Origin of the sequence: Varibaculum vaginae (assembly GCF_900604285.1) — a bacterium.
In the GTDB taxonomy this organism is placed as follows: Bacteria; Actinomycetota; Actinomycetes; order Actinomycetales; family Actinomycetaceae; genus Varibaculum; species Varibaculum vaginae.
On the sequence record NZ_UWNY01000002.1, the window covers coordinates 173,015 to 288,357 of the forward strand.

The 115,343-nt window shown below is 51.5% G+C and carries 98 protein-coding genes and 1 tRNA gene (2 of these 99 running past the window's edge); 84 read left to right on the forward strand and 15 right to left on the reverse strand.

Features of this window, described 5'->3' with window-relative positions; translation table 11 throughout:
- The 14 genes from ftsZ to EFB02_RS06650 all read left to right on the forward strand — a co-directional run.
- Window positions 1-870 carry the 3' portion of a cell division protein FtsZ gene (gene ftsZ / locus EFB02_RS06585; protein ID WP_122820806.1) on the forward strand. It extends 471 nt beyond the left edge of the window, so the window shows 870 of its 1,341 coding nt (coding positions 472-1,341); its start codon lies beyond the left edge, outside the window; it ends in the stop codon at window positions 868-870.
- A 6-nt stretch (window positions 871-876) separates the two neighbouring features.
- The gene (gene pgeF, locus EFB02_RS06590) at window positions 877-1,623 is read left to right on the forward strand and encodes a peptidoglycan editing factor PgeF (RefSeq protein WP_122820807.1); all 747 of its coding nucleotides are present in this window, start codon (window positions 877-879) and stop codon (window positions 1,621-1,623) included.
- 110 nt (window positions 1,624-1,733) lie between these two features.
- Window positions 1,734-2,198, forward strand: coding sequence for a cell division protein SepF (locus tag EFB02_RS06595; RefSeq protein WP_122820808.1), 465 nt, complete (start codon window positions 1,734-1,736; stop codon window positions 2,196-2,198).
- A 3-nt stretch (window positions 2,199-2,201) separates the two neighbouring features.
- Window positions 2,202-2,531: a YggT family protein gene (locus EFB02_RS06600; protein ID WP_200831570.1), complete on the forward strand. Its 330-nt coding sequence runs from the start codon at window positions 2,202-2,204 to the stop codon at window positions 2,529-2,531.
- Window positions 2,532-2,712: 181 nt separating this feature from the next.
- A complete protein-coding gene (locus EFB02_RS06605) occupies window positions 2,713-3,510 on the forward strand; it encodes a DivIVA domain-containing protein (RefSeq protein WP_122820809.1) in 798 nt (265 codons plus the stop codon).
- Window positions 3,511-3,633: 123 nt separating this feature from the next.
- The gene (lspA, locus tag EFB02_RS06610) at window positions 3,634-4,176 is read left to right on the forward strand and encodes a signal peptidase II (RefSeq protein ID WP_160115389.1); all 543 of its coding nucleotides are present in this window, start codon (window positions 3,634-3,636) and stop codon (window positions 4,174-4,176) included.
- Window positions 4,136-5,104: an RluA family pseudouridine synthase gene (locus EFB02_RS06615; protein WP_234992766.1), complete on the forward strand. Its 969-nt coding sequence runs from the start codon at window positions 4,136-4,138 to the stop codon at window positions 5,102-5,104. The genes lspA and EFB02_RS06615 overlap by 41 nt, the downstream gene beginning before the upstream one ends.
- A gap of 140 nt (window positions 5,105-5,244) precedes the next feature.
- Window positions 5,245-5,973, forward strand: a complete 729-nt coding sequence (locus tag EFB02_RS06620) for a ComEA family DNA-binding protein (RefSeq protein ID WP_122820811.1) — start codon at window positions 5,245-5,247, stop codon at window positions 5,971-5,973.
- Between the two features lie 117 nt (window positions 5,974-6,090).
- Window positions 6,091-7,593, forward strand: a complete 1,503-nt coding sequence (locus EFB02_RS06625) for a ComEC/Rec2 family competence protein (protein ID WP_160115390.1) — start codon at window positions 6,091-6,093, stop codon at window positions 7,591-7,593.
- On the forward strand, window positions 7,575-8,543 hold the full coding sequence (holA, locus tag EFB02_RS06630) for a DNA polymerase III subunit delta (RefSeq protein ID WP_122820813.1): 969 nt from the start codon (window positions 7,575-7,577) through the stop codon (window positions 8,541-8,543). Before EFB02_RS06625 ends, holA begins: the two co-directional genes overlap by 19 nt.
- Window positions 8,544-8,570: 27 nt before the next feature.
- On the forward strand, window positions 8,571-8,972 hold the full coding sequence (locus EFB02_RS06635; protein ID WP_122820814.1) for a Fur family transcriptional regulator: 402 nt from the start codon (window positions 8,571-8,573) through the stop codon (window positions 8,970-8,972).
- Between the two features lie 201 nt (window positions 8,973-9,173).
- Window positions 9,174-9,887 (forward strand): hypothetical protein, encoded by a 714-nt coding sequence (locus EFB02_RS06640; protein WP_122820815.1) that lies wholly within the window; start codon window positions 9,174-9,176, stop codon window positions 9,885-9,887.
- 39 nt (window positions 9,888-9,926) lie between these two features.
- Window positions 9,927-10,679 (forward strand): response regulator transcription factor, encoded by a 753-nt coding sequence (locus tag EFB02_RS06645; RefSeq protein ID WP_122820816.1) that lies wholly within the window; start codon window positions 9,927-9,929, stop codon window positions 10,677-10,679.
- Complete coding sequence (locus EFB02_RS06650) at window positions 10,672-12,300, forward strand: sensor histidine kinase (RefSeq protein ID WP_122820817.1); 1,629 nt, start codon at window positions 10,672-10,674, stop codon at window positions 12,298-12,300. Before EFB02_RS06645 ends, EFB02_RS06650 begins: the two co-directional genes overlap by 8 nt.
- Before the next feature lie 39 nt (window positions 12,301-12,339).
- Here the strand turns inward: EFB02_RS06650 and EFB02_RS06655 are convergent, their stop codons facing one another.
- The 6 genes from EFB02_RS06655 to rpmB form a co-directional block, all read right to left on the reverse strand.
- Window positions 12,340-13,170, reverse strand: coding sequence for a TrmH family RNA methyltransferase (locus EFB02_RS06655; protein WP_234992767.1), 831 nt, complete (start codon window positions 13,168-13,170; stop codon window positions 12,340-12,342).
- A 22-nt stretch (window positions 13,171-13,192) separates the two neighbouring features.
- Window positions 13,193-13,573, reverse strand: coding sequence for a 50S ribosomal protein L20 (gene rplT / locus EFB02_RS06660; RefSeq protein WP_071128656.1), 381 nt, complete (start codon window positions 13,571-13,573; stop codon window positions 13,193-13,195).
- Window positions 13,574-13,594: 21 nt separating this feature from the next.
- Entirely contained in the window at window positions 13,595-13,795 is a 201-nt protein-coding gene (gene rpmI, locus EFB02_RS06665) for a 50S ribosomal protein L35 (protein ID WP_071128655.1), read from the reverse strand.
- A 61-nt stretch (window positions 13,796-13,856) separates the two neighbouring features.
- Complete coding sequence (gene infC / locus EFB02_RS06670) at window positions 13,857-14,549, reverse strand: translation initiation factor IF-3 (RefSeq protein WP_122820818.1); 693 nt, start codon at window positions 14,547-14,549, stop codon at window positions 13,857-13,859.
- 296 nt (window positions 14,550-14,845) lie between these two features.
- Window positions 14,846-15,301, reverse strand: a complete 456-nt coding sequence (locus tag EFB02_RS06675) for a TM2 domain-containing protein (RefSeq protein WP_122820819.1) — start codon at window positions 15,299-15,301, stop codon at window positions 14,846-14,848.
- A 140-nt stretch (window positions 15,302-15,441) separates the two neighbouring features.
- A complete protein-coding gene (gene rpmB, locus EFB02_RS06680; RefSeq protein WP_122820820.1) occupies window positions 15,442-15,627 on the reverse strand; it encodes a 50S ribosomal protein L28 in 186 nt (61 codons plus the stop codon).
- 194 nt (window positions 15,628-15,821) lie between these two features.
- Here rpmB and EFB02_RS06685 point away from each other — a divergent pair, with 194 nt between their 5' ends.
- The 9 genes from EFB02_RS06685 (at window position 15,822) to EFB02_RS06725 (ending at window position 25,054) form a co-directional block, all read left to right on the forward strand.
- A complete protein-coding gene (locus EFB02_RS06685) occupies window positions 15,822-17,750 on the forward strand; it encodes a tautomerase family protein (RefSeq protein WP_122820821.1) in 1,929 nt (642 codons plus the stop codon).
- Window positions 17,747-19,960, forward strand: coding sequence for an ATP-dependent DNA helicase RecG (locus EFB02_RS06690; RefSeq protein ID WP_122820822.1), 2,214 nt, complete (start codon window positions 17,747-17,749; stop codon window positions 19,958-19,960). Before EFB02_RS06685 ends, EFB02_RS06690 begins: the two co-directional genes overlap by 4 nt.
- A gap of 65 nt (window positions 19,961-20,025) precedes the next feature.
- On the forward strand, window positions 20,026-20,607 hold the full coding sequence (locus EFB02_RS06695) for an RsmD family RNA methyltransferase (RefSeq protein ID WP_122820823.1): 582 nt from the start codon (window positions 20,026-20,028) through the stop codon (window positions 20,605-20,607).
- Between the two features lie 79 nt (window positions 20,608-20,686).
- The gene (gene coaD, locus EFB02_RS06700; RefSeq protein WP_122820824.1) at window positions 20,687-21,211 is read left to right on the forward strand and encodes a pantetheine-phosphate adenylyltransferase; all 525 of its coding nucleotides are present in this window, start codon (window positions 20,687-20,689) and stop codon (window positions 21,209-21,211) included.
- Window positions 21,212-21,226: 15 nt separating this feature from the next.
- Window positions 21,227-21,916 (forward strand): hypothetical protein, encoded by a 690-nt coding sequence (locus EFB02_RS06705; RefSeq protein ID WP_122820825.1) that lies wholly within the window; start codon window positions 21,227-21,229, stop codon window positions 21,914-21,916.
- Window positions 21,917-21,969: 53 nt separating this feature from the next.
- A complete protein-coding gene (locus EFB02_RS06710; protein ID WP_122820826.1) occupies window positions 21,970-22,560 on the forward strand; it encodes a YceD family protein in 591 nt (196 codons plus the stop codon).
- Complete coding sequence (gene rnc / locus EFB02_RS06715) at window positions 22,557-23,276, forward strand: ribonuclease III (RefSeq protein ID WP_122820827.1); 720 nt, start codon at window positions 22,557-22,559, stop codon at window positions 23,274-23,276. Before EFB02_RS06710 ends, rnc begins: the two co-directional genes overlap by 4 nt.
- 60 nt (window positions 23,277-23,336) lie before the next feature.
- The gene (gene mutM, locus EFB02_RS06720) at window positions 23,337-24,245 is read left to right on the forward strand and encodes a bifunctional DNA-formamidopyrimidine glycosylase/DNA-(apurinic or apyrimidinic site) lyase (protein ID WP_122820828.1); all 909 of its coding nucleotides are present in this window, start codon (window positions 23,337-23,339) and stop codon (window positions 24,243-24,245) included.
- 188 nt (window positions 24,246-24,433) lie between these two features.
- Window positions 24,434-25,054 carry a response regulator gene (locus EFB02_RS06725; RefSeq protein WP_122821041.1) on the forward strand — a complete coding sequence of 207 codons (621 nt, stop codon included), beginning with the start codon at window positions 24,434-24,436 and terminating at the stop codon, window positions 25,052-25,054.
- Window positions 25,055-25,629: 575 nt separating this feature from the next.
- Here EFB02_RS06725 and EFB02_RS06730 read toward each other — a convergent pair.
- Both EFB02_RS06730 and EFB02_RS06735 read right to left on the reverse strand, forming a co-directional pair.
- A complete protein-coding gene (locus EFB02_RS06730) occupies window positions 25,630-26,613 on the reverse strand; it encodes a DapH/DapD/GlmU-related protein (RefSeq protein WP_122820829.1) in 984 nt (327 codons plus the stop codon).
- Entirely contained in the window at window positions 26,610-27,353 is a 744-nt protein-coding gene (locus EFB02_RS06735; protein WP_122821042.1) for a Maf family protein, read from the reverse strand. Before EFB02_RS06735 ends, EFB02_RS06730 begins: the two co-directional genes overlap by 4 nt.
- 167 nt (window positions 27,354-27,520) lie before the next feature.
- On the opposite strand from EFB02_RS06735, the gene EFB02_RS06740 reads away from it, so the two are divergent.
- The 3 genes from EFB02_RS06740 (at window position 27,521) to EFB02_RS06750 (ending at window position 30,692) form a co-directional block, all read left to right on the forward strand.
- Window positions 27,521-28,621, forward strand: coding sequence for an adenylate/guanylate cyclase domain-containing protein (locus EFB02_RS06740; protein ID WP_122820830.1), 1,101 nt, complete (start codon window positions 27,521-27,523; stop codon window positions 28,619-28,621).
- Window positions 28,622-28,682: 61 nt separating this feature from the next.
- The gene (locus EFB02_RS06745) at window positions 28,683-29,363 is read left to right on the forward strand and encodes a response regulator transcription factor (RefSeq protein ID WP_122820831.1); all 681 of its coding nucleotides are present in this window, start codon (window positions 28,683-28,685) and stop codon (window positions 29,361-29,363) included.
- A 6-nt stretch (window positions 29,364-29,369) separates the two neighbouring features.
- Window positions 29,370-30,692 (forward strand): sensor histidine kinase, encoded by a 1,323-nt coding sequence (locus EFB02_RS06750; RefSeq protein WP_234992768.1) that lies wholly within the window; start codon window positions 29,370-29,372, stop codon window positions 30,690-30,692.
- A gap of 90 nt (window positions 30,693-30,782) precedes the next feature.
- Here the strand turns inward: EFB02_RS06750 and EFB02_RS06755 are convergent, their stop codons facing one another.
- Window positions 30,783-32,063, reverse strand: a complete 1,281-nt coding sequence (locus EFB02_RS06755; protein WP_234992769.1) for a DUF4032 domain-containing protein — start codon at window positions 32,061-32,063, stop codon at window positions 30,783-30,785.
- 78 nt (window positions 32,064-32,141) lie between these two features.
- On the opposite strand from EFB02_RS06755, the gene EFB02_RS06760 reads away from it, so the two are divergent.
- The 12 genes from EFB02_RS06760 (at window position 32,142) to EFB02_RS06815 (ending at window position 49,141) form a co-directional block, all read left to right on the forward strand.
- Window positions 32,142-33,911 (forward strand): serine/threonine protein kinase, encoded by a 1,770-nt coding sequence (locus tag EFB02_RS06760; RefSeq protein WP_122820832.1) that lies wholly within the window; start codon window positions 32,142-32,144, stop codon window positions 33,909-33,911.
- Between the two features lie 105 nt (window positions 33,912-34,016).
- Window positions 34,017-34,931, forward strand: coding sequence for a DsbA family protein (locus EFB02_RS06765; RefSeq protein ID WP_122820833.1), 915 nt, complete (start codon window positions 34,017-34,019; stop codon window positions 34,929-34,931).
- 274 nt (window positions 34,932-35,205) lie between these two features.
- Window positions 35,206-35,281, forward strand: a tRNA-Thr gene (locus tag EFB02_RS06770).
- Window positions 35,282-35,808: 527 nt separating this feature from the next.
- Window positions 35,809-36,849: a LacI family DNA-binding transcriptional regulator gene (locus EFB02_RS06775; protein WP_122820834.1), complete on the forward strand. Its 1,041-nt coding sequence runs from the start codon at window positions 35,809-35,811 to the stop codon at window positions 36,847-36,849.
- A 22-nt stretch (window positions 36,850-36,871) separates the two neighbouring features.
- Entirely contained in the window at window positions 36,872-37,633 is a 762-nt protein-coding gene (locus EFB02_RS06780) for an SDR family oxidoreductase (RefSeq protein WP_122820835.1), read from the forward strand.
- Window positions 37,630-39,090, forward strand: coding sequence for a CoA-transferase (locus EFB02_RS06785; RefSeq protein ID WP_122820836.1), 1,461 nt, complete (start codon window positions 37,630-37,632; stop codon window positions 39,088-39,090). The genes EFB02_RS06780 and EFB02_RS06785 overlap by 4 nt, the downstream gene beginning before the upstream one ends.
- A 54-nt stretch (window positions 39,091-39,144) precedes the next feature.
- Window positions 39,145-40,320 carry a thiolase family protein gene (locus tag EFB02_RS06790; protein ID WP_200831571.1) on the forward strand — a complete coding sequence of 392 codons (1,176 nt, stop codon included), beginning with the start codon at window positions 39,145-39,147 and terminating at the stop codon, window positions 40,318-40,320.
- Between the two features lie 11 nt (window positions 40,321-40,331).
- Complete coding sequence (locus EFB02_RS06795; RefSeq protein ID WP_122820838.1) at window positions 40,332-41,210, forward strand: SMP-30/gluconolactonase/LRE family protein; 879 nt, start codon at window positions 40,332-40,334, stop codon at window positions 41,208-41,210.
- Between the two features lie 9 nt (window positions 41,211-41,219).
- Entirely contained in the window at window positions 41,220-42,554 is a 1,335-nt protein-coding gene (locus tag EFB02_RS06800) for an MFS transporter (RefSeq protein ID WP_122820839.1), read from the forward strand.
- A 97-nt stretch (window positions 42,555-42,651) separates the two neighbouring features.
- Complete coding sequence (locus tag EFB02_RS06805) at window positions 42,652-43,800, forward strand: glycerate kinase (protein WP_122820840.1); 1,149 nt, start codon at window positions 42,652-42,654, stop codon at window positions 43,798-43,800.
- Between the two features lie 96 nt (window positions 43,801-43,896).
- Window positions 43,897-45,504, forward strand: a complete 1,608-nt coding sequence (locus EFB02_RS06810; RefSeq protein WP_122820841.1) for a class I adenylate-forming enzyme family protein — start codon at window positions 43,897-43,899, stop codon at window positions 45,502-45,504.
- A 652-nt stretch (window positions 45,505-46,156) separates the two neighbouring features.
- Entirely contained in the window at window positions 46,157-49,141 is a 2,985-nt protein-coding gene (locus EFB02_RS06815) for a SpaA isopeptide-forming pilin-related protein (protein ID WP_438947141.1), read from the forward strand.
- 192 nt (window positions 49,142-49,333) lie between these two features.
- On the opposite strand, the gene EFB02_RS06820 is transcribed toward EFB02_RS06815, so the two are convergent.
- Entirely contained in the window at window positions 49,334-50,512 is a 1,179-nt protein-coding gene (locus EFB02_RS06820; RefSeq protein WP_234992770.1) for an ROK family transcriptional regulator, read from the reverse strand.
- Window positions 50,513-50,680: 168 nt separating this feature from the next.
- Between EFB02_RS06820 and EFB02_RS08840 the strand changes: the two genes are divergently transcribed.
- The 6 genes from EFB02_RS08840 to EFB02_RS06845 are packed head-to-tail and all read left to right on the forward strand — an operon-like array spanning window position 50,681 to window position 56,877.
- Complete coding sequence (locus EFB02_RS08840; protein ID WP_234992771.1) at window positions 50,681-51,649, forward strand: glycoside hydrolase family 36 N-terminal domain-containing protein; 969 nt, start codon at window positions 50,681-50,683, stop codon at window positions 51,647-51,649.
- Window positions 51,541-52,833, forward strand: coding sequence for an alpha-galactosidase (locus tag EFB02_RS08845; protein ID WP_234992772.1), 1,293 nt, complete (start codon window positions 51,541-51,543; stop codon window positions 52,831-52,833). The genes EFB02_RS08840 and EFB02_RS08845 overlap by 109 nt, the downstream gene beginning before the upstream one ends.
- A 47-nt stretch (window positions 52,834-52,880) precedes the next feature.
- The gene (locus EFB02_RS06830; RefSeq protein ID WP_122820844.1) at window positions 52,881-53,798 is read left to right on the forward strand and encodes a carbohydrate ABC transporter permease; all 918 of its coding nucleotides are present in this window, start codon (window positions 52,881-52,883) and stop codon (window positions 53,796-53,798) included.
- Between the two features lie 9 nt (window positions 53,799-53,807).
- A complete protein-coding gene (locus tag EFB02_RS06835; RefSeq protein ID WP_234992773.1) occupies window positions 53,808-54,767 on the forward strand; it encodes a carbohydrate ABC transporter permease in 960 nt (319 codons plus the stop codon).
- 8 nt (window positions 54,768-54,775) lie between these two features.
- Window positions 54,776-56,176, forward strand: coding sequence for an ABC transporter substrate-binding protein (locus tag EFB02_RS06840; protein WP_234992774.1), 1,401 nt, complete (start codon window positions 54,776-54,778; stop codon window positions 56,174-56,176).
- A 44-nt stretch (window positions 56,177-56,220) separates the two neighbouring features.
- Window positions 56,221-56,877: a GH32 C-terminal domain-containing protein gene (locus EFB02_RS06845; RefSeq protein WP_147471049.1), complete on the forward strand. Its 657-nt coding sequence runs from the start codon at window positions 56,221-56,223 to the stop codon at window positions 56,875-56,877.
- Window positions 56,878-56,914: 37 nt separating this feature from the next.
- On the opposite strand, the gene EFB02_RS06850 is transcribed toward EFB02_RS06845, so the two are convergent.
- The gene (locus EFB02_RS06850; protein WP_122820847.1) at window positions 56,915-58,132 is read right to left on the reverse strand and encodes an amidohydrolase; all 1,218 of its coding nucleotides are present in this window, start codon (window positions 58,130-58,132) and stop codon (window positions 56,915-56,917) included.
- Between the two features lie 460 nt (window positions 58,133-58,592).
- On the opposite strand from EFB02_RS06850, the gene EFB02_RS06860 reads away from it, so the two are divergent.
- Window positions 58,593-62,159 carry a SpaA isopeptide-forming pilin-related protein gene (locus EFB02_RS06860; RefSeq protein WP_122820849.1) on the forward strand — a complete coding sequence of 1,189 codons (3,567 nt, stop codon included), beginning with the start codon at window positions 58,593-58,595 and terminating at the stop codon, window positions 62,157-62,159.
- Between the two features lie 460 nt (window positions 62,160-62,619).
- Here EFB02_RS06860 and EFB02_RS06865 read toward each other — a convergent pair whose 3' ends face one another.
- On the reverse strand, window positions 62,620-65,262 hold the full coding sequence (locus EFB02_RS06865; RefSeq protein ID WP_122820850.1) for a Cna B-type domain-containing protein: 2,643 nt from the start codon (window positions 65,260-65,262) through the stop codon (window positions 62,620-62,622).
- 261 nt (window positions 65,263-65,523) lie between these two features.
- Here EFB02_RS06865 and EFB02_RS06870 point away from each other — a divergent pair, with 261 nt between their 5' ends.
- The 7 genes from EFB02_RS06870 to EFB02_RS06905 all read left to right on the forward strand — a co-directional run bounded on the left by EFB02_RS06870 (window position 65,524) and on the right by EFB02_RS06905 (window position 80,388).
- Window positions 65,524-66,828, forward strand: a complete 1,305-nt coding sequence (locus tag EFB02_RS06870; protein ID WP_122820851.1) for a G5 domain-containing protein — start codon at window positions 65,524-65,526, stop codon at window positions 66,826-66,828.
- Window positions 66,829-67,173: 345 nt separating this feature from the next.
- Window positions 67,174-73,056, forward strand: a complete 5,883-nt coding sequence (locus tag EFB02_RS06880) for an Ig-like domain-containing protein (protein ID WP_147471050.1) — start codon at window positions 67,174-67,176, stop codon at window positions 73,054-73,056.
- The gene (locus tag EFB02_RS06885) at window positions 73,053-74,021 is read left to right on the forward strand and encodes an AAA family ATPase (protein WP_122820854.1); all 969 of its coding nucleotides are present in this window, start codon (window positions 73,053-73,055) and stop codon (window positions 74,019-74,021) included. The genes EFB02_RS06880 and EFB02_RS06885 overlap by 4 nt, the downstream gene beginning before the upstream one ends.
- Before the next feature lie 4 nt (window positions 74,022-74,025).
- The gene (locus EFB02_RS06890) at window positions 74,026-75,276 is read left to right on the forward strand and encodes a DUF58 domain-containing protein (protein WP_122820855.1); all 1,251 of its coding nucleotides are present in this window, start codon (window positions 74,026-74,028) and stop codon (window positions 75,274-75,276) included.
- Window positions 75,273-78,161: a transglutaminaseTgpA domain-containing protein gene (locus EFB02_RS06895; RefSeq protein ID WP_122820856.1), complete on the forward strand. Its 2,889-nt coding sequence runs from the start codon at window positions 75,273-75,275 to the stop codon at window positions 78,159-78,161. Before EFB02_RS06890 ends, EFB02_RS06895 begins: the two co-directional genes overlap by 4 nt.
- On the forward strand, window positions 78,142-79,593 hold the full coding sequence (locus EFB02_RS06900) for a serine/threonine-protein kinase (protein ID WP_160115391.1): 1,452 nt from the start codon (window positions 78,142-78,144) through the stop codon (window positions 79,591-79,593). Before EFB02_RS06895 ends, EFB02_RS06900 begins: the two co-directional genes overlap by 20 nt.
- Before the next feature lie 39 nt (window positions 79,594-79,632).
- Window positions 79,633-80,388: an FHA domain-containing protein gene (locus EFB02_RS06905; RefSeq protein WP_122820858.1), complete on the forward strand. Its 756-nt coding sequence runs from the start codon at window positions 79,633-79,635 to the stop codon at window positions 80,386-80,388.
- Between the two features lie 13 nt (window positions 80,389-80,401).
- Here the strand turns inward: EFB02_RS06905 and ptsP are convergent, their stop codons facing one another.
- The gene (gene ptsP / locus EFB02_RS06910; RefSeq protein ID WP_122820859.1) at window positions 80,402-82,075 is read right to left on the reverse strand and encodes a phosphoenolpyruvate--protein phosphotransferase; all 1,674 of its coding nucleotides are present in this window, start codon (window positions 82,073-82,075) and stop codon (window positions 80,402-80,404) included.
- Window positions 82,076-82,319: 244 nt separating this feature from the next.
- Between ptsP and EFB02_RS06915 the strand changes: the two genes are divergently transcribed.
- From EFB02_RS06915 to EFB02_RS07045, 27 genes are all read left to right on the forward strand, one after another.
- Entirely contained in the window at window positions 82,320-83,090 is a 771-nt protein-coding gene (locus EFB02_RS06915) for a DeoR/GlpR family DNA-binding transcription regulator (protein ID WP_160115392.1), read from the forward strand.
- Window positions 83,087-84,058, forward strand: a complete 972-nt coding sequence (locus EFB02_RS06920) for a 1-phosphofructokinase family hexose kinase (RefSeq protein ID WP_122820861.1) — start codon at window positions 83,087-83,089, stop codon at window positions 84,056-84,058. Before EFB02_RS06915 ends, EFB02_RS06920 begins: the two co-directional genes overlap by 4 nt.
- Window positions 84,059-84,081: 23 nt before the next feature.
- Window positions 84,082-86,127, forward strand: a complete 2,046-nt coding sequence (locus EFB02_RS08895) for a PTS fructose transporter subunit IIABC (protein ID WP_122820862.1) — start codon at window positions 84,082-84,084, stop codon at window positions 86,125-86,127.
- 35 nt (window positions 86,128-86,162) lie between these two features.
- Complete coding sequence (locus EFB02_RS06930) at window positions 86,163-86,423, forward strand: HPr family phosphocarrier protein (RefSeq protein ID WP_122820863.1); 261 nt, start codon at window positions 86,163-86,165, stop codon at window positions 86,421-86,423.
- A gap of 121 nt (window positions 86,424-86,544) precedes the next feature.
- Window positions 86,545-87,231 (forward strand): HPr family phosphocarrier protein, encoded by a 687-nt coding sequence (locus EFB02_RS06935; RefSeq protein ID WP_122820864.1) that lies wholly within the window; start codon window positions 86,545-86,547, stop codon window positions 87,229-87,231.
- A gap of 157 nt (window positions 87,232-87,388) precedes the next feature.
- Window positions 87,389-87,835 (forward strand): nucleoside-diphosphate kinase, encoded by a 447-nt coding sequence (gene ndk, locus EFB02_RS06940; RefSeq protein WP_122820865.1) that lies wholly within the window; start codon window positions 87,389-87,391, stop codon window positions 87,833-87,835.
- Between the two features lie 16 nt (window positions 87,836-87,851).
- On the forward strand, window positions 87,852-91,526 hold the full coding sequence (gene smc, locus EFB02_RS06945; RefSeq protein WP_122820866.1) for a chromosome segregation protein SMC: 3,675 nt from the start codon (window positions 87,852-87,854) through the stop codon (window positions 91,524-91,526).
- Between the two features lie 84 nt (window positions 91,527-91,610).
- Window positions 91,611-92,378: a hypothetical protein gene (locus tag EFB02_RS06950; protein WP_122820867.1), complete on the forward strand. Its 768-nt coding sequence runs from the start codon at window positions 91,611-91,613 to the stop codon at window positions 92,376-92,378.
- Between the two features lie 83 nt (window positions 92,379-92,461).
- Complete coding sequence (gene ftsY, locus EFB02_RS06955; protein WP_122820868.1) at window positions 92,462-93,745, forward strand: signal recognition particle-docking protein FtsY; 1,284 nt, start codon at window positions 92,462-92,464, stop codon at window positions 93,743-93,745.
- 36 nt (window positions 93,746-93,781) lie between these two features.
- Complete coding sequence (gene ffh, locus EFB02_RS06960; RefSeq protein ID WP_122820869.1) at window positions 93,782-95,359, forward strand: signal recognition particle protein; 1,578 nt, start codon at window positions 93,782-93,784, stop codon at window positions 95,357-95,359.
- Window positions 95,356-96,513 (forward strand): amidohydrolase family protein, encoded by a 1,158-nt coding sequence (locus EFB02_RS06965; RefSeq protein WP_122820870.1) that lies wholly within the window; start codon window positions 95,356-95,358, stop codon window positions 96,511-96,513. The genes ffh and EFB02_RS06965 overlap by 4 nt, the downstream gene beginning before the upstream one ends.
- Window positions 96,514-96,808: 295 nt before the next feature.
- Window positions 96,809-97,594, forward strand: a complete 786-nt coding sequence (locus EFB02_RS06970) for a hypothetical protein (protein ID WP_122820871.1) — start codon at window positions 96,809-96,811, stop codon at window positions 97,592-97,594.
- Between the two features lie 180 nt (window positions 97,595-97,774).
- Window positions 97,775-98,818, forward strand: a complete 1,044-nt coding sequence (locus EFB02_RS06975) for an inositol monophosphatase family protein (RefSeq protein ID WP_160115393.1) — start codon at window positions 97,775-97,777, stop codon at window positions 98,816-98,818.
- Between the two features lie 293 nt (window positions 98,819-99,111).
- On the forward strand, window positions 99,112-99,585 hold the full coding sequence (gene rpsP, locus EFB02_RS06980; protein ID WP_122820873.1) for a 30S ribosomal protein S16: 474 nt from the start codon (window positions 99,112-99,114) through the stop codon (window positions 99,583-99,585).
- A 2-nt stretch (window positions 99,586-99,587) separates the two neighbouring features.
- Complete coding sequence (locus EFB02_RS06985; RefSeq protein WP_122820874.1) at window positions 99,588-99,836, forward strand: RNA-binding protein; 249 nt, start codon at window positions 99,588-99,590, stop codon at window positions 99,834-99,836.
- A 70-nt stretch (window positions 99,837-99,906) separates the two neighbouring features.
- Window positions 99,907-100,392, forward strand: a complete 486-nt coding sequence (rimM, locus tag EFB02_RS06990; RefSeq protein ID WP_160115394.1) for a ribosome maturation factor RimM — start codon at window positions 99,907-99,909, stop codon at window positions 100,390-100,392.
- Between the two features lie 20 nt (window positions 100,393-100,412).
- Complete coding sequence (gene trmD / locus EFB02_RS06995; RefSeq protein WP_122820876.1) at window positions 100,413-101,810, forward strand: tRNA (guanosine(37)-N1)-methyltransferase TrmD; 1,398 nt, start codon at window positions 100,413-100,415, stop codon at window positions 101,808-101,810.
- 134 nt (window positions 101,811-101,944) lie between these two features.
- Window positions 101,945-102,295 carry a 50S ribosomal protein L19 gene (gene rplS / locus EFB02_RS07000; protein WP_122820877.1) on the forward strand — a complete coding sequence of 117 codons (351 nt, stop codon included), beginning with the start codon at window positions 101,945-101,947 and terminating at the stop codon, window positions 102,293-102,295.
- A gap of 76 nt (window positions 102,296-102,371) precedes the next feature.
- Complete coding sequence (gene lepB / locus EFB02_RS07005; RefSeq protein WP_234992775.1) at window positions 102,372-103,142, forward strand: signal peptidase I; 771 nt, start codon at window positions 102,372-102,374, stop codon at window positions 103,140-103,142.
- A gap of 1 nt (window position 103,143) precedes the next feature.
- On the forward strand, window positions 103,144-103,989 hold the full coding sequence (rnhB, locus tag EFB02_RS07010; RefSeq protein WP_122820878.1) for a ribonuclease HII: 846 nt from the start codon (window positions 103,144-103,146) through the stop codon (window positions 103,987-103,989).
- A 2-nt stretch (window positions 103,990-103,991) separates the two neighbouring features.
- On the forward strand, window positions 103,992-104,291 hold the full coding sequence (locus tag EFB02_RS07015) for a DUF2469 domain-containing protein (protein WP_122820879.1): 300 nt from the start codon (window positions 103,992-103,994) through the stop codon (window positions 104,289-104,291).
- 106 nt (window positions 104,292-104,397) lie between these two features.
- Window positions 104,398-104,961: a redoxin domain-containing protein gene (locus EFB02_RS07020; protein ID WP_122820880.1), complete on the forward strand. Its 564-nt coding sequence runs from the start codon at window positions 104,398-104,400 to the stop codon at window positions 104,959-104,961.
- 2 nt (window positions 104,962-104,963) lie between these two features.
- Entirely contained in the window at window positions 104,964-106,529 is a 1,566-nt protein-coding gene (ahpF, locus tag EFB02_RS07025; RefSeq protein ID WP_122820881.1) for an alkyl hydroperoxide reductase subunit F, read from the forward strand.
- Window positions 106,530-106,674: 145 nt separating this feature from the next.
- On the forward strand, window positions 106,675-107,043 hold the full coding sequence (locus EFB02_RS07030; protein WP_122820882.1) for a YraN family protein: 369 nt from the start codon (window positions 106,675-106,677) through the stop codon (window positions 107,041-107,043).
- 1 nt (window position 107,044) lies between these two features.
- Window positions 107,045-108,595: a YifB family Mg chelatase-like AAA ATPase gene (locus EFB02_RS07035; protein WP_122820883.1), complete on the forward strand. Its 1,551-nt coding sequence runs from the start codon at window positions 107,045-107,047 to the stop codon at window positions 108,593-108,595.
- 8 nt (window positions 108,596-108,603) lie between these two features.
- A complete protein-coding gene (dprA, locus tag EFB02_RS07040) occupies window positions 108,604-109,773 on the forward strand; it encodes a DNA-processing protein DprA (RefSeq protein WP_122820884.1) in 1,170 nt (389 codons plus the stop codon).
- A gap of 2 nt (window positions 109,774-109,775) precedes the next feature.
- Entirely contained in the window at window positions 109,776-110,687 is a 912-nt protein-coding gene (locus tag EFB02_RS07045) for a tyrosine recombinase XerC (protein ID WP_160115395.1), read from the forward strand.
- 39 nt (window positions 110,688-110,726) lie between these two features.
- Here the strand turns inward: EFB02_RS07045 and EFB02_RS07050 are convergent, their stop codons facing one another.
- Together EFB02_RS07050 and EFB02_RS08765 are read right to left on the reverse strand one after the other, a co-directional pair.
- Complete coding sequence (locus EFB02_RS07050; RefSeq protein WP_147471051.1) at window positions 110,727-111,272, reverse strand: M23 family metallopeptidase; 546 nt, start codon at window positions 111,270-111,272, stop codon at window positions 110,727-110,729.
- Between the two features lie 355 nt (window positions 111,273-111,627).
- Window positions 111,628-111,783: a hypothetical protein gene (locus EFB02_RS08765; protein WP_200831585.1), complete on the reverse strand. Its 156-nt coding sequence runs from the start codon at window positions 111,781-111,783 to the stop codon at window positions 111,628-111,630.
- On the opposite strand from EFB02_RS08765, the gene rpsB reads away from it, so the two are divergent.
- The 5 genes from rpsB to EFB02_RS07075 all read left to right on the forward strand — a co-directional run.
- Window positions 111,739-112,629: a 30S ribosomal protein S2 gene (rpsB, locus tag EFB02_RS07055; RefSeq protein ID WP_122820887.1), complete on the forward strand. Its 891-nt coding sequence runs from the start codon at window positions 111,739-111,741 to the stop codon at window positions 112,627-112,629. The genes EFB02_RS08765 and rpsB overlap by 45 nt on opposite strands.
- Window positions 112,630-112,662: 33 nt before the next feature.
- Window positions 112,663-113,499 (forward strand): translation elongation factor Ts, encoded by an 837-nt coding sequence (gene tsf / locus EFB02_RS07060; RefSeq protein WP_122820888.1) that lies wholly within the window; start codon window positions 112,663-112,665, stop codon window positions 113,497-113,499.
- Between the two features lie 224 nt (window positions 113,500-113,723).
- Window positions 113,724-114,422 (forward strand): UMP kinase, encoded by a 699-nt coding sequence (pyrH, locus tag EFB02_RS07065; RefSeq protein WP_122821046.1) that lies wholly within the window; start codon window positions 113,724-113,726, stop codon window positions 114,420-114,422.
- A gap of 4 nt (window positions 114,423-114,426) precedes the next feature.
- Complete coding sequence (gene frr, locus EFB02_RS07070; RefSeq protein WP_122820889.1) at window positions 114,427-114,984, forward strand: ribosome recycling factor; 558 nt, start codon at window positions 114,427-114,429, stop codon at window positions 114,982-114,984.
- Window positions 114,985-115,029: 45 nt separating this feature from the next.
- A protein-coding gene (locus EFB02_RS07075; RefSeq protein WP_147471052.1) for a phosphatidate cytidylyltransferase crosses the window boundary here: on the forward strand, window positions 115,030-115,343 show its start. Its footprint extends 532 nt past the window's final position; only the first 314 of its 846 coding nucleotides appear in the window; its start codon is at window positions 115,030-115,032; its stop codon lies off the right edge, out of view.

Here is a 115,343-nt window from a genome sequence, read left to right on the forward strand (position 1 = left end):
ATTATCGTGATTCCTAACGATCGCCTCCTGGAAATCTCAGATCAAAACATCACCATGGTTGATGCTTTCTCGGCAGCTGATGAAGTTCTACATTCCGGTGTCCAGGGAATTACTGATCTGATTACTACATCTGCCCTAATCAATGTGGACTTTGCAGATGTGAAAAGCGTGATGAAGGGGGCGGGTACTGCCCTCATGGGGATTGGCTCCGCCACCGGGGAAGATCGCGCGATTCGCGCTGCTGAAGCCGCGTTTATGTCACCGCTACTAGAAGCCAATATCGACGGGGCGCTCGGGGTGTTAATGTTCTTCCAGGGTGGCTCCGATATGGGATTGATTGAGGTACACCGAGCCGCGGATATGGTGCGCGAAATGGTGCACCCGGAAGCTAATATTATTTTCGGTGCCAATGTTGACGAATCCCTGGGTGACCAGATTCGGGTAACCATCATTGCTGCCGGATTCGATGATCCCAAAAAGGCTAAAGGGAAAATCAAGAGTGCGAAGGCAGAACCGAAAGCCCCGCAACCAGCGATAGAAGCGTCTGCTGTTCCGGTCAAGACAGAACCCAAAGAGGATTCCACGGCAACTTCTGCGATCCCGGCATTTCCGCGCCGAGCGGCATTGAACGAGGAAAATAGGAGCGTAGGGGATCTTCCTCGAGCAAGCGCGCCCGGGGCGCACCGCTTGCCGGTTACACCGCCTTCTCGCGATGCTTTCAGCCGCAGAGAGGCTGAAAGTACTCACAGTTACCGCGATAACTTTGGAGTGGATACCAAACGCGAAGATGACTCTACCTTAACCGTTCCACGAATTTTCGAGGACGATGAGCCAGAATCAGGTCTTGACGTACCTGACTTCATGCGGTAGGGCTCAATGTTTGACCTTGGGGGAGCGCAGGCAGTTTTTACCAACCGCATTGGAGGTGGATCCACCGGCGCGTATGCCACTCTAAATCTGGGGGATCATGTTGGTGACGATCCGCTGCTGGTGGCGCAAAATCGCAGAATTGTTGATCAGGCGATCGGGCGCAAAGTGGTGTGGATGCATCAGACCCACTCTAACCGGGTGGCGCAAATCCATCCTGGTTACACGGACAGTCCTGTCGATGCCGACGGAATCGTTATCGACACCCGTGAATTTACAGAACTGGGTCTGGCAACACCTGCCGCGGCGGTGATGGTGGCCGATTGTGTGCCGCTACTGCTTGCTTCTGAAGATGGCCTATTAGTTGCTGCTGTACATGCAGGCAGAGCCGGAATGGTTACTGGAATTGTGCGGGAAGCAGTAATCGCAATGCGAAAGTTGGGCGCGCAAGGCGGAAAGATTCACGCTGCAATCGGGCCGGCGATTTGCGGGGCTTGCTATGAAGTTCCTGAAGCTATGCGTACCCATGTGACCGGGCATGTACCTGCCGCCTGGTCGCGAACTCGTTCAGGGAGCCCCGGTTTAGATTTGCAGGCCGGAGTAATCTCTCAGCTGCGAACAGCCGGAGTACGGATTACCTTTGCTTCTAAACGCTGCACTTTCGAGGATCGGAATCTTTACTCTTATCGCCGCGATGGTGCCACTGGACGCTTTGCGGGGATTGTGGTTGGTAAAGGTAAGGTACCAGCTAGCTGAACTGCAATTTTAGGTCGGTAGTTTTAGGAACACGCCGAGGGGATGCTTCCTAAAAAACCCGGTCGCGATTAACGTTTTCATAGACCCACATTAGAACGAAGGAGAACCTGATGGGCGCTTTGAGGAAGACCATGGACTATTTGGGGCTGTCCGAACCGCAAGAGAACGAGGAATTCAGCGATGAGCTGCAAAGCGAAGTTCCGGACGCCGAAGTACCGGCTCCTCGTCCTCGAATTGCAGAGCCGGCACTGCGTTTCCCGCATGCAGTGAGCTCCCATCCTGAACCCGCCTCAGAGCTAAAGCGGATTGTAACCATTCGTCCTACTACCTATAACGAAGCGCAAAATATCGGGGAGGCTTTTAAAGACGGTACCCCGGTCATTATGAACCTTGGAGCAATGAACGACCTGGAAGCGCGACGGATGATTGACTTTGCCGCAGGTCTTAGCTTCGCGTTGGACGGGGGAATTGAAAAGGTCACTAACCGGGTGTTTCTGCTTTCGCCAAAATCGGTACAGGTAGATGAAGGTGCATCCTCCCTGGGGTCCAAAAGAGATTTCTTCAACCAAAGTTAATAGATGCTTTCTCTAATCTATTGGAGCGGTCTGATTGGCAGATGGCTGCTGCAGTTATACATCCTGGCGCTAATAATCCGGGCAGTGTTGTCCTGGGTGATGGCGTTAAACCCCAGTTGGCGTCCTCAAAAGTCATTCACCTTATTCCTTTGTAATTTGGTATTTGCCTTAACTGATCCGCCTTTACGTTTCTTAGGAAGATTTATTAAACCGCTCCGTCTTGGGACTATCGCCCTAGACCTCAGTTTTATTGTGCTATTTTTGCTGGTCACAATCTTAATTAATGTTTGGACGCACTTAGTCAATGCGCTTTTGGTGCTTTTTAGTTCCTAAAACTGCAGGAAAATAGCTAAAGTGTTGCCGAAAATCATAGATGTTACTATTGTTGAAGATGTGGAAGTTGAGCAGAACTCCGGTATGCTTGTTTCCAACTGCAACCTATAGCGCAGAAGTCCCTAGAGGAAGCTGACAGTTTCCCCCAGGGAGAAGACGATAATAAACTGAGGTGACAGGTATGGCTCTGCTGACTGCTGAGGATGTCCATTGGAAGCAATTCCAAGCGACTAAGTTCCGTGAAGGCTACGACCAAGAGGAAGTTGATGAATTCCTAGATGAGGTTGTGGAAACCATTGCGACCCTGCAGGATCAAAATGCTTCCCTAAAAACTGAACTTGATGAGGTACGTCAGCAGGCAGCTGCTGGTGGGCTAGTAGCGCCTAGCGACAATAGCGAAGAGGTAGCAGCGCTCAAGGCACAGCTGGAAACCGCTAATGGGCAGATTGCCGAGATGCAGGCGCAGGTACAGCAGTTCCAAGCGGCGGCTGCTGAAGGCGATCCGCAGGCTGGGGAACAAATCCAGGCGTTGCAAGCTCATTTGGCGCAAACTCAGCAAGAAGCACAGGCGGCTTTGGCGCAGTCTCAGGCCGAAACCCAGCAGGCTATTGCGGAAATTGAGCAGCTGCGGGAACAGCTGGCGCAGGCGCAGCAGGGTGCAGCCGCTTCTCAGTCTGCATCCGACCAGCCCGAGGATGCGACTTCGATGCTGGCTTTGGCGCAGCGGGTACACGATGAATACGTGCGCAATGGTCAGCAGGAAGCCGATCAGATTCTGGAAGATTCCCGGCTTAAGGGTGACCAAATTGTACGTGAGGCCAATGATGAACGTCGTCGGGTGCTAGAGCAGCTAGAATCCGAGCGGGCAGATCTAGAGTCCCGGGTAGACGACCTAAAGGCCTTCGAGAACGATTATCGCCAAAAGGTGCGGGAACACCTGCAGGCGCTGATTGGTCAACTCGACGCCCAAGAAGCCTAAATAAAATAAAAGTCTATTTCCCTCCCGAGAGCCAGGGAGGATGAGGCGATGCCACCACGTAAGTGGTGGCATCGCTGCTTTTTTATTAAATTGAGTCTTAGACTTAACCGATCTGGGAAGAAGATGAATAAGCAAGAAAAGAAGCCAACCCTCCCCCTAGTGGTGATATTTGCTTTTATTGCCATACCGGTGCTGATCATTGATCAACTCACCAAGCTCTGGGCACTTAACAGCTTAGAAATAGGAGCTGCTCCTAAACCGCTGATTGGCAACCTTATTGGTCTGCAATTGGTGCGTAACCCGGGCGCTGCCTTTTCTCTGGCTGAAGGATTCACCTGGTTTTTTTCCGTGATTGCGGTAGCGGTGCTCGCAATTATTATTTGGAGCGGGCGTGCTATGACCAATCTAGCATGGCAATTATCTCTCGGGCTATTGGCAGGAGGAGCGCTGGGGAACCTGATTGACCGGCTTATTCGCCCTCCGGGGATTTTTCGAGGTCATGTAATCGATTTTCTAAACTATCGCGGCATGTTTGTCGGGAATATCGCGGATATCGCGATTGTACTTGGGGTAATTACTGTGGTGGTACTGGTGGTGTTGGGTGTTCCCTCTACCAGTGGGAAACATGTCTACCAGCCGGAACGGGTTCGGGGTAGCAATGCGTGAACAGGTTACGATGCATTTGCCCGATTCTGTGCGGGGGATGCGTCTTGACCAGGTACTAGCCGCTAAACTACAGGTTTCACGTTCCCAAGTTGCCAAACTGATTAAGCAAAAAGATGTGCGGGTAAATGGGAAATTTCCCCGTAAATCTGTCGAGGCTATTCCCGGTGACCAGGTGGAAGTGCTTTTGCCCGATGCCTCCTGTAAGAATTTAGAAACCCCATTTGACCTGCCGATTCTTTTTGAAGACGCCGATATCGTGGTGGTGAACAAACCGGTGGGAGTGGCCGCACATACCGCACCCGGATGGTCTGGGCCAACAGTTGTTGGTGCATTGCTGGCAGCGGGACACCAGATTTGTACCTCCGGCCCGGAAGAGCGGATTGGGATTGTGCATCGTTTAGATGTAGGCACTTCCGGTGCTCTGGTGGTGGCAAAGACAGAACCAGCATACCGGCAACTCCAGGATGATTTTCGTGCTCGTCGGGTGGAAAAAATTTATCGAGCGCTGGTGCAAGGGTACTTAGAACCAACACAGGGAACTATCTCCGCTCCGATCGGGCGGCATCCCTCCCGGGATTTTAAAATGGCGGTAGTCGCTGGAGGAAAACCTGCGGTTACTCATTATCGCACTTTGGCGGTTCTACCTGGGGCTTCGTTACTGGAAATTCAGCTTGAAACGGGCAGAACCCATCAGATTAGGGTGCATATGCAGGCGGTGAAGCATTGTCTGGTGGGTGATCCGATTTATGGAGGAAATCCGCTATTGGCTAAGAAGCTCGGCCTAGGCCGGCAGTGGCTGCATGCGGTATCCCTAGGTTTTACCCATCCAGTAACAGAAGAGAAAATGATTTTTGAAGCCCCTCTAAGCCCGGATCTAACGGAGGCTTTAGAAAGATTGCGGGCTCTAGGAAGCGAGGGAAATAACTAGTTAATCCCGTTAATAGTGTGTTTATGGCGGGATCCTTGCTCACTTGAAAGATTTTTCCCCAGCGAGAGATAACCCTGATTTGTCCTGTTGGCTGAAGACTTTTGATGGAAATTAAAACTGGCGGGCAGTAGGTTCGCCCTATGGATCAAGAAAAATCCAGCTATACCCGTGCGCAGTTTCGTCAAGCCGCTCGCAGCGCCGTTCAGGGACAAAAGCTTTTACAGCAGGCAGAGGGGCGCCTACGTGCGCCTAAAAGGGGTATACGGGTGCGCCTGGTTCCCTCTCCACAGATAGTGGCAGTGGCACTGGTTGTCATCGTCATAGTGGCAGTGCTGGCGGGCTGGAGGCAAAGTAAAACTCCTACTAGCCACACTTTGTTACCAGCTACCAATTTCAGTTCCTCAGCAGTGCATTCCTCCGCAGCTAATGGTGCGGTCCTGGTCGATGTTGTGGGAAAAGTTAATAAACCGGGGGTAGTCCGTCTGGAGGCTTCTGCTCGGGTACAAGACGCGATTAAGGCTGCCGGGGGTGCGGTGTCCGGCACGGATTTATCCGGGTTGAATCTGGCTCGCAAAGTTAACGACGGGGAGCAGATTCGAGTGGGTGTCGAGGATCGTGCAAACAGTAGTATCGGGGAAGATAGTGCCGACGTGGGCGGCAGTGCGGCGGCAGGAGACGGGAAAATCTCAATCAATGAATCCTCGAAAGAACAGCTACAACAACTACCGGGAGTGGGAGAAGCCTTGGCGCAACGGATAGTGGCTTATCGCAAGGAACAAGGACGATTCCAAAGCATTGAGGACTTAAAAAATGTTTCCGGAATCGGGGAAAAGAAATATGCCTCCTTGGCGGAATTAATCAAAGTATAGGTAGCAATGGAACGGCGCATCCTAGATCTTAGGCTACTACCAGCAACGCTTTCCTCTTGGTTAGGGACATTGATTTTGCCTGGCCTACCTTTGGAGTGGGAACCAATTGCTAGTGCGATGTCCCTAGTAATAGCGGCCGCACTATTGCTTGGCGTATATTACCGGCGTTTATATGGGGTAGGGCTAACTTTAGCATTGGCTCTTGGGGTATTTGGCGGAGTAGGGCTGTCATTATCGCAGTCTGCTCGGCAAATATCCGCAGATCCCTTAGTACGTGCCTGGCAGGGAGATATCTCCCAATTTCGAGTATTGGCAATGGTAGAAAATCCTCCGCGAAAATATGCCCCTAGCAGTGGGCAACAAATAATCCAGTTGCAGCTATTGGAGGCAAGAATACCGGGTACTCCGAAGATAAAAACCGAGTTGCAAGTTGTGGCGTTCGGCCAGCGACTAGCGCCTTATGCACGCGGTACTGTTTTGGAAACCAGCTTGAAACTGGAAAAGCCACATCGCGCAGCGGAAATCAACCCTTTCATATACGATTTTGCCAGTGTAAATACTTTGTTAGATATTTCTGCTCAAATCGTGGCAACCCCAAAAGTTAGAGCCGGGCCGTGCGGTGCCGCGGCTCTAAAACAAAAGCTAGCGAGTCGCTTGGAAGAAAAACTAGTCGCTGCAAAATCCCCGGCAGCAGCTGCACTGCTGCCGGCGATGATCTTGGGAATTCGCGCCGATGCCTCTGCGGATACTGAAGCGTTAAAAACTGCTGGGATTGTGCATATTACTTGTGTATCCGGGATGCATATCTCTGTGCTGTTGTCCCTAGTTGCACTGCTAACTTCCGGTCTTCAACGGCGGTGGCGTCTAGCTGCCTGTGGAAGTCTGCTAATAGGGTATTGTCTCTTACTGGGACCAGCTCCCTCGCTACTACGTGCGGCGTTAATGGGTATGGTGAGCATCTTGGCTTTGACCCGGGGCAGAGAACCCAGCTCTTTTAGTTCTCTACAGACGGCAGTAATTGGGCTCCTAATTTTTGAACCCTCTTTTGGACAAGATGCCGGTTTCTTATTATCAGTTAGTGCCACCGCCGCGATTGTACTGTTTGCTAAACCCTTTGAGGCAAAGCTACAAGAAAACCTAAAATCTTTCGAAAGAAAGGGAAGCTGGCTGATACTGCGAGTAGCATCGGAAAAATGTCGGTCACGTTTGGAGAAGTTTTTAGTGGCTTTCCTAACCGTTAGTGCAGTTAGTCTGATAGCTCAGATAGCATGTCTGCCAGGGCAACTATTTATCCGTCCTGGAATCAGTACCTTAACTGTGTTAGCAAATGTGGCAATCGCTCCGGTAGTTACCTTGCTAATTTGGGGAGGGGCTTGCCTGACTTTCTTACCGTTGCCGGGTACTTTGCTAGCTAAAATTCTGGGTATAGGGTGCAGCTGGGTAATGATGGTTGCCCACGGGGTCGCAGCCAACCGTTTAGCGGTTCTGCCCTGGCCACAAGGAATTCCCGGCATTCTAGCTTTGAGCGCAGTTGCCTGTGGGGCAAGCTTCATTTTTCGATGCTACTTTGCAAAAACGGGCATAGGTGGCAATGTGGAAGTATGGCCTCCAAGCAGATGAGTTGGCGAGATTGCACCCTGGCATCCGTGGTACTAATTCGTGGATCAGAAAAACTGCTAGCAGATCGCGCTCTTGCCCGCTTAAAGCAATTGGGACGAAACCAGGATCCTTCTTTGGCAGTGACTCAGCTGACTGCCACCGGTTATCAAGCAGGTTCCTTAGATTCTCTAACCTCTCCCTCTTTATTTGGGGAGGCACGCCTGCTGGTAATTCCCGACTTTGAATCCGCAGATGAAGCTTTGGGTGAAGACTTAGTTTCTTATCTATCGACTCCACAACCAGATTGTTGGGTAGTGGCCTTGCATGATGGTTCCAATAAAGGAAAACGCCAGATAGACAAAATAAAAAAGGCGGGGGTTCAGGAGGTTAAAGTCGCGAAAGTCAAGAATGCCCGCGACAAACTGGCTTTAGTGGTCGAAGAAGTTCGCACTATCGGTGGGCGTATTGAACCTGCCGGTGCGCAGCTACTAGTAGATGCGCTCGGTGGAGATTTAGCGGAGCTAATCGGCGCTGCCCGTCAGTTAGTATCTGACTATCCGCAGGCAGTAACCTTGCAGGCAGTGCAACAGTTCTACGGATCGAGGGTGGGGGCCACAGGTTTTAATGTGGCAGATGCAGCTGCGATGGGGAATCTTTCGCGTGCCCTAGTGCTTTTGCGGCAAGCATTTTCTTCGGGAGTGGAACCGGTCGCTATCGGGGGTGCTCTTGCCCTAAAGTTCCGCAGCCTGGCAAAAGTGAGTGTGAGAGGAGTAAATACTGCTCAGCTGGGAATGGCGCCCTGGCAGGTGGAAAAAGCACGGAGAGAAGTGCACGGATGGAAGGATTCACAATTGGCAGCGGCGATTAAGATTATTGCGCAGGCAGATGCAGATGCCAAAGGAGCCAGCCGGGATCCGCAATATGCCTTGGAAGCGGCGGTCAGGAAAATCTGTCTATTGCGACAGCGCTAAGTGGTGGGAAAGTAGTTAGGAGAAGTAATGATAATACATCGTAAAACCTGGCAGCGAGACGCCATTATGGCGATTATGGCTGATGAAACAGATTTCCGTTCAGCTCAGCAGGTGCATGCCGCCCTGATAGAAGCTGGGCAAACCGTGGGGCTAGCTACTGTATACCGCAACTTGCAGACTCTGACTGAACTTGGGGAACTGGATAGCTTACGTTCCGAGGAGGGGGAAACCCTCTATCGGCGTTGCGCGGCGCAGCGTCATCACCACCATCTGGTGTGTCGAAACTGTGGGTACACTGTAGATATTCAAGATGACCAGTTAGAGCGATGGATAGGGCAAATATCGCAGCGCTACCAGTTCAGCGATATTGAACATATAGCGGATGTGTTTGGGCTCTGTGCCAACTGTGTGAAGCAGCCCGCAAAATAATGTCCCGGGTTCCGGGTTTTATTTTCAAACGTCCTCATTAAAGCTAAAATGGCTGCTCAGGTAGGTAAAATCAGGTGCTAACGAAAAGCTATTCGAGCAGCGAAAAATATCCATAGCAAATTCATAGGTTTTTCTTCCGAGCCTCATAAATCAGTTTCTTAACTTAGTGGTGTCAGTTAAAGAAACAACTTAGGAGGAAAAATGAATCCCGAAAATGAAGCAAAGGAAGAAAATCTAGAGCAAGACGGTAAAGTTACTGAGCAGCTGCCCGAGCAGGAAAATAATCAGGATGCCCCCGAGCCTTCTTTGGCAGCTCACGGAAGCCAGTCGATGGAAACTGGGCAGGAAACTGAACCTAAACCTGAATCCAGGCAACCAGTGCTCCCTGCGGGTGCGCAGTCCGGAGCGTCGGCAGCATCCGTGCCGCTCACGCAAGAGAGTTTCCAGCCAGCGTCCTTTGTGGAGGAAACTGGCGCTAAGAGCGGGAAAATCGCCTCTTTTTTCCGGAAAACCTGGGTAAAAGCGGTCACCCTAGTAGGGGCAGCAGTCATCCTATTTTTGGGAGGCATGGGATCGGGGATGGCAATATCTAACCACGGTGGCGGCGGACATATGCCCCCGGGTCACGGCGGACATATGCCTCCGGGGCAGGACGGACAGATGGCTCCTGACGGGCGAAGAGGTGGCGATCTGGGGCCTTGCGGTCCAAGGAAGCCGGGGCAAAATGCCCCGGGAGGGCAATACGACCAGATGGCACCCGACGGGCAAAACCAAAATGGGCAAGAGCCACAACCACCGCAGGACAATCAGAACCAAAAGCTGCAAAACCAGCAGAAACAAAGCAACTCCCAAAACGGTAGTGGGGGGACAAGCGGCTTTCAAAACCAGAGCATCGCGCCCTCCAATAACAGCTAAAGCCACCTGAACAGCTCAGGGTAAAGGCATAATTAAGACATGGAAACTGAAGCAAATCCTGCCCGCGCCTTTGGTTTGGCGCGGGCAGGCCAGGTGCCCCGAATCCTGATCGTGGATGATGAAAAATTACTAGCCGACCTATTGGCGCAGGCTCTAAGCATCCAAGGTTGGGAAACCTTCACCGCTAATGATGGATTCCAGGCGGTACAGCTGGCCAGAAAACAACGCCCGGACGCGGTGGTGATGGACGTGATGATGCCGGTAATGGATGGTTTTGAAGCGATGGAGCGGATCCGGCGTGAGCGGGAGGATATTCCGGTGCTAATGCTTACTGCTAAGGATGCTATCGCCGATAAAATCGCTGGGCTACGCTCTGGGGCAGACGATTATGTAACCAAGCCCTTCGATTTAACCGAAGTAGAGTTGCGCCTAGAGGCACTATTGCGCCGCAGCGGTTTTGCTGGTGAAAATGACCCCAAAGAGCAGGTGTTGCGGGTAAAAGACCTAGAAATGAAGGTAGACAGCCGCCAGGTTAGCCGGGCAGGGAAGCCAATCGAGCTAACAAAAACCGAGTTCGAACTGTGTCGCTACCTGATGGAAAATTGTGATCGGGTTCTTAGCAAAGAACAGATCCTGGATGCCGTCTGGCATTTTGATTTCGGCGGCAAGGCCAGCGTAGTCGAGCTTTATATCTCATACCTGCGAAAAAAGATCGACCAGGAGGCAGAACCATTGATTGAAACCGTGCGGGCAGTAGGGTACGTGATGCGTTCGGAGCAGGCGCGTGGCTAATAACAGACGCAATAGGGGCCGGTTTTTACGCGCCCCCTCACGCCGTCTTTCGCGCCGCCTACCGGTGATGGTGCTAGGGGTGTGCCTGCTGGTGCTCGCGGTGGTAGGAACTTTCGCAGGACTAACGCTGCGCGGCGCCCTCTATACTCAACTCGACACTTCCCTTAACCAATCTGTGCATCAACTAGCCCAAATTACCCGCGCTGGCCAGGGAAAAGAGATTTTAGGAACTCCTTTAACCGTGGAGAAGGAAAGCGCGCAAGAAGGCGAATCCCCCAAGGGGAAACCGGCGGATCAGCTGGCAAAAGATACACCGCACGCGAATAAACTCCCTGATCCGCATGGTAAAGACGGCGAGGGAGAGCATGTTGACAAACCGGAGAAACCGCACCCAGGACGGGATTTCCCGGGAATAACAGCCGGTTCATTTAGCCTCATCTATCAAGGCAGTCAGGCGACCTCTTTAGTGGCTAGCCCGATAGAGGGCTCGCGCCAGTTAAACAGCGCCCAGGTGCAGCAGGTGTTGGCACATTCAGTTGGTCATCCCCAAAACGTTCACCTGATTTCGCTAGGCGATTATCGAGTGGTACAGCGCTCGGTGAGTAGCCCCGGTGGCACTGCCCAGATCGCCAGCGGAATTCCGCTGCGGGAAGTAAATGAAACTCTGCGTTCCTTTACCCTCTTTTACACTTTAGGATCGCTCGCGGCTCTGCTAGGCGCCTACTTTTTGGCGCGATTCCTGGTACACCGGGAACTGCGGCATCTAGCCCAGGTTGAACGGGTAGCGCGAAAAGTTGAAACCGTCGATCTCCAAAACGAAGCTAAGCTACCTGCGCGAGTTGAAGACGTGGTTACCCGGGAAGACTCGGAGGCCGCCCAGCTCGGGCGCTCTTTGAACCGCGCCCTCGAGCATGTTGAAACCTCGCTGAAACTACGTGAGGATAGCGAGGCGCAGCTGCGCCAATTTGTAGCTGACGCCTCTCATGAACTACGCACCCCCGTCGCTGCTATCAGCGGTTATGCCCAGCTATTGGCGCGGCAAAACCTGGGAGAGGAGGCCGCAGCCGCGGTAGAGCGGATCGAAAGGGAAAGTGGGCGGCTCGCGGATCTAGTTTCTGATTTGATTTTGTTGGCGCGGATGGATGCCGGACAAAGCGCTCAGGTAGAGGAAGTGCCGATTGCGGGAGCCTTGGTTGATAGTTTTACGACTGTCCGGATTGCCTATCCCGACCACCTCTGGGAACTGGAAATAGGGGAGGAATTGGCCGCAGCCAGGGTAGTGGGCAGCGAATCCGCTCTCGCCCAGATTTTTTCTAACCTGCTTTCAAATGCGGCTCAGCATACTCCTGCCGGAACCAAAGTGCAGGTTAGTGCTTGCTTTAAAACAGGTGGGCTAGTGCAGGTGCAGGTGGTTGATAACGGATCGGGTATCGACGAGCGGATTGTCGATACCCTCTTTGATCGCTTCGTGCGTGCCGATAGTGCGCGCCAGCCCGGCGAATCTTCCGGTCTGGGGTTGGCGATCGTAAAAACCTTGTCTGAAGCCCTCGGCGGCAGCGTCACAGGCGAAAATCGCGCCACCTCAGGAGCTGTTTTCACCCTAACCCTGCCCCTCAGCTAGTAGGAATGAAATAGCTAGAGCTGGGGAATCCTAACCCACTTAGCGAGCGCGGGCGGTAGCGATGGCGTGCAGGGCGATCGCGGCAGCAGTCGCCACGTTTAGGGATTCAGCTTGTCCCCACATGGGAATAGAGATGGTTTCATTACAGAGGGCGAGTTCCTCGCTACTTAAACCTTGGGCTTCGTTACCCAGGCAGATAAACAGGGGCGAGGTCGCTAACGAGGTGGAGGAGGTAAATACAGGTAAATCCATTTTGGCAGCTCCTGATAGTCCCACCAGGTAGCCACCATTTTTCTTACTGAGCTGAGCTAAAGATCCAAAAGAAGCACCGGAGTAAACCGGTAGGTGGAACAGACTCCCGGCGCTGGAGCGGATAACTTTCGGGCTAGAGGTATCAGCGCAGCCTGCTAATGCTAGGATCCCGTCCATACCGCAGGCATCAGCAATCCTGATGATAGTCCCCAGGTTACCGGGGTCTTGCACCCGCGCACACACTGCCCACATGCTCTCCTGTAAATCCTCAAAAGCCGGAAGACTATCGGTAGGTAACAACGAAAGCTCAGCAGTGGCCGTAATTCCTTGGGCAGAGGGCGCAAATAGCTTCATTACCTGTCGGGTAACCGGATGTACCCACGGAGTCACTTCTAACGCCATCCTGGCCACCTGGAGTGCGGGAGAGGGGGCATCCGTGCTTAGATATACATCCCGGACAGCCTGCGGGAAAAAACGCAGCAGTTCCCGGCAAGCCTGCGGCCCTTCTACCAGCAGCAAGCCATGCTTTAAACGAAAACTACGCCTAGACAGGTTGACTAGCATCCGCACTCGCTGGGAGCGAGGATTGTCAATCGTGTCTAGGCGTAGATTAAGCAAAAGCTAACTTTTCTTCACAGCTTTAGGCAGCCGGAGCGTTTACGTCCTTCGGTAGCGCAGCTTTCGCTTTTTCTACCAGTTGATTAAAGGTATCAATATCGTAAACTGCGAGTTCAGAGAGCATCCGGCGGTCAACTTCGATTTCCGCCAGGCGCAAGCCCTGGATGAAGCGGTTATAGGTCATATCCTGGGCGCGGCAAGCGGCATTAATCCGCTGAATCCACAGCTTTCGGAAATCATTTTTGCGTTTGCGCCGATCGTTGTAAGAATAAACGCCTGAGTGCAGCAGCTGTTCTTTAGCCTTACGATACAGGCGGGAGCGCTGACCCCGGTAACCGGAGGCGCGATCCAATACGGTGCGACGTTTCTTCTTGGCATTAACTGCTCGTTTTACGCGTGCCATCTTTTTTAATCCTCTCCTTGCCTACTTGTTGCCAGCCAGCAGCTTATTTACGCGCTTGGCGTCGGCGGGTGCCACTACCTGATCGCGGCTGAGGCGACGGGTCAGTTTGGAAGACTTATGTTCAAGCAAGTGACGTTTACCTGCCTTTTCCCGCATGAGTTTTCCGCTTCCAGTCCTGCGGAAGCGCTTCTTCGCACCGGAGTGCGTCTTCATCTTCGGCATTGTTTTTCCTCTCTACCGGCACGCCGGTGGTTTTGCCTGTTTTTTAGGCGGTCGGGTACCTCTATTTTTTCGCTTTCGCTGCAGCGGCTTCTGCTTCCTGAGCCTCTTTAGCTTTCCGCGCTTTACGGGCATCCTTAAGTTGTTGACGGTTCATAGTTTCGCCGCGCTGTTGGTCGCGGCGGCGACGCTGATCCGATTTGGTGTGATGTTTACGTTTCGTGGGAGCTAGCACCATAGTCATATTGCGTCCGTCCTGACGGGGCATAGACTCTACGGTAGCCATCTCGGTTACGTCCTCGGCCAGGCGCTCTAAAAGTTTTACGCCCAGCTCGGGGCGGGACTGTTCCCGCCCGCGAAACATAATCATGACTTTTACTTTGTCTCCACCTTCGAGGAACCGTACTACGTGGCCTTTCTTGGTTTCGTAGTCGTGATCATCGATCTTTAGGCGGAAACGAATCTCTTTTAGCTGGGAGTTCACCTGGTTACGGCGAGCGTTACGGGCTTTTTGCGCGGCCTCGTACTTGAACTTGCCGTAATCCATCAACTTACAAACTGGAGGTTTCGCCGTGGGGGCGACCTCTACTAGATCCAAGCCAGCTTCGGTGGCTAGGCGCAATGCATCCTCGATCCGGACTACCCCTACCTGTTCGCCACTGGGGCCAACTAGGCGTACTTCTTTCACCCGGATGCGGTCATTAATGCGTGTCTCGTTGCTGATAGCTACTCCTTGCTTAAGATTTTTAGGAGCCAAACTTAAAAAGAAAAGCCCCGCTTGTTCTGCGGAGGCTGCGAAAAACGCACAGATACTTTAGCATCTGTTCTTACCCGATACCCGAGAGCATCCAGGTGGGAAAACCTCCACTTTCGTACCAGTTTCCTGGTCGGTTGATACCTAATCTAGCAGATTAGGGCGCCTTAAATAAAGCTGAAAGCGCCCCGGTGGCCTTTGAACTTCCTCACATGGGAAAACCGGAAACGCAATTGGTGGCAGTTTTCCCTGTGGGCAAACTTGGTGCTGGGAACCAGTAATAACCGGCTCGGCGCTAGTTAGTCACGTAGAGGTATCCCTTCGGCATCGAGTGCCCAGGAAGATCCAGGTTTTGCCGCCAAAATTAATATGCCTTCGATGAAGCCCCAGATGGACGCGATACCGAAGGAAAGTAGGGTGATTACTAGCTGAAGAACTGCTCTCCCAGTCCTTCCCAGATAGAAATTATGTACCCCAAAACCGCCTAGGAAAATCCCCAGCAGACCGGCGACCAATTTTGATTTCTGATTCGGGTACTGCCCGGCTGCGGGATTCGGCATAGGGGATGCCATGCCTGGAGCTGGCTGTCCGGGGAAAGGCGGGTACTGCTGGTAGTTGCCAGGAGCTGCCTGTCCGGGGAAAGGCGGGTACTGCTGATAGTTGCCAGGAGCTGCCTGTCCGGGGAAAGGTTGTCCCTGAGGCTGACCAGGGTTATTAGGAAAATTACCGTATTGGTTTGGGGTGTTCTGGCTCATGAGAATCCTCTAGTTATCTAATTTATCAACGGAAAGTCACTCCTAACTTTACACGGCATCCGTTGCTCAGGTTGAAAAAGTTTCCGGATAAAAAATAACGCCGCCTGCCAAAGGCAGACGGCGCTGAGTGTTCCCCGTTACTAGCGGGTTACCCGACCAGATTTCAGGCATTTGGTACAAACATTCATCCGTTTACGGCCACTACCAACAACGGCGCGCACGCTTTGAATGTTCGGGTTAAAACGGCGGTTCGTGCGCCGGTGGGAGTGCGAAACGCTCTTCCCGAAACCGGGGCCTTTTCCGCAGATGTCACAGGTGGCAGCCACGATAGTCTCCTTCAAGTATTCTTCTAGCTCTGAGCGGTAACGCCCAGATATCGGCAACCCGACCAGATTAACTGATTCGAAGGGCAACAGCCAACTACCAGGTGGTTATTGTGCCAGGCTTCACTGAAAAACTCGTTAGACTATGAAGGCGGACTAAAACAGACCTTAGCCATTATTTTGTGAAGGAGGCGGTGGTGAGCGAAGAAGAACCCCTAGCGGATCTATTTTCTTTTGCGGATTTCGCGCGCGCCGCGCGAGCCAAAAAAACGGTTCCAGCCAGTTCAATGCCGCTCAATAACCAGGGGAAAGAAGAGAAAAATCCCTTTGAGGTTAAGGAAAGTGAAAAGCCCAATAAGTCCGCCTCACGTCTCCGTTCCCGGCAGGAAGCGGCAAAAAACAGTCAAAAAAGCGGGGAAGTGACAGTAAAAGGAACAACTGGACTGCTTGACTTTGAAGTGCCGCAGCTGGCTCCCAAACCGGTGAAACCGCGGGTAAAGGGCAAACGGGAAAATGTGGCGACAGCGCTGGAATCTGAGGAGCGCCTGGATCTGCAAGTTACTGGAAGTGATATCCGGCATTGGGTAAAAGTTAGCGGGGAAGTGCTGCAAGCCGCGCAAAGCGCGCTAGATGCCATGGATTCACAAAGCGAACTTGATTCCGATACCGGCGCAAATGCCCTTCTAACCTGGGATAAGGTTACTTTGACTGTGGCCGGGTTGCCACCTAGTGCCGATAGAGACGTTAGTTGGGTATTAGAGGCGATCGCCGACGCCGCGTTAGCAGGAGCCAGCGGGATGATCGGAATAGTGCTGTCCGAACTGTTCAGCGCAGCCGCCAATGCGGTTAATTCCCCCGGTCTAAACCCGGTGCAGCTATTAAAAGTGTTGCGTTCTAGCGGCCAGTGCCCCACGCGCTGCCTATTGCCCGCCGTGGAACGCCTTGATCCGCCCACCTTGTCGGGGTTGATAGAAGAGGTAAACGCGGAGTTAGAAACCCAGCCGGAACAAATGTCAATCGAAGATATCCTTTCGCGCGCCTGGATGGCCAGCCAGGTGGCTCTGGTAGAAGGAGCAGAAGAAAACCACGGACGCCCCGATGCGCGAGCGGCAGTATTAATGCTGTTAGTGGCGGCAATGCTAGAAACTTATTGTCAAGAAAATCAGCAAGACCAAGGGGCGCTAGCTACCAGTTTGCAAATGGTACGCGATATGACTCCGGCTTCTCACCTTGCTTTGCCTACGTCCTCGCAAATTCATTCTTTAGTGCTAACTTGGCGCGGGGAAGTAGATAACTCTCGTTTTCAACGACTGCGCGCGGAACTAGAACAAAACGGGGTGTATGGGGCAATTACCGGGCGTGCTGACATGTTGGGAATCGGTCCGCGGATGCTGTTAGTGCGTACTCGACATCCCCGGCGGGTAATCGAATTGTTACCGGAAAAATCGGGGATGATATTAACCCGTCCTCCGCTACTGACTGAAAACGCATCTTCCTCCAGTTCCAATTTGGTGAGTCTGGATTCCTCGCGTGCTATTCGTCCGATTAGACCAGCGGTTCTAGCCTATGCTTCGGCTCCGGGATTGGTGGGAGATTTAGCTAATTTGGGTGCCACGGTGGTGCTTTCTCGCCGAGGGACTCCTCGGGAAATATTGCCGTTAATCACCGAAATGGAGCAGGAAGTTGTGCAAGTACTTCCCTGTGACCAGGTAAGTGCGGCAGAACTAGCGAACTTGGTACGGCCTGCCAAAGATCAAGGGATTGAAATTATGGTGGCGCCTACTCAAGATGACCTGCAAGTACTAGAAGTAGCCCGCGCGTGCTGTCAAATAGTTTCTTCCGCGATTGAAATCCCTGACCTGATCCAGCTGCAGCGCTCGCGTACCTTTGATGCCTTAGCCATCCAACGTACGTGGACAGTGTCGCTGGAAACCCCCTTTGATCTGTTGACATCCTCGGTGAGTCCCAATGATATTCAAGCTCGAATCCTTTCTCGTAAAGGAGAGGATCCCGAGGTAATCGCCCGCATTCAAAACGCGCTGTCGCAAGGGGCTCCTGGAATTCGGATTGAGTTAATCAGCGGAGGGCAAAATAGCGAAACCTTGGTGGGGGTACTTTCTTCGTGAGTGGGCAGGAAACTCCAGTAACCGGGGAACCCCTAAAAAAAGTCCTAGGGCGCGTTGCCGGGAAGTTAGATAAAAAATTCGGGATACAAACTACCCTTGACCTGTTGTATTTCTTTCCTCGGCGCTATCACGAACTGGGGGAGCTTACTTCTTTCCCGCAACTCACCTTGGGGGAAGAACAGTCAGTAATCGCCCAAATCGCAGATTCTTCGCGAAGGCGTACTCGCGGCGGAAAATGGATGCTTTCCCTGCAGCTAAGCGATGGGGAAAACCTAATGGATGCGGTGTTTTGGGCAAAAAGCCAGCACCTAATCAACTGGATGTCCTCGCAAATGCAGGTGGGGCAAACAAAATTATTCTCTGGTCGCCCCAGCCTTTATCGCGGACACTTGCAGCTGTCCCATCCCTCCTATCAAGAGGTAAGTGACGAAAATCTGGATGCTGCAAGTAATCAGGCGGCTAAGGTGCAAGCGCAGCGTCCGGAACCGATTTATCCGGCGAAGGCCGGGCTGCCCACCTGGACTACCCAAAAAGCGATTGCAGTGGTTTTAGATCAGCTAAAGTTTGCTCCTTTGCCAGATCCTTTGCCCGAAAATATCCGGAAAGCACAAGGATATCTAGAGATAAACACAGCTTTAGAACAGATTCATCGCCCCCGCACTCGCGCGGATTACGAGGCTGCGCGTAAGCGTTTTCGTTACGAGGAAGCCTTTGTGTTGCAAGTGGCGCTAGCTGAGCGGCGACAAGAACTCGCTGCGGATGCGCCCATTTTAAAAGAGGTTCCGGGCGGCTTTACCGAGCGGGTAGCTTCCTCGCTACCTTTTGTTTTAACTGATTTTCAGCAGCTAGCCATAGCGGATATTGGTCGGCGCCTTGAGTCGTCTAACCCTATGAACTTGCTGCTACAAGGGGATGTGGGATCCGGTAAAACTGTGGTGTCGCTGCTAGCAATGTTGCGGGCAGTAGATGGGGGGAGACAAGGAATCTTCATGGCGCCCACCGAGGTCTTGGTGCAGCAACATTTTTCTACTCTCACTAAGCTATTAGGTGAATACGCCCAACCGGGGGGATTCAGTTCGCGTGGGGGAGAGGGAGTTCCGATTTATCGGCTTACATCTTCCTTACCTGCTGCGGAAAAGCATCGTACTTTGGATGCGCTTAAAACCGGGCAGCCCGCGCTGATAGTGGGAACTCATGCTTTGCTTTCCCAGCGGGTAATGCTCTCTTCCCCGGGGGTAGTAGTCATAGATGAACAGCACAAATTTGGGGTGCGCCAGCGTGACCGGCTGCGGCAGACAGAATCTGGAACTCCTCACTTATTGGTGATGACCGCTACCCCAATACCACGCTCTGTAGCCATGACCTCGTTTGGGGATCTAGATTTGCTGACTCTTAAGGGAATGCCGCCAGGCCGAAACAAAGTAGAGACTTTTCGAGTAGATACCGCTAATCGCACCTGGAGATCGCGCACCTGGCAACGCGCCTCCGAGGAAATTGCGGCTGGTCACCGAGTTTTTGTAGTCTGTCCAGCGATTAATCCCGGCTCCCAAAGCGATGGTGAGGCTGAGGGTGAAGAGGGTGGGGACGTCCGCGAATCAATCGCAAACGTTAGCGATACGGTCAGCCAGTTACAGTCGCAACCAGCGTTAAACGGAATTGAGATCGGGGTTCTGCATGGCCAAATGTCAGCGGAAGACAAAGACCGGGCGATGGCGAATTTTACTAGTGGGAAAACCCCCTTATTGGTAGCCACCACGGTAATCGAAGTGGGGGTGGATGTTCCCCAGGCAACCATGATGGTAATTCTGGATGCTGACCGATTTGGTTTAGCGCAATTGCATCAGCTGCGGGGGCGGATAGGGCGTGGCCGTTTCGGAGGGCTTTGTTTGGTTTGGTCGGGAGCGCAGCCAGATACCTTGGCTAGCAACCGACTGCAGGCATTCACCGAAACTACCGATGGTTTTCGCTTGGCCGCCATAGATCTTAAACTCCGGGAAAGTGGGAACATTCTAGGAGAAAGTCAGTCCGGCCGCGCCTCCTCATTAAAAATCTTGGATTTGCTAGCGGATGAAGCAGTGATTTCCCAGGCACGCCAAGACGCGAAAGATTTGGTTAGGGCAGATCCGGAGCTAGAGAAGCATCAAATATTAAGAGCAGTGATTTCCCGGCGAATCAGCGAAGAAGAACAGGAATTTTTAGAGCGTGGGTAGTGGAATGCTTAAATGTAATATCGAAAGTCGCTATTTGTGAACTTCGCTAGGGATAGGCTGTCAATATGATGAGAATAATAGCCGGGACTGCCGGGGGAATCCTGCTTTCTGCCCCCTCTTCTGGCACACGTCCCACTCAAGATCGAGTGCGGGAGGCAATTTTCTCGGCTCTGCAATCTCGGGGAGCATTGGAAGATGCCTGTGTTTTGGATCTTTTCGCCGGTTCCGGAGCCTACGGTTTTGAATCACTCTCACGAGGTGCCCTCAGCTTAGACCTGGTTGATTATGCCCAAAGTGCGGCTGCCGCCATTCGGAAAAATCAGGCGGCATCTCCGGTGTTTTCCAGAGCTAAACTATATGTGCAGTCTGCGCTGTCTTTCTTGGCGTCGCGTTGGAAGGGAACTGACCCGAATCCCCAGTGGGAATTGGTTTTCATCGACCCACCCTACATTATGAAAAATCAGGAACTCTTGGAGGTTCTCACTCAGCTGCTCCCCCTGTGTGATCCCGATGCCTGGATAGTAGTAGAGCGTTCTGCGCGCGATGAAGTCCCAGAATGGAACGAAAACGATTGGGAGGAGCAAGCCCGCAAACTCTATGGGGAAAGCGCCGTCTACTTCCTACGTCCTGCCCTCGGTGCCCTCTAAAAAGTTAAAGCAGCCTCAGTTTCTCCTTCCTCCGCGTGGGACAGGCGTTCTCGTGATACCTTGCAGGTATTTTGGTTTTATGAGTACTGTTGTCTGTGTCGGATCCTATGACCCTTTGACCTATGGTCACCTGGACGTGATTAGCCGCGCAGCCCAGATTTTTGAGCGTGTGATTGTGGCGGTAGCAAAAAACTCCCAGAAAAATTATCTGTTCACCGCCGCCGAACGTGAAGAATTCATTACTCAAGCCACCGCCGATTTGCCGAATGTTCAGGCAGTTACCTGGGAGGGGTTAGCTTGTGACCTGGCCTCCCGCTATGGAGCAGTGGCGCTGGTGAAAGGAATTCGCAATTCTAAAGATACCGACAGTGAAATGACCCAGGCTTTCGCCAACCGCCAGCTTTCCGGGATTGACACCATTTTGATTCCTACTTCCCCGGAAAATGCGTTGATTTCTTCTTCAGTGGTTAAAGAAATCGCCGCCTACGGGGGAGACGTTTCCGGGTTTGTTCCTCCTGAAGTAGCACAGGCGCTACAGCAAGCATTTGCGGTGGTGTCGAAAGATACCGCCGTCCCCGATCAATCTTTGAACCCAGAAGCCTAAAAAGGAAGGAAGATTATGGAAGCCCAGGAAGAACCACAGTACGCACCTTCAGATGTGATTGCAGTGCTCGATCGCCTCACTGAAATGATTGAAGAGGGACGCAGCGTTCCCTTTTCCGCATCGGTAATGATTAATCAGGCCGAGGGGGTAGAGCTGCTCGACAACGCGAGGGCGGCGTTACCAGCTGACCTAGTTAATGCAGATCGGATTGTAGCCGATGCTAACAAAGTTTTAGATGCCGCTGATGAGGAAGCTGAGCAGACCATTTCCGATGCACGTGCTGAAGCAGAGCGAGTCACTAAAGAGGCCAAGCGGAACGCGGAACAAACTATTGCGCAGGCAAATGAACAGGCGCGGCAAACGGTGTCCGACGCCAATCAGCAAGCCGAGTCGGCGATTGCTCACGCCAGTGCCCAGGCAGAAGAAACCATTGCCCAAGCGAAGGAGCAAGCCTCGCAGATTATGCAGGAAGCCCGGCAGCGCGCAGATCAAATGGTTTCGCAAGAAAATGTCTACCGAGAAGCCCAACAGGTAGCTAAAGAAACAGTTAATTCTGCACGCGGCGAAGCCAGCGATTTTATGAATCAGTCTGACCAGTACGTTAATGATTCGTTGACCCAGCTTGAAGATTTGCTCGGGGCAATCGCTGAGCAAACTCGCCAGGGGCGCGCCCAGTTTTCCCATCAGGAGCGCCCTCAGTTTTAACCGCAGAGCGTCGGTTTTAGCGTCAGCGCGGAATAACCCTTAGGCTGAGGGACATGAAGCAAGTAAATAAGGCCGTGATTCCGCTGGAGCTAACTGGTTTAGGTTCCGCCGAGGGCGATAGTAAAACTTGGCAGTTAAAGGTAACTCTACCGACGGCTATTGGAACCGTAGATATGACTGTTCCTGCCGGAAAAACTCTGGATTTACAGGTGCTGGCGGTGGCGATTTCCGAGGGTGTATCCCTTAGCGTCAGCGGTGCTGCCCGTGCGGAAGGATTCTGTGTACGTTGCCTGCAACCGGTGGATAAATCCTTTGATTTTTCCTTAAGCCGTGTTTACTACTATCCCGAGGAACTTGCACACCTGCTAAATGAGGTGAGTGGCGACTCAAACGTGTATGCTGATTTGGACGAGGCCTATCAGGTGCAGCCGGATTCCCGTGTGGATTTAGAGCCGCTGCTGATAGATGCTATCGTTCCGCAGATTCCATATTCGGTGCTGTGCAGTCCCGATTGTCCAGGGCTATGTCCCGATTGTGGAATCATGCTGGCGCGTGCCGAGGCAGGTCATCATCACGAAAAAATTGATCCGCGTTGGTCAGCGCTTGTCGATCTAGTGAAGGAACAGGGAAAGAAGGACGAATGAGTCGCGGTTCGCAAGATTTGGCGAAACTGCTCAGCAGATGGGGGATTGAGCTAGATCCCGATATGGTGGTGCTGGCTTTAACTCACCGTTCTTTTGCGCATGAACAAGACAATCTTCCTAATAATGAGCGCCTAGAGTTCCTAGGAGATGCAGTTTTACAGCTGATTGTTACCGAGAGTCTTTACCGTAATTATCCCTCCCACCCGGAGGGTCACTTGGCGAAAATGCGTTCAGCCACGGTTTCCCAACCGGCTTTGGCCAAGGTTGCTCGCGATATTAACCTTGGGGAATTTATTTTGCTGGGACGCGGGGAAGATAAGACCGGGGGGCGCGAAAAAGATTCTATTCTCTCTGACACGGTAGAAGCCCTGATTGGGGCAACTTATTTATGCCATGGTCTGGAAGCTACCCGGGGGGTAGTAGAGAATCTGCTTCAAGAACTCTTAGAGCATGCCCTCGAGCGGGGAGCGGTTATGGACTGGAAAACTACTTTGCAAGAACTTACTGGTCAATTAGGGGTTCGTAATGTAGGCTTTTCGGTAACAGGTACGGGTCCTGACCATAATCGCCGTTTCACGGCACGTGCGCTAATTGGGCAACGGGAAATCGGTTTCGGTAAGGGGCGTTCTAAGAAGGTGGCGGAACATGAAGCCGCCAGGCAAGCGGTGATGACGCTGCGAGAAGAACACGGTGTTACTACCCCGCTAGGGTTCTAGACCACATTTATTTAACAGTTAAATATTGGGAAACAACAGTAGATTTGAGGGGAACTGTTTATGCCAGAATTACCTGAGGTTGAGGTGGTGTGTCGCGGCCTCGAAGAGCAGATTATAGGGGCGCAAATAGAAAAAGTTGAGGTATTTTTCCCTGGCTCCTTAAGGGGACAAGATGCGAAGCGCTTTAGCGAAGCGCTAAAGGGGTGGAAAATTACTAACGCCGTGCGTCGCGGCAAGTTCTTGTGGCTGTTAGGCGAGGATCAAGAGGGGAAACAAACTTTATACTCTCTGGTTATCCATCTGGGAATGTCTGGGCAGCTGTTAATCAATAAACCCAAGATTGAATTGTCTCATCGAAACCAGGGACATTTACGGGTATGTATAACTCTCCGAGATGGTAGAACCGTTAATTTCGTGGATCAGCGTACTTTTGGGCGTATGGTGGTTGAACCCCTGGTGGAAACCAAGGATAATAAACCGGCAGGTATTGGCGCTGAATCCCATCTGATTCCCCGCAACGTAGAACTAAATGTTGCCCGGGATGTGCTCGATCCTTACGCGGATTTTAAAAAGATTGCCGAAAAGGTACATCAACGCAAGAGTTCGATTAAGCACTCCCTTCTAGATCAAAAACTTGTATCCGGGATTGGGAATATTTATGCGGACGAATCATTATTTGCTGCCCGTATTAGTCCCGCGCAAAGCGCTAAAACTCTTACCGAAGAACGGATTGTGGAAATATTTAAGATCTCCGGCAAGATTATGGAGGCTGCCATTGAACACGGCGGAACCTCTTTCGATGAACTCTATGTAGATACCTCCGGAAATCCCGGGTATTTTGAGCAGGAGCTAAAAGTTTATGGACGGGGCGGCAAGCCTTGCAAGGTTTGTGGAACTACCCTAGAAAAACTTCAGCAGTCAGGGCGCAACGCCACCTACTGTCCCCAGTGCCAAGTGCTGGAAAAATAGGTTCCAATAAAAGTGCGGTGGCCGCTTTCTCCTTCTATCCGTTTTACTGAGGGGAGTCGGTGATTCCTCACGGAATTAAGGGCTGGCTGACTAACATATAGGGACATTGTTATCTTTACATCAGTATTAGGTAGAATCGAGGAGTGAACATTCAGCACTCGCAGACAGAAGAACCCTCCACTCGGGTAATGATTATTGACGACCACGAAATCGTGCGTCGCGGGATTGCCGAAATCATAGATCGCACTGCCGACATGGAGGTAGTAGCCGAGGCGGGAACGGTTGAGGACGCCGTACGTCGTGCTGAACTGGTGCGCCCCGACGTGGTGTTGGTTGATCTTCAAATGCCCGATGGCACTGGTATCGACGTGATGAAACAGTTACGCGAAGTTTCCCCTAAGTCCTTGGCTGTGGTGCTGACCAGCTTTGATGATGATGATGCTTTAGCAGAGTCCCTACAGGCAGGGGCTAAAGCCTATGTGCTAAAGACGGTAAGAGGAGCCGAAATCACCGACGTGATTAGGGCAGTAGTTGGCGGCCGGGTCTTGCTCGATGAACGTACCGTTACCCGCCGTCGCGCTGGCAACGAGGATCCCACCGCAAACCTCACCCCAGCTGAACGTAAAGTTTTAAACCTAATCGGTGACGGACTGTCCAACCGGGAAATCGGGGAAAAGCTGGGGGTCGCTGAAAAGACCGTGAAGAACCATATCACCTCGTTGCTAGCTAAAATGGGGCTGCAGCGCCGTACGCAGGTAGCTGCTTGGGTTGCCAGTCAGCGTTCCGCGGCGTGGCGGCATCAATCGTAGCTGTTCCCCTTGTACGGGGCTGGCTCGGTAAAAGCACTCCGGGGACCCCGTGACCTGCTACGCAGGTCAAGCCCCTCTCGTATCTTTTACTGGCCGCGCCCCTGTTAGGGATCAGCTACGATCATCATTTATAAAAAATAGTTTTCGATCAGGCGCTTGTTTGGTGGGTATTCGATGCTGCCAGTAATGAGTTGCTGTTCGTATGTGGGATAAATCCGCCCCTGCACGCTAAGTGCGCACCTCGCATGTTTCTCGTACCGGCCGCGACCCGAGTGCAGGGGATTAGTTTTATCCGAGTCGGCTAGGCGGACGCAAAATTTGGAGAACGTCGCTACGTTTTCCAAATTTTTGGGCAGGAGGAAAAACTAATCCCCCGCGCACAAGGGCTAGGCTGTAAAAGATGCGAGAGGGGGCTTGAACCGAGCGAAGCAAGGCTCATCGGGGTTCCCCGAGCGCTTTTACAGCCCAACCCGTACCGGGATAACAATCTAGATTCGCGTTTAATCCCCGCCGGGAAGAAAAACGTCCCGCAGGTCAAGCGCGGAGCAGCGAGCCTGCGGGCGGCGGGATAAAAATTACGGGTTGATTCGAGAGGTGGTTGGGAGTTTGATCTCTTTGCCAGCTCGCGGTAGTGCCTCTACACGACCCGATTGTGAATTACGGCGGAAGATTACATCCGAAACTCCTGAGAGTTCGGCAGCTGGAACCACTACCGGCTCCGCGAAGTAACCTTCCGTAGTGGGGGCTACTCCGGCGTGGGGAAGTACCGACACTTTGGTTCCGGCAGTCAGGTTTAAACCGGGTTCCACCATACAGTCATCTCCGAGGGCAATCCCTAATCCAGAGTTGGCACCTAGTAGGCACCGTTTCCCGATTGAAATCTGTTGTCCAGTTTCCCCTGAAAGAGTGGTCTCGGTAGAGGCCCCTCCTCCGATATCGGAGCCGTCGTTGATAACAACCCCCTGTGCTACCCGCCCCTCAATCAAGCAGGCACCCAAGGTACCGGCGTTGAAGTTAACGAACGCCGCATGCATCACGGTGGTGCCCGGGGCTAGGTAGGCGCCGAGACGAACCTTCGCTCCGTCGGCGATGCGTACCCCGGAGGGAATAATGTAGTTGACCATGGGGGGAAACTTATCCACGCTGAGCAGGTGAATCGGGTGTCCGTAGCTTAGACGCATCCGCATACGAGTGTTTTCGAAGTCTTCGACAGCGCAAGGTCCTTCCGTTGTCCAGGCAACGGTAGGTAGACGAGCGAAAATACCATCCAGGTTAATGGTGTTGGGTTTTACGAGGCGGTGGGAGAGTAGGTGCAGCCGCAAATAGGCATCGGCTGTTGAGCGCGCGGATTCATCCAAATCAATGGTTACTACGGTAGCGGTGCGGTTAACTCCTCGTCCGGCGTCACGGCCTTCAATCTGACTGAGTTTGTGGATTAAATCTTGATCGGTTTCATTGGGATGCTCGCCAAGGTAGGGGCGTGGATACCAAACATCCAAAGTTTGGCCAGTTTCGCTGACAGTAGCGAGTCCTACCCCGCGTGCTTTTCGTTCGCTCATAACTCAACCTTATCCGTTGGGGTTTGACCTGGTAAGCCCTTCCATAGGTTTGGCCAAAAAAAGCCAAGATTCCTTAATAGAGTACGCACTAACGGCAAAGAAATTCCAATAATGCCATGGGGGTCGCCCTTAATTGAGTCAATAAATGCCCCTCCTAGGCCATCGATGGTAAAACCGCCTGCTACCTCTAATGGTTCTTTGCTATTTGCGTAAGCAAGTGCCTCTGCAGTGCTGATCTCGCTAAAATATAGGGTAGCCTCTGAGTGCCCCCATACCTCTTTTTCGCAGGTAAAACCGTCCTTTGTGCGGGTGATGGCAATCGCGCAGTGGCCGGTAAAAAGTACCGCGGAGGCCCCGGAGAGCTCGTGAATCTGCGCGAGGGCGCGCTCGAAAGTGTGGGGTTTTCCCCGCAATTTTCCGTTTAAGAGCAGCATTGAATCGCAGCCCACCACCGCCAGGCGGTCACCTGTTTTTAGCTCAGCAAGAGTGTTCACGGTATCTTGATCGCAATGCAAACATTCTCGGCGTCTCCTGCCGGTTTTAGTTATTAATCGGGCGATGTGTCGGGCTTTCTCTTGGGCTAGGGCGGTGACTATCTGTGCGGAATCTGCGCTTCTTAGCCGGTTGCGCACTGCATCCTCATCAATGTTGGCCGCCCAAACTAAAGGGGTGATACCTGCTCCGTTCAGGACTTTTACTCGGGCACTAGAAGCGGAGGCTAGGACTACGCAATCGGTCATAGTTTCTATTCTAAAAGGGCGAACAGTGGCGGGGGTAATGCTGCAAGAACTATCCCTGGCGCAAGAAAATGACTGACGTAAGCGCAAAAAAGAAAAAGTTTCCACTGAAGCATAAGATTTCGCCCGCGCTGGTGGAAAAGTGAGGCTATTCACCTTAAGGTTGAAGGATGAGTGAATCCATGTCTGCTGCCCGAATTGCGCGTAACACGGTGATGCGCCCGGTGTGGAAGCTAATTGGGGGTGCTCCCACTATGACCATGCGGGAAATGGCGGCACATTTGGGGGTTGCTCTGGAGGTAATTGATAATTTTTGGACTTCCTGCGGGTTCCCGAAAGCAGACCCGGATAGTTATATGTTCACCGAACAGGATGCGCAAGCAATTAAGGAATGGATACAGGAAGTTAGGCAGAGTGCACTGTCAACCGGTGCTGTAACCTCGCTATTGCGCGCACAATCCTATATGGCTGATCGCCTGGCGCTATGGCAGTTAGAGGCAATTGTGACGGATTTTCAAGAACGTATGGGGCTTGATGATACCAGTGCGCGCCTAGTGGCTCTCGATAAGATCGATCAATACATAGAACTTCTGCAATCGCAACTGGGGTATGCCTGGCGCAGGCAGATGGCTTATCTGCTACTTAACACTAACCGAGAAGTAGAAATGCGCGAGGGGAAAGAGGCTACTCCCGATTCCTATCCCCTGGATCGGTGTATGGGATTCGTAGATATGGTTGCCTATACCCGTCGCTCTTCTACTATGACCGGTTCAGCGTTGGCAGATATGGTGCAAACTTTTGAAATGGCCTGTCGCGACGTGGTAACCACTCGCGGAGGAAGGGTGGTAAAAACCCTGGGGGATGCGGTTCTATTTGTTGCAGATGAGCTGATGGTGGCGGCCGATATCGTGTGTGCGATTGTCGAGCGACTGAAAAAGGAGCCAGAGCTCCAACCAGTGCGGGCTTCCCTAGTTCACGGGAGGGTGGTGTCTCGTTCCGGAGATATTTTTGGTCCTCCCGTCAATTTGGCTTCGCGCCTAGTAGATATCGCCCCTCGTGGACAGATTCTTATGGATGCCACCTCTGCCAAGCAGTTGCAGGCTTTAGATACCCAAGGTTTTTTTGCGGTAAGTCCCGCAGAAACTCAAGATCTCCAAGGTCTTGGTGAGGTCGAGGCCTGGCTGCTTGCTCGCGGCAAATCTGCGCAAGCTTCCTTACCTTTGATTCCTCGCAACACCTTGGAAATACCCTCCCCGCTGGTAAAGGAATAGTAAAACTATCTAAAGGTCAAGCCTGCTGGCGACAAAGATTTTTATAGTTTAACATGGGAATATGACTACAGTTTTACTTGTTGAAGACGACCCGGCTATCTCCGAACCCCTGGCACGTGCATTAGGGCGGGAAGGGTACGAAGTGCGCGCTCACGGTACTGGTCGCGGAGCTCTCGGCGAGATAATCGGCGCCGACCTCGTTTTACTAGATCTTGGTCTGCCAGATATGGACGGTCTTGATGTGGCGCGAGAGATTCGCACCCAGGGTTCTTCGGTGCCGATTCTGGTATTAACCGCACGTACTGATGAGGTTGACATGGTTGTGGGTCTCGATGCGGGTGCTGATGACTATGTAACTAAACCCTTCCGTTTGGCGGAACTTTTGGCGCGGGTACGGGCCCTTTTGCGCCGCGCTGGCAGTGACTTTCAAGACGACACTCTAGAAGCACAAGATCTCAAAATTGATGTTTCTGCTCATCGTGCTTTCCAAGATGGACGGGAACTGCAACTGACCGCCAAAGAATTTGATTTGCTGCGTATATTGGTTAAAGAAGCGGGTAATGTGGTTCCCCGCCAGGTAATCATGCAGGAAGTTTGGGGTTCAGATCCGGCAGGCTCCACCAAGACCTTGGATATGCATATTTCCTGGTTGCGTCGGAAACTGGGCGATGATGCTGCCTACCCCTATTATATTTCCACTGTGCGGGGAATGGGGTTCCGTTTCGAGGCCGACCGAAAGTAGTCGGTTATGCGCCGACGTGCGCTGTTGATGGTTTTCCAGTCGGTACTGGTGTCACTGACTTTACTGGGATTACCTTTGGCGATTTTGGCTCCATCGTACGTGTGGCAGTCCAGTCAGACTGCGCAAGACAAACAAGCAGTGACTCTATCTCGTTACCTGGATCAGATCGGGATACAGGATTTAGATCGGACTCGCCAGGCAGTTAATCAGTGGCGCAGCGTTTATGCCCCCGAAGCTCAAATTCGCATTGACCAGCGGGAAAAACGCATTTACGATTCCGGCTCTGTGGACACTGATTGGCAACTGCATTCCCATGCGCGTAGTGCCGGTGGCCTCTATATTTCCATTCGTTCCTCAGCCGTACCGGTAATTTGGTCTGCGGTGGGAGCGGTCTGCGCGGTGCTAATTTGCGGGGCAGTAGCACTGGGGGCTGGCACTGCCTTTGCTTTCCATGGTTCGCGCCGGCTGGCTGCACCTCTAATCTATCTTTCAGCCCAGGCAGAACAGGTGGGTTCCGGTGCGGTTCAAGCCCGCTTAGAACCTACCGGGATTGAGGAGATCGACCTGGTCAGCGAGGAGCTTTCTCGTTCTGGAGAGAGAATTGTAGGTAGGATTGCCAAGGAACGTCAGTTCGCCTCGGATGTTACTCACCAGTTACGTACTCCCTTAACTGCTCTATCAATGCGGATAGAAGAAATTCAATATCTAAGCGATGACGAAGAAGTCCGTAGTGAAGCTGAATCATGCCTGGAACAGGTAGAACGCATTACGCAAGCGGTCGAGGATTTGAAGAAGCGGGCACAACAGGCCAGTCATGGACATACTCAGGCAGTGAAAATGGCGGAGATTTTCCGTCAGCAAAAGGATGAATGGGAGCCGCAGTTCACGGCAGTTGGTCGCCGCATTGTTTTCAATAATTTGGTAACTGATCGTTTGCCCTTGGCAACCCCTTCTTCGCTTTCTCAGGCGATTGCCACTTTGGTAGAAAATTCTCTAAAATACGGGGCTGGTACAGTCACAGTTTCTACTCGCAAAGGCGTCTCATCGCGCTCAATTTTCGTAGAGGTTACTGACGAGGGCGAAGGCATTAGTGAAGACCTTGTCCCCGATATTTTCCGGCGGGGGATTAGCGGTCACGGATCAAGCGGAATTGGTCTGGCGCTGGCGAAAGATCTGATTGAAGCCGATGGGGGGCGTGTAGAACTGACCAGCCGACAGCCGGTAGTCTTCACCATTTCACTAGCAGCTGTTTCCGAGTCAATGTCCCCGGATCGTCTTTTGCCTCAGGGAGGACTTGTGGTGGTAGGTCGTCGTCACGGACGACACTAGTAGCTCGCTTCCGGTTGCCAATGCTGTATTGGGGATGTCCTTAACCAGAACCAAGCGCTACTGTTCTGGCTTATGTCGCAAAGGGGGGGGCTAGTTTTTCTCTGGGTTCAAAAAATTGGAAATATCGGCGGTTGCAGTCAGCGGCATCGGAAGTACTACCTGCTCATCCGGGCGGGTTGCCAACTGGGTACGGATATAGTCTTTTACTGCTTCGCGGGTATGAACATGATGGTGAGCTTTCTCAGACATGAACCAGCGGTGTTCCAAAACTTCATGGAAGATTTGCGCCGGTTCTAGTTTCGCCCGCAAATCATCGGGAATCGCGCTGATAGTGGGCAGATAAACCCGATCCATCCAGGCATTCGCCACTAAACGCAGTGGAGTTTTGTTAAGTTTCTTTTGTTGCTGATAGGTCAAAATGTCGGTATAGATACGTTTTGCCTGTTCTTCTTGGACTTCCAGGCCGGTCAAATCTTTTACCAGATGCTGGAAATGTCCCGCCTCTACTACTCGCGGTGCAAATCTTATGTAATCGCCGTCCTCATCGGATTCGATATCAACTTGACCGATATCGAAACCTAGCTGTCCTAATCTATCGGCTCGCGCCCCGACCCGCCAGATTTCGTCAGCGGGGATACGCTCGGATCCGGTTAAATCATTCCAGAGGTCATGGTAACGTTCCTCAAGGTAGTCACCGATTGTAGTGACATCAAAGTCTGCGTCTACTAGACCACCGGCCTGCAAGTCCATCAGTTCCCCGATGATGTTCGTAGCACCTAGTGACACATCATACTCACGGGAACGATCCGAAATATTATCGTAAAAACGCCCGGTTTCTGCATCCACCAGGTAGGCGGCGTAGGTTCCAGCATCACGTCTAAACAGAGTGTTTGATAGGGAAACGTCTCCCCAATAAAAACCGGATAAATGTAGGCGTACCAGCAGGGCAACTAGGGAGTTGAGTACGCGATCAAGGGTGCTTCGAGATAAATGTTTCGATATTAATACCCGGTAGGGAAGGGAATATTGTAGATGGTGGGTGATTAGAGCTGCCGGTAGCTCTTCGCCATTTTCGTCTAGGCGTCCGGCGACCACTGCCGCCACCGACACGGTGGGAAGCTCTTTGCTTTGTAGTTGGCGCAGCATCTGGTATTCGTGTAGTGCATCGCGTTCGGAAATCTCTTTTACGGCGAATATCGCACCCTCGGCCTGAATGAAACGTACTACGTGGCGAGATATACCGCGAGGGAGAGCTGCTAACAACTCATTTGGCCAGTCTTTCAAGGGAAGCGACCAGGGTAAAGAGGGTACCAGAGAATAGAATGAAGAAGTTCCCGCGGTGGTGACTCGTAGCTTTTGTATAGCTGGCACTATTCCTCCCCTCGCTCGTGGCTGGGACAATTGTGGCACAGGTCGTTGGGTATGTGCTAGCGCAGTTAGCTAAAATCGATGAAAGAGAGTTGCTTAACAGTGAGGGAGCCAGTGGTCGCGCAGGAAATCGGGGGATACCAGATCCTAAAGGCCTTGGGTGCAGGGGGGATGGCTTCGGTCTACCAAGCTAAAGCTCCTGATGGGCGCCAAGTGGCCTTGAAATTTTTACATCCTCAAATAGCCAGCGATCTCAATGCTCGAAAACGCTTACAACGGGAAGCAGACGCGATTAACCGAGTAAGTTCGTCGGGGGTAGCGAAAGTATTTGAAGTAAACACCCAGGGAGAAACCCCTTATGTGGCCATGGAGCTAATCAAAGGGATAACTATCGCCCAGGATGTGAGCGAATTCGGTACCTGGAATCTACCGGATCTGATTGACCTAGCGCAGTGGCTGGCTCGGATTTTGCGGGAACTTCATAGCGCCGGGGTAGTACATCGGGACGTAAAACCCGCCAATATCATGATCTCCAAGCAAGGTCCGGTTCTAATTGATTTTGGAATCTCCCAAACCCCAGGGGCGGAACGTTTAACCGCAACTGGGCTGGTAACGGGAACTCCAGGCTATATTTCTCCGCAACTGATTCAGGGTGAGGATGCGCGCCCGCGCGATGATTGGTGGGCTTGGCTGTGCGTGCTGCTGTTTTGTATCACTGGCCGTCCTCCCTTTGGATCTGGCCCCGTAGAAGTAGTTTTGGGGAGGATCAATACCGGCCAAGCGGATTTATCAGAATTGCCTCCGCCGTTACAACGGGTGTTTTTGTCTGGTTTTCAGATAGATCCGGAGCGTCGCGCCTCTCCTGAGCAGCTAATCGCGGCTTTGGAAGCGGTTAACGAGGGGAAAGATCCCGCTGATTACTTGCCGGAAGCTGCTCGCCTGGCTGAAGGTACCGCTGTTTCCGGGCTGGAAACAGCGGGGGTAGGGATGCGTCCCCCCAGTTTTCCGCCTTCTTCTTCACCAGATGGGGGAGCCGATTTAAGCTCGACATTCCCTACTTCAGGGCAAGATACTCGGCTATACCCTCCGGAATCATCGACGAATGCGGGGCGAGCTGAATATCAGTCGGCGCCAGTGGGCAACCATATGGGCGGCGTTAACCCGGGGGAACAGTCGGTATCTCCGGGGTATGGGGAAGTTGCGGGAGGGATTCCGGGAAGTAATATACCTGCCCAGTGGGAGCCGCGCTATATTCCTAACAAGTTGCCTAATGCCTGGATATCTTGTTTGGCGGTGATGTTATCTTTATCGCTGTTGACGGACGCTTTTGTGCTAAAAAGTTATGCAGATACCCCTTCCGTCTCTTATCTGGATGCGCTAGCTTTGGCTGTTTTAGTGGCATTTTGCGGTTTTTTCGGTGCCTTTAGGGCGAGGATGCGAGATGCGCAGCTAGCCTCTGGGATGGTCGCCCCACCCAGTGCGGCGCTAAAGGCGCAACCGTTATTGGCGCCAATCAATGGCACGATGGTGGTGGCGGTGCTGGTAGGGCTAGGGGTTGGCCTGATAGGAAGTTTTGGCTGCAATCCGCTAGCACAACTGGCATATCCGCTTTTGCCGGAGGGGGTACGTGAGCAACAGGTGGTTTATCGTCTCCTGCTCTACTTGGTATGTGCTCTGTTTGGGATGATAGCGGCCTTTTTTTCTCGTTCTTTTAGGGTGGGGTTTGGTTCCATGGTGCGTCTGCTGGGAGGAGCAGGGGCGCGCTTTTTTTGGTTCTTTATACTGCTGGTAGTCAGTATCGGTCTCGAATATATGGTGGTAAATGGTCTTTCGGTAGTTGATGTTTCTTAGTATCACTGTGCTCGCGGCCCGGATAAGCTGGGAGCTAGGCGCGTCCTCGTTTATGCTTGAAACAGATAATCTGGAAAGTCATAGGAAAGTAGCAGCGGGAAAGTAATGGCACAGAAAAAAGGTAAGTTTCAGACCGGGCAAATTAAGAGTTCATCGCAAGCGGTACAAAATCGGCAAGAAAAGGTGTGGAAACAGGTTGAAGCGCAGCGTGAAGCCGCGCGTCGGAAGCAAACCGGGAAACGGGTTGCGATTGCGATAGTCTCGCTACTAGTGGTGGCGGCGGTCGCCCTCGCCGGATACCTGGTTGCTCAGCGGGGAGGCAATGAAGAACAGGGGAGCGGTGGCGCGGTACTATCCGGACAGCTGCCGGAAAAAATTGCCTCTCTTTCCGGACAGGAGGCCGTGGATGCAGCGCAGGGAATCTTGATTGGTCAAAAGGGGGCTTATAAAGCTACTCCGGGGGTTCCTACCATTGAAATGTGGTTTTCCTATGGTTGCCCGGCCTGTTTGAATCTTGAGCATCAGTTGGGGGATAAAATCCTGGCCTTCGCTAAGGAAGGCAAAGCCAATTTGGTGCTACATCCAGTGGCTACCCATGCACTGCCGTGGACTATAGTTGCCGGGAATGCGTCTATGCAGGTAGCCGCGGGACAACCGGAGAAAGCTTTGGCTTTCCATCAGGCATTGATTGATTCCGGATACGGAGTGATGTTCGCCAAGGGACAGGAAGCCGGGTGGAAAGATCAAGGAAATTCTACGATTATGACTGATCCGAGTAAATCGCTAGAAAAAATCAAGCAAGTTGCCAAGGGGATTGGAGTTAAAGACGAAATTATTAAGTCCTTTAAGCCGGATCCCCAATCGGTTCTGTTAGAGAAGTGGCAAAAACAGTGGGCAGATGCTGCTGGTAAACAAACCCAGCAGATAGGTACTCCGATGTTTGCCTCCAATGGAAAGTTAGTTGAAAATCCGATTAATCAGGACGGAACTTTTAACGAGGACGTGTTGCTCGGTAAGTAAGAAGTATAGGAGCAATGGGGTAGATACCTGTTGCCGACAGCACTACTGGGGAAAGAGCTAGTTTTCAACTACCTAAGAGGTTGCCCAGAACTAGGTGGTAACTAGCTGCGGTTTTGTTCATTTACGAAAGCCATGACAAACTAAAGAGCGTCTTTCTTTTTGAGGATGCGAGGCGATTACTGCGTTTGCGTCATGCAGTCTTAACACGCAGGTTTCGCAGGTGTGCCGTACGCGGGTAGGCGGCGGTGCACCCTACGTGCGAGTTTACGTACGTGCCGACTTAGCTCAGTTGGTAGAGCAGCTGTCTTGTAAACAGCAGGTCATCGGTTCGAGCCCGATAGTCGGCTCCACTAAGGAGCTAACTCCTAACCGGACTTTTATCGTCTTGCTGTTGGGAATCGGTAATCCCTCTCTATTTCTAGGTGGGTCGATTGTTTATGAGCGGCATGGCCTCGTGAAGAGGAAGGGGTCGTTTAACCTGAAAGCCTGTTTCCACCAGATTGCGTCTCGGGTTCTCGTCACCGGGACGAGTTTTAAATCGGCTTTTCATCTGGATGAAACAGATTGACGGCTAACATTGATTCTTAATGATGGATTAGAGCGCTTTGGAATTACGCTATATTGATCTGCTTCAGAGAATGCTTACTTATGAAGATAGTTTGGGACAAATCCCGGCTTGCGGGTGTCAAAAAATATTGCTTGATTTTAAAAAAATTCAGTCCCTTACACGGAAAAATTGGCATAAACAGCAGAAACGTAAAAAATAAATCCCGCAACTTAACGTTGCTTAACTGCCGATTCGGATGTGAGTATAAGCATAAGCGTCCGATAAGGTCTCAGCAAAGAAGCGAGCCATGGACGTTACAAGGAGAAATGCATGAGGGTTAATGAGAACCGCATTAGGGCTACCCGCGGATCGGCATCTGATATTGCCCAGGTGTTGGGAGTATCGAAGGCAGCGGTCTCCTATGCATTAAATGGAAAGCCGGGAATCTCTGACGAAACCCGGCAGTCAATAATCGAATTGGCACGTGCTTACGGAATAGAAGTACCGGAACGTGCGACAAATATGCACGCTATCCCCTCGTTGGTAGGTTTGGTACTTGCAGATCTTTCCAACCCCTTCTACCAGGAGCTAGGCGTTGCAGTTGCCGAGGCCGCCCGGTCACATAATCTAAACACGCTGTTAGCGCATACTGGCGACCGTCCGAAAGATTTGCTCTCTACCGTGCAAACCATGACTAAGCACGGAGTTAACGGAATCATTCTTACCGCAACGCAAGACGGCGACGCTTCGGTCGCTCGCCTATTGCGAAACGCAAACCTGCCTTATGTGCAGGTATCACGCAAAATGCCAACGGTACGAGCGGCGTTCGTGGGAATAGATAACAAGAACGCGGCGAAAGATGTGGCTCTACATATGGTGAGTCACGGATATAAAAAGATAGCGTTGGCTATTGGCCCCCGGAGGTCTTCGGCTTCAAACGAGCGTCATGTTGGCTATCTTGAAGGCCTCATCGAAAGCGGATTATCAACCCCTACAGAGTGGATTGTGCGTACCGATCTGGGAACTGGGGGTGGGCATAATGCCGCCAAACATTTTCGTTCGCTGAATCGTGGGTTACCAGAGGCAATTTTGTGTGGCTCAGATGCCATTGCTTTCGGGATAATAGAGGATTTTAACGCTCATGGCATTAGCGTTCCTGGCGACGTGGCTGTGGGAGGTTTTGATGGCGTCACTCCCGCCGTATGGCCAGGATTTTCACTTACCACTATCGTGCAACCAATTCGCGCGATGGCGGATCAAGCTGTGATGCAGCTAGAAAACCTGATGCGTAACGAACGTGTCAAGCAAACGGACATCGTATGTCCTTATGAACTGCGTATCGGCAATTCTTGTCGGTGCCGCCCTATCTAATCTAATGAAAGGTAAAAGAATAATGGATTCGATATCGCTAAACGGCAGGGTTGCGGTAGTAACCGGTGCCTCGCAGGGGATTGGCAAAGGTATCGCGCTCAAGCTTGCGCAGCGCGGCGCTACCGTGGTTGTTGTAGACATCAATGGTGAGTCTGCCAAGGTGGTGGCGGAACAGTGCGGAGGGAAGTCACGAGCCATTGCATTAAATGTTGCCGATCGTGAAGCTGTGGATGCCGCCATAGAGCAGGTGATTGCGGAACTGGGAAAGATCGACATCCTAGTAAACAATGCGGGAATTAACCGTGACGGCATGCTTCATAAGATGACCGATGATATGTGGGATTTGGTGCTTGCAGTAGATCTTTCTGCTGTTTTCTACCTGTGTCGCAAGGTGGGATCGCATATGCGTGAGAACCAGTATGGGCGCATATGTAACGTGGCCTCCGAATCTTGGCAAGGAAACGTGGGGCAAACTAACTACGCGGCCGCAAAAGGTGGCGTTGTCTCTCTAACTCGCTCTATTTCCAAGGAGTTGGGGTTCAAGAATGTGACTGCCAATGCGATTGCTCCCGGTTTTATTGAAACGGATATGACCTGCAAGCTTAAGGAAATTCCTTCTCGAGCTGGCTTCGAGAATCTGTACGAAGAGCAGGTCGCCAAGGTGTCTCTCAAGCGTGCCGGAAAACCAGAAGACGTAGCCAATTTGGTTGCGTTCCTGGTATCCGACGATGCGTCCTATCTGACCGGAGAAACCATTCGCATCGGAGGGGGATACAAGCTATGAGTTTTAAACAAGTGACGCCCGAAGAAGTGGCATCACTGATTCCGAACGGGGCGACGGTGGCCGGTGACGGATTTACCATGATGAGCGTAGCTGATGAGATCTACGCACATATCGAACAGTCGTTCTTAGAAAAAGGCACCCCCAATAATTTGACCTTCGTGCATGCAGCTGGGCAGTCAAATCGAGTGGATGGACTAGCCCGTCTGGCGCACCCAAAATTACTAAAACGGGTAGTGGGGCCGCACTGGGGGCTAAACCCTCCTATGGCAAATCTCTTGGGTGAAGACGAAGTGGAAGCGATTTGCTTACCTCAAGGCCAGATATCCACGCTTTACCGCACGATAGCAGCCGGTAGGCCGGGGCAGCTTTCTACAGTGGGGTTGGGTACTTTCATTGATCCACGGCTGGATGGGGGGCGAATTAACGATTCTGCCCGCGCAGCTACGGCACCTGACGAATATGTGGAACTGGTCGAAAGAGATGGTAAAGAATATCTGTTCTACAAGTCTTTCCCAATTGACGTGGCGATTATACGGGGAACGAAGATTGACCCGGATGGGAACATGTCGCAAGAAGACGACGTAACAATTCTGGATTCACTGGCAATTGCACAGTCTGTTCATAATAATGGCGGAATTGTAATTGCTCAGGTGAAGCAGATTGTAGAGCGTGGTGACATTCCGGCTCGTCTGGTGAATGTTCCCGGTGTGCTGGTGGATTACGTTATGGTGACTTCTGATCCAGCGAAATACCACAAGCAAACTAACTCTGCGATCGAGGTAAATATGGATCTGATCACGGGGTATGCCTCCTCTGAGGAGCTCGCAGAGTCCATCCTTGCCCACGAGGTGGAACCGGTTCGGGTGCGTATCGGGGAGAGAGGGGCAAAGCTGGTGCGTGATGGCGACATTATTAATCTGGGTACCGGTCTTCCTGGTGACTCCATAGGTCGGGCACTTGCGGTGAGCGGTAAGCTCGCCAATGTTACCTTAACGGTGGAGTCTGGCACATACGGAGGGGTTCCCTTAGGGGGAGTGGACTTCGGATGCGCAATTCATCCGGCAGCCATTATCAGCCATCCGCAACAGTTTGACTTTTACAACGGTGGCGGGGTGGACATCACCTACATGGGCGTGGGGCAGGTTGATGGCAAAGGCAACATTAACGTTTCGGCTTTTGGGGGCAAGGCTATCGGTTGTGGTGGCTTCATGGACATCGTGGACGGTGCGAAACGCATCTGCTTCCTGATGATTGCCGATTCGAAACATCCCAAGTGGGTAGATGAAGTAGATCAATTGACCTTCTACGGCGCTGCTGCCCTAGAAAAGGGACAAGAGGTCTACCTGGCATCTGAACATTACCTGGTGCAGCTAACCACCGAAGGTTGGAAGATTCTCGAGGTTGATGACAATGACGCTGCTCGCCAAGCAGCGGAACTCATACGTACGGCGCGTTAAGTAAACCACTGGATTCCGCGAAGGCGGAGCGGTTCTATTAAGAAAGGTAAACAATTGGAGAAAATAGTCATTGTTGAGGGCGCAAGGACTGCAATCGGTACATTTGCTGGTTCACTGTCCACTACGCCTAATCACGTCATGGGGGCAACCGCTATGAAAGCGGCGGTGGAGCGTTCCGGTGTTCCCATGGATGCGATTGATGAAGTAGTAGTAGGTTGCGTGGGACAGGTAGGCGGGGATGCCTTCTTGGCACGTCGAATTTCCTTAGAGGCGGGAGTTCGTGAAGAATCCACTGCTTTTACAGTAAACAGGCTATGCGGATCGGGGTTGCAGGCAGTTCAATCCGCAGCGCTTGAACTGCGTACTGGCGATTCAAAATTCGTAGTTGCAGGTGGTTCCGAAAATATGTCGAACCAACCCTTTATGGATTTTCAGGCACGTAACGGCTGGCGCACGGGCAACCATACCTTGGTTGACGGCACTATGTCGCTAGTGACCGATCCTTTTGGCGGCTACCCGATGGGTGTTACCGCAGAAAATGTGGCGGATAAATTCAATATTTCTCGCACCGATCAGGATGCTTTTGCGGCACGTTCGCAAAGGTTAGCTGCAAAAGCTCAAGCTGACGGTATGTTCGAAGATGAGATTGTGGACATCACAGTTAAGGAACGTAAGTCGGAGCGGGTGTTTAACACAGATGAGCATTTGCGTCCCACCACCGACGAGGAGAAGCTGGCTAAACTACGTCCTGCCTTCCGTAAAGACGGATCGGTTACTGCTGGTAATTCTTCTGGCATTAATGATGCTGCCGCGATGTTGGTGATGACCACTGAATCTATTGCGAAAGCAGAGGGTTTAAAGCCGATTGGTGAGCTGGTTAGTTTCGCAAAGGCTGGTTTGTCTCCTGAAATTATGGGATTTGGTCCTGCGTTAGCTATTCCCCGCGCCCTTGATAAGGCTGGACTAATTCTTGCCGACATCGATTGGATTGAGCTTAACGAAGCTTTCGCTGCCCAAGCTTTGGCGGTAATCCGTGATCAGGAATTAGATATGGATAAGACCAACCCACTGGGGGGTGCGATTGCATTGGGGCACCCGGTGGGAGCAACTGGCGCCATTTTGACCCTCCGAACTCTTTACAATCTACGCCGCACCAACACCGAATTTGGCATGGTGACCATGTGTATTGGTGGCGGTCAAGGGGTAGCAGCAGTATTCCGAGCACTATAAGGGAGTTTCTAATGAAAATATCAAAGGTGATAGATCTAAAACCAAATCTGGGTGAAGGCCCTATATGGGATGTAAAAAACCAAGAGCTGTGGTGGATTGATTCTCAAGATGGAAGGTTGTTCCGCCACAACGAAGACACTAGCAATCTAAGAGTTTGGGACGTGCGCGAAAAAATTGGTTCCATGGCGTTGTATCAAGACGGAAAGTCAGCTCTGCTAGCGCTGCAAACTGGACTCTACAAGTATGATCTGGAGGCTGATAAAGCTGAATTAATTTCAGATCCAGAACCTGAATATCCAAAGAATCGGCTCAACGATGGAAAGGTAGATTTCCGCGGGCGTTTTGTTTTCGGATCGATGGATACCATGGAAGAGGCTCCGACTGGTCGCCTATATTCCTATGAAGAGGGCAAAGAACTACGGGTGATTGACGAAGGAATCATTTGTTCGAATGGTCCTTGTTGGTCACCTGATGGATCAATCTTCTATTTTGCAGATACCTGGACCGGGGATATCTGGGCGTACGACTATGATCTGAAAACTGGCGATGTCTCTAACCGACGAGTGTTTGCGACCGTAGATCAGTCGGATGGGGGAGCATGCGATGGAATGACGGTCGATGCTGAAGGATTCGTCTGGCAAGCACACGTATATGCGGGAAAGCTTAATCGTTACGATCCCGATGGAAAACTGGAACGCCAAATTGAAATGCCGGTAAAGAAGGTTACCTGTCCGGTATTTGGTGGGGCGAATTTAGACCGGCTTTTTGTAACTACCATGGCACGCCCTCCGCTTCCCCGTTTCCCCGAAGACGGTGCTGCCCGCGGATCCTTGTATGTGATCGATGATCTTGGAATTAGAGGCTACGAGACCCCTCGGTTTGGAAAATAAGGAGACAAAATGAAACATAATCGAATCAGCCGCGGTTCCGCGCCTCTTAGCCTTATCCCGAAAGGATCTTGGGTTGCCCTTGGCGTAACCTGGATTATTTGGGCTATTAACGCTTTTGATCGTGAAGTAATACTCCGCCTCGGCCCGGTAATTTCTGATCACTTCAAGTTGAGTCCCGAACAGTGGGGAACAATCACCGCGATTATTATGTTCTCCCTGGCGCTATTGCCCATTATAGCTTCGCGTATGAGCGACAAACATGGTGTAGGTTGGAAACGAGCTGCTTTCCAGGTACCCCTGGTAATTGGCTATAACCTTATTTCCGCCTTCACTGGAATAAAAGCAATTGCCCATAATCTGAATATTTTTATTGCTTTGCGTATCGGAGTAAATCTGGGCGCAGGCGCAGGCGAACCTATCGGTATCTCTAACACCACAGAATGGTGGCCGAAGGAACGTCGCGGATTCGCACTGGGCGTACACCACACGGGTTACCCAATCGGTGCATTGTTCTCTGGTTTGGCTGTAGCTTGGATCTTAAAGACATTCGGCGATGAAAACTGGATGTATGTATTCTTCATAGGTCTAATCGTGTCCGTACCAGTGATGCTTTTCTGGCACTGGTATTCTACTCGTGATCGTATCGTTGCTACCTACAAAGAAATCGAAGCTAACGGTATGACCGTTCCGATAGATCCGGAGCAGGAAGCAATCCACGCAGATGCCGAAGGTGCCGTTGGTAAGTGTTTACGCAATAGCATTGTGATGTTGACTTCCGGAACCACTATGCTTACGCAAATTGTTTATATGGGCATCAATTATGTATTGCCACTGTATCTTGCCAATATTATGGGGCTCGATTTCTCTCGGGCAGCTGCCTACTCGATCGTATTTACGATTACAGGTGCTTTGGGGCAGATCTTCTGGCCCACACTGTCTGATTATCTGGGACGGCGCAAGACAATTGTGTTATGTGGTATTTGGATGGCTGTTGGTGTTGGAGGCTTCTACTTTGTGCGCAGCATGGCGTTCTACATCTTCCTGCAGCTTTTCTTCGGTTTGGTTGCTAACGCCGTATGGCCGGTGTACTACGCTGCTGCAACGGATAATGCCCCCGATGGTGCCCACGGTACCGCAAATGGGTTCATAACTACTGCAATGTTCATTGGAGGGGGTCTCGCGCCGCTGCTGATGGGATGGCTTATTGCTCTCGGGGGAGGCTGGGAGGCCGCCGCTGGCTACAATTTCACCTTCCTCTTCATGGCGGCATGCGCAATCATGGGGGTGATTCTCCAGTTCTTTATCCCTAAGGGGGCTCTGGAATCTCACCATCAGGATGCCTAATCCTCCCCGATGAGTAATAGCATCTAGGTACTTACAATCGCTGGTGGGGTAGGCAAACTAACCGACTACCCCGCCAGCGATAAAGATTGGAGAAGCAATGAAATTTGTTCTGGCGCCAGATTCATTCAAGGGAACCATGACCGCAGCTACTGTCGCAGCCACCATGAGTGCGGGGGTTCGTGATGTGTTTCCTGATGCCGAATGTATCGAGGTACCCATGGCTGATGGTGGCGAGGGCACCACCCGATCTTTGGTTGATGCTCTAGGTGGTGAAATGCGTACTGTTGAAGTTAGCGATGCACTAGGGCGTTCTAGAACCGCACATTTCGGGTGGATTGCAGCAAAAAAACTTGCGGTCGTTGAAATCGCTGAAGCTGCCGGTATCGAGCATTTAACCGTAGAAGAGTTAGATCCTCATCAAGCCACCACCGTGGGGGTAGGGCAGCTTCTCAACCACATAATTGAGCTTTCTCCTGCTCAAGTGATTATCGGTTTAGGGGGGTCTGCTACCAATGACGGTGGATGGGGGATGGCATATGAACTAGGTGCCATTGTTAAGAATAGTTCTGGTAATCCAATCGAAAGTCGGGCACTGGCCCTGGCGGACGCCGCCAACCTGGACACCAGCGGCATCAGCGAACGCTGGCAAGATGTAGAAATCACGCTCGCGTGCGACGTTGATAACCCACTAACTGGAGAACGAGGTGCCACCGCAGTTTTCGGCCCCCAAAAAGGGGTGCAACCTGAAGAAATAGCCCTATTCGATGCAGCTTTAGCGCAATGGGGAAACCTGCTAGATGAAACCAGCGGTCGTGCTGTTAGTAAAAATCCTGGTGCGGGTGCCGCTGGCGGTTTAGGTGCAGCGCTTATGGCTTTGCTGGGAGCCAAACCGCAGCGCGGGATAGATGTGGTAATACATGCGGTCAGTTTAGAAGATCAGCTAGCCGGGGCAGACTTTGTATTTACCGGCGAAGGATCCATGGATTACCAAACGAAATTTGGTAAAACCCCCTGGGGGGTTATGCTCGCTGCCCGCAAACAGAATATTCCTACTATTGCGTTCACCGGCAATTTAGGACGCAACGTTGAGTCACTACACGAAAACGGCTTTGCCGCCATCATCCCGACCGTGCGCGAAGTAGGGAGCTTAACCGAGGCTCTCGAAAAAGCTCAACCATCACTCAGGGAGTCAGTGCGTATGGCATGCCGAATACTTGCCGCTGCGCGGCATACCGAAAAATTCTGAACAGCCTAATCCCTTGGGGCTTGGACTAGCAATATCTAATCGCATTGAGATCACGCTTATTTTGCTATCCAGACCGCAAAATAATAAGGAGTAAAAATGATTTCCGGACAAGCCCTTTGGCCGAAAGATATGGTGCAAGATTTACAGTCAGTTGAGGTCTATGGGCGAACGGTTCAAACCTATGTACCTGGTCCTGCTTCACTGTATGAAACTCTAGAAAATACTGCGCGACGATTCGCCACTAAGGTGGCAATTTTTGCTGAGGACGGTAACCGTTTCACTTTCTCTGAAGTTAAACAGCTAACCGACCAGTTTGCGGCCTATTTGCATACAAAATATAAAATTGGTCCCGGAAAGCGGATAGGGGTATTGCTGGATAATGGAATTGACTTTATTACCTCTTTTTACGCTAGCAACCGGCTAGGTGCCATTATTGTGCCGCTTCCCGGTAAATTTCGTCGGGCGGAAATCGATGCTTTGGTGGCGCGTGCCAACTTAGATCTAGTCATATGTCATCCTGAGCAAGCTGCTTGGTTTGAGGGGAAGCCAGTGGTTACCACCTCCTCTAACAGCTGTGCTTGCGGGTTGCCTTTGACTAGTGAGAGGGGGGAGTTAGACCCGAAAATAGTGCTGGCAGAGGTTCCACTTCCGGGCATTGCGCAGGATTCAATCCTGTTATTCACCTCGGGCACCACCTCCCTATCCAAAGGTGTCTTACTCACGAATATGAATGCAGTGCATGCTGTACGTTCTTATGAAAGGGTACTGGAGTTAACCAGTGATGATACTACTATTATCGCTGTTCCCATCTACCATGTTACCGGAATGATTGCCATCATTGGACTATTTATTTATTTAGGAGGTTCCATTCATATTCAAAAACGTATGGAAGGTAGACCATTCGTTAAAGAAATTTTCATTTCTGAGGTTAGCTTTGTGCATGCCTCTCCCACGGTTTTCGCGTTGATGTTAGAAGAGCGTGACCGTTTTCCCGAACTTCCATCGGTGCAGAAGATGGCATGTGGCGCTGCCCATATGCCGGTATCTCGAATTAAAGAATTGCATGAATGGATGCCACAAATGCAGTTCCGTACAGTTTATGGGCTAACCGAAAGTTGCTCGCCTGCTTTCGTGTTTCCCTGTGATGCGGCTGGCTCACCCTACTTGGGTTCCTCTGGACTGCCTATCCCCGGACTAGAAGTGAAGATATGTGATGACTTTGGGGTGGAGTTACCTGTTGGCGAGGTGGGAGAAATAAAAATGCGCGGAGCCAACATCGCTAGGCGCTATGACGAAATTGAAATTGATGCGTTGACTGCCGATGGTTGGCTGGCCACTGGTGATGTTGGGCGGGCTAATTCCCAGGGGTATATCTACCTGATGGATCGCAAGAAAGACATGATTAACCGCGGTGGCGAAAAAATTTGGTGTATCGATGTGGAAGAAGAATTGCGTAGGTTAAATGTGATTACCGATGCTTCCGTGGTTGGAGTTCCCGACCCGGTCTATGGTGAAGTTGCTGCTGCTGCCGTGGTACTTGCGGAGGGGGCAACCACCAATGAAACACAATTAAAACAAGAACTAAATAAGCGGTTGGCACGCTACCAGGTTCCGGTTTACTTCCGTCAGGTTTCCGCTATCCCGTTAACCGCCGGTTCCAAGGTAGATAAGAGTGCGGTACGAGCCCTGTTTGTCTCTCTTTAAAACACTTGCTTTATCAGGGTATTGGCGTGGGAGTATCAGGTTGCGGTAGAGAGCTTTGATCCCCTAATTGGCGTTATTCGAAGCTTGTAATATCGATGTAAAGGCTAATTGTGTACCCACTCATAACTGTCTAGCTCAAAGTTGTTGCCTGCCTGGCGCATGCGCCTCGCTCCTGGTTTTGCTGAAACCAGGTAGTCCACCTCCAGTCTTTGAGCAGGAACAGCGGTTGCAAATGTCTGGTGAATAAAAACTAGAAAGGTTCTATTAGTATTAATTCGTGAATAAAAAATATTATTTTATTTGCAGCCGAAACATTTCGCTTCTCGCCCGTTAAATAAATTTCACTGCCGATTAATAATGTAATCATTTTTTAAAAAGTCCTTGAATATATATATATATATATATATTAACCTGATAAAGGAGCGTCTTTTTCTAGGGGTGTATCTTTGCAGGAAGGAAAATCATGAAAAAAGTTAAACCAATATTGGCATCCGTATTGGTGTTTCTGGTCGGTATAGGGATGATACTGCCAAATTTGTCTCAAGTTTATGCCCAAGATGGTGGTGACTATGGGGTAGTGGGCGCCTATGAAGCCTATTCCGTAGCCGAGAACCTATATGAGCAGGGCAAAAAAGTAAAAACTGGAAACGAAATGATTCGTGTTCGTTCGAATCCCAAGGGCGGCTCAAAGGAACTTGGGGAAATAGCGTACTGCTTTAATGCGGATAGAGCCGTTCCAGATATTCAAGGAGCGACCGAACCTGATTTTACAGGAGAAGATTATCCGGAAGATACCCTAATAACCTATACAAAGGTAGCGGGTACAGATAATAAATTCTCTTCACTTGCAGTTAATGCCAGAGAAAATGCAAGAAAAGATATCTTGAAGGTGGTATATAACGGTTTTCGTGATGGGGATGCAAATCGGGTAGACGAGATTAAAAATGCTTTCAAAGCGAAGTATCCGAATATGCCAGAAGGAAATATATCGGATGCTGAACTCTATGCTGCTACGCAAAAAGCAATTTGGTACTACACAGATTCTCAAGACTTGGTTACCCAAAAACCTAGTGAAGCAGAAATTAAGGGTGACGAGATTGACGCCACCATGAATACGAAGACCTGGTATGTTTATCAGTTCTTATTGGGGCAACCTTTAACTGACGATAACCCACTAAAGGGAATGAGCTTGAATGAAGCTCCGGTGAATAATACTTTGGATTTATATAAACCTGCAAGGTCTCATCAATTGCACAATAAGGGTTATCAAAATCTGATTTCGAGTAAGTTTGTTTCCTCGAATACCGAAACAAAGTACTCAGAATATGAAGTGAAAATTAAGAAAATAGATAAAGCTAGTAAATCTCTTCTAGCAAATGCTCGTCTTAAGCTTGAAGCGGTCAATAATGGAACTAACGATCAAAGACTGTTTATGTGGACCACTAAGGAAGATGGGGGATTAAATCCCACCACGTTTAAACTTCCTGTAGGGGAATACCTTTTGACGGAGTTAACTGCGCCGAATGGATATAAACTAGCGGAACCTATTACTATTAAAGTTACTGCTAACGGGGAAATAGTCTATAACCTTAAAAATAAAGCAGAAGCTATCACTCCCAATAATAAAACGGTAGTTATGGAAGATGAAAAAATTCTTACTATGACCGTTAATGTAAATAAAGATTGGAAGGATAAAAATGACGCAACTCCTGCTGATTTAGATTTTCTTACTACGAAGGTAAAACTACTAGCAGATGGGCAGGGTGCGGTTGACGCCTCTGGACATGCAGTTCCGGAACAGCTTTTAAGTAAAGGGAACCAATGGAAGGGATCTTTTACAAATCTACCCATATACAAAAATGGCAATACTTCCGGTGAAAAAATAGTTTATACCGTATCTGAATCCGAGATGAACGAGGGGTATAAGTTAATCCAGGGTGGAGATACGAAGGTATCGGGAGACGCCGATAAGGACATAAAAACTATTCAATTAGTCAACAAAGAGACGGATACTACCCAACCCGAAGAAACGCATATAACTAAAGTTCAAGTAATTAAAAAATGGAGTAATCCGCAGAAAAAGTCTTCTAAAGATATCTATTTTGAGCTTTGGAAGGCAAAGGATGGAGCTGAAAGTGCAGTTACTTTAGCTGATTTTGCTATGAAGCCCCGGGCTTTTCAGGCTCGCCAAAAACTATCGCCAGGTGGGTCGGTCGTCTGGAATAACCTGTTTATGAAAGAACAGGGCTATAGCTTCAAAGTAAAAGAAGTAGATGTAGACGGTAACGCTTGGCAAGATAAGGCAAATGGCTATAAGGAAGGCTCTGCGAAAATTGAGTCTAATGTTGATAAAGCCAAACAGTTACTGGCTTTTACGGTAACCAATAATTACGAAGAGGTAGCAAAAACGAAGGTAAGCTTCTCCAAGAAGGCATTGGCGGAAACTGGAGAAGAACTATCTGGAGCTAAGCTAAAGCTTGCGAAGAAAGATGGCACCGTCGTAAAAGAGTGGACCACCGACGGAACACAACCAGAAGTTGAGTTAGAAAACGGAAGTTACACACTTACAGAAGTATCAGCACCAGACAAATATCAAGTAGCACCAGCAATTAGCTTTGAGGTTAAAGATGGCAAGGTGTTGGTAGCTGGGGCTGAGGTTAAGAACAACACTGTGGTGATGGTCGATCAGCTGAAGAAGGCTGGGGTTCACTTCTCTAAGAAGGCTTTGTCTGAGGATGGGAAGGAGCTTTCTGGGGCGAAGATTAAGTTGGCTAAGGCTGATGGGTCGGTTGTCCGGGAGTTTGAGACTGCTGGTAAGTTGGTTGATTTTGAGCTCGTAGATGGTAAGTACTCTTTCAGTGAGGTTTCTGCTCCTGATGGGTATGTGAAGGCTGCTGATATTGCTTTTGAGGTTAAAGATGGCAAGGTGTTGGTAGCTGGGGCTGAGGTTAAGAACAACACTGTGGTGATGGTCGATCAGCTGAAGAAGGCTGGGGTTCACTTCTCTAAGAAGGCTTTGTCTGAGGATGGGAAGGAGCTTTCTGGGGCGAAGATTAAGTTGGCTAAGGCTGATGGGTCGGTTGTCCGGGAGTTTGAGACTGCTGGTAAGTTGGTTGATTTTGAGCTCGTAGATGGTAAGTACTCTTTCAGTGAGGTTTCTGCTCCTGATGGGTATGTGAAGGCTGCTGATATTGCTTTTGAGGTTAAAGATGGCAAGGTGTTGGTAGCTGGGGCTGAGGTTAAGAACAACACTGTGGTGATGGTCGATCAGCTGAAGAAGGCTGGGGTTCACTTCTCTNATGGGTCGGTTGTCCGGGAGTTTGAGACTGCTGGTAAGTTGGTTGATTTTGAGCTCGTAGATGGTAAGTACTCTTTCAGTGAGGTTTCTGCTCCTGATGGGTATGTGAAGGCTGCTGATATTGCTTTTGAGGTTAAAGATGGCAAGGTGTTGGTAGCTGGGGCTGAGGTTAAGAACAACACTGTGGTGATGGTCGATCAGCTGAAGAAGGCGCCTGCGACCCTGGGCGACCGTTTGGTTAGAACCGGAGCAGGAAGTAACATATTGCTATATGCCGTGCTTATGGTATTTTCCGGGGCACTATTTATTGCAATCAGACATAAAAGAAACAAGAATTAATAAACAGTAAAAATTATTAATATCGGCCTTTGGAATTAGATAACTCGGATTCCAAAGGCCGATATTTGCATTAGTGTCGCAACCGTGATTGGTATCGAGTAATCGTATCCGTTTGCAAATCCTAATAAATAGCGGTTCTAAAAAAGTAAAGAAACAAGCTTTCAGTGAAGAACTACCAGTAACTTCAGGAAGCTACTTGATGCTACTAGTAGCTGCCCGGATTAGCCACTTCACAATCGCCGCAACCGCAGCGCCCTGCGCCCAGCGGTCAAAACTACCAGAGCGCCGGTGAACCTTAATTCGGGGATCATCAGGACGCCCGTAAGATTTCAAATGCTTATCAAAATTATCGGCCCATCTTGATTCTAAGAGACACACGCCCTCTCCATCCAGAACTACGTCCAGAACCAATGCTGCTGAGGCTACCGTTTGCACATAAACAGCTAGATTTTCCGTGAATTCCATGATTGCGCGTCTACATGATTTATCTCCGCGATCTGCAAGGTAAATTAGTTCTTCTGCGGAGGAAGGGGCAGAATCTCTATGGGTTATAGCCCTACCAGCTTGCGCGCGCGACAAAACTGCTGGCAAAGTCAAGGCGCCGTTCGCGCAGCCCACGTGCCCGTATTGACAGACCCCGTGAGCCCCCGCCAAGGGGATATGGGACGTGGTTCCCAGTCCGCTGAGAGGAGAACGCACCGCTCTCAAATTATGTACCATACCGTTTCCGATACCCGCCCCGATAGTGGTAACCACAAAATCTTCACATTTTCGACCGAGTCCAAACCACTGTTCTAACATGGTTAATCCGGTTACATCGTTAACGAACTCTATATCCGGGTGAGAAGATGATTTTATTTTGTCAGAGAGGCTATGCAAATCGACATCGTGCCATCCTAAGAAGCGATTTTCCTTAATATTCGAAGCGTTAATTTTCCCCCCTAAAGAAATCCCGATTCCCTCTAACCGGGGGTTTTCACCCTCCCCAATCTGGTTACGAATAACCGTGCAAAGCTGGCGTAAGCATTCGTCAGGATCATGGCTTTTCACTGGCACAGCTTCGCGTGACAAGATCTGGGCGTTAGTGTCCGTACGTACACAGTGAATCATAGTTCCCGACAGGTTAACTCCAATGAAAGCATGCTGATCTGGGGGGACGGCTAATAGCTGGGTAGGGCGTCCCATACCGGTTTTAGATACTCCAGAACGCGCTTCGGTAATCATCCCGCTCTTCATTAATGGACGTACTAACCGCGTGAGCGTGGCAGGAGAGAGCTCTAAGTCTCGGGCGGTGTCGGCACGAGAAAGGGGGCCGTGAGCCAGGATATGAGCCACGGTGGCTAGCGCCGAATCGTCAAAAAGTCGCGTCATTGTTCCTCTTTCACTATGGGTAGCAACGGCCGTTATCGGAAACCGAAACAAAATATGTAGAAATTGTTCAAAACTCCTTGTTCCCAGTTTACATATGCGTTACTATCTTTAATAGTGAAAATATGTCGGCGCAAGGTGGCGGCGAATAAAAAATCCTGGGAGGGTTCAATGGCGAATTTTTCACGTTTGATCCATTTGCGTAACGGGGGCACGTCTCTGTGTTTACGCATTACAGAGCAGGGAGTTCCTCAGGTTATTTATTGGGGAGCCGATCTTGGATATTTAAGCTCGAAGCAGTGTGAAGAAATATCAAAGTCCCAGTATTCTGCACTAGTATCGGGAACCTCTGATGTTACTCCACTCTTTTCTTTAGTCCCGCAACAAAGTGAAGGCTGGATTGGAACTCCTGGTCTGATTGGATCTCGACGGTCAGTGGCTCTCTTTTCCGCGTTCGTTCCTGTTGATATCCACACCGATGGTCAAGGAACCAACGGGGCTCCCTCGGAAGTGAAGGTAACTCTCCATGACGCGGAAGCCGATATCAATCTCAGTGTTTTGGTAGAAGTCGCCTCCTCTGGAGTGGTTCGCGGGCAGGCAAAGGTCACCAATACCGGAAGTGATGGCTACGAGGTGCAATCGCTGCTACTAGCCATGCCCACTCCGGCAAGTGAAACCTATGTATTGGATCAAACCGGGCATCATTTGCGGGAGCGTGATATTAACACCCATGAATTCACTATCGGCTCTCACCAAAGAGAAACTAGTGTTGCACGCGGGCACACTACTTCCAGTATTCATGGTACTTGTCAGCCCGGTACCTCCTGGCAGAGCGGACTTGTTCACTATATGCATGTGGCTTGGTCAGGAAATACTCGCACCATCGCAGAAAAAGATACGCAAGGATACCAGGGGATACTCGCGGGAGAACTGCTCTTGCCTGGCGAGGTAGTGCTCAAACATGGCGAAGAGTATTGCTCTCCCTGGATTATCGGAACCTGGGGCATGGCCTTGATGATGCGGCAGCACGTATGCATGGCTTTGTTCGCAATCGAGCTGCCCATCCAGTTACTGAACGTCCCGTTACTCTCAACGCCTGGGAAGCTGTTTATTTTGACCAATCACTGCCAAGGCTGTTGAAACTGGTCGACCTGGCGGCCGATGCCGGCGTGGAACGCTTTGTGCTTGATGACGGCTGGTTCTCTGGGCGCCGTGACGACACTTCCAGTTTGGGGGACTGGACAGTATCTGAGGAGGTATGGCCGGAGGGGCTTGCCCCGTTGGCAGATGCAGTGCACGCCAAGGGAATGCAATTTGGGCTGTGGTTCGAGCCGGAAATGATTAACCCCGACTCTCAAGTGGCGCGGGAGCATCCAGATTGGATGCTTTCTCCCCGTACGCATCGACCGCAAGAAGCTCGCTATCAGCAGGTAATGGATTTAACTAATCCTAAAGCCTTTGAGCATGTTAAAAGACAAATGCTGGAAGTGTTGGATTCCACGCAGATCGAATATATTAAATGGGACTTCAATCGGGATCTCTACGAGGCGGTTTCGCCTATCACTGGTCGTCCGGCATACCATCGGCAAACGTTAGCTACCTATCGCCTACTGCAAGAAATTAAAAACGTTTACCCGCACCTGGAAATTGAGTCCTGTGCCGGAGGAGGCGGGCGTATTGATCTTGGAATACTGGAATACACAGTGCGGGTTTGGGGGTCTGACTGTACCGATCCGATTGAAAGAAAACAGATCGAAGCTGGTACTTGTCTACTCCTCCCTCCGGAGTTGGTAGGCTCCCATGTTGCCTCCCCGATTTCTCATCAGACTGGCCGCAGTTTAAACCTGGCTCTGCGTGCCTCTAATGCCATGTTCTCGCATATGGGAATCGAATGGGATTTGACTACCGCAAGTGATAAGGAGCTTACGGAACTTGCCGGCTGGGTAAAACTTCACAAGCAGCTACGTTCGATGCTGCATTCCGGGCGAGTTGTACATTTAGATCACCCTGACCAGGGGTATTGGATTCATGGGGTAGTAGCTGAGAATCAAGCAAGCGCGGTTTACGCGATTACTCGTTTACGTACTTCTGCCCAGCGCCCTTCACCAGCGTTATGTTTGCCTGGCCTAGAAGAGTCAACTACCTATCGAGTACGTGAATTGCTCCCCCAAGGTGTTGAATCTGAAATCAGAGAGGGGCATGGTTCCGTTCCCTGGTGGAAGGAAGGTTTGGAATTACCAGGAAGCGTACTCGAAAATTCGGGAATTCGTTTCCCAGATCTAAATCCGCTGCAAACAGTGTTATTAGAAGTATCTGCGCGGTGACTCAAATTTTTTATCTAAATTTTTAACCGTTAAGAAAGGAGACAAGGATGGAAACATCCTCAGATGTTGTTTCGATGAAGAAACAGCGTCACGTGGTTAATTCACGTCAAACGCGATATGCGTTAATATTTCTGATTCCTGCCGGGATTGGTTTATTTTTCTTTTACCTATTACCCGCTCTGCGTGGATTCTATTTTTCATTCACTGACTACGCGGTGCTAACCCCGGCTAAATGGACAGGGTTGGCAAACTATCAGCGGCTAATTGCTGATCCTCTTTTTTGGAATGCTGTAAAAGTAACGGTTTACTATGTGGTGCTGAACATTGGTTTTCAAACCGTCATTGCCATTGCGCTCGCAGTGTTGTTACAAAGGTTGACAAATTCAACGATCATACGAGGAATGGCGTTGCTGCCCTATTTCATAGCAAACGTAGTGGTGGCGTTAGTTTGGTACTTCATGATGGACTACCAAATCGGTATCGTTAACGAAATCTTTAACTGGGTTGGACTTGATCGGGTAGCTTTCTTCGGAGAATCTGCTTGGGCAATTCCCACGGTTGCTTTTGTTAACGTGTGGCGTCATATGGGATATACGGCGTTACTGATTTTTGCGGGTCTACAAACTATTAATCGAACAGTGTGGGAGGCGGCCGATATTGATGGAGCCGGAGAGGGACGTAAATTCTTCTCCATCACTTTACCGCTCTTACGACCGGTGTTAGCAATGGTCATGGTGGTTACGATTACCGGATCATTCCAGATCTTCGACACGGTTGCGATTACCACCAAAGGCGGCCCGATCAATGCTACTCGCGTTATTTATTACTACATTTGGGATTTGGCATTTGGTCAGCTTGACTTTGGGTACGCCTCAGCCATCGCCATGGTGCTATTTGTCCTGTTATTTGGAATCTCACTCATTCAGCTGCGGCTGATGCGTGCCGGCGAATCAGATGAACTGTGAGGAACAAAAATGACTACAACAACTTTGAAAACTGTTTCCAAAGAAACCGATAAACACGTTCGCATGCGGCAAAGCGGTAAAAATGCTTCCAAGAAACATCGCGGGCCAGGATTTTATTGTGCCTGGGCTTGTTTGGTTATTCTGCTGATTATTACGGTTTTTCCCTTCCTCTGGATGCTACGCTCCTCTTTAATGACCAACAGTGAGCTGTTGTCTCATCCCGGAACCATCTGGCCAAAGAATCCTACTTTTGATGCCTATAGGCGGGTATTTGGTATGACCACTCCGGAAGAATCTCTAGCCCAGGGGGGAGCCGGAGCCTCTATAAACTTCTGGCTGTATTTGCGTAACTCCTGCATAGTGGCTTTCACCGTGATGGTGGGACAAACCCTATTCTCCGCAATGGCTGCCTATGCGTTTTCGCGGTTAAGGTGGCGAGGACGGGAGGTCGTATTTGCGCTCTTCCTGTCAGCTTTGATGGTTCCCGCAATTTTTACTGCTATCCCTAACTTTGTCTTGATTAAACAGATGGGACTGCTCAATACTTTTGCTGGCATTGTGCTCCCGACTTTCTTTATGACCCCGTTCTCGATATTCTTCCTACGGCAATTCTTCCTGGGAATTCCGCGAGAGATTGATGAGGCGGCCATGATTGATGGTGCTGGTCCCTTCAAGGTATTCTTCCGGGTTATCTGCCCCATGGCTTCTGCCCCGATTATCACCTTAGCGGTGCTTACCTTTATCAATGCCTGGAATGACTATATGTGGCCCTTGCTAGTAGGCCAATCGGATCGGGTAAGAGTATTGACGGTTGCCCTGGGGATTTTCCGTTCTCAGAAGCCGCAAGGTTCTCCGGACTGGACAGCACTGATGGCTGCGGCTCTAGTGGCTGCGCTTCCTATTATCATTTTGTTCACCATCCTCGGGAAGCGGATTGTGAATTCAGTTGGATTCTCTGGAATTAAGTGAGGCTAGACATGAAAAAATCTGTGATTGCGGTATCCGGGCGAAGGGTAATTATCGCAGCTCTTACCGCCGTTCTGGCTGTTATTTTGGCTGGTGGGTTAACCTCTTGCAGCTCTCAAGTTAGTGGAAAACCGGGGCAAACTACCCTGCGATATTGGCTTTGGGATTCCGGACAACTCCCGGGATATCGCCAATGCGCGGCGGATTTTGAAAAAGAAAATCCCGATATACATATCCAAATTGAACAATTCGGATGGGATGACTACTGGACACAAATTACGGCCTCAATGGTGGCGGAAAATGCTCCCGATGTATTCACTGACCACACTTCTCAGTTTGGTAAATACTCTGCCTTGGGGCAGATTCTAGATATTGATCCCTTTGTTAAACAGGAAAAGTACGATTTTAGCCACTACGCGGCGGGTCTAGCTGATCAGTGGAAATCTGCCGATGGGAAACACCGATACGGTCTTCCCAAGGACTGGGATACCGAGGCTATCTTCTACAACGAAGACATGGTTAAACAGGCTGGTTACACCAAGGAAGATCTATGGAAACTAGAGTGGAATCCCCGAGATGGAGGAAGCTTTGAAAAGTTTTTAGCCCGGCTAACTGTCGACGTGAATGGCGTGCATGGAGATGAGCCTGGGTTTGATAAAAAGCATGTGAAGGTTTACGGAACTGGTTATAACGACACCGGTGGGGGACTCGGGCAGATTCAATGGTCACCCTATGCGCTATCTAATGGGCAATGGAGATGGACAGAGAAAAATCCTTGGGGGATGCACTTTAACTATGATGATCCTAAATTCCAAGAAAGTATCGGCTGGTGGATCTCTTTAATTAAGAAGGGGTATATGCCTCCGTTGTCGGTAGCTACTTCGGGAGTGGGGACAGTGGAGTCCTTAGGATCAGGATCGTACGCTACCTTGCTAGAGGGTTCCTGGAATATTTCCACGATTGATAAGGCTACTGATTTGCCGATTCAAGTGGCGCCTACCCCTATTGGACCCGATGGGCATCGCGCCTCAGTTACCAATGGTCTGGCAGATTCAATTTGGGTGGGCACTAAGCATCCGAAAGAATCTTGGCGCTGGGTCAAATACCTGGGGTCAGCAAAATGTCAGGATGTAATCGCTGAGCAAGGTACGGTATTCCCCGCCATCACTACCTCAACTGAAAAAGCGATTAAAACCTTCGAAGATATGGGATACGATGCTCGTGCATTCTCGGTACACCTGGAAGATAAAACCACGGTTCCTTCATTGGTGGTTGACCGTTGGGCACAGGTAGATGCCTTGATGAAACCGGCTATGGCTAGTGTGATGTCATTTGAAAGCGATCCTTCTAGCCTGACGGAAGCTAATAAGCGAGTTAATGCATTGATGAGTGCAAATCGTGGAAAGGATTAGGTGATTTGTAGCTAACCATTTAGAGCTGGGGCGTCTTTATCGCGGTGTCGGTGAGGGCGCCCCAGTCAATGCTCTCTCCCGATAACCGCCGCCTAATGTTTGGATGGATGGGGGGATTTACGCTGCCGCTAGCTAGCCAGGCAGAGGACGGCTGGAGTGGTCAGCTAGCCACCCCGCGAGAGGTCTCACTGAGTAAAGATCTAGAAATTATTGCTACCCCGATCCCAGAGTTCGATGAGTTACGTGAAAACACGGTCGATAAGGGCGGATTTACTGTTGAAACCGACAACACTGTGGAACTGGCGTCTGATCTGCCTGTCGGGGAAATCGAGTTGACGGTAGATCTGGATAAAACCTCCTCTGAACAGGTTTCTTTACTGGTGCAGCAGACAAGCAAGAACCGCTATACCGAGGTTGCTTATGACTCGCTATCGAATCGAGTGTTTCTTGATCGGGGTAAGAGTGGATCGAGTGATCGCGGTTATCGATCTGCTCCCTACGTAGGAGGGTCGCAGCTGAAACTACGGGTAATCATTGATCGCGGATCGATTGAAGTGTTTATTAATGATGGTCGCTACGGGTTATCTTCACTAGCTTTCCCGGCCGAGGGTAGACGAGCGGTCAGTATTGCCTCTGTTGGGGGAGTAATCGCGGTCAGCAACCTGAAGATTCATAGCCTCAAATCTATTTGGGGAAACTGAGTGATTGCTGGCGGTTACTAGTAGGGTATTCTGCTTGCTAGTTCCCCAGCCAAGCCAGGATTGCAGCTAGTGCAGCCTCGGTTCCGGTGGCCAGCGTGGGTTTCATGATGGGTGCGAACTTGGGGTTGTGGTTGGGGAACTTGGGATCCTCCTCGCGAAATCCTCCTAAACCCCAATAGCAATAGGGGATCCCGAACGCATCCGGGATAGTGCTGAAATCTTCTGAGGCCGGAACATCGCCGCAATCACCTACGCGCTCAGATCCGAAGTGCGCAATAAACGCGTCAGTTACTGTTTTAGTGGTTTCGGCATCGTTGTTGGTCAGGGGATAGGAATCGTAGAGCTCAAACTCGGCAGGATCAGGGCTTCCGGTTACTTCACATTCGGCGTTGACTATCCGTTCGATCGCTGCCAACAAATGTTCGCGCACCTCCAGATCGTAGGCGCGGATATTGACCAGCAAGGTGGCGCGTTCGGGAATAATATTCGACTTAGAACCAGCTTGCAGTGACCCCACGGTCACTACCGCCATTTTAAAGGGATCAATTTCGCGAGAAACAATAGTTTGCAGGCGCAGCACAATCGCCGAGGCCAGTACCACCGGATCGACTCCCATATGAGGCATAGATCCATGCGAGCCTTTACCATGCACCGTAATTTTCAAAGAGGCACCAGTAGAGAGAATGGCGCCCACATGGGTGCCGACTGAACCGGTAGGCATAGGGGCGGTGAGGACGTGCTGGCCGAAAGCCACATCGGGGTGCGGGATTTTCTTTACGAGGCCTGCATCTACCATAGACTTGGCGCCCTGGGCAGTTTCTTCGCCGGGTTGAAAAAGGGCAATATGGGTGCCGCTCCAGGCCTGCCGGTTCTCGGAAAGTACCCGCGCTGCCCCCAGACCGGCAGTAATATGCACGTCGTGTCCACAGGCGTGCATCGCCGGCACTTCATTCCCGTCCTGATCGCGCCGAGTGGTAGTGGAGGCGTACTCCAACCCGGTTTCTTCCTTTACCGGCAGTCCGTCGATGTCGGCGCGGAAAAGCGTGGTTTTACCGGTGCCGTTTTGCAGTACCCCGACTATGCCGCCACCGATTTCCTGAGTTTCGTAACCGAAATCTTGCAGCTGCTGGTAAATAAAATCACGCGTCTCGCTCTCTGCCATCGACAGTTCGGGATGCTGATGTAGCCACTTGTAGGTTTCCTCTTGCCAGGAATCTAGCTTTTTTACGGCCTGCGTAATATTGAAATCACTCATCATAAACTCCTCTCAATCTGTCTTAACTCTATTTTGCTCCCGCCTCAAAATCGCCCTCCCGCTTGGGGGAGAGGCGTGCCAAATTGGGTGGTTTTGGTATCTGTGGAGGGTGATTTTGTCCCTGGAGGGTGATTTGGTCGTTGGAGGGTGAATTTGTATGGGGTTTTATTAAGTGAGGTGGTGAGGGGTGAGGTTTTCACCCTCCCGGTACAAAATCACCCTCCCGCACTGATTCAGGGTGTGAGTGTTTCGAGAGCGAGTGTTGACGGGGTTAAGAGCGGTGAAACCTTGCAGCGAGAAGTTGTTATTTTTGGTGCCCAAACGGAATTGCTAAATGAAAAATAGCCCTGTATTTCTAAAGGTAGTGGGGATATAGTAGGGTGGTGTATGAGAATATAATTAATGTGGCTTAATCGCTGTTTTCGGGGGAATGGCTGCATTAACTCAGGGAGAGATAATCATGAAAATGGGATCCGCTCACGCAACGGGGCAAAATCGGAAACATCGTGCCCTAAAATTACTGCTTCCTATGTTGGCTTTTGCATTGCTACTAGGGTTCGGCCCACAGGCTGGGGTGAGCTATGCTCAGCCAGAGGGGAACGCAGACCTGGTAGTAAAGCAAACACAACCCGGTGATCCTGGTGTCGCGAACTCTAGTCCCGCGGGAAATGAGGGACAAAACGCTTCCGAGAACGGCACCGAGTCCTCCCCGGGCGGGTCCCAAGCTTCAGGTGGGGAAGCAACCCCAGAGCAGCCCGCAGAACCTAGCGATCCCGCCACTCCGGAATCGCATAAGTTCGACCTGAAGTCTTACCTAAGCGACGCGAAGCTGTTCTACGGTGGTGCAGAACTTGAAAAGGATAAGGATCAGAAATATCAAATTCACCCGGATACCCCATACAAACTGAAACTAGCTTTCGCGGAAACCCCTAAAACTAATGCTGGCAGCGGAAATCAATTCCCCGAGGACGGCAAAACCGAGATGGTTATGCAACTCCCGCAAGAGATATTGGCTGCTTCCACCGATAAAGATGTGGATTTCGCTATCTATGCCGAAAAAGAACCCGTAACTGGGAACAAATTTGGGGTAACAAAAGACAATAAAATTCATGTGAAGTTAGTGAAAAACGATAAACTAAATGCTTCTCAACAGGCAGAATTCTTTGTTACTTTGGATGTAAAGTTCGCCAAAGATGCCGAAAATATTGAGCTGAATAAAAATACCCATATGGATGTGCTGATCTCGAATAATCCGGATCTAGCTATAACTAAGAGTGCGCGGCATGATTTTGCTGCGGGGAAAGTGTTCTACACCCTCACGGTTACCTCTATTGACACTAACGAAAATGTGGTGATTTCTGACCAGATTGCGGGCGATAAAACCGTACTAACTCTGGATAAAAATCCCAAGAGCATTAAGGTTAAGTCCACTAATAAGAAAGCCCCCAAGCCGGGTGTACCAGTCTTTGGTAAAAATGGCTTCAAATTAACTATCCCCAAGATGACTCATGGGGAGCAGGTTACGGTCGAGTATGCTGCTTTTGTCGATTACAGCCAGGTTGATCCGGTAACTGCAGGTACTAAAGAGCAAACCACCAATACGGCAAACGTGCTCTCTGATCAGCTGCCTACCCCCAAGAAAACCGAAAATAACCTAGAACACCAGCTTAAGATCGGAAGTATCGTCAAGAATGCTGGTGCGTATCAAGAAAAAGAAGGCAAACCTGGAGTCTACACCCAACAGTGGACAATAAAGGTTAATGAATACTTGAAGCTGAACGTGCAAGGCTACGTTGTCGAAGACTCCATCCCTGGTGATTATAAGGACATTATGAAGTACTCGGGAGATGGCCTCACCCTGAAGATAAACAAGGGTGAAAAGGATACGGACGGTAAACCTGTGATAGAGGAAAAGAAAATCCCTTGGGAGCAGGTAGGAATCAACGACCTTAAAACCGATACTGCCTGGAAATATAAGCTTCCGGATAACTTGAGTTACGAGATTAGTTACGAAACGACGGTGGATGTCAATGCAAAGATTTTGCCAAAGGCAGTTAGTAACCAAGCTTCTAGTACTAATCCGCAGCGCCCGAATGATCCAGAAAAAGTAACTGCCCCCACCAGCCCCTTGCGGCCTGCCCATGTTTTCAAAGTAGCGAAGAAGGCAATTAGTGCCAACAAAAAGGAAGTTGAGTGGCAGATTGCGGTAACAGTAGTGCCGCAAGGATATAAATCTTTGAAATTAACCGACAACCTGCCGACCGCCAAGAGTAACAATAAAACTTTCCAGGACAAGCTGAAGCTTGAAGAACTCACCAAAAATATTAAGGTTGCAGGCTTACTTAAAGGCGAAAGCTGGAAGTTCGCGAAAGACGAGACCAACCCTGACGGCAGATTCACCATTGAGTTCTTTAAAAATAAAGAACAGACAGAAAAGGGACTTCAGAAGAACACTGATGTAGACGAAGGTGGTAACCCTAAAGAACGCGAGGTTACGGTCACTTTCTTTACCACTAATAACCGAGATTGGGTGGAAGCCTATGAAGCAGGGGATAACAGTCTGTATCGCCATGTAAATATGGTCAAGGCTGAGGCAGACGGTGAGGAGCTTACTACCTCGGCTGAAGCCACCCCGACTTTAGAGAATATCGACAAGACCTTCAATGAAATTACCTATAAAGAAATCGATGGGGTTGATTATCCGCTTTTCCACTATCGGCTACGCCTGGAAGGCCTCGCCAAATGTAACCAGGGTTCTCCCAATACCGAAGATCCATTGTGTAAAGCAGAAACTCTGAAGATCTTTGATGAGTTTGATGCTAGGAAACTGAAACTATCCACTGACCCAAAGCCGGCGATTGAAGGAACAGATAAGCTGCGGGCACAGGAAGAAAATGGCAAGATTGATTTCTTAATCAAAAAATCTGATTTGCCAAAGCAGGGTAAGGGTAAGTATCAGTCGGTTTACTATCTGGAATACTCGCTGATTCCCGCCAATCGAGCGGCATTGAATGAGATAAATAAAGATCCCAACGGTTTGAAAGTAAAGAACAAAGCCACTTGGGGACCGATCACTACCCAAGATGTGGCAGCCGACTATGTGTACGAGCCGCTTACTAAGGAGCTTGCTGAAAAGCCGGTAAGTAGCAATCATTATGAAGCAAAATTCAAAGTCGCTATCAACCCTGGGGCGCTAGATATTGCTAACGGATCCCCGACTGCTAACTTCAAAGACCAGATGACAAATCTGCGCTTGCAGCCGGAAACCTTAGAAATGACCCCGAAAGACTTTAACTATCATCCGGTCTATAAAGACGGAGTGCTCACTATGGCAGTTCCTAATAAGCAGAAAGTGGTGGTCACCTACACTGCCAAAGTGATTGGTAAAGACCTGGTTAACTACGGTAACGAGGTCGAGGTCGGTAAAGATCATGCTGCGGTTAACGGCTCCGTAGCCGTGCAGCTCTCCAGCCTGGGATTGGCTCCTAACCCAGGAATTACTATCCGTAAGCATGATTCACGTGACTTGACCACCAGATTGGAAGGTGCCGAGTTCGAGCTAAACCTGGTGGAGAACGGCAAAGCCCAACCGGTAGTCGGTAAGCTCAGCGCTGATCAGGTACAGGAGGAGCCCCTGCGGTTTACCACCGATGAAAATGGAGAGGTGACCATAAAGGGTGACAAGAAGAAACTTGGCTGGACGCTACTGGTTAGTGACGACAAAAACCCCGAAAAACAGTACGAGTACCAGCTGAAAGAAGTGAAAGCCCCCCAGGGGTACCAGCTGTTAGAAGAACCGATAACTTTCAAAATCACCCGGCATCCCGAGGGAGAAACCCAACAATACGACGGTGCCACTATCTACGTGGCAAACGATCCAGAACCGGGAACCGATATTCCGGGTAATCCGGGTGAGGTGCATAAGCAGTTAGGAAAGACCGGTACGCAAGTTAGCGTAGTACTAGGAGCCATGCTGGCATGTCTCGCCGGAGGATACCTAATCCTACGCCGCCGCGAACAGCGGTAGCAGATTTTCCTCAGCAGGAGGCAGGCAGCGACACCAGGTCGGTAAAAGCGCTCGGGGAACCCCGGTGAGCCTTGCAAAAGTTAAGACAAGGGCAGAATTGGTATCTAGCTAAAGGCGAACGTATCCGATTCAAAAATTAATGGTTGCTAGCGTGTCCCCGTTCGCATCTTTTACCGCCCCGTGTCCCAATGGCGTGCTAACAGCTCCATCTGCGCAATTCGTGATCTGTTTACGCGGGTGACGTAGGTATGAACAGAAAACACGCGGGGGCTAAGTTTTATCCGAGCAGGCGCGGTGGGTATAAGAATTTGAAAATGTCGCTATATTTTCCGAATCCTGGGGCGGGAGGAAAAACCTAGCCCCTGTATGCAGAGCGGATGGCAGCGAGCGCTTTCATTGCCCCGAGGTCGTAGGATATGTCGAGATATCCCCGGTAGGGCGCGGATTACAGGGAGCGTTTTCAGGCGTTTTGTAGTCGGCGGCGTACGAGCACCCCTCCGGTGCTTAGTGCTAAGACTCCCAGCGCCAAGGCGGCGCTAATTTCAGAGCCCGTAGGTGGCAGCGGGGGAGTCTTTCTCGATGGAGGTGGAGTATTTCCTCGCGGGGGAGGAGTCGTGCCAGGCGGGGTGGTACTGCTAGGCGGGGGAGTTGTTCCCGGGGAAGGAGTGGTATCAGAGGGAGGAACCGTGCATTTGTTAGTAATCAGGAAGCCTCCGGTAGCGTTTCCTTGGATTTCGGTGCGGTATCCCTTGATTTCCACCTCGGAAACGGTGTATTCGGCCAGTTTCCCGTCAAGATACTTGGGCAGACCGGTAAATTTGCCTTCCCAAGAGTTAGTGGGATTTAGAGTTAGCTTTTTCCCGGTATCTTTACCGTTTGCCAGTAACTGCACCTCTATTTGAGTGACATCGGGGCAACTCTTATGGGGGTTAGACCATTTCTTGGCCACCGCTATCTCGGTGGCCAAATGGTTTTCCAAGGAGATGGAGTAAATCTTATTTTCCTGGTCTGTGGATTCGCCGGTTACCGCCAGCTGATAGCCCTCCAGCTGTTTACCGTTCTCGTCATGCTCCCTGAAGGTGAACGGCAGTTTCTCGCCGGTCTTGGCGTCAAGTAGGGTATCCGGATTGGGGAAGTCGTTAATTGTTGCGGTCCAGTTATTTTCTTTGCTCAGTTCTACCTGGTCAACCTGGAACCCGCCGACTAGCACGTCTAGGGTTATCTTAGTAGGACGGCTTGCCAGGTCATCACCCTTCCAGGACTTCTTGATAATCAACTTCCATTTCTCGGGGTTACCGAAAAATATTTGACCGTTATTCGCGATTCCCCCACCACTAATACCGACTTGAGTGGCGGCATTATCTTCAATAACTACTCGTGCTAGCTTCTCGGCGAGTTTCTTTGAGTCTTCACTGGGAACCGACTTGAAAGCTTTATTTTCAGTGATTTCCGTGTCGTAAGGAATCGGCTTGTTATCGGCGCCCTCTTTATAACGAGGCAGCTGATTAGGTAGATCCCAGTTAGAGTGAACGCCATAAATAGAACCATCCTGATACCAGAGGCGCTGCCCGCCTCCTAGCATCCGGGGGCTAACGGAAACCGGTTGTCCTTCATGAGGTTCGCCAGCAAAATGCTTGGTGATACTGGCAAAATCATCCCCGGCACCATTGAAACTTTCATATTTAGGGGTATCCTCGGCAGAATTTCCATAAAATGCTACCCCGTTAGTAATGTTTAGCGTGGTCTGCCCAGTGGGGCAGTTCCAGACCCCGCCGCCTTGTTTACTGATGGGGCGATTATTAGCGCCGATTAAAAACGCGTTTTTAACTGTGTTATTCCTGATCAGGGCATTATTGATGGTCAGTTTGGCGGCAGTGTCGTTGTAAATGGCGCCGCCGCCCCAAAACCCTTCGGATTTGTTTTCAGAGAAATAAGCGGCGTTAATTGCGGCTTCCGCCTTACCGCCAAAAGCGATAGCACCCCCGGATTCTCCAGCAGTGTTACCGGTAAAGGAGCCGCCGTTGATGGTTATGCTGCCTCCATCGGTGTCGATAGCTCCGCCCCATCTAGTCGTCTGGTTGTTGCTAAAGTCGCCGCCGTTGATGGTGAGGGTGCCTCCATTGGCTTCGATAGCTCCGCCCCAACCTTTAGCAACGTTGTTATTGACAGTACCTCCAGAAATTTCGGTTTCTGACGTGTCTAAATAGAGGGCTCCGCCATTACCCTTGTATTCCCGGCTAGCCTGGTTTTCATGCAGGTTTCCATTGCTCATCTTGAAGGATCCGTTCTCAAGGGCTAGCGCACCCCCACGTTCCGTGAAATTGTCATGAATATTTCCACCTGAGATGTTCACGTTAGTGTATGCGCCAAATAATGCGCCGCCGTAACCGTTACACCTGGAGTTCTGAACGCTGTTCTCAGAGATTTCGCCGTCCTTAATATTGAGGGTGGCGTGATTGTCTTTGCTGCCCCAAACTCCCAAGGCTCCACCTTCGAAAAAGCCTTGATTGCTTTTAATAGTGCCGCCACTGATTGTGGCCGTCCCGTTGTAGACGGTGATGGGAGCCAACTTTATATTTTTGAAGTCAACACATCGAGTATTGGGATCGTTGATGATCTTATCCTCTGGAGTGATGTTCTTAGAGAATTCGGCAGTGTCGCTCATGGTGAAGCTGCCGCCATCAACGAAAATGACCGGGCCGGCAGGGTCGGAATCGTGAATCGAACCTGCAGTAAAGTTTAAGTCTCCGTTCACCGTGAACTGTACTTTGGTGAAGGAGGGGCCGGCCAGGTTTAGTTTCCCGCCCGGTTTAACTTCCACTGCCGGGGTATTAGTGCCGGTAACTGTGCCCGAGCCCTTCAGAGTGAGCTCTGCGCCCTCCGGAACTACCAACGGTTTTGACTGCTCGCTTAAGGTGAGGGCACCGGTCATCGTCAGATTGTGCTGCCCGGGAGTGAGCTCGCTGGTTTTGCTGATCAGGTCGTCCCAGTCGGTTACGCCTTCGGCGGCTGCCGGACTGGTTGACCCTAGCGCCACGATTAACGCGAGGATGGCGAGAGCAGCTAGGAATTGAAAAATGGAGGGAGCCTTTTTTCTTAGCATATTTTCATTTTAGGTTATGGTCTAGAGTTTGGTGATGGATACAGGGGTGTATATATTCACAGTCGAAGCCGTCTTCGCAGGCGGAAAAATATTATGGTTGCATTAAAAGTGCTTAGCTGAAAGAGTGTTTATTAACAGTTAAGGATTCAAGCAGGCAGCTTTTTCGGAAACCGTTACTTACGGTACAAGTCAGAATTGCCTGGTAGCTGGGATCTGTAAATTAGGTGGTTGATTAACTCGACATCGAGGGAAGGAAATTAGTTGAACTCTGTAATCGTTAAGGTGATGCCACGCAAGTTCGGGGGTATCCTCGTAACCTTGCTGGCGCTAACGCTTACTGCCATGGGGATCGTCGCTGCTGGTCCTACTGCTAGCGCTGCCGATGGGGAGACTAACACTTTTATTGGTTTGCGTTGGCGTACCTATGCTGATACGCCGGGAGAAGCCTGCAATCCAGAGCAGAGGGGAAAGCCAGCGGGAAAGATTGCTTTCTACCTCACCTTCGAAGGGAAAAGCCAGAAAACTGGGAAAACCGAGAATTTTAAGTCCAAATACTTTATTAAGAAGATCAACTACTGCGAAGAGATGAAGATCCCGCTTGGAAAAGAGATGAAAAATATCCGAGGAACCGACACCTACACGGATATTTCAGAACCCAAGCAGGTTCACTGGTATGTAGATGGCGAGGCTTTCCCGGCAAGAGCTAATGGTCCTGCAACCCTAAAGAAAGAAGGGGACATCTACTGGATTTCGCTCGTCCAACAGGCAAACCAGGATGTAAATAATACCAAGCTCACCGGGATGATCGCTCCTTGGCACGAAGGCAAACTCCAGGTAGCGGCCAGCTACGATGTGCAAGAGCAGGGCAAGGCGCGTAAGCATTACGACTCCGAAAACACGAGCGTGCCCCATTTTGAGGGAGTGTTTGATTTTGAGGCTGGGAAGAAATTCTCAATGCTGACCCTGCCTGACCGGGAAGGAGAGAAAGTTCTCCAGTGGCTAACTCCCGCTACCGGCAGGTTTGAAATCTGGAATGAGTATGTGGGCAAGGACAAGGAATTCTTCTTGAAAGCACAGTTCCTGGATCCAGAGGTGGCGGCTGCGCCCTACTATAAGTTAAATGTCACCGGCAATGATCTTGATGGCTGGGAGATTGAGCTGGTATCCAAGCTGCAGAAAAAGGAATACCAGGCTAAGAAAGCTGTCCCCTTTAAGATAGAGCGCCGCGCGAACGCCAAACTGGCGAAGGGCACGGAGCAGATCGTGCAGCAAGGAGTCATGGGGGCGGAAGTGACCCCCACGCTTAGGTACTTCTACCTCGCTGACAATGGTGCTGAACAGCTTGTTAAAGATGAAGCTAACGGAGACACCGTAAAGACCGCGCCTAAAACTCAGATCGTGGAATATGGAACCGCAGAAAAACCTGCAGTAAGACCGAATAAAACCGAGAAAACCGCACCTCGTTTGGAAGAGACCGGTGTAAACAGCTGGTCAGTCTTGGCGGCAAGTATAACTTCGCTAGCCGCAGGAAGTGTCCTGCTGTTGGCACGCCGCCGTAACGGGTAAGACTAGCGTCGGCAGCGGCTAACCGGTGACAAGGTGACAATCTGCTAGTAAAAATATTTCTGCGGGAGGGCAAAAGCCCTCCCGCAGATTTTATTTTCGCTCGGCAACCGGCGCTGTTAATCGGATCTGTACACACCGAGGTGTCTGGTGCGCTAGCGCACTATAGGTAGTGGAAAGTCTGAAAATGATACTTGCAGGACAGAAATAGATTAAAAGCGGCGGAGAAGTCCTGAAATTTAGTAAACTCAGGAATTGGTAAATATATGCAGGTAAATTCCCCTCCTGCGCGGAAATATTTCTCCGGGTTGGCGGCGGAAGATTAAAAGATAAAAAGAGGATTTCGCTTTGGTCAGGTTGCGGGGAAGCAAAGGAGGCTTTCGCCACTCGGCTCGCTCTAACTCTGGGCGAAACAGCTCCTCGCAATACCAAACCGCCTCTACCGGGTACTCCAGTTTCCGCGCGCGTCGGGAAAAGAACGCTAATAGGCGTAATCGGATACGTAAAGCAACGCTGGGAGTGCTCACTGTCCTCAGCCTGGTAATCTGCTATCTAGCATGGCAACATCCGGGAATAACTAAAGCCCAGGTAGATCTCAACGACGGCGGAATTTGGGTAACTAACCAATCCCAGCATCTGGTCGGACACCTTAATTTCCCCGCGCGTACCCTGGACGGTGCCCTGCGCTCCAAAGCTGGACAGTTTGATGTTACCCAGGCGGGTGAAAACGTACATTTCCAGAATCAAGCCGCTAGTGAAGCCGCCAAAATTGATCCCAAGAAAGTACGCCTGGAAACCTCCTCCTCCCTGACAAAAGGGCAACAGATAGCTCAATCCGGGGAAAACTTAGCGATTCTTGATCCCCAAGCTGGTTTACTTTGGAGCGGAAAAGACCTGCTGGGGGTAGAGCGTAACCGGGCTAACGCTAGCGTGCGTTCCCTACGGGGTGCTCAACTGGCAGGTGGGGAAAATGGAACCTTCTTCCTGGCCTCGGCTGCCACAAAACAGCTGATAACAGTGCATAAAGAAGGAAGACTGTGGAAGGACGAACGGGTAAGTATTCCCGAAATTCCGCTTAACGCCAAACTAGAGGTAGCGGGGGTAGGAGACCAGGTGGTTTCCCTCGATAGCGATCAAGGAATCCTCTATTTGCCCAGTGGGAAAAGAATAAAACTGCAGGGTATGCAATTAAAGCTGCAAGAATCTGGTCCCCGAAAACCTTTCGTGCTCCTTTCTGATCAAGATAAAATGCTAAAGGTTGATCTCGTCAGTGGGGAAACTAGAGAGATTCCCTCCGGGGGTAGCAGCGGCACTCCCGCACGCCCGATGGTGAAAGCCCAGTGCGTTTATGGGGCGTGGGCAGGCAGTGGAAAATTCGTGCGGGAATGTTCCGGGAAAGTTTATCGACCATCCCAAGAGTTGCAGCGACTAAAAACTGCACAAAACCCGGTGTTCCGTAAAAACCGTGACTTAGTGGTACTCAATGACACCGCTGATGGAGCGGTATGGTTAGCCGACAGAAACATGGAACTGGTAGACAACTGGAATGAAATCTCCACCATGTTAACGAAACAAGAAGAACGTGAAGATTCCCCCCAGCTGACCGAAGAAATCGCGCAGAAAGATCGACAAAAGGAAAACACGCCGCCCGTAGCCAGGGACGATGTGTTTGGGGCACGGCCAGGAAAGATAACTACCTTACCGGTGCTGGAAAATGATTCTGATACCGATGGGGATTTACTGACTGCCGAAGTAGTGGGACAGGCAGGGCACGGTCAGGTGAAACCGGTACGCGGGGGAGCGGCCTTGCGGATCGAATTGCCCGCCGATGCCTCCGGAACCATAAACTTCACCTACCAGGCAAAAGATGGTAGAGGCGGGGTGGATACCGCCAATGTAACTGTAAACGTCTCCCCGGAGTCGCAAAATAATGCTCCAACCCAAAAGCGGGTACCTACCGTAGTCGTGGAATCGGGTAAACAGATAGAATACAACGCCCTGCCCTCTTTTACTGACCCAGATGGGGATCCGGTGTTCCTAACCGGGGTATCTGCCAGTAGCGAGAACCAAGTCGAATATCGGCAGGAAGGCACCCTGGTAATCCGCAATCAGGGCGGCTCTGTTGGAAAAAAAGAAATAAAAGTACTGGTATCTGATGGTCGTGACGAAATCACCGGGCGGTTGATAGTAGATGTGCGTGCCGCCGGAAATGTGCCACCCGAGGCAAACGGGGATATCGCGTTTGCGCGGGCAGGAAGCACTATCAGTATCCGTCCCTTGGCTAATGACACCGATGCAAATGGAGATCCCCTCACATTAGCGGGAGTCAATATCGAACGAACCGGGCCGCAGGTTACCCCCGATTTGGCAGGGGGAACTTTATCTTTTAAGAGTGAACAAGAAGGTACCTACTATTTGACCTATACCGTGTCTGACGGACCAGCTACCGCTACCGGGGTTATCCGGGTAGATGTCACTTCCGCGGGCAAACGCGGGAAACCGGTAGTAGAAGACGATATGGCGGTATTGCCCGTTGGTGGGCAGGTACTAACCGATGTACTCGCCAATGATGCTGACCCGGCTGGGGAAGTGCTAGTTACCCAAGCGGTAACCGTGGGGGAGTCTTCGCCCCTAAGGGCGACCGTGATGGATCACTCCCTGTTAAATATCACTGCTCCCCGGGGAATCACCAAAGCGGAAACCTTAAAATACCAGGTGTCAAACGGGTATGAGAGCGCCGAAGGGGTAGTTACCGTTATCCCCATGAGGACGCAGTCGGCAACTACACCCCCTAACGCCAAACCTGATGAGGCTAAAGGGCGCGCAGGGGATGTAACCAGCGTGGACGTGCTGGCCAATGACCGCTCTCCGGTGGGGCTCACCCTGAAACTGTCTCCCAAGTTGCAAACCTCAACCCCGGCGGAGGCAGGGAAGTTCTTTGTCACTGGAAACCAGGTACGCTTCTTGGCGAAGAAACCTGGCAAGTATGAAGCTACCTATACGGTGACGGATACTAACCAAAATCAGGCCAGTGCCCGGGTAAGCGTAGAGATAAAACCGGCCAATGCCTCCGATAATGCAGCTCCCGAGCCGCGGGTGGTCACTGGTCGGGCAATTTCCGGGCAAACTATCCGGATACCGGTGGAACTAACCAATATTGATCCCGATGGTGATTCAGTTTCCCTGGTGGGAATCGCGGATGCGCCCAAGATGGGGGTAGTTGATATTGGTCCTAGTTGGCTCAATTATCAGCCAGTAGCTGGGAAAATCGGGACTGATACTTTCAGTTATATCGTGGAAGACCGCTTCGGTAAACAGGGAACCGCCCGGGTGCAGGTAGGGGTGGCTCCCGCCGCTGCCCTTAACCAAAATCCGCAGGCTAATCCGGATGAAGTACGGGTAAGGCCGAATCGCGCCCTCGCACTAGCAGTAACCGCGAACGATACCGATCCTGATGGTGACGGGGTGAATTTGATTGCAGAATCGCTGCAAAGCCCCCGGGATGCTTTGAAGGTTTCTGCACGTCAAAATGCGCTAGTGCTTACTACTCCGAAGAAAGCCGACTCTTATGGGATTCAGTATTCCATCAGTGATGGGAGGGGAGGACAGGATACTTCGATTGCTACGGTGCAGGTAGATCCCCATGCACCTTTGCGGGCTCCCGAGGCCGCTGATGACTTGGTGACCGCGAAAGAGGGGGGAAGGAAAGTTGGCGAACCGATTGTGGTAGACGTCCTCGCTAATGATATTGATCCCGATGGGGATGGTGCTGCCTTGACCGTGAGTTGTCAGCAAAAAGGGGTGACTGTAAGAGGAACCAAGCTGGTGATTCCGGCGCCTTCTAAGCGGCAACTGGTACTCTATAAGGTCACTGACCAGGATGGTTTAAGCGCTAATGCCATAGTTAATGTACCGGGGGTTTCCGAGCAGAAACCCTATATCGACCCCGATAGCGTGCCCATAAAAGCCCAATCCGGAGAAACTCTGACTGTTGATCTAGCCTCTTACGTGGTTACTCGGAAAGCGCGTACCCCGCATATTCATTCCGAAAAAGCTATTACCTTGGGTGCGGGATTTGCTGGCGGAGTGAAAATGTCCGGAGATGACTCCTTCCAAGTAACCATTAGCCCCGAATTTTTTGGAAAAACCTCGCTGGTAATGCAGGTAAGTGACGGGAAAGCTAATGATTCTTCGGCTCTCAGCGCCTCTTTGACCTTGCCAATAGACGTGAAATCTACTAATAATCGTCCTCCGATTTTCACCCCCACTCGCTTAGACGTAGCTGCTGGTGAAGAGGGGATCAGTACTAATCTTGCAGACATGGTGAGCGACCTAGATGGAGATGACCCTGCCAAAATGCGTTATCGCCTGGGGGCAGTTCCGGCTGGGATTAAAGCCTCTCTAAATGGCAGTAGGCTCTCGGTTTCGGCGGATGCCGGTAAAGCCAAGGGTAACGCGGGCAATATTGAAGTCACATTAGAAGATGCATCCGGGCCGACTACCGGAAAAATACCGGTGAGGGTAGTTAGCTCTACCCGTCCTCTAATTCAACTAACGGCGATTGATTTGGAGGGCGAGTCCGGGAAGACCCTCAGTATCGATTTGAATCGTTACGCCACTAATCCCTATCCCGGAAAGCCTTTGAAAACCGTGGGATCGCCCAGTGTGGTACAAGGATCCGGACAGGCTTCCACTTCGGGAACGCGCCTCGATGTTACCCCGGCCGCAACTTTTAAAGGCGATATGGTGGTGTCCTATACCCTGCAAGATGCCTCCGGTGATCCTGACCGTCAAGTAACCGGTACTGCGCGGATTAGGGTAGTGACGGTACCGGATGCTCCCACCGCAGTAACAGCTGTAGTTAAAGAATCTACCACTGCCGCTATTAGCTGGGTTGCTCCTGCAAGCAATGGGGCGCCGATTACCAGTTATAAAGTTACCGATTCGGTTTCGGGCAAATCCGTTTCCTCTACGGCAACCATAGTTGACTTTCCAGGCCTGGAGCCAGGGGAAAAGCATGCTTTTACGGTGATAGCCACCAACCGCGTGGGGGATTCCCGGCCTTCGGGGCCTTCCCCGATGATAACGGTTGAGGTTACTCCCGGTGTTCCCGGAAATCTGCGAGGAAGCGTCGGTAGTAAAGCCGGAACTGCCACCCTCAAATGGGATGCGGCTAGCACTAACGGAGGATCCCCCATAGATCACTATGTGGTGACCATAGATAAGGGCAGTCCTAGGGAGGTTAAAGGTACCACTTTAGAGGTTTCGGAGCTTCCTGGCGGATCTCATATATTCACGGTTTACGCAGTCAATACCAAACCCGGGCCGAGCGATGGCGCTAGTTTTAAAACCTTCAATAAATTCCATGCGGATAAGATATCTGCCACCTTAGAGCGTGCGACACGGGACTTGGCCACAGTTACTTTGACTGGAGTCGCAGCCCCTGCTGGCGATAGTGGGACGTGTGTCGCCGACAGCGTTGATGGCAAACCAGTAGCTGGCGACAACACCTTCAGAATTTCCAATCCGCGGGCAAAAAATGGTTTGGAAGTTAAGTACAGCTGCAATTTTACGTACAATAAGGGAATCTCTGGTTCGGTAAAGGCGAATTTGCCGGCTCAAAAGAATCCCGAGATTATCAGTATGCAAGAGCTGGAGAGCCAAAGATCGGCAACCGGTGCGGTGATAAAAATTGGGGCTAGCGGTTTAGAAACCTGGAATAGCGAATACGTAGAGCTAGCTGTTTCCGGGAAAGAATCGCGGGGCACAACACTGAAGGAAGATCAATATAGCATTCAGTCGCTTGGGCAATCCGGTTGGAGTATTAATCTTAAGAATTTAAATCCGGGAGAGACCTGGACAATCAAGGCCGAGCTCAAATTGAAACCTGAGGGAACCACCGTAAGTTCAGACAGTCTAAAAGTTGTAACTCCCGAACCTAGCCCAGCCCCGTCCCCCTCTGGTTCTCCGGATACTGAATCAGCATCAGCTGTCTCTTACCTGCATAATTGGTTGATCCTTGATCCGTTGATTCCGGTGTCAAAACCGTTATATCCGCAGTTAATCCCGTTGGTAGAGCCACAGGCTTTAACCGGCGGTAACCTCCCCATCTGGCGTGAACCCAACTTACAATTCAGGTGGAGAGCCTCCGACAACTATAAGAACCGCAAACCTAGTCATAGCGGGTGGGAGCTACCTGCCCGGCAAAGCGAAAGGCAGATAGCTCTATGATCCTTAAACAGACAGAAGCCGCCGATTTTTCCGCTCGTTTCGCGCAGATAGCCGAAAATGTTGATCGGGCGATACTTGGTAAGGGGCACCAGGTGCGTTTGGTGTTAGCGGCCTTCTTGGCAGGGGGACACGTTCTTTTAGAGGATGCGCCAGGAACCGGGAAAACCGCCCTGGCTCGTGCCCTTGCGGCCTCCGTCACCGCTTCCCATAGTCGGATTCAGTTCACCCCCGATATGTTGCCTACTGACATTACCGGGGTGACCGTCTATGACCAGAAAACCAAACAGTGGGATTTTCATGCCGGTCCGATTTTCGCCAATATCGTGTTGGCGGATGAAATTAACCGTGCTAGCCCTAAAACCCAGTCGGCACTGCTAGAAGTGATGGAAGAACGACAGGTTAGCGTAGATGGGGTAGTGCATCCGGTAGGTTCGCCGTTCCTGGTGATAGCCACCCAGAACCCGGTGGAACAGGCGGGCACCTATAAACTTCCTGAAGCACAGCTAGATCGCTTCTTGATTAAAGTGTCGCTGGGATATCCTGATCGAGAAACCACGGTGAAGATATTGTCGGGAGCTTCTCAACCTGATCTGTCTAAAGATTTAAATGCGGTGGTAAAGGCAGAAGAAATTACGGCTTTGGGAGAGTTGGGGCTACGCAACTATGTAGATGAGCAGATTACGCGGTATGTGCAGCAGCTGGCGGAAGCAACTCGCTCTGATGATGCCGTTAATCTGGGAGTTTCTACCCGGGCGGCCATCGGGATGATGCGGATGGCGAAAGTCTGGGCTGCTTCCCAAGGGCGGCACTACGTATTGCCGGATGATATAAAGACCCTGGCTGTTCCGGTATGGGCGCATAGGATCATTATGGATGCCGATGCTCTCTTTGAAGGGGCGAGTGCACAAAGCGTAGTCGAGAGGGCGCTCAACGAGGTGCCCCCGCCAGTGGATTCGCAGGCCTAGAGTGATGAAAGTTCCTGAAAGCATTGCGGTCGCCTTAAAGAGTGTGCTGAAAAGCGGAAATAAGGCTCGGAAACAGACACTGGCGATCCCCCATCTAGGTGAGCTACGCAAAATTCCGCTTACCGGATTGGGGTGGTTAGTCCTGCTAGGAGGGCTCGCCAGCCTGTTTGCCTGGGTGCTTTGGGATTGGGCAGAGGCTGGTGCGGTGATGTTCGCTTCCTTATTGGCGCTGTTATCCGCAGTGGGGCAGACCTGGGGTGGGGGAGACCTGTCGGTAAGGGTTTGGGTAGAACAAGACCGGTTGCGAAAGGGGCAAGATTTAATTGGGCGAGCAAGCATCCAGAATAATGGGCGTCGCGCAGTGCGCGCCCTCAAAATAGAGCTACCCCTGGGAACTGAGCAAGCCGATATTGCCTTGCCAACTTTGCGTTCTGATAAAAGTTTTAGCCGGGATTTTCAGCTGCAAACTAGGCGGCGCGAAAAGATTATGGTGGGTCCAGCCCGTACGGTGCGTCAAGATATTCTGGGGCTGATTCGCCGAGTGCGTTCATGGACGGACTTCCAAGAGGTGTATGTGTATCCCAACTTCACTCCGGCGCTGGGAACATTAAGTGGGTATACCCGGGATATGGAGGGGGTAACTTCGCAGGTAATAACCAGTTCCGATGCTGCTTTTCATGCTTTGCGTCCCTATGAGAGTGGCGATGATCGTCGCCATATTCACTGGAAAATGTCAGCCCATACCGGTCAGTTAATGATGCGGCAGTACCTAGAAACCCGCCGCTCCCACCATCTGATTGTGTTGGATTTGAAACGCGAAAACTATGGGGAAGCTGATTTCGAACTCGCGGTAGAGGCGGTAGCCTCCCTGGCGGTTTCCTCCCTGTCTAGCGGGCAGCCCCTGACCTTATATACGGGCAAAACTGTCTTGAAAGCTGTCACCTCCCGAGCGGTACTGGACTTTCTTACTGAAGTACATCCACAAGAGGAGGATCAGGAATATCGGCATCTGGTTCGCTGGGCGCTAGCCCATGAGACACAAGCCTCGGTTTGTTCTCTGATTTGCGGGCCAGGAGTATCCATACGTCGCCTGCAACAAATCTGTTTAATACCTCCCGCTGATATGGCTACCACCGGTGTGCGCGCAGATGCGGGTGCTACTTTGACTCGGCGGGGCGCAAGTTCACGTAGGCTACTGAATATTGGGGAGCTATCGCAGCTACCCCGAGGATTGAGCGGGGCGAGTCTGGCGTGAAAAAATCCGATTTTATCTGTCTGAGTTCTCTTAGTTTATTCATCGTTCCCTGCTGGCTATTTGCCCTCCCCTTCCTGGGATTAACCGGGGGAATAGCGGCAAGCGGAGGCGCCGTCCTGGGGTTGCTTATCGCTTTAGTGGTTCGCCGCTGGCGTCTGGGAATAATCTCCACTGTTACCTTGTTACTGGGGGTATTTTTAGCTTTTGGCTCCACCTTGGCGGTTACCGATCCGTTGGGACGTACACTTTACCCCACCTTGCCCGGTCTGCAAGTATTAGTGACCTCTACGGTAACCTGCTGGCGGGATGCCCTCACCGCTACACTTCCTCTAACTCCCGCTGGAGGAGTAGCGGTACTTCCCCTAATTACTTGCCTAATTACCTCTCTGCTGGCAGGTTTAGCAGCGGCTTCCCGGCGTCCCTGGGTGGCACTGGTACCTGCGACCATTTGCCTAGTGGTGGCGATTGCCTGGGGGGCTCAAGTTGTTCCGGCGGCACGCTGGGCAGGAGCCGGTTATTTTCTGATATCCCTGCTCTGGTGTGCCCTAGTGACCGGTGCTGTCTCCAAGGCACGTACCCACCGGGTTAATTTAACGGATGTCAAGAAGACAAATGGTTATACTCGCCCCCTGGCGATGGTGGCGGTCACCGTAGTTATTTGCCTAGCCTCCGCATCTTTGGCAGGTATAACTGAACGCGGAAACCGGGAAGTGCTGCGCACCCAGGTACTACCACCAATAGAATTAGAAGATTTTATTTCCCCCTTGGCATCTTTTAGGCATCTTTCCCGGGATTGGAAAGATAAAACCATCGCAGAGGTCAAGAACTATCCGGCGGGAACCCGGATGCGTTTTGCCACTATGAATGCCTATGACGGTACAGTTTTTAAAATCGACCCCCAGCTAAATGCACAATTTGTACAGGTTGATTCGATATTAGACAAACAGGTTTCCGCTGATAGCACCGCATCCGTAAAACTGGTGAACTATGACCAACCTTGGGTGCCCCTGTTGGGAGATGCCTATTCCCTAAAAGTTATTTCCCGACCTAAACCAGTTATTTACTATTCGACCTCGCTGCGTTCGGCTTTTGCCGCTGCCCCAGCTAATCTTTCGTACCAGGTAGGGTTCGTTAAAGATCGAATTCCCAGTGACTCGCGAATTTCAGGACTGGAGTTCGATCCCATCCCGCAGGGGAAAGACGTAGCGGTTCCCACCGAAATTACCGAATTAAATAATCAGCTAACCGCACGGGCAACTACTCCTTTGCAAAAGCTGCGTAATGTGGAGTCCTATTTATCAGGGCAAGGTTTTTTCTCTGATGGCTCAGATGGGCTTTCTCGTCCTGGACACCGTGCGGCGCGGATGAGCCAATTTTTTCAAGGGAAAGAATTAATTGGTGACGACGAACAATATTCGGTAGCTATGGCGCTAATGGTCAGGGCATTCGGGGCGCCTGCGCGAGTGGTACTAGGAGCCTATCCAGCTGATAAGAAAGCTGGGGGAAATCTAAAACTTAAGGGCGATAACGTTCATGCCTGGGTGGAAGTGAAGTTTAAAGACGTAGGTTGGGTACCCTTTGATCCCACGCCGCCGCGAGAACGAGTACCGCGTACTGATCAGCCGCAGCCCAAGTCTGTGCCCAAACCGCAAGTGCTGCAGCCACCTCCACCGCCGGCCACTCCGCCGGTGTTGCCACACGTGGAAAAGCAGGCACATGCCGATAACACTTCTACCGGTATGCAGATTCTGGCGGCGCTAGTGGTGGCTGCGAAATATGGTTCCTGGTTATTGCTGCTCCTTTCGCCGATTCTGCTAGTTTTGTGGGCTAAATGGTATCGTGCGCGCAGGAGGCGGACAGCTAAAGATCCGGGTAAACGTTTACGGGGGGCCTGGGAAGAAATAGTTGATCGTTTCCGTGATCGCGGGGTGCGGCTCCCGGCAGGAGCTACCCGCCAAGAAGCTGCTTGGATAATCGATACCTACCTGAGTGGAATAAAACAGGCGCCGGCTGAATCGGGAGCACGTGAACTAGCCGGAATCGCGGATTACCTGGATTACAGTCCGGGTCTAGATAGCGAAATTGATTCCGATTGGGCTTGGGGACTGGTTAAACAGCTAACCGATACCTGGAGAGCGGCAGCTGGTAAAGCTAAAACTATAGTTGCCGCAATTCGTCCCTCATCGCTTTACAGCCGTTTTATTCGCAGTAGTTTCGCTAAAAACCTCCTTATTATCCCGGGTATGGAGAAGGTTCTGATCCCGCGCAAAGAGATTTCGCTACCCAGCTTGTCCCTGGGACTTACCCAGCAGGAATATCGGCAGCTGCGCACGCCCTTGGCTCCAATGCGCAGTGAAAGCGCTCCGGTCACGGCAGCCGTAGATGGGGTATTTTCAGATGCTACGCGCCTAGGAAAAGTGGGGCTCCCGCAGGCGGGAATAGATTTTAGTGACGGTACGCATTTGGCGAAATCCTTGGAATCTTCCGAGGGGAAAATGGCAGTGGTTGCTAAGCAGCCAGGAGCGGTTAGCCGGAAACTAGGGGAGGAGCTGGCGCTAGAAGCTGGATTGGACAAAGCCGATGAGGCAACGGAAGTTGCCCATTTGCGAAATCCGCAGCGACTGGCGCAAGGGTTACAGCCTCCTAAAGTGCAAGAACCGCACTCTTCTGCTTTGCCCGGGGAGTCTTCCTCAGGGGATTGGGATGCAACTCGTTTACGGAAACCGGCGGTTTCCCCGCTTTTGCCGCCTCCTCCACCTAATCCGCGGAACAGCCACGGAGAAAATCAGGATCCACTAGATTACACCCGCCAGTCCGTTTCACCGACTACTATAGATGAAACGCGCCTGCGGAAAGGGGATAACCATGGTACAGATACCCCCTAAAATTCCCGGATATAGTGTAAAAACTTTGCTGGGAAGGGGCGGTTTTGCTGATGTTTACCTTTACGACCAAAAACGTCCCCAGCGCCAAGTGGCGGTCAAAGTCCTGAGGGAACTGGGCAGCAGAGAGGGACGGCAAGTTTTTACTACCGAGGCGGATGCCCTGGCTGCTACCTGTGCACACCCGGCGATTCTCTCGCTTTATCAGACGGGGAAACTGCCCGATGCTCGCCCCTACCTAGTATTACAGTACTGTCCGGTGACGAACTTGTCGCAGCGGGTTCGCCGTCGGCCGCTTCCTCTCAAGGAGGCTCTGGACATTACGATACGTTTGGCCGGAGCACTGGAAACTGTGCACCGTGCAGGCCTGGCTCACCGGGATGTGAAACCCGCAAACGTATTGATTTCTGAATTTTCCACCCCGGTGCTCTCTGATTTTGGTCTAGCGTTACCGCTGGGAAAACCGCTGGCTCATCGCGATGTTTTAGGGCTTTCCGTACCCTGGGCGCCTCCGGAACAACACGATGAGAATTCTCTGGCTCGAGCTGCTAGCGACATATATTCCCTGGCGGCTACCATGCATTCGCTGCTTATCGGACGGAGTCCTTTTGAGGTTCCCGGTGGAGATAACTCGGTATCGGCTTTGACCCAGCGGATTTTACATACCGCTCCCCGACTCGATGCTCCCCAGTTGATCCCGCCACTCCGTGAAATTCTGGTCTGGGCGTTGCAGCCTGATCCGGAGGATCGCCCCGAAAGTTCCGCCCAATTTGGGCAATTGTTACAGGAAGTACAGTCCCGACTGAACCATCCGGTTACCAGTATGGATGTTGCGAGCGCTAATCCTACTTTGGCGCAGGTATCCACTGATCCAGATGCTACTCGACTAAAGAGTGCCTCCGGTTCACAGCCCGCGCTAGCGGAAGAAGATAGTGGGCGGGCGGATAGTCCCCTGATTGTGGGGAGTCGCTCGAGCGTGGCGCTTTCGCGTTCCCTCTTACCAGATTCTCGGCTGGGGTGGCGACAAATTTTATTGGCCTTGATTGGAGTCTTTGTGTTGGTAGCTGGGACTGCCGCCGGCGTGGCTCACTATTTCAAGACCGGTTCTAGCTCAGTTAAAAGTGCCCCCAGTTCTAGTGAACCTCTAATTACCGCCTCCACTGATGATGGCATGGTGGTGGAAGCGTCTGCAGTCACCTCCCTGGAAGGAAAACCGTCCGCAGATGGACAAATTGATTTGACTTGGAAACCGGGCGAGGGTGATGCTCCCGCCTCTTATCAAGTGCAAGTGCTTCAGGATGGCAAAGACGCGGGCAGTTATACGGTCACCGAACCGACAATAAAGCTCAAGCCCCAAGGGGTGAAATGGTGCGTAAAAGTTTTTGCGGTTAGCTTGGATGGAAAAACTTCGCCTGGGGTAGACTGGTGCCAATAGGAGAATGCAAAATTTCCGGTTGGTAATGGAGGAAACACTATGAATAACGATCCCTACCAGTACTATCCGAACCAGTCGGGTAATGCGAACGCGGGTTATCCGCCCAGTGGGATTTATGGGGCTCCGCAAGCAGAATCTGATTTGCCTGTGCCGGGAACTCCCGACCCCTATGGTCAGGGGGGCAATGCTCCCTATGTGAATTCTTATGGTGAACAACCCCAGGCTCCTCAATATCCAGGGTATGCTCCCCAGGATGCTCCTGCTTATCAGCAGGCCGAATATGCTCCGTCTGCCTACCAACAGCCCTCCTATGAAGATCCTGCTTATCGGCAGCCAACATATGGGCAGCCTCAATATCAGCCACAGTACGGACAAGCTGACTACGGTCAGGGACAACAGTATGAGCTGCCGCCTCAATACGGGGAACAGCCTGCATATCAACCTGCTGTGCGCTTTACGGTTACTTCCGGACAGGGACAGTCGATGATTTTAGAGGACGCGATTGTAGTGGGACGTCGCCCCGATGCCGGCATTTCCGCTTATCCACAAGCCCAAACCATGACTGTCCCTAGCCCCGCCAAACAAATTTCGCGCACCCATTGCCTGCTCTATATTGATGAGCGTGGCAACCCTTCGTTGAAAGACTTAGAGTCAGTAAATGGCACCCGCCTGCGTCGTGGCGGGCAAATTTATCCGATAGAACCGGCGGATCCGGTAGTGATGCAAGTAGGCGATATTGTTGACCTGGGGGAGGGGCAATACCTGTCTATCGGCACCGCTCCCGCCGGTTACTAAGACGGTTACCAAATTAGAGGTCGATCCCCAGGGCGCGGCGTGCTTTTGCGCGGGCGTCTCCGCTATCTTCGGCCGTTAAAATTGCTTGTGCAGCGTTCTCGCACTGCTCTTTGGTGACCTGTTCTAGCTGGGCGCCCACCCCGGGAATGGCCGAAGATGCCATTGACAGGGAAGTCACCCCCATGCCGACTAGTACACACGCCAAAATGGGATCAGCCGCTGCCTCCCCGCAAACCCCAACCGGTTTGTGTAGCCGCACCCCAGCGGCCGCAACCCGAGAAATCAAAGTTAAGACTGCCGGTTGCCAGGAATCGGTATAGGTGGCCAGATTGGCGTTCATTCGATCGGCAGCCATCACATATTGGGTTAGGTCGTTAGTGCCGATAGAAACAAAATCAACCTCGGCTAAGAACTGGTCAATCATAATTGCAACAGCCGGGACTTCCACCATGATTCCGGCAGTAAGTCCCCGGTCGCGAATCAGCTTGGCCACCCACTTTGCCTCCGATAGCGTCGACACCATCGGTACCATTACCCAATTCTTTCCCTGATGATTGTGCGCCGCCTGTGCGATTGCATCTAGCTGTCGGGTGAATAATTCCTGGTCGATACCGGTAGTACGTAGCCCGCGTACCCCTAGGGCAGGATTGGGTTCTTCGTCTAAAGTTGCCCAAGAAATCGGTTTATCTGATCCGGCATCCAAGGTGCGGGTAACTACTTTCTTGTCTGGGAAAGCTGATAACACCTGTGAATAGATTTCTCTCTGCTGTTCGGTAGTAGGTTCTTGAGTTGAATCCAGGAAACAAAGTTCGGTGCGGAAAAGTCCCACTCCCTGTGCATATCTGGCGGCGGCTTTATGGGCACCGGGGCCGTCTTGCACATTGGCGAGCAGTTCTACGTCCTCGCCGCTGGCAAGCTGTGCCGGTCCGGACCAATTGCGGATAGCTTCGCGAGTAAGCAGGTCAGCAGCAATTTTTGGGTGAACTAAATCCGGGTTAGCTCCAGTGGTGATTGTTCCTAGCGAGGCATCCACAAATACTTGTTCTCCCTGGGAAATCTGGTGGAGTTTACGTGCGGCTACTATGCAGGGGATCCCCAGTTGGCGAGCAATAATCGAAGTGTGGGAGGTGGGTCCGCCTTGTTCGGTAACCAAAGCTAAGATTTCTGCTGGGTTTAGCCCGGCGGTGTCAGCCGGAGCCAGGTCGTCCGCGAAAAGCACGGAGGGTTCGGTTAAATGGGGCAGTCCTGGTTCCGGTTCCCCTAGGAGTTCGGCTACCACTCGCAGACAAAGATCATTGAGGTCAGTGGTGCGTTCGGCCATTAGCCCACCGGCCTTTTCGAACATGGTACAGAACATTTCGGTGGTTGTGATTACTGCGTTGGTGGCGGGGATTCCTTTGTTTATCGCATTGACTACCATCTTCTTGAAACCGGGGTCGCGAGATAGTTCTGCTTGTGCGGCCAAAACATCCGAGGCGCTACCAATGGTTTCTTTAGAACGAGCCAGTAGGCGCTCCGATACGGTTTGTGCTGCTTGAGTGTAGTGCTCGGCTTCTGCTTCTCGGTCGTCCAATGGGATTTTAGTTGCTGGCAATTTGGGGATTTCAAAACGGCTAACCCAAGCTACTGGTCCGTACGCCAGGCCGTTTACCACCGGGGTGCCGTAAATTGTTTCTTCTGCGGACATTTATCCTCCTAGCTGAGGGCTGCTTCGTAATGCCAGTGTTGCATGTTTTAAGGAGTTAAACAAGGAAAATATCTATAAATCCATAAAATAACACATTAAAACCCACTTAAATCCACAAGACTGCTCACTAAACTCATGAATCCTATTGAAGAGATGTGTAATTTTAAGTAGAATGGTTGCAAAGATGCTCTAGTAATACCCTATCTGCTGGGGGTTGGCTATGTCAGGAAGATGGGAGGCAAAGATGCCTGTACACAGCGGAGGTCGTCGCCTCCTCATAGAGCAAGCGCTCTGCGAGTTTGGGCAGGTGAATCTCAAAGAATTAGCGCAGCGTTTTAAAGTTTCTGATGAGACCATTCGCCGTGACTTAGAAATATTGTCTGACCAGGGGAAAGTGAAGCGGGTTTACGGGGGAGCGGTTAGCGTCCAAAAAGTCCCCGAGTCCCAACTCGCAGAAAGAATGAAAATTAATGGCGAAGAAAAAAGGAAAATCGCACGGCTCGCCCTCAGTCATATTCCCGAGGGTGCGTTTACGGTTTTCCTGGATTCCGGCTCCTCAACCGCTTATTTTGCAGAACTACTCCCTGATCGCGCAGACTTACTGCTGGTGACAAATTCTGCGGCGATCGCCACTGCCGTCGCTGCCCGCACCCGCCGTCTAAAAGTGCACCTAATTGGAGGGACGGTGCGCGAATCCACTCTGGCTACCGTAGGGGCATTGACGGTACAGGCGGTACGCAGTCTCCATCCTGACCTCACCTTCTTAGGTAGTAATGGGTTTGACCCGCTTGATGGTTACACCACTCCCGATATAGAAGAGGCCGCGGTAAAACGGGCGATGGTGCAATGCAGTCGCCGGGCAGTAGTGTTGGCGGACGCGGGCAAATATGGACATACCAGTACCGTCCAGTTCGCTGCTCCCGACGAAATTGAAATGTTGATTTCGGATCAGCGCCTGGCAAAAATCGCCGGTAAAGACCTAAAAAAACTAGCGAAGGATGTGTTCTTAGCGTGATTGTTACCCTCTCGGCGAACTCCAGTTTGGATAAAACCGTAAACTTGGATCGGCCCCTGGTACCGGGGGGAGTTCATCGCATTATCTCTACCCACACCGATGCGGGTGGGAAGGGAATCAACGTGGCGCGGGTAGCTCAAGAGGCTGGTTTTCCGGTCAGCTGCGTGTTGCCAGCGAAGCCTCAAGATCCGATTTTAGAGCTGCTAGACCAGGTGGAACTACCCTATGTGTGTACTGAAATTCCGGAAGTCGTACGCACTAACCTCACGATTATTGATGCCGGTGGAGAAACTACCAAAATCAATGAACCTGGTCCCACCCTAAGTGAGGGGCATGCAAAATCGCTGCTGACAGTGCTTAGATCCCAGGTAAGAGACCTGGGAGAGGCAGACTGGGTGGTGCTCGCTGGCTCCTTGCCACCAGGATTGCCGGATGATTTTTACCTCACCTGCCTAAAAGAATTGGCTAGCTGTCGGGGACGGTTGGCAGTCGATACCTCCGGGAATCCTCTCCGCGCCCTCGGGAAAGCTCTCGGTCAGGTAACAGTTGACTTAATGAAACCGAACTCCTATGAACTTGCCGAGCTTTTGGGGGGAAAAGGAGCCGAACTGGAAAAAGCTGCTATCAGTGGAGACTTGCTGCCGGTAGTGCGTAAAGCTAAAGAGCTTAATGAAAGAGGAGTAAGTTCTGTGCTCGCCACCCTGGGGTCAGCCGGTGCCATTCTGGTTACCGCGGAAGGTGTCTGGCATGGAACCAGTCCCGATGTTCCGGTGCGTTCCACCGTGGGTGCAGGAGATTCCTCCCTCACTGGGTATGTACTTGCCAAAAGCTTAGGGAAGAGCCCGGAAGAATGCTTGGCCACTGCACTCGCCTATGGTGCCGCTGCCTGTGCAAAAGCAGGCACCCAGCCGCCTACTCCCAAAGAAATTCATCCCGAAGAAGCCCAGATCACCAAACTTAAACTTTAAGAGCTACCTCGAACAGGAGAATTATGGAAAACGAAAAGCTGATAATCCCGCAGTTGGTGAGCCTAGATGATCCGCTCGGGGCAGATAAGGACAGTGTAATCGCCGCGTTGGCAGCAAAGATCGCGTGTACCGGGCGGGCTGAAGAAAATGGTTTAATCAGAGATCTGATGGCGCGAGAAGCTAAATCCGTGACGGGAATGCCGGGTGGAATCGCGATTCCACACTGTCGCTCCCAGGCGGTTAGCGTGGGCAGTTTAGCTTTTGCCCGACTAAAAAAGCCAGTAGATTTTGGAGCGAAAGATGGCCCAGCAGATTTGATTTTCATGATTGCTGCTGCTGAAGGGCAAGGACAGGCGCATTTGAAACTACTACAAAAGCTGGCGCGCAAACTGGTGGACAAAAACTTCCTGGCTAATTTGCGTTCGGTGGATTCTGTCGAAAAGGTAGCGGACATCATTATGGAGGTGGTGGAGCCAGGTTCGACAGCTGCCCCTAAGAACCAACCGGTAGCGAAGGGGGTAGCGACACCTCCGATATCTCCGGCAGCTCCTAAGATACAGAAAAAGGAAACGGATGAGGAGAAAGGCAACTATCTGGTAGCGGTTACCTCTTGTCCCACCGGGATTGCCCACACCTATATGGCTGCGGATTCGCTGGCAAATAAGGGCAAAGAACTGGGGATTCCAGTCTATGTTGAGGCGCAAGGCTCTGGTCATGTTGACCGCCTCAATCCCGCTCTGATTGCCGGCGCATCCGGGGTGATATTTGCTCATGATGTCAGTGTGCAGGCACCGGAACGTTTTGCGCATCTCCCGCTAGTGGATGTGGGGGTAAAGGCTGCCATTAATGACCCGGAAAAACTAATTCGGGAAGTAACGGCGAAAAAGAATGAGCCGAATGCTGCTCCGGTAGTAGCGGCGGAACCGATACAGACAGAAGAAAGCGTAGGTTGGGGACGTCGAATCCAAAAGGCAGTGATGGCGGGGGTTTCCTATATGATTCCCTTCGTAGCCGCCGGGGGATTGCTAATTGCGTTGGGTTTCCTATTGGGCGGGTATGACGTGGCGGGGCCTGCGCAAGACATCTCCCTTAATTTCTCACTGTGGCACTTGCCAGATTCTGGTCCCTTCGGGGAAGGGAAAATCGCTACTAACCGATCTGGCTTACTGCTTTATCTGGGAGCTCTGCTGGTTTTTCTTGGTCAAAGCGGAATGAGCTTTTTAGTGCCAGCGCTTTCCGGATATATTGCTTTTGGTCTGGCAGGACGCCCTGGGATTGCTCCCGGCTTCATCGGAGGTGCGATTTCAGTAACTCTAGGAGCAGGCTTCATTGGCGGTTTAGTGACTGGGATTCTTGCGGGGATTATCGCCAATTCTCTCTCCACCCTGAACTGTCCACGCTGGCTAGCAGGTCTGATGCCGGTAGCGATTGTGCCCCTAATTAGTACCCTGCTTATGGGGTTGCTTATGTTGCTGCTGTTGGGGAGACCGCTGGCGGCATTGATGAGCGGCCTACAAAACTGGCTGAACTCTATGGCCGGTACCTCAGCGATCTTACTGGGCATTATTATCGGTCTGATGATGTGTTTCGATTTGGGGGGACCGGTCAATAAGGCCGCCTACCTGGTGGGTACTGCTGGCTTATCGCAGGCTACCGATGGGGCATATCAGTTCATGGCGGCAGTAATGCTAGCCGGAATGGTGCCACCGTTAGCATTAGCGTTGTCTTCGAGCTTACGTCCCAAACTGTATTCGCCGGCTGAACAACAAAATGGTAAAGCTGCTTGGCTTCTGGGACTTTCTTTCATTTCCGAGGGTGCGATTCCCTTCGCTGCTGCTGACCCCCTGCGGGTAATCCCCTCCATGATGGCGGGAGGCGCGGTAACTGGTGCAGTTGCAATGGCGCTAGGGGTCGGGTGCCGGGCTCCACACGGGGGAATCTTCGTCTTATTTGCCTATACCAATGTCTTCGGGGCGCTGATTGCTCTGGTAGCTGGGGTAGCAGTGGCGGCCGTGGCGGTTACTTTCGCCAAAATGAATCGTCAGAAATCGGCAGCAGTCAAAGCTTAATTTCAATAAACCACAAGATAAGGAAAGGAAAAACAATGGCTTCAAAAACTGTAAAAGTAGGATCTTCTGTAGGTTTGCATGCCCGCCCCGCCTCGGTTATCGCGGAAAAAGCTGCCGAGTTTGATGAAGAGATTACTCTGGGAACCCCGGATGAAGAACCAGTAGACGCTACCTCAATGATGCTGATAATGACCTTGGGTGCCGAATGCGGTACCGAGGTCACTGTGCAGAGTGAAAACGAGGAAGCTGTGGCAGCAATTGCGGAACTGGTCGCAAAAGACCTAGATGCCGCATAGGGGCAGTTTCGGTTGCTGATACTTTTCCCTTGAAATTGAACAATCAATATCCCCTCTAGGTTTAAGTGGTCTCCGCGGCGCGATAGCCTAGAGGGGATATCTGTATGTGGGAGGAAAAGCTATGCAGCCGCAAACCGCCTTTATTATCGTTTCGCAGTCGCAAACGCTGGCACGGGGGATATGTGAAGTGGTGCCCCCCTTAGCTCCAAAAGTCATTATCGAGCCATGTGGCTGTCACGATGAAGGACTTGGCACCGCCTCTGAAATTCTGAGCGCAAAAATATCTGCGGTCATGGAAAACCTTGGCGAACAAGACGCGATTATCTTAATGGCTGATTTTGGGGCGGCGCGATTGGCCTGTCAACAGGTAATCACCGATATTGGGGTGCGGCGATTGCGACTTGGGCGTGGCCCGATTGTGGAGGGAACTGCCGCGGGGGTAGTAGCTGCTGCTCAAGGTGCAGACTTGGCAGAAATATTAAGGTCAATCAACGCTGCCTCTCAGTTTTACCCTGAAGAGGATGTGGTAGATATTTTGCCACCCACACCAGCTCCCGATCCGCTTGCACCACGCACGGTTACCTACGGAGCTTTAGAGCCCCTGTCTGCGCGTCCAGCAGCCCGTTTGGCTCGAATAGCTACAGGTTTTGATGCACAGGTGACTATTAATCAGGTAGATGCCGGTAGCGTCCTCGCGCTTATGGGGTTGAAAATAAAACCGGGGGATGAGCTACGGATTGCAGCTGAGGGAGGGGAATCCCTTAAAGCTTTAGATGCGGTCGAGGCGGCACTAACTGCACCCGAGTAAGAGGTTGGAAGTCAGCATGGGGATTGATTAAGTGGTTCCTACAAAATTTGTGGAGCTGATAAGGCCATTGGGCTTCACTGTTTGCCGGTATTCTTAAAAAGTGATCTCCGTAAGTTAAGGGGCTTATCGGGGCGGGAAAGCTAGAAAGGAAATGGGAATGAGTGACTTTAAGTTAGATCCAGATAAGGAATACACCCTGGTGCTGGTAAAGCCGGATGGGTATCGTCGCGGACTCACCGGGAAAATCTTGGCACGTATTGAGCAAAAAGGCTACGCTATTGTGGCTTTACGGATAGTGCAGGCTACCGATGATGACCTACATGAACATTACGTTGAGCATCGTGGTAAGCATTTTTTTGAATCCATGGTTGACTTTATGCAGTCAGGCAAACTTGTAGCGGCCGTTATTGAAGGAACTCGGGTGGTTGAGGGGGTGCGTTCCCTGGTGGGCGCTACCAATCCGACAGAGGCAGCACCGGGAACTATCCGCGGTGATTATGGACGTGACTATGACAGTGGGCAAATTCAAAATCTGGTACATGCTGCGGATTCACCCAGCTCTGCTGCGCGTGAAATAAAAGTTTGGTTCCCGGACGCCTGCTAATAGCGAGAGAACTAAAATGTATGTAAAGTCGCTGACACTGCGAGGATTTAAGTCTTTTGCCAGTGCCACTACTTTGCAGTTCACCCCGGGAATAATCTGTGTTGTCGGTCCGAATGGATCTGGCAAATCCAATATCGTAGATGCACTTGCCTGGGTAATGGGCGAGCAGGGCGCCAAGAATCTGCGAGGCGGATCTATGGCGGATGTTATCTTTGCCGGTACTAGTTCCCGCAGTTCTCTCGGCCGTGCGGAAGTGGCGCTTACCATCGATAACACTAGCGGAGATCTGCCGATTGATTATTCGGAAGTTACCATTTCACGCACTTTGTTTCGCCAGGGGGGCTCCGAATATGCCATTAATGGTACTCCCTGTCGGCTGCTAGATATTCAAGAGTTACTTTCCGATACCGGTATGGGTCGGAATATGCACGTTATTATCGGGCAGGGAAAACTAGACCAGGTGCTTTCTGCTGACCCTTCTCAGCGTCGCTCCCTGATTGAAGAGGCTGCCGGGGTGTTAAAACATCAACGGCGTAAAGAACGGGCTTTGCGAAAACTAGATGGGCTAGAAGAAAAACTGTCTCGTCTTTCAGACTTAACCCAAGAGATTCAAAGGCAACTGGGACCATTGGCGAGGCAAGCCAAAACTGCGCGGCGGGCTGCGGTGTTACAAGCGCAGGCGCGTGATGCTGGGTGTAGGATTCTGGCAGATGACTTGCAGCAGATGAGCTTGCAACTGTCTCGCTATAAAGAAAGCGGGAAAGCCTTGGCAAGCAGGCGGGAAGAATTAGGGAAACAACTTTCGGTACAGCGAGAAAAACTACAGAAGTTAACCGCAGATGCGGAACAGACTGATTTGGCAGGTAAAGCCACTAATTTATGGCAACAGTTGACCGCAATCACTGAACGTTTGCGAGCCTTAGATGCTTTAGCTAATGAACGTGCTTCCTCCCTGGCGAAACCGGAACCATTTCCTGCTGGTCCCAGCGTCGAGGAACGTCAGCGTCAGTTGGCGCATTTGCAAAGTGAATTGGCGAGCCACGACGAGGATACTTTAGCTAAGCGTAAACAAGCTGATGCGGCGGAGGCGGCTCGGGAAGAAACCACTCGGAAAGTTGAGGAGCGGGTTCGCGCTATCCAAGAACTCCGGGAGCAGGCGCAGCGGGAAACTCAGAAGACCGCGCGGCTGGAACGGGAAGTAGAGACCGCAAAGGCTCGTTTCGAGGCGGCAGATTCCCGGATTCAAAGAGCGGAAAAAGCTCAGGCAGATGCGCAAGAAAAACTGGAAGCAGCGCGGGCAAAGCAGCAAGCTGAGCAGGAAACAGTCCCGGAGTCTGGTGTGGATGCTGCTGGGCGCTATCGTCAGCTTTCCGAGGCGGAAAACCAGGAGCGTATGCAGCTGGAAAAGGCTCGTGATCAGCTGAGGGACAGTGAGGCTAAAACCCTGGCGGCCTCCGAGAGTGAAGCTAGTTTGAGACAAGTGCTAGCAGCCTCCTCGAACCAGGCTGAAAGTACTTTTTCAAGGGTAACTAAGGCGCGGGGACAATTGGCGTCTTTGATAACGGTTCCGGATTGCTGGGAGGCAGCTATCGCGGCCTTACTTGGGCGCGCCGGATCCGCCCTCATCATTGGAACGGTGCAGCTAGAGGCCGGTCTGCAGGCAGTTAAAGACAGTAGTGGAAGCGTTAGTTGGGTCGTAGGCAATTCCGAGGCCGAGAGGGCTGCCCTGAGTGCTCCTTCTAGCAGAACGGCGGGGGAGCCAATCCTCGCCCAGGAGGTAGTCTCGGCTCCCACCGGGTTACATTCGGCACTAAAAGCGCTGCTAAAAAATAGTTATTTGGCAGATAATCTGGCGCAGGCACAGGCTTTACTCGCAGATAACCCTGAGGCACGAGTCGGGCTCAGAGATGGAACGATTATTGGGAAATACCTGGGAGAAACTGGCAGCGGGGGGGTGAACCGTATCGAGGTGGAGCGACGGCTACGATTAGCTCGAAAAGCCGCTCAGGATGCCGAAGAAATTACAGAAAAAGCCCGTGTCCAGGTAAAGGAGGCTGAGAAAAAATTATCACAGGCGGCGGCGGCATCTGCGCAGGCACTAAAAGTTTTGCGCCAGTCCGACGCGCAGGCAGCAGCTAGGGCGCAAAAACGGGCACTTATAGAAGCGGCAGTCAGTGGAGCTGAGAGTCAAGAAAAGCGGGCAGCCGCAGAACTGGCACAGGCGAAATTAGATTTTGAAAAATATAAGCAGCAGCTGGAAGTCGCCCAAAAAGCGCGGGATGCCTTTGCGAGTAGCGCAGATTTAGCTCTTTTGCAGCAATCAGAACAAGATTTAGAGAAGGCACGTGCGGCTGATTTGGCTGCTCGGGAGAAAGCTGCGCAGGCGCATTTGGCGCTGTCAGCTGCTACTCAGATTACCAATGCTTTACGGGAACGTTTTCAAGGGGAAGTAAAGTCCTTGGAAAGGTTTCAATTACGGTTAGCTGCCCGTAGTCAGCGCGAAATCGAGCGAGCTCGCGATTCCCAAAGAATGTTGCAGGTTGCCTCCTGGTGTAAGGTATTTGCCCAGCGTTCGGCAACCGTGGCTCAAGTTGCGGAAACTTGGCGGGAAAGCGCCGAGGCGGCTCGTGCTGCCTCCTCGCATGCCGCTGGGCAGGTGCGTAGCGAAATTGATCGTTTGAATACTGAGCTAGCTGAGCTTAACGATCTGAGCCGCCGTGATGAGGTGGCAGCAGCCGAATATCGGGTACGTGCCGAACAACTAACTCAACAAGCGCAAGAACGTTACGCGCTTTCCCCGCAGGAACTGATCGCTGCTTTCGGTCCCCAACAGCTGGTGCCAGATCCAGAGCTGTTGGCACTGCGGGCAGAAAATGCTCAGAAAACAGTAGCCTGCTCTGCGGAACAAACTGAAGAGGGGGCAGCTAAAAACACAGATGAAACAGCTGAGAATTCCGGACAAGGAGAATCTGAAACTGAACCTCGCAGTGCCGAAAACCCGGTAAACTCCGAGGACGGACGTTGGCATCCCTATGATCGTGCTGAGCAGAGCGCGCTCCTGGAAAAGGCGAATCGGGCTATTTCCCGGTTGGGGAAAGTAAATCCTTTGGCCTTGGAAGAGCATCAGGCTCTCGAGAAACGTTTTGAATTCTTAATGGGGCAGCTTACAGATTTACGTACCTCGAAAGCAGATTTACTGGTAGTGGTGCGGGAAGTTGATCACCAGGTAAGAGAAGCCTTTGAGCAAGCCTACGCAGATATTTCCCGGGAATTTACCGAGGTGTTTTCCCGGCTGTTCCCCGGAGGTAGCGGTTCTTTAAAACTGACTGATCCCGCCGATATGCTCACGACCGGGGTTGAGGTAAATGCCCGTCCTGCCGGTAAGAATGTGCAGCGGCTATCGTTGTTATCAGGAGGGGAGCGCTCCTTGGCGGCATTGGCATTCTTAATCGCGATTTTCAAAGCCCGCCCTTCTCCCTTTTATATTTTGGACGAAGTGGAAGCGGCGCTCGACGATATGAACCTTTCGCGAATGTTAGAGCTGTTCAAACAGTTGCGAGAAGTTAGCCAAATGATTGTAATTACCCACCAAAAACGGACTATGGAAGTGGCAGATGTACTATACGGGGTGACTATGCGCGAGGGGGTATCTCGGGTAATCTCACAACGCTTAGAGCCGGCAGATCGCTAAGATCACATCGAAATCTGGTAACAGTTTGGTATCGGTCATTGGCTGGAGTCGGTAAAACGCTTAAGTATTGGCATACTAGATTATGTGACTCAACCGTTGATCTTGCTATTTGTGGGCATCGGCATCACTGTACTAATCGGGGTTTTAGTGGTGGCGGTAATGGTACGTACCCGCCGTCCCGGAGGTGGGGTGCGGGAATGGGTTCGCCAGTCCGCTAGTTCTTGGCAAGAAAACGAGCATCGGGCGCCCCGGGAATACTCTGGTCAGCGGGTGCGTCTTGATACATTGCTGCAAGAGGCAGCGCCTGGAGATTCCGCTAATCCACTGGCAGAGCTAGAGAACCTGCGTACTGCTGCCGGACAGATGTGGGGAGAAGAAGTTGAGGCGATGCGTACGCGCCGGGCGGAAAAAGATGCGGTACGTCAAGAAAAGAAAGCAAAGGCCGCTGCTAAAGGAGCTTTACCGGATGCCGTGGGGATGCTGCCTCCCGCTTTTGCACCTGCTCAACATCGGCGTCCTCCAGCTGGTGCAGCAACCCCTATAACCAAAGATCCAGAGGATGCCACTAGCTACCTGCCACAGGTGTCGGCGATGAATTCCACTGCTGCTTCCAAGGATGTAACTCGGGGGAAAACTGCTGACAGCCAGAACTTAGTGGATATGAACAGCGAGGGTAAACCCAAAGATCGCCGGGATAAGCAGATGCGCCGCTGGGCACGCAAATTTACTCCTGATACCCCCTCAGGGGAGCATACTGACGCCGACCTAGATTTAGAGGAGCATAGCGGTTTGCCGGGAGATCAACCTTTTCAAGTGGATAAGGTTTCTTGGCAGCCCTTACAATCGGAATAAACGTAATATTTCTAAACCAGCAGCTCAGTCGGGAAAAGTTTTCCTGATATGACCTGGGCGCGCCGATAGGCGAGAATAGAAGCATGGATTTTCTTTTTTCACCCCTCGGGATTGTAGTTGTAGTTCTAGTTTTGGCTGTCGTTGGAACCGGTAGTGCTTTAGCGGTGCGCTCCGCAAAAGCTAAGAAACAGCTAGAGCCCTCCAAGGCAAAACAACTGGCAGCAGTTACTGCCGAGGCAGGTGGGGAGGAAACAGTTGCACCGGTAAAAGAAAGTGAAACTTCTGATAAAACAGGCGCGAACGAAGTAGCGCAAGCGGTAACGTTGGCAGAGCCGTTACCAGCGGCGGCAGAAGTTGTGGAAGAGCCGAGTGAAGCTCCGATTATCGAAGAAGAACTGGTTGATCAGGCAAAGGAGAACTCCCAGGAGGCTCTCGAAACTCCAGAACCAGCCCGAGGGCGGATGCAGCGTCTGCGTTCCCGCCTGGCTAAATCCGGTTCTTTCGGCAAAATGCTGCTCGGGGTGCTCGGTCGTGGGGATCTGAGTGCCGAGGATTGGGAAGAAATTGAAGATACTTTGCTGCTGGCAGACTTAGGAATTGCCGCTACCGATGAACTAATGGAGGAACTACGTACCCAGGCGAAAGTGTTGGGTACCTCCGACCCGGATAAGATCCGGGAAATTTTGCGAGCTAAGTTGATTGAGCTGGTAAACCCGGATCTAGATCGCAGTTTGCACCTAGAACAAGCCGATGGATCTAAGCCGGGAATTGTTCTCGCCGTTGGAGTAAACGGCACCGGGAAAACCACGACCGTGGGCAAGATTGCTCGTATTTTGGTGGCGGAAAACAAGTCGGTAGTGCTGGGAGCAGCCGATACTTTCCGGGCGGCTGCTGCTGACCAATTGGAGACCTGGGGAAACCGGGTAGGAGTCGAAGTGGTGCGCTCCGATAAAGAGGGAGCCGACCCGGCAGCCGTAGCTTTTGATGCGGTCAAATATGCCAAAGATCAAGACCGGGATGTGGTGCTGGTAGATACCGCTGGGCGTCTGCAAAATAAAACTGGCTTGATGGATGAGCTAGGAAAGGTCAAACGAGTGATTGAAAAGAGCGCCCCGGTGACCGAAACCTTGCTAGTTCTAGATGCCACTACTGGCCAAAATGGGATGCAACAGGCGAAAGTATTCTCTGAAGTGGTAGATGTCAGCGGTATTGTGCTCACCAAGCTCGATGGGACTGCTCGGGGCGGAATCGTGGTTAGTGTGCAACGGGAACTAGCGGTACCGGTTAAGCTGGTAGGACTGGGGGAAGGCCCAGACGATTTAGCTCCTTTCGTGCCCGAGGATTTCGTAGACGCGCTGCTGAAGTAAACTAGACGGCGAAACTATTTCCAGGAGGAAACCACTTTGTTCAATAGCCTGTCTGATCGCCTAGCCGATTCCTTTAAGCGTTTGCGCTCTAAAGGCTTGCTGACCGAGGCAGACGTCGATAGTACCGTCTCCGAGATTCGACGTGCCCTGTTAGAGGCGGACGTAGCACTGCCGGTGGTACGCCAGTTCACCAAAGCGGTGCGACAAAAAGCCTATGGCGCGGCACGTTCGAAAGCGCTTAATCCCGGCCAACAGGTAGTCAAGATTGTCCATGAGGAACTGGTAGAGGTTCTGGGGGGCGAGACCCGTCAGCTGCATTATGCCAAGCGTGGCCCATCCGTTTTTATGCTGGCCGGTCTGCAGGGTGCTGGTAAGACAACCCTCGCAGGAAAACTGGGTAAATGGCTGCGGGAAGAAGAGGGCAAACGCGTCCTCTTGGCTGCCTGCGACCTGCAGCGCCCGGGAGCGGTTACCCAGCTAAAAATTGTGGCCGAAAAAGCCGGGGTAGATATTCACGCCCCCGCATCCGGGGATGGGCAGGGCGATCCGGTCGAGGTTGCGCGCTCGGGATTAAACCTGGCGATTACCGAAGGCTATGACGTAATCATTGTCGATACTGCGGGACGTCTGGGCGTGGATGAGGAAATGATGCGCCAGGCACGCGATATTCGCGACGCGGTTAACCCCCATGAAATCCTCTTCGTTCTAGACGCCATGGTTGGTCAGGACGCGGTGCAAACTTCGATTGCCTTCCGGGATGGGGTGGGCTTTACCGGGGTGGTGCTCTCCAAACTTGATGGTGATGCTCGCGGTGGGGCGGCGCTTTCGGTGCGGGGAGTAACCGGGCAACCGATTCTTTTTGCTTCTACCGGTGAAAACTTAGGTGATTTTGAGCGTTTCCATGCCGAACGGATGGCCGGACGCATCCTCGATATGGGCGATATGCTCACTCTGATTGAGCAGGCGCAAAAGGCCTATGACCAAAAAGAGGCCGAGGCGCTGGCTCGCAAAATGCAGCAGGGGCAGTTCACCCTCACTGACTTTATGGCACAGCTACAGCAGATACGCAAAATGGGATCGATGAAGAAACTGATGGGAATGCTGCCCGGCATGAATCAGTATCGCGACCAGTTGGATGCTTTTGATGAAAAGAGCATCGACCGGATCGAAGCCATTGTGAACTCTATGACCCCGGCAGAACGTGACGATCTGTCCCTGCTGAATGGTTCGCGCCGCGCCCGGATTGCGCGTGGTTCCGGAACCACGGTTACCGAGATTAATGGGCTGGTAGAACGGTTTAAGCAGGCGGCAAAACTCATGAAACGAATGTCTAATGGGGGAGGTATCCCCGGTATGCCCACTATGCCTGGGATGCCGGGGGGACGCGGAGGCGCCACCAAGAAGCAGCGTAAGGCGGGGAAGAAGAATCGCCGCAGATTCGGTAATCCCGCCAAACAAAAGCAGTGGGAGGCTAAGCAAGCTTCTAGGGGTGAGGAAGCGGCTCCTGTGGCCGGCAGCGCCTTTGGAATTACTGCGGAACCTGCCGCCCCGGTCGCGGCTCCTACTTTGGATGACTTGCCCGATGATTTGAAACGGATGCTGGGACAGCAATGAAACAGCTGAGCGGTAATTTTTATTACCGCGAGCACGCCAACCAAGATCCCCGCTGGATGCGGGGGCAGCTAACGATTACCGAGGATGGATACTTCGGTTCTTTTCGGGAAGATCTCACTGTTCAAGGAGACTACTTCCTGCCGGGATTTTGCGATGTGCATTGTCATATTGGTTTTGTGGCGGTAGGACAATTAGCTACTCCGCAGGAAGCGTTAGCGCAGGCTGAAGCGGATCGGGACTGTGGGATTTTAGCGATTCGCGATTGCGGAAACCTCGAATATGCTCCCGGGATTTTAGGAAATCGCGCATTGCCGCCAATTATTCGTTGCGGACGCCATATTGCCCGCCCTAAACGCTATATGCGTTTGCTTCCGATAGAGGTAGAGAACCTGAATGATTTGCCGCAGGTTATGGCCTCGCAAGCAGAGCAAAGTGACGGTTGGGTAAAAATCGTGGCGGACTGGATTGACCGCTCGAACGGGGCGGATTCAGATTTGGATCCCCTGTGGCCGACCAAAATCTTGAAAGAGGGGATTGCGGCTGCTCATCAGGTGGGGGCACGGGTAACGGCGCATGCCTTTTCTCATAAAGCGATTGCGGGATTACTGGAAGCGGGGATCGACTGTATTGAGCATGGCAGCGGGATTGATGAGGATCAGGCGCAAGAATGTGCTAGCCGTGGGATTCCGGTGACTCCGACCTTGTTACAGGTAGAACTATTTGATGAGTTCGCGGCGCAGGCGGGAAAGAAATATCCAATCTATGCGGCGACTATGCAGAAAATGTGGGAGCGGCGGCGTGAGCACTTTGTGATGCTCCATGATGCCGGAGTACAGCTGCTTCCCGGAACCGATTCTGGGGGCTATCAACCACATGGAGAACTGGGGCGAGAACTGATGCTGTGGGAACGTGGCGGGGTTTCGGCCAGCGAGATTATTGATTTTGCTACCTGGCGAGTCCGTGACTTTCTGGGGATTGCGGCCATTGAACTGGGAGCCCGCGCCGACTACCTACGCTATTCCTCAGATCCGACTGGCGACCTGATGCGGGCGCTTAGTCCCGAAAAAGTGGCACTGTTGGGGAGAGAGTTTCCATCCAGTACCTCAGTTTCTAGGGATAACAGCCTGAGAATTTCAACAAAGGGAGCTGTGTAACCCGCGGAAGGAACAGGGCGGGCATAGGCAATAACCGTAAGAACAGCAACTGCCGCCTAGGAGTGGCTGTATTTGAGGGATGGGGATTGCCGTAACAGTAAGGAGAATTTCTGTTACTAATGTTTCTATTGGTTAAAATGTGAAATATGTTAAATATATTTGTTCGTAATCATAACTTTTATATACTAAAGACGTTTCTCACCTCATTTTCCGTTAGGTAGAGAGACGCAATCGCAGAAATAAAACATTTTAAAGATTGGAGATGCTATGAAAATAACGCAGAAGTTCGCGCTCTGTGCGGCTGCGTCTCTCTTGGCAGTTGGATTCGGGGGGGGGGGCAGCAGTAGCTGCTGACCTTGACGCCCTTAAAGCCGATGTTGCTAAGGCGCAGGCGGCAGTATCAAAGGCAGAAACTAACGCTGCTTGGGATTGTGATGAAAATTCCGAGCACTACGACATGTACACTTGCGCAGAGCAGCAAGATAAAATTAAGAATGCCAAAGCGGAATTAACGCGGGCAGAAGCTGCATTAAAGGCGGCAGAAGGGCAAGGACAGCCAGCGCCGGCTGCAGAGCCTCAGACCCCGAGCACCCCTGAAGATACCACTAAGAAAGAAATCAAAGATAAGGATCTCGACACCCAGTATTTCTGCACCGAGACTTCTATCTATTACGATCACAACAAATGTGAGCAGGCCAAAGCTGAGCTGAAGGATGCAAAGATCAAAGATGCTGAGCTGGATATCAACACCTATTGCACCTACGACACTGATGTAGACGCAGAGAACCTGTATTACGATGCGGATAAATGTGCAGCGGCCAAAGATCGTTTGGCGAAGCTGAAGAAGGCTGACAAGCCGAATCAGAAGGTTGAAGAAGGAAAAGATTCCGCTGACTCAGGTGCTCAAGCAGAAAAAGATAAGCAAGCTGAGAAGCAAAACCAGCAGAAGCAAGCTGAGAAGCAGGAAGCTAAAAACGGTCTTCCTGTAACTGGTGCTAACAGCACAGTTATGCTGGTTGTCTCGCTGATGACTGCTCTCGCAGGTGCCGGAGTAGTAGTGGCGCGCCGTTTCAACGCATAAATTAATAAACGCTGTTCAAGATCTCAACTAGAATCTTGATTTAGTGTGTTAGAGGTTTGGCGGATTTTCCAGTTTTGAGAAGATCCGCCAAACCTTTAATTATGTAATCGATATGTTGAAAACCAGTTGGAGAATACCTTTCCTAGGGATACCAGCCTGAAGTAGGTAATAATGGAGAGTATGAGCACTTCGGGTATGAGCCTTGACCATGCATTGATGATCATCGCGGGAGAGGCCGCGCAACAGGTAGGGGTCTATCTACGCAAAGTTTTTCGCGCACCTCTAGAGGTGTTCTTAAAAGCCGGTATCCACGATCCGGTTACCATCCATGACCGCTACATAGAGGCGAGACTGCAGTACCTGCTAGGGAAGGCGGTGCCTGCTTCCCGGATCTTAGGGGAAGAAACCGGAGAACACGTCCTTGAGAAAGCAAAAATTTCCGCAGCCGGAGCTTTAACCTTAGAGCAGATTCAGCGCGCTAGTTGGGAAGGCGGAAGCCGGCAGGGGGCAGAGCAGATTTTAACCGAGGAATTCCCTTGGGAACTGGCTCGTCCCGAACAACGTGAACATGCCCCGGGAGCGGGGGAAATAGCTTATGCAACAGAGCTAGTAAAAGATTTGGGTGCGCGGGTACGCTGGATTGTAGATCCAATTGATGGCACCGCGAATTTCGCCTCCGGAGTGTCCTATTTCAACACTTCTATCGGGGTGGAGTTAGATGGAAAAATGGTGGCAGGCGTAGTCTACGTGCCCTATACCCGCGAACTTTTTATCGCTGATGCAACCAATGCCACCCTTTATGAGGGGGAACATGCCACCGAAATGTATGCGGATAATGCCCGCCTAGAAAGCGAGGGGATCATCACCGGATATTTTCCTTTCCGCGATAAAGATCCCCAACGGGTAGAAACATCTTGGAAAATGGCCTCGCGTCTGGCTGATGCGTATGCTACTGTACATTCGCCCGGGGCAGGAGCTCTCGATTTAGCCCAGGTGGCCGCCGGACATACCGCGGTGGCTTTTGGAACTGCGATGCGCCCCTGGGACGTGGCTGCGGGGATCCACTTGGTACGAGTGGCTGGAGGTACTGTACATACATTCCAAACCCGTCATAACCGGGAAGAACCTGAGTATTTACGAGGGGCGTTCGTGGCCAGTGCTCGCGATTTAGATCCCTTTACTGCACGCGCCGCTGTCGAGCAGTTTATTCGTGCTTTTCAATAGTCTCATTGGATCGGCACACCGGTGGGAAAACTCCTAACTGGAACGGAAATATAGGTGCAGTTTACCCGCGCAATTAATAAAGGGCGCCAATAGATGTGAAACTGCTCAAAGAAGCTCATCTAGTGGGGAATAAAGTAGAAACCTAGCGCGAAATTCTGGCAGAATAGCTTGTTGTACCGGGCCAAGACACCCCCTCTCTGTGTGGCGGCCTTGTCTCGAGAGCTTGATCCAGGCCGAATCCCACCGGCTAGGGCGGGCGCTCAGCAGTCAATAGAACAGGAGAAACCACAAAAGTGGCAGTTCGTATTCGTTTAAAGCGTATTGGTAAGATTCACTACCCGGTGTACCGGATTGTAGTGGTAGACAGCCGCAAGAAGCGCGACGGTCGCGTAATTGAAGAGGTTGGACAGTACAACCCTAACGAGGAACCTTCCTTTATTCAGGTAAAGTCGGATCGGGTTCAGTACTGGCTCGGCGTGGGGGCGCAGCCCTCGGACGCAGTTCGCCGGTTACTGGTGCTCTCGGGTGATATCGCCCGCTTCAACGGTAAAGAAAACGTTGAAAGCTGGATCAAGACCAAAGAAACTCTCAGCAGTGAAGAAGCTCGTGAAAAGAACGTGAAAGCCGCCGCTGACGAGGCACAAAAGCGTAAGGCCAAGGTCAGCGAAGAAAAAGCTAAGGCCGAGGCCGAAGCAGCGAAAGAAGCCGAGGAAGCTGCCGAATCTGCGGAAGCCGAGGAAGCTGCTCCCGAGAGCGAGGAAGCCTAAACATGTTGGCGGATGCACTAGAACATCTAGTTAGTGGAATTGTCGATCACCCCGAGGATGTGCGGGTGGATGAACGCAATATGCGTCGCGGCAAACTGCTAGAGGTGCGGGTTAATCCGCAGGATCTTGGGCGGGTAATCGGTCGGGGAGGTCGTACCGCGCGGGCTCTACGAAAAGTTATGGGCGCGCTGTCTACTCGCGGACCGGTTCGGGTTGATGTTGTCGACACGGATCGCCGTTCGCGCCGATAACGCCAGTTTTTACTTGCGAGCCCCATGAATCGTCATGGGGCTCGCAACTTATATAGCAAGAAAGAGAACTATGAATCTGGTAAAAATCGGGCAGGTAGGCCCGCCGCGTGGCCTCAAAGGCGAAGTGCTGGTGCGGCCCTTTACCAACTATCCCGCTGAACGTTTTCAGGTAGGGGCAGCCCTGACTACGGCTTCAGGTGAACAATGGACAGTGGCGTCCTATCGAGAAATAAAAAATCGTTACTGCCTCACGTTTTCACATATCAACACGCGCGAAAGCGCCGAATCTATCCGCGGCACCGAGCTCTTTGCCCCTGAAATGTCCCACGAAGACGAATATTCAACTGCCCAGTTATCTGGACTGACAGTTCTCAGTCCCGAGGGTGAAACCTTGGGGAAATGCAGCGGGGTAGAAATGGGAGGATTTCAGGATCGTCTGCAAGTAACCACTGCCGACGGCCAGATTGTGGAAGTACCTTTTGTGAAAGCCTTAGTGACCGGAATAGACCTGGAAAATGGGGTAATCACCGTGGATGCGCCTGCGGGACTGTTCTAAAAGCGCAGAAAGGTGCCCAAATGCGGATTGATATCATTTCTATTTTCCCCCAGTTCTTTGATTGTCTAGATGTTTCCCTTATGGGGAAAGCCCGCTCTAGCGGGCTTTTGCAAACACATGTTTGGGACCTGCGAGACTGGACCCAAGACGTACATCGTACGGTGGATCGCGCCCCCGCGGGCGGGGGCGCAGGGATGGTGATGAAACCAGATGTCTGGGGGAAAGCCATTGACCAGGTGATTGAGCAGGCAGGTGCCGCTAAAACGGTGCTGGCGATTCCTACTCCTTCGGGAATCCCCCTCACCCAAAGTCAGGTACGTGATCTTGCTGAGAACACCGAGCATCTGGTAGTGGCCTGTGGACGTTATGAAGGCATCGATCAACGGGTTGGTCAGTACTATCAGCAGAATACCGAGGTACAGGTGCTGCCGTTTTCTCTGGGGGACTACGTGCTAAACGGCGGGGAAGTCGCCGCCGTTGCCCTGGTAGAAGCCACCTGTCGGCTGCTAGAAGGCTTTGTGGGTAATCCCAATTCTCTGGTAGAAGAATCCTATGAATTATCTGGGCTCTTAGAGTATCCCGCCTACACTCAGCCAGCTACTTGGCGTGGACTGGAAATCCCCCCAGTGTTGTTGAGCGGAGATCACCAGAAGGTCAAAAAATGGCGGCGTCAGCAGTCCCTAATGCTAACTGCCGAACGACGCCCCGATTTGATTTGGAAGTTAGCTCCCGACGTCCTCGTAAAATCTGATCGTGAAATCCTTGCTGCCAGGGGATTCCTCCCTGCCCCCTATCGGCAGCAGGTACGCTTTCGCCGCGCTCAGCCGGGAGAAACTGTAACTTGCTCAGCCATAGCTTCTCGCTTATTCCCGCAGGCCTGCCCGAAAGATTTACCCGAGGAAGCCATCGCGTGTTTTATAGAGGACGAGTTAAGCGAAGCGGCTTTCAAAGCTTATTTAGACGACCCGAACAATTTGATTATTTTGGTCGAAGTCGCCCCCGTCACGCAGACCGGTACTGATGATACTGCTTGGGAAACTGCTGGTTATACTCTGATAGAGGCGGGAGCCCCGGGATTTTTGCCCCCAGAAGAAAACTTGATGCAATCCGGGGGCAAAAACTGCGCGTACCTTTCGAAATGCTATCTGGATGCATGCTGGCATGGTTCGGGATTAGCGGGGGCAATGCTGGAAGTATCCCACGCCTACCTACAAGAATCTTTTCCGCATCTAACCAAGATTTGTTTAGGTACTAATCGAGAAAATAGGCAGGCATTAAAGTTCTATCGTCACCACGGCTACCGTAAATGTGGACGTAGAACCTTCCTGGTGGGGGGAATCGAAAACCTGGATGTGATAGCGGTTAGGGATTTCACAGCCTGCCAGGTTCCGTCTTGGGCGCAAAACGTGGCACAATAGGCAAGGTTGCACAAGTAGGCTGCGAAACCTGCCGCAGGGGGCCGCAAATGCCGCTTGTCAATGCGAGATACGCCGGCCAGACCGGCCCGATAGCTGACGTTACCTGCGGAACGAAGGCAAATGAGGAAACTACATTGAATATTATCGATGAGATTAACCAGAAGTCCCAGCGCTCCGATCTGCCTGATTTTCGCGCCGGTGACACCGTTAAAGTAAATGTACGCGTCACTGAAGGTGGAAACACCCGTATTCAGGTGTTCCAAGGGGTAGTAATTGCTCGTCATGGTAAGAAACAAGCGAATGCTACGTTCACTGTGCGTAAAGTTAGCTTCGGTATCGGGGTGGAACGTACTTTCCCGGTAAACTCGCCGACTATCGATTCTCTAGAGGTAGTAACTCGCGGCGATGTACGCCGGGCGAAACTCTATTACCTGCGTGAACGTCATGGGAAAGCCGCTCGTATTAAAGAGCGTCGCGACGCCTAAAACTGTTATTTATAATCGGCTCTGCCTGCGGGCAGAGCCGATTTAACTATATATGGCATGATGGAAATAACGAATCATGGCGGGAGCTAAAGGGATGAAAGAAACTAGAGCCACAAGCGGCTTAGAAAAACGGGCGACTAGCGGTTTTGCCCCAAGAAGCGGTCGCCGCGCACGTAAAGCTCCCTCCAAAGGATGGTTAATGATTCGCGAAACCCTAATGATGGTGGTGGTAGCGTTAGCTATCTCTGCGATCATCAAGGCTTTCTTGCTACAGGCCTTCCAAATCCCGTCCTCGTCAATGGAACAAACCCTACAAATCAATGACCGCATCATCGTGTCGAAACTAGTTCCTAAATATCGGCAGCTTAATCGGGGTGACGTGATTGTCTTTCAAGATGATGAAAACTGGCTTAAGCGTGATGCCAATACCCCTAGCCCCTCCATTGCTGGAAAGATAATGATCTGGGTGGGGCTGCGTCCCGATGACTCCCATAACCATCTGGTGAAACGAATCGTAGGCTTGCCTGGGGATCGGGTGCAATGTTGCGATACTAATGGGCGGTTGAAAGTCAATGGAGTCAGCGTAGATGAAAGTGGATATATTAATCCCGGCAGTGCCCCCTCATTAATCAAATTTGATGTTACGGTACCGGCTGGAAAACTTTGGGTGATGGGAGATAACCGCTCGAATTCAGAAGATTCCCGTTTCCATATGAAAGAGCCCTCGAAAGGATTCGTGTCCGTAGACCAGGTCACGGGGCGAGCCTTTTCCATCATGTGGCCGATAACTCGGGTGTCTACGATTAAGAACACCGACGCTTTCGCGGCGGTTCCGCCTGCTCCCTAAAATGACGACCACCCCAAGCCGTGAACTAGAACTCTCCCTACTAAAGCGCGCGGAAAAACTATTTACCTCCCCGAATAATACCGCTATCTCTGCAGGTGAGGATGGGACTTCGGCGGCTAAACTAACTTGCGTGGCTGGTATTGACGAAGTGGGCAGGGGAGCCATCGCCGGCCCCCTAGCCGTGGGGGTAGCAGTAATAGATGGAACCGAGGGGGCACCCCCTGTCGGTTTGACTGACTCGAAACAACTAACCGCCAGGCGCCGCGAAGCTATGTTTGACGAGTTAGCTGCGTGGCCGGCAGCCTGGGCAGTGGGTACTGCCACCCCTGCAGAAATTGACTGTGAGGGCTTGACCCCCGCTCTCCGCCTAGCGGCATTCCGCGCCCTAAATGTCATCGAAACCATCGGTTTTTCTCCGCGTTTGCTGCTGCTTGATGGGAGTTTCGACTACCTAACGGCACCTGCAGATGTGTTTTCGCTCACGCAATCTTCCTTGCCGGAATGGGTGCCGGATGCGTCCTCAGGGCAAGAAAATTCTCGTGAAGTTACCACTTTGATTAAAGGGGATGGGAAATCGGTAGTTATCGCCGCTGCTTCCGTCTTGGCGAAGGTTACTCGCGATAGACTAATGAGCGGCTTACCCGATCCAGGGTATGGTTGGGCAAAAAATAAAGGATATGCGTCCGCGCAGCATATGCAAGCAATTAGTCGGTTAGGGTTGGATTCTTTACATCGGCTCAGTTGGCATTTGCAAGGCGTACCGGAGACTGATTTCACTCGGGCTTGGGGTATGCGCCGTGCCCGCGGAACGCAGGCTCCCACAGTTTTCAGCAGTCTAAGGGGATAAAATTGGGTATTGAAGATTTAGAAGCCTATGAGAATCATCAGGAACTCGCCTTATTCCGCGAATACCGAGATGTGGTTTCCATCTTCAAATACGTGGTGGAAACCGATCGCCGCTTTTACCTGGCCAATCAGGTCGACGTACAAATGCACAATAATGGTGGGGATGTTTTCTTCGAAGTAACCTTACAAGATGCCTGGGTATGGGATATTTACCGTCCCTCCCGCTTCGTTAATCAGGTTAAGGTCTACTCTTTCAAAGATATTAATGTGGAGAAGCTGCCCGAATCAGAAATAACTATCTAGAAATAATGCCCGGATAGCGTATTTCGCTAACCGAGGAGGCGGGCGACTGTTACCATAGAAAAAAGTGTTAGGCATTTTCCATGCTTTATAAGCAGAAAGGCAGACAGTGTCCAAGATTAATGCTGTGGCGCCGGACTGGTCCGGGATAGCTTTCCATAACGACTCTTTTGTCGATGTATCCAGCGAGGATTACCGCGATAAATGGGCGATAATGTTCTTCTATCCGGCGAATTTTTCCTATGTTTGTCCTACCGAACTAGAGGATTTGGCAGACAGCTATGCCCAGCTGCAACGGATGGGGGTAGAAGTTTATTCAGTATCTACTGATAAGCATCATGCCCATAAAGCTTGGCATCAAACTTCGAAGCGGATCCAAAAGATTGCCTTCCCCATGGTGGCCGATCCTACCGGCAAAATCTCTCGGGCATTTGGAGCTTTAGACGAGGAATCCGGCTGTGCCTATCGCTGTACCTTCCTGATTGACCCCAATGGGATTATTCAATACATAGAGACCACTTCGGATGCGGTAGGGCGCAGTGCTGGGGAGCTATTGAGGAAGGTACGTGCCGCTCAGTATATTTTTGACCATCCTGATGAAGTATGTCCCGCGAATTGGGATTTGGGCGAAAGTACTATTACTCCTACTTTTGATCTGTCTGGGAAGCTGTAAAAATGCTAGAAGAAAAAATACTTGACCAGGTAAAACAAGTTATTGGATTAATTAAATACCCGGTAGAGTTCGCCACCTCTTTGGATTATTCTGAGCAATCTAAGCAGACCTCTGAAATTCTGCACCAGATAGCAGGCTTATCAGAAAATATTCAGGTCAAATGGGAAGAAAATAAGCGTAAGCCCTCTTTTGCGATTCGCCGTGTGGGAACCGATATCGGGGTGCGTTTCGCCGGGGTGCCTACCGGAACTGAATTCAACAGCTTTGTGTTAGCGTTATTGCAGGTGGGTGGGCATCCGGTTAAGGCTGATGCCGATATTATCGCTGCGATTAAAGAAATCGATGAACCTGCCGAGTTCACTAGCTATGTTTCGCTTTCCTGTATGAACTGTCCGGATGTGGTGCAAGCTTTAAACGCGATTTCAATTATCAACCCGCTGATTAAGCACACCACAGTGGATGGTGGTACTTTCTGGGAAGAGTTTGAGCATCTGCATTTACAATCAGTACCCACGGTGATGAAAAATGGGGAAGTATTTTCGCAGGGCAGGGCAACTTTGGAGCAGATTGTTTCCAAAATTGGGCGGGGTATGACCGGACTACGGTTGAAGCGTCTCAATGCTCTAGATCCCTTTGACGTGTTGGTAATTGGGGGTGGTCCGGCTGCTACTGCTGCAGCGGTCTACGCAGCGCGTAAGCAATTGCGAGTCGGGTTGGTGGCAGATCGGGTTGGAGGGCAGATTTTGGAGAGCGGTCAGATCGAGAATCTGATTACCCTTGAACGCGTCCAACCCGAGGATTTAGTTTCTACTTTTAAAGCAAACCTGCGTGATTACGCAGTTCACCAAATCGGTGGGATTCGGATTGAAGCCATTGGGGAACGTGATAAGGATGGGCTGGTTCCGCTTACTACCGAAGGTGGGGCATGTTTGCGTGCGCGAACCGTAGTGATTTGTACCGGCACCAGTTTTAAACGTTTGGATATTTCTGGCGAAGATCAGTACCTGAACCGGGGGGTTACCTTCTGTCCTCACTGCGATGGTCCGCTGTTTGCGGATCGTAGAGTAGCAGTCATGGGGGGAGGAAACTCGGCGGTAGAGGCAGCTATTGATTTAGCGGCCTTAGCTCGCGAAGTTACTTTGATTGACTTGGCGGAACAGTTACAGGCAGATAAGGTTCTAGAAGACCGGCTCACAGCACTGCCCAATACCCGGGTGATTAGTTCTGCCAATGCCACTAGGGTGCTAGGAGACGGTCATCGGGTAACCGGTCTAGAATATATTGATGCCCAGAGTGGGAAGCACGTATTGGATCTTGACGGTATCTTTGTGCAGATAGGATCGATTCCTAACACTGACTGGTTACCGGAAACTATAGAGTTAGAGAATGGATATATTCGGGTAGATAACCAGGGTGCCACTTCGGTACCGGGAATTTTTGCCGCCGGAGATTGCACTAACACTCCGCATAAGCAAATTGTGATTGCTCTGGGAGCGGGGGCAAATGCTGCCCTGGGAGCTTTTAACTACTTGATCCGTTGTCCGCAGTATGGTGATCAGCTGTTTTAAGGGCTGTGTTTGAGGCTACGGGGTGTTCTGTCTCGGGCTAGCAGCGGTTTACAGAGGGGTATCCCCAAGGGAAAATAATCCAGAGTTTTCCTTGTTTGGAGAATAACAGGTTTCGTTTGCTTGGCTATTGGGTCATTCTTGACGCATGACAAGCAAGAACCGGGCGATTGGGACGGCGGGAGAAGATTTGGCCGTCCGAATGCTGAAAGAGTCTGGTTACCAGATTCTAGACCGTAACTGGCGCTGTCGTTTCGGAGAACTCGATATTATCTGCCGGGATCCACATTCAGCGCGTCTAGTATTTGCCGAGGTAAAAACGCGCACTTCTCAACAGTATGGGGGTGCGAGACGGGGTATTGGCCGCGAAAAATATAACCGCTTGCGCCAACTGGTGAGCTTGTGGCTCAGCAGCCATCCCGGTTCAGGCAGAGGGCGTGGAGTACGGATTGATTTGATAGCCATTGATATTTCTGGCGGTACAGTACCGCTGATTACCCACTGTCGGGGGATTTAAGATGGGGCAAATCGGAACTTGTTTTGCTTTAGGCATGGTGGGATTGCATGGTCACCTCATTAAAGTTGAAGCTCATCATACGCAAGGACTACCAGCCTTTTCTCTAGTAGGACTACCGGATGCTTCTCTACGGGAATCACGAGCTCGAGTGGAGGCCGCGATTGCCTCTACCGGGCTGCGTTGGGAGCCTACCCGGCTGACGGTTAATCTTTCCCCCGCGGAATTACCTAAGACTGGCTCTGGTTTTGATTTGCCGATTGCGTTGGCTGTGGTGGCTTCCCGCTATACGGGAGTGCAAAAACGGGCAACGGGGATGGTGTTTTGCGGGGAACTGGGGTTAGATGGACGCGTCTATCGGGTGAAAGGAATCTTGCCGCAGGTTTTGGCAGCACGGCGAGCCGGCTTTAAGAAAGTGATGGTTGCGGCCGAAGCGGTACCCGAAGCCTCTCTAATCGAGGGAATAGAAATTATCGGAGTATCGCATCTGGTAGAAGCGTTGTGTTATTTAGGGATGCGGAAAATAAAAGGGCGGCTAGCGGAACTTAAAATTCTCAATAAACCTGCTTCTCCAGCTATAGCTCGTTCCCCGGTGCTGGATAATTCCCCAGATTTGCAGGAGGTGCGGGGAGCGTTTCTAGCGCGAAGAGCCTTAGAAATAGCTGCTGCCGGGGGACATCACCTGAGTTTTATTGGAGTTCCTGGATCCGGAAAAACTATGCTGGCACGTTGTCTACCAGGGATTTTACCGCCCTTGAATGATGAAGAAGCCCTGGAAGTCACCTCGATTCACTCCCTGGCGGGAGCCTTTATGCCCGATAACGGCCTGATGCGTCATCCTCCCTTTATCGCCCCGCATCATTCCGCCACTCTTCCGGCCTTGATTGGGGGAGGTAGCGGAATCGCCTCCCCCGGGGCAATCTCCTTAGCGCACCGGGGCGTCCTTTTCCTGGATGAAGCCCCTGAATTTCAAACCCGGAGCCTGGATGCTTTAAGACAGCCTTTAGAAACCTCGAAAATAACCGTACATCGCTCCCGGGCGGTTACTAGTTTTCCCGCAGCGTTCCAGCTGGTAATTGCGGCTAACCCTTGCCCCTGTGGAATGTGGGGACAGCGGGGAGGAGAATGTAAATGTACTCCTTATCAACGGGTACGGTATTTAGCGCGGCTATCGGGGCCTTTAATGGATCGTATCGATTTGCAGTGCCGGGTGGGCAGACCCAAAATTACTGATTTAGCTACTGAGGAATTACCTGAGGATAGCCAATCTGTCCGGGAGCGGGTGCTTCAGGCGCGCGAAAGGGCGCGCTATCGCTGGAAAGAGCAGGAAGTTGCCCTGAACGCGCGTGTCCCCAGCCGTATGTTGAGGCAGCATTTAGATTCCGCTTCTAAAGATCGCCTTGATCACCTGGTGGGATCGGGGTGGATCTCTATGCGGGGTGCTGACCGTATCTGCCGAGTAGCGTGGACAGTCGCGGATCTAAAAGGCAGGGATAAACCCACAAGCGAAGATTTTGGTTTGGCCTATTCGCTGAGAACTTCGCAGTGCTCCTAGGAGGAAACATGGAAGATGATCACCAGTACCGGCTGGCCTGTGCCAGTTGGTCGATGCTTACTGAGGCCGGAGATCAGGCCGCAGATTTGCTCCTTAGTGAATTAGGGCCGGTTGCGGCTCTAAGAATTGCTCGCCGTGCTGCCAGTGACACCCCGCAGCGTTGGCACAGCTATTTACCGGTGGAGCTCCTACGGCGCACCGGCGCTGACAAATGGGATAAATCGTTTTCTCGCTGGCGGAGCCGCCTAGAAGTCCTAGATTTATCCGCTCTGGAAAAGATGCTTTCCCGAGGACGTTTTACGCTGCTTACTCGCCGCGATCCGGATTGGCCAGCCTCATTTGCAAATGTGGCTAACGCTCCGTGGGCTCTCTGGGCAATCGGCGATACTTCCCTGATAAATGGTAAAAGTGAAAAAACCGTGGCGATGGTGGGGGCACGCGCCGTTTCCAACCTGGGACACGATATTGCCACCGAACTTGCCTGGCGGTGCGCAGGGGAGGAGATTACCCTGGTTTCCGGGGGTGCTTATGGGGTGGATTGCCTGGTTCACCAGGCTTGTCTGCGGGCAAAAACCCCTACGATTAGTCTGCTGGCAGGCGGTCTGGATCGTCCTTATCCGGCTATGAACTCGCAGATGTTTAAACAGATTTCTCGCAACGGCTTGTTGCTTAGCCAATATCCGCCCGGATCGCGCCCCACTCGCTGGCGATTCTTAGATCGTAACCGGCTTATTGCAGCGTTATCGGCTGCAACTGTAGTAATCCAGGCGGGATTTCGCTCCGGAGCGCTCAATACTGCCCGGCACGGCATGGAACTAGGGCGGCAAGTGGGGGCAGTTCCCGGCCCGATTAACCAACCCGAATGGGCAGGCTCCAACCAGTTAATCCGGGATGGCGCGACCTTGATTAGCAGCGCCGAGGACGTGCAAGAAATGATTGCGCCCCTGGGGACGGTAATTTGCGCGCAAAACCGAGTGCAAGCAGGGTACCTGGACGGTCTTGATCCCCTAAGTGCCCGAATCCTGGATGCTATTCCCCTACGTAGCCCGGCTGATGCCTCGGCAATTGCACGTGCCAGCGGGGCAGCCATCGAGGAAGTGCTGTCCATAATGGGTAACCTGGAAATGGATGGTCGAGTTATCCAAATTAATGACAAATGGAAAAAGGCGGGAGTCTAGGCATGCGAGCGGTAAAGCGAAGGGAAGCCTTAGAGGATTATCGCCGCTACTTGCAGTATGCGAAATCATTTTCTCCGGCCTCCATTAAGGCCTATCTTGCGGATTTACGCGGGTGGCTGGATCATTGTGGAATCAATGAAGAGCAATCCGTTCTGCCGGCCTGTACTTTGTCGGCAGCACGTAACTGGCTGGCTCATTTGCGTTCTCAGGGGCAATCGGCTACTACGATTGCGCGAAAAATCGCGGCGCTGCGTGCCTTCTCGAAATGGGCAAAACAAGATCAGTTGCTGGAAACGGATTTTGCAAAGCAGTTGCGTACTCCGAAAACTGCAAAGAATCTGCCACATACGCTGTCAGTTTCACAGGCTAAACAGCTGCTAGCTTGGTGTGAAAGCCAGGCAGAGAAGACCGCGGTGCTGGCACGGGATTGGGCAATATTCGAGTTGATTTACGCTACCGGGGCGCGGGTGGGGGAGATATGTGCCCTCGTACCGGAAGATATTGATTTCAACTCGCGCACAGTGCGGTTATGGGGTAAGGGCTCCAAAGAACGAATAGTCCCCTTTAGTTCGCAGGCGGAAAAATCCTTGCTCTTCTACTTACAGAGGGCGCGGGGTGAGCTACAAAAATCTCCGCCGGCTGATGCCTTATTTTTAGGAGCCCAAGGAGGGGCAGTATCTGAAAGGATCGTACGGGGGCGTTTGCATCGAGCCTGTGCCTTGGCGGGAGTACCAGATCTAGGGCCACACGGTTTGCGGCATTCGATGGCTTCCCACATGTTAGCGGGTGGGGCAGATTTACGAGTAATTCAGGAAATGTTAGGACATTCTGCGCTATCTACTACCCAGCGCTATACCCATGTTGATGCCCATCGTCTGATTGGCGCCTATCAACAGGCTTTCCCCCGTGCCTAGCGTTTTCTGGTCATCTAAACCTTCGGTACAAAGATTGGTTTAAGCATCAGGGAGGAGGCGAATCGGTCCCAAGATTAGCAGCAGGGGGTTTAGATAGTGGTAATCATCGATTTTTGCCCCAAAATGTAGCCCCGGGTGTCCCGGTTGCAAGATTCCAATCTTTTGGCCGGATTTAACCGCGGTTCCTACCGCTAAATCACTTGTCACCGGGGTATAGGTGGTGCGAATTAGCTTCGTATGTTTAATCGAAATACTGGGCTTACCAGCGATGGTACCGACAAAGAAAACGGTTCCCGCACGCGCACTAAAAACCTCGCTGCCGGCCGACATATCTAGATCGACTCCCCGGTGTCCGCTGCCCCAGGGAGAGGTTGGGGGGTTAAAGGCACGTAGGATTTTGACCCGGTGGCGACTTGGCCACTGGTAATGCCCGATTTCCCCAGCAAGCCGCGCCAGGTTTACATTCTGTCCAAATCCTTGACCGCCGATAGTAATAAGAGCCGGGGGAGGTGGGGAAAAAGCCAAGAGTAAGGCTGCGCCCAAAGCCGCCAGCAGTGCCCCGAAGGAATAGAGATTCTTCTTCATCCCCTCAGCTTGCACCCTCGCACCCTCCGCAAGAATTTTCTAATAAGCAAACCAGGATGATGTGCCCTTATATAGCCCGGAGGACAAACGGGGGACAACCGCAGAGATAGCTGCAGGAACAACCAGAGTAAACCTTGAAAAATAAATAACCAGTATTTTCTTTTGGAAACTGTCAGCAGATTAACAGTGCTCAGTAGCGCTTTCAGCTTGGGGTACTTCCTTCCGGCCGCTAAGATAGCACTTAGCGCCTGGCTAGCCAGGTGACTTCGCGTACGACTACCAGCTTCGCTGGGTCACGCTGGCTTCGGTCCTGTTTTTGGCGGGGATCTTTTTGGGGCAAATCCTAAAGGGGTTTCTAACGGTAAAAACGGGTGTCAGCGGACGTCGTGCCAGGAACCGAATGAAAACCGTAAACCGGGGCACTAGCCCCTAAACGCGTGCGTCCCAGACGCACTGAAAGGAAGTCATGGCGGTAGTAACCATGTCTGAGCTGCTGAAGAGCGGCGTTCACTTTGGACATCAAACCCGACGTTGGAATCCTAAGATGAAGCCCTTCATCTTGACTGATCGCAACGGTATTTATGTAATCGATTTAGCGCAGTCCCTAGATGGCATCAATCGTGCCTACGATTTCGTGCAGCAAACTGTGCTGCGCGGGGGGAACATTCTCTTTGTTGGCACCAAGAAACAGGCGCAAGACTCCATTGCTGAACAGGCGGAGCGGGTAGGGATGCCCTACGTTAATCAGCGCTGGTTGGGTGGTATGCTCACCAACTTTGGTACCGTACACAAGCGTCTGCAGCGTCTGCGGGAACTAGAACAAATCGACTTCGATGATGTTTCCGGTTCTGGACGCACCAAGAAAGAATTGCTGATGATGCGCCGCGAGAAAGACAAACTCGCCCGCACCCTGGGTGGTATTCGCGATATGGCGCGTATTCCTTCTGCTATCTGGGTAGTTGACACCAATAAAGAGCACCTGGCAGTGGCAGAAGCCAATAAACTTAATATCCCGATTGTGGCGATTTTGGATACCAACTGCGATCCGGACGAAATCGAGTTTGGGATTCCTGGTAATGATGATGCTATCCGCTCGGTAGCTCTGCTCACCCGGATTATTGCCGATGCCTGCGCTGATGGTTTGATTGCTCGCTCGCAAAAGGCGGCTGCTAAGAAAGAAACTAGCGAAGATGCTGCTGTGGCCAGTGAAGAACCCTTGGCCGATTGGGAACGTGAGCTGCTAGAGGGCTCCGCAAAAGGCGAAGCTAGCGAAGAAGCCGGCGAAGAGAAAGCTGAAGAGCCTGCTGCCTCCGCGGAAGAGGAAAAAGCTCCGGCTGAAGCAGAAAAGTCTGAATAATCCGCTAAGGATCGTTAAGAGAGGAACATACTTATGGCTATTTCGATGCAAGACATTAAAGAGCTGCGCGAACTGACCGGTGCCGGTCTAATGGAAGTAAAGAAAGCCCTGGAAGAGGCCAACGGTGACAAGGAAGCAGCTGTAAAGGCAATTCGGTTAGCGGGTAAGAAATCCCTAGCTAAGCGGGAAGATCGTTCTACCGCTAATGGTCTGGTAATGGCGAAAGTTCTGGATACTGCGGACGGACAGGCCGGGGTAATGGTAGAGCTAAACTCCGAAACTGACTTTGTGGGCAAGTCCCCCAAGTTTGTGGAGGCCGCCGAGGAAATCATGCAGGCGTTGGTAGACAGCGGGGTAAGCACTCGTGACGACCTGTTGGCCGCAAAATGCGGTGAGGGCACCGTGAAAGACAAGGTAGAGGAAATCGGCGCTCTCTTCTCCGAGAATATTGTTTTGGGTAAGGTTACCCGGATTGAGGGCGAGGCTGTGACCAGCTACTTGCATTACTCTTCCGCGGATCTTCCCGCGCAGGTCGGGGTGCTGGTGGCCACTGATAAGGCTGGCGCAGAAGTCGCTCACGATATTGCGCTGCATGTTGCTGCCTATAGCCCCCGTTTTATTGATCGCGAGGAAGTTCCCCAGTCTGAGCTGGATAAGGAACGCGAAACTCTGCGGGAAATGACCATTAAAGAGGGCAAACCCGAAAAGATTGTCGACAAGATTGTTGAAGGCCGGATGGGATCCTTCTACAAGGATAATTGCCTGCTAGATCAGGATTTTGCAAAAGATCCCAAGAAAACAGTAGGGCAGATTGTGAAAGCGGCTGGCGGTAAAGTTACTGCTTTCGCCCGTTTCCACGTAGGTTCTTAAGTAGATAAAGATGTGGCCTCAGGAAAATCCTGAGGCCACACTTTTATGTTCACAAGCTAAAAACCCGGATTTTACCGGGATAAATAAGTAAGAAGTCCCTGGGGGCGACCTCAGGCAGTAATCTTCGGGTTAAGGTGGTAGGGACAGGTGCTGCCTGCCGGCCAGTAACGATATTTAAGGGGACAAGGGTGAACCAAGAAATCGCAAATAAACAACGCAGAGTGATGCTGAAGTTGTCTGGAGAGGTCTTTGGCGGCGGGCATGTCGGCATGGATTTAGACGTTATTAATTCGGTAGCTCACCAAATCGGAGCCGCAGTTGAACGGGGAGTTCAGGTTGCGGTAGTAGTGGGCGGGGGGAACTTCTTCCGGGGTGCCGAACTTTCTCAGCGCGGTCTAGATCGGGCGCGTGCCGACTATATGGGAATGCTGGGAACAGTAATGAATTCCCTGGCTCTACAAGATCTGTTAGAACAGGCAGGGGTGACCACCCGAGTGCAGACTGCGATTACCATGGGGCAAATTGCAGAGCCTTATATTCCTCTAAAAGCTGTGCGCCATATGGAAAAGGGACGGGTAGTGATTTTCGGCGCCGGCAGCGGTCTGCCATTCTTCTCTACTGACACCGTTAGTGCCCAGCGAGCCCTCGAAACCCACTGCCAAGAGCTATTAGTTGGGAAAAACGGGGTTGATGGGGTTTATAGTGCGGATCCCAAGTGCGACCCCAGTGCCACCCGCTTTGACCATCTCACCTATCAGGAAGCTCTGCAAAAAGGGCTAAAAGTTATGGATGCTACCGCCTTTAGTCTTTGCATGGACAATGGTCTTAATACCCGGGTTTTTGGTATGTCTGAGCCTGGCAACGTTACTTCCGCCCTCCTGGGTGAGACAATCGGTACATTAGTTTCTGCTGAAAAGGAGTAGCCAAGTGATTGACGATATTCTGCTCGAGGCCGAGGACAAGATGGAAAAAGCCATCGAATTTTCCCGGGAAGAGTTCACCACTATCCGTACGGGGCGCGCCAATGCCGCCATGTTTAACCCGATTTTGGTGGAGTATTACGGGGCACCCACGCCTTTGCAGCAACTGGCGACTATCAATATTCCGGAGCCACGTACGGTGTTGATTGCCCCCTATGATAAGTCCTCCACTAAAGATGTTATCAAGGCCCTTCGGGATTCTGACCTGGGGGTTAACCCCACTGACGAAGGTAACCATATTCGGGTTACCCTACCGGAACTTACCGAGGAACGGCGTCGTGACTACGTAAAGCTAGCGGGGCAAAAGGCCGAGGAAGGCCGGGTTACCATTCGCGGTATTCGCCGCAAAGCTATGGATCAGCTAGCTAAGTTGAAGAAAGATGGCGATGCTGGTGAGGACGAAGTAACGCGTGCGGAAAAAGAAATTGAGGCTCTGACTAAGAAGCAGGTAGACACCATGGATGCTTTGCTGGAGTCCAAAGAAAAAGAATTAATGGAGATGTAGTTGAAGCAACCTCCCCATGCCTTAAGCAAGGGATCGGCATCTGCCATGAACTCAGAACCTACTAAGAATCCGCCTGCGAAAGCCGAAAAATCGCGGGCGGGTCGTAACTTGCCAGCCTCAATCGGCGTGGGAGTAGGGCTGGGAGCCTTGGTACTGGCACTGCTATTAGCACCCACAGTTTTTTTCCTAGTGTTCGTAATGGTAGTGGCGATAATGGCTGAAGTAGAGATGGCCAGAGCCCTTTCCCGTATCCGGATAAAATTGTGTCTTCCACCCCTTTGGGTAGGAACTATCGGGATGCTACTTTGCGCCTATCTGCTTGGGCCCGAAGGGCTGTGGGCAGCACTATTGGCAACCCT

Coding starts and splice junctions, on each gene's coding strand:
- pgeF (WP_122820807.1), top strand. CDS start 877: ATGTTTGACCTTGGGGGAGCGCAGGCAGTTTTTACCAACCGCATTGGA.
- EFB02_RS06595 (WP_122820808.1), top strand. CDS start 1,734: ATGGGCGCTTTGAGGAAGACCATGGACTATTTGGGGCTGTCCGAACCG.
- EFB02_RS06600 (WP_200831570.1), top strand. CDS start 2,202: ATGCTTTCTCTAATCTATTGGAGCGGTCTGATTGGCAGATGGCTGCTG.
- EFB02_RS06605 (WP_122820809.1), top strand. CDS start 2,713: ATGGCTCTGCTGACTGCTGAGGATGTCCATTGGAAGCAATTCCAAGCG.
- lspA (WP_160115389.1), top strand. CDS start 3,634: ATGAATAAGCAAGAAAAGAAGCCAACCCTCCCCCTAGTGGTGATATTT.
- EFB02_RS06615 (WP_234992766.1), top strand. CDS start 4,136: ATGTCTACCAGCCGGAACGGGTTCGGGGTAGCAATGCGTGAACAGGTT.
- EFB02_RS06620 (WP_122820811.1), top strand. CDS start 5,245: ATGGATCAAGAAAAATCCAGCTATACCCGTGCGCAGTTTCGTCAAGCC.
- EFB02_RS06625 (WP_160115390.1), top strand. CDS start 6,091: ATGTCCCTAGTAATAGCGGCCGCACTATTGCTTGGCGTATATTACCGG.
- holA (WP_122820813.1), top strand. CDS start 7,575: ATGGCCTCCAAGCAGATGAGTTGGCGAGATTGCACCCTGGCATCCGTG.
- EFB02_RS06635 (WP_122820814.1), top strand. CDS start 8,571: ATGATAATACATCGTAAAACCTGGCAGCGAGACGCCATTATGGCGATT.
- EFB02_RS06640 (WP_122820815.1), top strand. CDS start 9,174: ATGAATCCCGAAAATGAAGCAAAGGAAGAAAATCTAGAGCAAGACGGT.
- EFB02_RS06645 (WP_122820816.1), top strand. CDS start 9,927: ATGGAAACTGAAGCAAATCCTGCCCGCGCCTTTGGTTTGGCGCGGGCA.
- rplT (WP_071128656.1), bottom strand. CDS start 13,573: ATGGCACGCGTAAAACGAGCAGTTAATGCCAAGAAGAAACGTCGCACC.
- rpmI (WP_071128655.1), bottom strand. CDS start 13,795: ATGCCGAAGATGAAGACGCACTCCGGTGCGAAGAAGCGCTTCCGCAGG.
- EFB02_RS06675 (WP_122820819.1), bottom strand. CDS start 15,301: ATGAGCCAGAACACCCCAAACCAATACGGTAATTTTCCTAATAACCCT.
- EFB02_RS06695 (WP_122820823.1), top strand. CDS start 20,026: ATGATGAGAATAATAGCCGGGACTGCCGGGGGAATCCTGCTTTCTGCC.
- coaD (WP_122820824.1), top strand. CDS start 20,687: ATGAGTACTGTTGTCTGTGTCGGATCCTATGACCCTTTGACCTATGGT.
- EFB02_RS06705 (WP_122820825.1), top strand. CDS start 21,227: ATGGAAGCCCAGGAAGAACCACAGTACGCACCTTCAGATGTGATTGCA.
- EFB02_RS06710 (WP_122820826.1), top strand. CDS start 21,970: ATGAAGCAAGTAAATAAGGCCGTGATTCCGCTGGAGCTAACTGGTTTA.
- rnc (WP_122820827.1), top strand. CDS start 22,557: ATGAGTCGCGGTTCGCAAGATTTGGCGAAACTGCTCAGCAGATGGGGG.
- mutM (WP_122820828.1), top strand. CDS start 23,337: ATGCCAGAATTACCTGAGGTTGAGGTGGTGTGTCGCGGCCTCGAAGAG.
- EFB02_RS06725 (WP_122821041.1), top strand. CDS start 24,434: ATGATTATTGACGACCACGAAATCGTGCGTCGCGGGATTGCCGAAATC.
- EFB02_RS06730 (WP_122820829.1), bottom strand. CDS start 26,613: ATGAGCGAACGAAAAGCACGCGGGGTAGGACTCGCTACTGTCAGCGAA.
- EFB02_RS06735 (WP_122821042.1), bottom strand. CDS start 27,353: ATGACCGATTGCGTAGTCCTAGCCTCCGCTTCTAGTGCCCGAGTAAAA.
- EFB02_RS06740 (WP_122820830.1), top strand. CDS start 27,521: ATGAGTGAATCCATGTCTGCTGCCCGAATTGCGCGTAACACGGTGATG.
- EFB02_RS06745 (WP_122820831.1), top strand. CDS start 28,683: ATGACTACAGTTTTACTTGTTGAAGACGACCCGGCTATCTCCGAACCC.
- EFB02_RS06750 (WP_234992768.1), top strand. CDS start 29,370: ATGCGCCGACGTGCGCTGTTGATGGTTTTCCAGTCGGTACTGGTGTCA.
- EFB02_RS06760 (WP_122820832.1), top strand. CDS start 32,142: ATGAAAGAGAGTTGCTTAACAGTGAGGGAGCCAGTGGTCGCGCAGGAA.
- EFB02_RS06765 (WP_122820833.1), top strand. CDS start 34,017: ATGGCACAGAAAAAAGGTAAGTTTCAGACCGGGCAAATTAAGAGTTCA.
- EFB02_RS06775 (WP_122820834.1), top strand. CDS start 35,809: ATGAGGGTTAATGAGAACCGCATTAGGGCTACCCGCGGATCGGCATCT.
- EFB02_RS06780 (WP_122820835.1), top strand. CDS start 36,872: ATGGATTCGATATCGCTAAACGGCAGGGTTGCGGTAGTAACCGGTGCC.
- EFB02_RS06785 (WP_122820836.1), top strand. CDS start 37,630: ATGAGTTTTAAACAAGTGACGCCCGAAGAAGTGGCATCACTGATTCCG.
- EFB02_RS06795 (WP_122820838.1), top strand. CDS start 40,332: ATGAAAATATCAAAGGTGATAGATCTAAAACCAAATCTGGGTGAAGGC.
- EFB02_RS06800 (WP_122820839.1), top strand. CDS start 41,220: ATGAAACATAATCGAATCAGCCGCGGTTCCGCGCCTCTTAGCCTTATC.
- EFB02_RS06805 (WP_122820840.1), top strand. CDS start 42,652: ATGAAATTTGTTCTGGCGCCAGATTCATTCAAGGGAACCATGACCGCA.
- EFB02_RS06810 (WP_122820841.1), top strand. CDS start 43,897: ATGATTTCCGGACAAGCCCTTTGGCCGAAAGATATGGTGCAAGATTTA.
- EFB02_RS06820 (WP_234992770.1), bottom strand. CDS start 50,512: ATGACGCGACTTTTTGACGATTCGGCGCTAGCCACCGTGGCTCATATC.
- EFB02_RS08840 (WP_234992771.1), top strand. CDS start 50,681: ATGGCGAATTTTTCACGTTTGATCCATTTGCGTAACGGGGGCACGTCT.
- EFB02_RS08845 (WP_234992772.1), top strand. CDS start 51,541: ATGCATGGCTTTGTTCGCAATCGAGCTGCCCATCCAGTTACTGAACGT.
- EFB02_RS06830 (WP_122820844.1), top strand. CDS start 52,881: ATGGAAACATCCTCAGATGTTGTTTCGATGAAGAAACAGCGTCACGTG.
- EFB02_RS06835 (WP_234992773.1), top strand. CDS start 53,808: ATGACTACAACAACTTTGAAAACTGTTTCCAAAGAAACCGATAAACAC.
- EFB02_RS06840 (WP_234992774.1), top strand. CDS start 54,776: ATGAAAAAATCTGTGATTGCGGTATCCGGGCGAAGGGTAATTATCGCA.
- EFB02_RS06850 (WP_122820847.1), bottom strand. CDS start 58,132: ATGAGTGATTTCAATATTACGCAGGCCGTAAAAAAGCTAGATTCCTGG.
- EFB02_RS06860 (WP_122820849.1), top strand. CDS start 58,593: ATGAAAATGGGATCCGCTCACGCAACGGGGCAAAATCGGAAACATCGT.
- EFB02_RS06865 (WP_122820850.1), bottom strand. CDS start 65,262: ATGCTAAGAAAAAAGGCTCCCTCCATTTTTCAATTCCTAGCTGCTCTC.
- EFB02_RS06885 (WP_122820854.1), top strand. CDS start 73,053: ATGATCCTTAAACAGACAGAAGCCGCCGATTTTTCCGCTCGTTTCGCG.
- EFB02_RS06890 (WP_122820855.1), top strand. CDS start 74,026: ATGAAAGTTCCTGAAAGCATTGCGGTCGCCTTAAAGAGTGTGCTGAAA.
- EFB02_RS06900 (WP_160115391.1), top strand. CDS start 78,142: ATGGTACAGATACCCCCTAAAATTCCCGGATATAGTGTAAAAACTTTG.
- EFB02_RS06905 (WP_122820858.1), top strand. CDS start 79,633: ATGAATAACGATCCCTACCAGTACTATCCGAACCAGTCGGGTAATGCG.
- ptsP (WP_122820859.1), bottom strand. CDS start 82,075: ATGTCCGCAGAAGAAACAATTTACGGCACCCCGGTGGTAAACGGCCTG.
- EFB02_RS06915 (WP_160115392.1), top strand. CDS start 82,320: ATGCCTGTACACAGCGGAGGTCGTCGCCTCCTCATAGAGCAAGCGCTC.
- EFB02_RS08895 (WP_122820862.1), top strand. CDS start 84,082: ATGGAAAACGAAAAGCTGATAATCCCGCAGTTGGTGAGCCTAGATGAT.
- EFB02_RS06930 (WP_122820863.1), top strand. CDS start 86,163: ATGGCTTCAAAAACTGTAAAAGTAGGATCTTCTGTAGGTTTGCATGCC.
- EFB02_RS06935 (WP_122820864.1), top strand. CDS start 86,545: ATGCAGCCGCAAACCGCCTTTATTATCGTTTCGCAGTCGCAAACGCTG.
- ndk (WP_122820865.1), top strand. CDS start 87,389: ATGAGTGACTTTAAGTTAGATCCAGATAAGGAATACACCCTGGTGCTG.
- smc (WP_122820866.1), top strand. CDS start 87,852: ATGTATGTAAAGTCGCTGACACTGCGAGGATTTAAGTCTTTTGCCAGT.
- ftsY (WP_122820868.1), top strand. CDS start 92,462: ATGGATTTTCTTTTTTCACCCCTCGGGATTGTAGTTGTAGTTCTAGTT.
- EFB02_RS06965 (WP_122820870.1), top strand. CDS start 95,356: ATGAAACAGCTGAGCGGTAATTTTTATTACCGCGAGCACGCCAACCAA.
- EFB02_RS06975 (WP_160115393.1), top strand. CDS start 97,775: ATGAGCACTTCGGGTATGAGCCTTGACCATGCATTGATGATCATCGCG.
- EFB02_RS06985 (WP_122820874.1), top strand. CDS start 99,588: ATGTTGGCGGATGCACTAGAACATCTAGTTAGTGGAATTGTCGATCAC.
- rimM (WP_160115394.1), top strand. CDS start 99,907: ATGAATCTGGTAAAAATCGGGCAGGTAGGCCCGCCGCGTGGCCTCAAA.
- trmD (WP_122820876.1), top strand. CDS start 100,413: ATGCGGATTGATATCATTTCTATTTTCCCCCAGTTCTTTGATTGTCTA.
- lepB (WP_234992775.1), top strand. CDS start 102,372: ATGGCGGGAGCTAAAGGGATGAAAGAAACTAGAGCCACAAGCGGCTTA.
- rnhB (WP_122820878.1), top strand. CDS start 103,144: ATGACGACCACCCCAAGCCGTGAACTAGAACTCTCCCTACTAAAGCGC.
- ahpF (WP_122820881.1), top strand. CDS start 104,964: ATGCTAGAAGAAAAAATACTTGACCAGGTAAAACAAGTTATTGGATTA.
- EFB02_RS07030 (WP_122820882.1), top strand. CDS start 106,675: ATGACAAGCAAGAACCGGGCGATTGGGACGGCGGGAGAAGATTTGGCC.
- EFB02_RS07035 (WP_122820883.1), top strand. CDS start 107,045: ATGGGGCAAATCGGAACTTGTTTTGCTTTAGGCATGGTGGGATTGCAT.
- dprA (WP_122820884.1), top strand. CDS start 108,604: ATGGAAGATGATCACCAGTACCGGCTGGCCTGTGCCAGTTGGTCGATG.
- EFB02_RS07045 (WP_160115395.1), top strand. CDS start 109,776: ATGCGAGCGGTAAAGCGAAGGGAAGCCTTAGAGGATTATCGCCGCTAC.
- EFB02_RS07050 (WP_147471051.1), bottom strand. CDS start 111,272: ATGAAGAAGAATCTCTATTCCTTCGGGGCACTGCTGGCGGCTTTGGGC.
- rpsB (WP_122820887.1), top strand. CDS start 111,739: ATGGCGGTAGTAACCATGTCTGAGCTGCTGAAGAGCGGCGTTCACTTT.
- tsf (WP_122820888.1), top strand. CDS start 112,663: ATGGCTATTTCGATGCAAGACATTAAAGAGCTGCGCGAACTGACCGGT.
- pyrH (WP_122821046.1), top strand. CDS start 113,724: ATGCTGAAGTTGTCTGGAGAGGTCTTTGGCGGCGGGCATGTCGGCATG.